This window comes from Pseudomonas sp. SB113 (assembly GCF_040754745.1).
GTDB lineage: Bacteria > Pseudomonadota > Gammaproteobacteria > Pseudomonadales > Pseudomonadaceae > Aquipseudomonas > Aquipseudomonas grimontii.
In genome coordinates this window covers 1-81,660 of sequence record NZ_JBFMHW010000027.1, presented here as the reverse complement: position 1 = coordinate 81,660, position 81,660 = coordinate 1, and the positions used below count along the sequence as shown (strand labels likewise).

Below are 81,660 nucleotides of genomic sequence, written 5' to 3'. Positions count from 1 at the left end.
GCCCCGGCGAGGCTGCGTCGGCCGCGACTCGAGCTTGAATCGGCAGCGCGCCTGACGCAGCCTCGCTTGCGCTCAGCAGCTGCTACGCGTTATCCTACTGAAGTTGTGTAGATACTTATGCTCATCGGGGGCAAGTCGAATCGTCGCACCGCCCCTCCCACATTTGGACCCTTGTACACCTCAAAAGGCCAATTTGTAGCCGATGGTCATCAGCATGATCGCCAGGCACGGGCGCAATACGCCGTCCGGGACTTTGCCGGTCATGTGGCTGCCGAAGTAAATGCCCGGCAGCGACCCCATCAACAGAAAGCCCAGCAAGTGCCAGTCCATATTGCCCATGCCGGCATGGCCCAGGCCCGCCACCAGGGTCAGGGGCACGGCGTGGGCGATCTCGGTGCCGACCAGGCGGCGCGTGGCCAGGAACGGGTAGAGGATAAACAACGCGACCGTGCCGAGGGCGCCGGCGCCGATGGAGGTGAGCGCCACCATGGTCCCCAGCACCGCCCCGGTCACGACGGTCAACGCATTCAGGTTGCGCGGGTTCATATGGTAGTGATCGCCCGCGTGACGCTGGGCGAACGCCAACAGGCGTTGCTTGAACAGGATCGCCAGGGCGGTCAGCAGCAGCACCACGCCGAGGGCCTGCTTGATCACCGCGTTCATGGCGCTGGGGTCGGTGTGCAGGCTGGCGAGGAACCACAGGGTCAGCAATACCGCAGGCACACTGCCCAGGGTCAGCCAGCCGGTGATGGTCCAGTCGATGTTCTTGTTCTTGCTGTGTACCAACACGCCACCGGATTTGGTGATGGCCGCGTACAACAGGTCAGTGCCCACGGCCGTGGCCGGGTTGATGCCGAACCACAACAGGATCGGGGTCATCAACGAGCCCCCGCCTACACCGGTCATGCCCACGATAAAACCAACGATCAGGCCCGCAATTACAAAACCAAAGTTACCCACTTCCATCAAAGCTACCTGCGGCCTTATAAAATTCTGGCCGCAGGATAGCGATTTTTCTTATAACGACTTATATCAATATGATCTGACTTTATGCCTTTTCTGGCAGTCGGCGACAGACATACGCTTGGGTCTGATAAGGAAACGCCACCGTGTCGCGGTCTTTCAGTGCCGGGTGGGTGGCGATCAAGCCACGTAACTGCTCGGTCACAAGGGCTTTTTCAGCCTCGGGCAACGCGGCAATAAAGCTCACGGAGAGGACGCGATCCATGATCACTTCCTGTGGGCTACCTACGTGGGTGTAGGGGAAACACGTCATTTCGGGGTCGGAAAAGTACTCGCCGTTGAACGCTTCGCGCCAACGCCCGGAGTGAAAACGCGGGGTATCACCCTCGTAGGGCGTAATGATCGCGGTGATCGCCGCCACCCAGTCCACCGATTCATCGCGCACGTTCCACACCAGCCCAAGGCGCCCATCGGGCTTGAGTACGCGATGGATTTCCTCCAGCGCGGCCTGGGTGGAGAACCAGTGGAAGGCTTGCGCGCAGACCACCGCGTCAGCGCTGGCGGTTTCCAGGGGGATGGCTTCGGCGGTGCCATTGACCAAGCGCACATCCGGCAGCAGGCGGGTCAACTGCGCGCCCATGGCCTGCACCGGTTCGACGGCGATCAACGTGGGCGCCAGGGTGCTGAGCAGCCGCGTGAACTTGCCGGTGCCGGCGCCCAGGTCGATCACCAATGAGTGCGCATCGACGCCGAGTACATCCGTGAGCCAGCCGGTGAGCTGCCTGGGATAATTCGGCCGGCCTTGGGCGTAGGTGACGGCCTGGGTAGAGAAACCTTGTTGAGCAGACGCGTGAACACCAGTCATTGCCAATCTCTCCTCGGGTAAAGCGGGGGCACAGTGTGCGCCTTCCGAGGGGGATTTTCTAATCGGCAGCAGTGGGCAACCACACCCGAAAGCGTGCGCCGCCCAACGGCGAGGCCAATGCGGTCAGGGTGCCGCCCTGGGCTTCCATGGCGCGCCGGCTGATGGCCAGGCCCAGGCCAAAGCCGCCCGTGGCGCGGTCGCGGCTGCGGTCGAGGCGGTAGAACGGTTCGAAGATGCGCTCGCGCTGGTCCAGCGGAATGCCAATGCCGTCGTCATCCACCCAGATTTCACAGCCCTTGGGGCAGACCTTGACGCCCACCTGAATGCGCTTGTCGCAGTAACGCGTGGCATTGCGCAACAGGTTTTGCAAGGCGCGGGCGGTGAGGCGTGGGTCGAGGCTGAAACGCTCCACGGTGCAATCGAGTGCCACATCGATAACGATCTCGGGGTTTTCCAGTTCGTCATCGACGCTGCCCAGCACGCTGTCGATAAATTCATCGAGCACCACTTCGACCCGCTCCGGCAATTGCGCCGGGTTTTGCAGGCGGCTGTAGGACAGCAACTCCAACACCAACTCGTCCAGCTCACGAATATGCGCAACCAGGCCGTGCAGGCGCTCGCGGCTGGCCTCTGGCAAGTCCTCCGAGAGCGCCAGGGCCAGGCCGAAATCCAGGCGCGTGAGCGGTGTGCGCAGCTCATGGGAGACCGCATTGAGCAAGTCGCGCTGCTGGTTGAGCAGGTGTTCGATGTCGTCGGCCATGGTATCGAACACCGCCGCCAGGCTGCCGATGTTGGAGCTGGTCGGGATGTGGGTGCGCTCGGCCAGGTTGCCCTTGCCCAGCTGCGTGGCGGTGCTTTTCAGGCGTTCGAGATCGCGCCAGTGCGGGCGCAGCCAGAACAGCAGGCAGGCCAGTAGCGCCGCACCGATCAGCACGTTCATCGACCAGTACAACAGGTTCATGTCCAGCGGGTCCGGCGGAACGGTGAGCTTGACCACGAACTGGTCGTTAAGCGGCGAACTGATGTCCTCCATCCAGCCAAACTCCCCCAGGTGAATCACGGGTTTGCCCTGCTCCAGCAGTTTCGCTTCCTGCGCGCTGTAGCTGGCGTCCTGGCGCAACAGCAATTGCACTTTAAGGGGCGCGAAGTCACGTCCCAGTTGCTCGGTCACCTGGGACCAGCGCTCCACCGGCGCGCGCAGGTACTGCTTGACGATCAGCTTCTGCATGCCCCGGGACTGCTCGACGTTGTAGTCCAGGTAGCGGTGTTCGAACAGTTGGATCACCAGCTTGGGAATCAGGAAGATCGCCGCGCTGTAGGTGACGATGGTGATCAGGTAAAGGCGTAGCAGCACACGAAACATCGATCAGCATTCCCACTCGGAACGGCTGAACAGGTAGCCCTTGCCCCACACGGTCTTGATCTTGCGCGCCTCACCGGCGTGGTCGTCGAACTTGCGGCGCAGCTTGGAGATGGCCACGTCCACCGAACGGTCGGTGCCGTTGAACTCGATACCGCGCAGGCGTTGCAGGATCTGGTCGCGGCTGAGCACCTCGCCGGCATGCCGGGCCAGCACCACCAGCAGGTTGTATTCGCCGCTCGACAACTCCACCGCCTGCTCGCGCCAGGTCACGGTGCGTTCCGACAGGTCGATGCACAGGTTGCCCATCAGGATCTGGTCGCTGGCCACCTGGGGCTCGGACAGACTGCTGCGCCGCAGCAAGGTGCGCACCCGCGCCAGCAGCACCCGCGGCTCACAGGGTTTGGTGACATAGTCGTCGGCGCCCATTTCCAGGCCCAGCACCTGGTCGTGGCTGTCGTCGCGGGCGGTGAGCATCAGGATCGGCAGGCCCGCTGAGTCGGCGCGCAGCAGGCGGCACACTTGCAGGCCGTCGAGGCCGGGCAGCATCAGGTCGAGGATCACCAGGTCCGGCGGGTTGAGGCGCGCGCGTTCGCGGACGTGGTCGCCACGGCTGAGCACGCTGACGTGGTAGCCATTGCGCTCCAGGTAGCTGGCAATCAGCTCGGAGAGTGCAGAGTCGTCTTCCACCAGGAGGATGTTGGGCATGAAGGTGTTTCCAGAAAATACAGTGATGTGTCGTACACAAATCCAATGTGGGAGGAGGCTTGCCCCCTCCCACATTGGATCTTCAGTGTTTGCAGGATTGTGCAAGGATATACGCCCTCGGCGCCCCGCGCGCCGCACCTTACATTTCTTCACAGACGACCTACACAGCTTCACAGCACCACGGCGCAGGTGCCCTTAGGATGCGCCAGTCAATATTGGGATAAGAGCATGTCGAAGAATCTGTTTGCGCCATTTTGCCTGTTGGCCCTGACGCTGGCCCTGAGTGCCTGTGACAACTCCGCCGACGAAGCGCCGCAAATGCCCCTGGCCAAAGTGCGCATCGAAACCCTTGAAGCCAAGCCCCTCTCCATCACCAGCGAGTTGAGCGGCCGCATCGCCGCGCCGCGCATCGCCGAAGTGCGCGCACGGGTGGCCGGGGTGGTGATGCAACGGGTCTTCAAGGAAGGCCATGACGTCAAACAGGGCGATGTGTTGTTTCGCATCGACCCGGCACCGTTCAAGGCTGACCTGGACAGCGCCCAGGCCAACCTGAGCAAGGCCGAGGCCAATGCGTTCCAGGCGCGCCTGCAAGAGCAGCGCTACAGCCAGCTGGTGGAAGGCAACGCCATCAGCGGCCAGGACTACGACAACGCCCGCGCCAACCTGCGCCAGACCAACGCCGAAGTCGCCGCCAACAAGGCCGCCGTCGAGCGCGCCAGGTTAAACCTGGGCTACGCCACCGTGACCGCGCCGATTTCCGGGCGCATCGGCCGCGCCCTGGTGACCGAAGGGGCACTGGTGGGCCAGAACGAAGCCACGCCCTTGGCGATCATCCAGCAACTGGACCCGATCCACGCCGACCTCACCCAGTCCACCCGCGAGCTCAACGACCTGCGCCGCGCCTTCCGCGCCGGCAGCCTGAAGCAGGTCGGCCAGGACCAGGCCAAGGCCACGTTGATCCAGGACGATGGCAGCCTCTACCCGCTGCCGGGCAAGTTGCTGTTCGCCGAGATCAGCGTCGACCCGGGCACCGGGCAGATCATCCTGCGCAGCGAGTTCCCCAACCCGGACCTCGACCTGTTGCCCGGCAGCTTCGTGCGGGTACGCCTGGAGCAAGCCGTCGACAAACAAGGCATCAGCGTGCCGCAACGCGCCATCACCCGCGACAGCGCCGGCATCCCCATGGTGCTGCTGCTCGACGCCGAGCAGACCGTCAGCCAGCAGCCAGTAGAACTGGGCGCGGTAATCAATGACCGCTGGGTGGTCAGCCACGGCCTCAAGCCCGGCGACCGTATCGTCGTCGAAGGCCTGCAGCACGCGCGCCCCGGTGAAAAAGTCGAGGTTGATGACAGCCCGACGCCCCTCGCCCCGGCTTCCGGCCAATAAGGATCATTGACAATGCCGCAGTTCTTTATTGATCGCCCGATCTTCGCCTGGGTGGTCGCCCTGTTTATCCTGCTGGCCGGTTTGCTGGCCATCCCGCAGTTGCCGGTGGCGCAGTACCCCAACGTTGCGCCGCCGAAGGTGGAAATCTACGCGGTGTACCCGGGCGCCTCGGCCCAGACCCTGGATGAAAGTGTGGTCAGCCTGATCGAGCAGGAGCTCAACGGCGCCGATCACCTGCTGTATTTCGAATCCCAGAGCAGCCTCGGCTCGGCGACGATTACCGCCACGTTCCAACCCGGCACCCACCCGGAAATGGCCCAGGTCGATGTGCAAAACCGCCTCAAGGCGGTGGAGCCACGCCTGCCCCAAGCGGTGACCCAGCAAGGTTTGCAGGTGGAGAAAGTCTCCGCCGGCTTCCTGCTGCTGGTCACCCTCACCTCCAGTGACGGCAAGCTCGACGACGTGGCGCTCAGCGATTACCTGGCGCGCAACGTGATGAACGAACTCAAGCGCCTGGACGGGGTGGGCAAGGCGCAGTTGTATGGCGCCGAACGCGCCATGCGCATCTGGATCGACCCGCAGAAGCTGATCGGCTTCAACCTCACGCCGGCCGATGTGAATGCCGCGATCAGCGCGCAAAACGCCCAGGTCTCGGCCGGTAGCATCGGCGATTTGCCGGGCACCAGGACCCAGGAAATCACGGCGGCGATCCTGGTCAAGGGCCAGTTGTCCACGCCGGCGGAATTCGCCGACATCGTGCTCAAGGCCAACCCGGACGGTTCCACCGTACGCATCGGCGATGTGGCGCGGGTAGAAGTGGGCAGCCAGGAATACCAGTTCTCCACACGCCTGAACGGCAAGCCGTCCACCGCCGTCAGCGTGCAACTGGCGCCGGGCGCCAATGCGCTGAACACCGCGACCCTGGTGCGGGCGAAGATGGACGAACTGTCGCGCTATTTCCCGGCCAATGTGGAATACAAGATCCCGTACGACACCTCGCCGTTCGTCAAGGTCTCGATCACCAAGGTGGTCTATACCCTGCTCGAAGCGATGGCGCTGGTGTTTGCGGTGATGTTCCTGTTCCTGCAGAACGTGCGCTACACGCTGATCCCGACGCTGGTGGTGCCGATTGCGCTGATGGGCACCTTCGCCACCATGCTGTTGCTGGGCTTCTCGATCAACGTGCTGACCATGTTCGGCATGGTGCTGGCCATCGGCATCCTGGTGGACGACGCCATCGTGGTAGTGGAGAACGTCGAACGGATCATGGTCACCGAGGGCCTGTCGCCCAAGGACGCGACGAAGAAAGCCATGGGCCAGATCACCGGCGCCATCGTCGGCATTACCCTGGTGCTGGTCGCGGTGTTCCTGCCGATGGCCTTCATGGCAGGCTCGGTGGGGGTGATCTACCAGCAGTTCTCGCTGTCGATGGCCACCTCGATCCTGTTCTCGGCCTTCCTCGCCCTGACCTTGACGCCAGCCCTGTGCGCCACCCTGCTCAAACCGATCGCCAAGGGCGAGCACCATGCCAAGGGCGGGTTCTTCGGCTGGTTCAACAAACGCTTCGAGCAACTCAGCGACCGCTACGAAGGTTGGGTGGCCTATGCGCTCAAGCGTAGCGGGCGATACCTGCTGATCTACCTGGTATTGCTGGTGGGCCTGGGGCTGATGTTCAGTCGCCTGCCCTCCTCGTTCCTGCCGGTGGAAGACCAGGGCTACACCATCACCGACATCCAACTGCCCCCCGGCGCGAGCAAGAACCGCACGGTGCAGGTGGCCGAGCAGATCGAAGCGCACAACGCCGGGGAGCCAGGGGTGGGTGACACCACCATGATCATGGGTTTCAGCTTCTCCGGCTCCGGGCAAAACGCCGCGCTGGCGTTTACTACGCTCAAGGACTGGTCGGAACGCGGCAGCGATGACTCCGCCGCCTCGATTGCCGACCGCGCCAACATGGCCTTCAGCGAGCTCAAGGACGCGATCGCCTATGCGGTCCTGCCGCCTCCCGTGGATGGCCTGGGCACCTCCAGCGGTTTCGAGTTCCGCCTGCAGGATCGCGGCGGTGTTGGCCATGCGGCGTTGATGGCGGCACGTACCGAGTTGCTCGACGCCGCCGGAAAAAGCCCGATCCTGAACAATGTGCGCGAAAGCGCCCTGGCCGAGGCGCCGCAAGTGCAGCTGGAAGTCGACCGCAAGCAGGCCAACGCGCTGGGCGTTTCGTTTGCCGATGTCGGCAACGTGCTGTCTTCGGCCATCGGCTCGGCCTATATCAACGACTTCCCCAACCAGGGCCGCATGCAGCGCGTGGTGGTGCAGGCCGAAGGTGACCAGCGCAGCCAGGTGGCGGATTTGATGAAGATCCACGTGCGCAACAAGGATGGAAAGATGGTCCCGCTGTCGGCGTTTGTCGAAGCCAAATGGACCCAGGGCCCGGCGCAACTGACGCGGTATAACGGCTACCCCGCCATCGCCATTTCCGGCGAGGCGGCACCGGGGCATAGCACCGGCGAGGCGATGGAAGAAATCCAGCGCCTGGTCAGCCAACTGCCGGCGGGCCTGGGCCAGGAGTGGACTGGGTTGTCGTTGCAGGAACGTTTGTCCGGCTCCCAGGCCCCAATCCTGTTGGGCCTGTCGCTGCTGATCGTGTTCCTGTGCCTGGCGGCGCTGTATGAAAGCTGGTCGATCCCGACTTCAGTGCTGCTGGTGGTGCCGCTGGGCGTGCTCGGTGCGGTGCTGGCGGTGACCTTGAGGGGCATGCCCAACGATGTGTTCTTCAAGGTCGGCCTGATCACCATCATCGGCTTGTCGGCGAAGAACGCGATCCTGATCATCGAGTTCGCCAAGGACCTGTACGACCAGGGCGAAGACCTGATCGACGCCACCCTGAAAGCCGCACGCCTCAGGTTGCGACCGATCATCATGACCTCGCTGGCGTTTATCCTCGGCGTGGTGCCACTGGCGATTGCCACCGGTGCCAGTTCGGCGAGCCAGCAGGCGATTGGTACCGGGGTGATTGGCGGAATGATCACGGCGACGTTGGCGGTGGTGTTTGTGCCGGTGTTCTTTGTGGTGGTCATGAAACTGGTGCGCAAAAAACGCTAAGGCTTTTTGGGGGACACTGTAACTGTGGCGAGCCCGCTCGCCACAAAAAATGCGCTAAGGTGCTCACATGTAACCATCTGTGAGCTGCCATGCCCTTCCTCGCCCGCACCCACCCTCGCCTCTCCGCCGCCGCCGTGCTCGGCCTTGCCGTAGGCATCCTGATACCGGCCGAAACGCTCGTGAGCAAGATCCTCATCGGCTGGAACGCTGGAGTCTGGACTTACCTGGTGCTGATGCTGTGGCTGACCAGCCGCGCCCGGGCCGACGATGTAAAGCGCATCGCCGAAATCGAGGACGAAAACGCCGGGCTGGTGCTGTTCACCGTGTGCATCGCCGCTATCGCGAGCCTGGCCACCATCACCTTCGAACTGGTGGGCAGTAAAGACCTGGTCACTTCCGAGCGCCTGCTGCACTACGGCGTTACCGGGCTGACGGTGATCGGTTCATGGCTGTTGATCGGGGTTATTTTCAGCGTGCATTACGCCCGCCTCTACTACACCTGGGATGGCAAGGAGCCGGCGTTGCGTTTTGCCGAAGGGCTGTTGACGCCTAACTACTGGGACTTCCTGTATTTCTCCTTCACCATCGGCGTGGCGGTGCAAACCTCTGACGTCGGCGTCGCCACCCGGGGCATGCGCAAGGTGGTGCTGGGTCAGTCGCTGATCGGTTTTCTGTTCAACACGGCCATCCTGGGATTCTCGATCAACATCGCCGCCGGGCTGTTCGGCTAGGCTGCACAAACCTTCTAGACGCTCAGGTGTCGGTGGGCGCTAATACCCTTACACATTCCGTCCCGGTGCTTTATGGCTGCGCATAATTGGATCGATTTGTCCCAGGACGCCGACACCGGCATCGAGACCCTGCGCGCGCATTTCGAGGGCCACGCCTACGACCCGCACTGGCATGACAGCTACCTGATCGGCGTCACCGAACAAGGCGTGCAGCAGTTCAACTGCCGCAGGGCCCGACACAACAGCGTGCCCGGCCAGGTGTTCCTGGTGGAACCCGGTGAATTGCATGACGGCGACGCGCCCACGGCGGACGGCTTTACCTACCATATGCTGTACCTCGACCCGCAGTGGCTGGCGCGGGAAGTGAGTGCGGTGTTCGAAGAGGCGCCGCTCGACAGCCAGCTGGGTTTCGCCACGACTTTGACCAGCGATCCACGCCTGGCCATCGCCACCAGCCAGGCGTTCCAGACCCTGCACAGCGGTGAATTGCGCATCGTGCGCCAACGTGCCATGGATCAATTGCTCGAGCGCCTCACCGGTCACCTGGCGTGGCGCACGCGCTACCGTGACGATCCACGCTTGCCACTGGTCGCCCATAAGGCCCGCGAATACCTGCACGCCCACCTGCATCACGATGTCGGCATGGACGAACTGGCCCTGGCCTGCGGCGTCGACCGCTTTCGCCTGACCCGCGCGTTCAAGAGCGCCTTCGGCCTGCCGCCGCATGCCTACCTCGTGCAACTGCGCTTGGCCCGTGCCCGGCATTTGTTGGCCAAGGGCGAGCAACCGGCGGATATGGCGATTGCCCTAGGCTTTGCCGACCAAAGTCATTTGGGCCGCTGGTTCGTGCGTGCCTACGGCTTGACGCCCGCCGCCTACCGCAGACGCTGCTCAAATCTTCCAGACAGTTAACGCACAGGCTTGTGAGGATGGACGCCACTGAACTATTCACTGGAGTCCCCAGCATGCCCTCCCCGTTACTGCCCTTCCTGTTATTTGCCTTCGTTGCCTCCATCACCCCCGGCCCCACCAATATCCTGGTGCTCAGCAACAGCGCACGCTATGGCCTGCGGGCAGCACTTCCGATCATCCTCGGAGCATGTGCCGGCGCGGCCGGGATTGTGTTGGCGGTGGGTTCAGGCCTCGGTGAATCACTGATCCACCTGCCGCGCGTGCAAACCGCCATGCAATGGGTCGGCATCGCCTGGTTGAGCTACCTGGCCTGGCAGATCTTCAGCGCACCGACCCACGCCGTCGAGACCGATGCGGCACAGAAGCGCCTGGGCATGATCGGTGCGGCCAGCCTGCAACTGGTCAACCCCAAGACCTGGATGATGGCGTTGGCGGTGGTCAGCGTGTTTGCCGGGCAGGGAGATGGGCGTCAGGCGCATGTGCTGAGCCTGTCGGTAGTGTTCTTTTTGGTCTCTTTGCCGTGCCTCGGGGTGTGGGCGTTGCTGGGGGCAGGGTCTGGCCGGCTATTGGCATCCGCGAAGGCGATGCAGCGGCTCAATCAGGTGATGGCGATCCTACTGCTGGTTGCTGCGTGGATCGGCGTACTGCCACGGGTATAAAAAACCGACGAATGGCTAGTGGAACCTGTGAGTTCTGACAGTTGTGCACTGCCGCCACGTGGCGCTGAATAAAGTCACTCACACCCTGTACCCAATTGAAGAGCCGGGGAGATTATTCGTGGCGCTACAACCGACTAACAATAATCTGGTTAGAAATGGCAGCTTTGCCAATCACGAGAGCTATTGGAACGCGACAGCCACCGCTCCCGGCCGAGTCGATTTCTCGGGCCAAAACTGCATCATCACGGCCACCGGGCAAGCCGAGCAGGACCTGGCCGTTTCCGGTGCCACCGCCTACACCTTCAGCGTATTTACGCTGATCACCTATAACGGTGCGGGTTCAGCCCAGCTTGTATTCCAACCCTCGGCAACGACTGAATCCATCGCGCTGGACGGCAATCATGGCTGGTTACGCAGTGCGATATCCGTCAATACGCCTGCCGACACCATTGGAGTAACCATCAAACTGGTCGGTGATGCCGGAGATGTCTGGTTCGATAACGTGAGGCTGGTGGAAGAGGACGGCGCCATCATTCCTATCGAATTGGTCCGCAATGGTGATTTCGCCGATCAGATCGATGAATGGACGGTCACGACGCCTCCTGGCTCAAACGTCACCTTCCATGACAACCAGTGCCAGGTAAACCTCGGAGGCTCCATTGAGCAGGTGATTACCGTCACGCCAGGACAAACCTACGATTTTTCCATTGACGCAATGACCCCCACGGACGGCCATGGATTCGCAATATTCGAATTCGCACCGGACAACGCAGCGCAGGTAGAACTTCGCGGCGACGGCGGCTGGGATACCTACACCTACTTGCTGACCATTCAGGAGGCAATAACAGAGTTCACGCTGCGAGTGCTCGGTGTGACCTTCCTCGTGGTCGACAGCCTATCCCTTACATCGGCGGCGGCTCGGAGAGCCAACCCCTGCCTGTCCAACCCACGCCCCCATCAACCAAACGTATACAGCCCAGCGCAGGAGAACCGCATCATGACCACTGCAAACGCTCAAAAAACTGCACGCCAAGAGGCCGAAACGAAATTTTTCCAAGGCAGGATTGGAGACGAAGATTTCAAGGCCAACTATGTAACGCACACTCTCCACGACGACTACTGGCTGCTGGAGGGAACTCAGAGAGTTGAAGACTCGGCAAACAGAACGGTGATTGTTTTCAAATACCTCTTCGACCGTGAAGTGCTGCCGTCAGGTCGATATACGCTGAGGGAAGATGAAGAAGAACGCCGATTCGCGGTCATCATCATGCGATTGGGCAACGCCAACATACCGGCCTATACGGCAGAAACAGGCACCGTTGAGTTCTTTCATGATGAAGACACGAACCACACGAGTGGCGGCTTGGATGTTTACTATACAAACACCCTGGGCATTAAAGTCCGTGTACAGATGCTGTTCAGCGAATAGCCATTTTCCGCTCAAGAAAACGCCCCGGTTCCGGGGCGTTTTCTAATCGACGTGTACCTATCGCCGCAGGCGCTACCAGGTATAACGCACCCCTACATTCACCCCCCACGGCTGATCCACGCTTTTACCTAGGCCATAATCAAAATCGCCATGTAACTGCAGGTTACTGGACATCGTCACCGCGACCCCCGCGCCAAACTCAGCACGCGAACCCGACAGATCGTTGTTGAAGGTATGGTTGTTGACTGACACCTTGTTGCTTTTGGCAAACTCATGGGCCGCGGCTGCGCGCAGGTAGGGCTGAACCACACTGCCGTCATCCATCACAAAGTCACGGCCTGCGGTCACACCCAACTTACCCAATACCGAGTTCGCGTGCCCCCCCTTGGCTTTCATCTGATTGTCCAGCGTGTAGCTCTTGCCTTGTACGGCAACCACCGAGGCTTGCGCAAAAGGCTCGATGAAAAACTCATCGTCGAGCTTGATGTGCTTGCCGACTTCCGCAGATACGCCCAGCGCGTTAGTGCTGTAGCTACCTTTGGCTTTGGTACCATCGCTTAAACCGACGGTGGAGTTATTGTTTAGCCGGTTCACCTTGGCCACACCGTCGAAGTAGTAACCGCTTTCCTCATCCAGCCAAGTTGCATACAAACCGCCGTAGTAACTCTTGATATTCCCCGAGGTGCCTCGGTCAAGATCCAGGTCTGAGTCGCTATGGCCCGCAATGACGCCCACGAGCCATGGGCTGTCTCCCACTTGCGCATCGGCCCCCAAGGAGAAGCCGCGCTGGGTTTGCGTATACCCGCCCCCGGCAGTTCCTGCCACTTCATACTTGTTGCCATAGCTGCGGATCCAGCCGCCTGTCTCGCCGCCGTTATACCGCAACTCGCCCATGCGGCTACGCAGTGAGGCCATTTCGCCGTACCACACTGTAGGTGCCGCGTTGAACAAGGCCAATACCGAACGTGTGCCGGGGCTCACGGTGCGCTGGTTCGGGTCCAGGTACCAATCGTTGCCCACCTGCGCAAGCCCGTAGGACCACGCGCCTACATCGACCACATCGCCCACCAGAGAGAACTGCGCGTCGCCACCGCCGGTATGCACGATACGCACGTTCGAGGGGTCGCTCGGTTCTGCGCCGCTGCTGGCGATCAATAGGGCATGGGTGCCGGTTGCGTTACCGGAGATGTTCAGAAAGTCGGTCCTGCCAGTGGCAAAGTCGGTGCCCATGACAAAGGTACCTTGCCCGGAAAGGCTCTCCAGATCCAATTGGTAGAACGCTGCGTCGTCACCAAACTTGACGACGCCATCGGCCAGGCTCAGGCCCCCGACCTGGCTGTTGCCGGTGAGGTTCCAGAACGAGTTGGCTCCGACTTCCAGGCTGGAAACGTTATCCAGCCGACCGGTCAAAGAGGCAAAATTGTTCAGTTTCAAATGCGCGGTGCTACCCGCCTCGACAATGACGTTGCCTTCAAGTTGGCTGTTGAGGACATTCATATTGGCGTTCGAGCCACCGGTGACCTCCAGCAACGAGCCATTGCCGCCGATCAAGGTAGACCCGTTGCGCACCTCAATGTCAGCAGTCGCTGCAAGCCCGTTGTTCGCTTGCACCAGCAATGCAGAACCGGTCTGGCCATGAACGCGTGTCTGATCCAGAACCAGCGTATTGGTGCCGGGTTCGGTTCGATCAACCGACAATTCAATGCCGTTGCGGCCACCAGTGATAGTGCTCTGATGGGCTATGGTCGTAGCACTTTGCATGCGCAGGCCGTAGCTGTTCGCACCGGTCCCCAGCAGCAGGCTGCGGTCCAGTTGCAGCAGGCTATTGCCGGTAACGGCAGCGGCACCCATCTCTCCGACAATGGAGCTGCCGATGACTGTCGCGGTGGAGCCTGCGGTATCTGTCGAATAACGGCTGACAAGCAGGCCAATGCCTGCAGCGCTGGACAACACACTGTCCGTGACTAACGCACTGCTGCTCAACAAGGTCAATGCGTTGTCGGAGGCGATAATTCTGCTGTCGTCGACCGTCACCTTCGAGCCGCCTTGGGCGTGTACGGCGCCGAACACTTCACTGCCGTTACTCATATTGACATTGGAGTTGTGGGCATACACATCCCGCGTAGCGCCTTCGACAACGTTAAGCGTGGCATTGACCAGTTGGTAATCGTCCACCAGGTCAGCATGCCCAACGTTCTCAGTGGCATTTTCAACAAGCTTGGCCTGAACATGCGGCGCCAACAGCAGCAAGGTGACAAAAGAAGGCAAATGGAAAAAAGCCGCCAAGGGTTTTAATTTGAATATTGAATTGATACTCACGACACATCACTCATTCCACAGACGTTCCATAACGGAACTGTTCGGCCTATTTCCAGAGCGTTGGATCCAGGCCAGTCAAGGCCGGCAAATTACTGATTGGCGTTAACGTGGTATGTAGGATTTATCTGTGAGACGCATACGAAAGGTGTGCGCAGGCTTGGAACCATGAGCATGAAAACAGTGAGGGGGCTTAAGCCCCCTCGATAAACGCGATCAGTCGTCGGGATCTTCCAGGACGGGTATCTCCTCGCAGAACAGTCCTCCCAGGTTGGCAAAGCGTGTGGTCGTGAAACCACGCTGGGATTTCACCGGACCTTCGCTTGGCACATCGACGAAATAGTGAATATCCACGGAATTACGAGCGCAAGGCCTTACGACGGTCATATAGGGACCGATCTTCATATTGAACCCATTGGCGACCATATCTGGCGTGAGGGGGGCCGACATAAACACAAACGGGTCACCCAGCGGCGTCGTACCCGCCACATTGCTGAAGATCTGCCACTCAAGCCTGATTTGGTCGTGCTCCTTGAAATAAACCGTGTTCCCCGGAATCCTGATCACGGCTTCGCGTGTCACCACCTCAAGGTCCGTGCAGGCCATGGGGGTAGTGACCTTTATAAAAGTGGGCGCCTCCAACACGACCTGATTGGCGCGCACGGTCACGATCTGCGGGGGGGATCTCTGGATGTTGCCATTGGTCAACCAACTCAAGGTATAGAACACGCTAATCAAACCGTTACCTACAGCCCGGATAACCTCCCACGGCACAATGAACGTCAGCGTTGCACCCGGGCCTTCTGTCGACAGCGTTTGAGGCGTCAATGGATGGGCCATGTCGCCCCAATACGGCGTAATGATGATGCCGGGGGCCGGTAGTGGCTGCTCCCAAAGCACAAGTGTCAGCTCGGCGTCATTGCCGAAGTCGTCCTCCGGCAACACGTTCTCCTGGACCGGTTCGGCGATCCCGACCACTGTCACCTCATTGAGCTGATCGTTCTCCTCTCCCTCACCCGGGTCAGGGCCTGGGGCGGAGAGGTCCACCAGGAACGTTGCTTGCGGCGCGTGCGTTTCTTCACCGTTACGGTCGACAAAATAGTTGATGACCGTGGTCTGCTCACCCGTGGACTCCCCATACTCAGCGAAAATGGTCGCTTTCGGGATGGGCAGCAACAAAGGAAAAGGCAGGTACAGGTTGACGGGAAAACGCATCGCCGGTTGCCCTGCATATGTCAATTCAATGACATCGGTCGGCAGGTAGTTTTTGTACTCGAGGATAACGGCATGGACGCCATCGGGGTTCTGCGCATCCGCCAGGTCAATCAGACCGTCCGCAGGTTGGGGCGCCAAATCCACTTCCGCAACCAAAGGTTCAGGGTCTCCTACCATTTTGACCGATACGATCACCGGGGTTGAGTCTTTACTGGGGTTTCCAGCCAGGTCTATGTAGACGCAAAACAGGTAATATTGCCCGCCCGCATTCAGGTCAAGATCGTCCCATTCCAGGGTGAACGACAATTCATCGGTCACGGGAAAGGTATCAATGGGATTGGACAACTGCGAGGACGGATAGCGTGCGAAATACACCACGATACGGTCACCCGGTTTGCGACCATTCTCTGGATAGTCAGAATAGGTGCACACCAGGCCGTCCGGATTCGCGTCAATCACTTGCCGGTTGATTTCCCCCGCGCTGATCACGAAATCCGGCAGTTCAGGCGCTGGAGGATGATTACGATCGTACGGTGGTTCGTGATCCACTTCCAACAGCGCTGGAAATGACTCCGTTGGCGTCACCCCTCCCTCCCAGACGATATAACCAACCTCATGCTCTCCAGGGGTCAAGCGAGACACCGGGAGTTCTCTGACAATCGGATCATCGGGAGACGGGTCCCCTGGTCGGTTGAACGTGATTCTATAGAGACGTGCGCCCCAGCCCGTTACCCCCCTGCCGCGTTTATGAATATCCACGTAATCTGATAAAGGATCCAAATCCAAACCAGAAACGTCGATGGTAATGGGCAGAGGTTTTTTGGAGTTTGCGTAGGAGATCAACCCATTGGCGTTCAGCGTGTCAAATTTGGGTGCCTCCAACACTAGAATCCCCGCTCCACGCTCGGCCCGATACGCGCGTGCAGCCGCACGCGAAGCGAGTGCAGCCTTTTGTTTTTGCGCGACAGTCTTCCCGGGCTTTTTTTTGCCGACTGCCTGTTGGTTCGTCAACGTCGTCATATGTCTTCTCCGTCATTACTTCGACCATAGTGTTACAACCAAACAGGCTTTCCGCAGGTACTACCGTCGTGCGCGACTACGCCCTAGAACACCTGTATCTCATTAAAGATTCAGCTTTATTTATCAGGACCATCGCCGTCAGGGCCGCACCAAACCTCTCCTCTGCGCCGATCAATTTTCACATAGCGAATCCGCGAACGCCCGAGTACACGGGTGCCACGCATCAAGGTGTATTCGGCGGAAGCAGAACTACCTAAGCTGTGAGGGTCAGGGGACCTTATCGGTTTGACTTTCTCGTCATATTTGTCCTGCTGGAACACATAGCCCCTGCTGGCATCTTCAAGGCTCAGGACTCTTTCCAACACATCCCCGGTGCCAGCGATAGGTCGCGTACCGGCGAACTCTTCGTAACCGTGCCAACTTAAAATCAGCTTGTCGCCCGCTTCCATCAATGCGTGATGAGGAACCTTCAGCGGAATGTAATCCCATATACGCGGTTCGGAAGTACAGTTAAGAAAGTTACCCAGATTGGCACTTGGAAACTCTACATTCAACAAAGTGACGGGTGGGGCGACATCGAGTATGGCCTCTGAGAAATTGGCCAACTGTTCATTCACGCCATTATAGGTCGTATAAAAGACCGCTAACTTGTCGTGATTTCCGAGCGCCTCAAAGACCGCCCAGGGAATATCCGTAAATTCAATCACCTTATCGCCGGTATCACCATCGGCTGTATTGACTACATAACTGGCAACGGGTTTGCTGGTATCGGGAAACTCACCCAAATACAACTCCAGCAACTCCCCCGCCAGTGGCGAGTTATAAAGCGGAACATGTGCATAGATACGTTTATCTTTGTCGCGAAGATCAATGTAGTTTTCTGTCTGCGAGCCTTCACCGAATAACGTCGCTTTATGATAAGTACGATTGAGCAGCGCGGGCGCCTCGGGATTCGGGTCGCCCGCAGTGGTGAAGTTCCAGCGGTACAAGGTACCTGGGCTGGGTGGCGACGGGGCCCCCTCCGGTCCCCGGGTCACATGATAAACCGCGAAATCGGAACCTGGGCCTTCACCGTAAGCAATCAGCACATTCCAGGGGATCGTGATCGTCGAGGTACTTTGGCTAACGCGATGGGGGGTGATGAGGGTTTTCCCCCACCTTAAGTGAATAAAGTCGTTCACTTCCCAATGGTCATACGAGACACGGACCGTTACGCCCAACCGCGCGTCATTGAGGTTGATCAGTCCATCGCGCATCGCCTCGATGACAGGTGCCTTCAAACCGATGGGTGAGGGAATCAAGTCGACAACGACGGACGCCTGATCTGATCGAGGGCCACGATTGCCGGAACGGTCCTCAAGGCGAATATGCACATACTGAATGCCATTCGGAAACTTCCGGAACATCACCCCGGGAATTGGCACTATCAACGGTGTGTCTTCAAAAGGAAAGTCTACATAGCCATCTGCCGCACTGTCGGGGGGCGGTGAACTTTCTGACACATAGTAATAAGCCCGATCAAATCCGCGACGACCATTATAGGCAGACAAGACAATATCGACCGTGGAATGCATGGAGAGATAGCTCTCATTAATCAACCCGGTAGGTAAACCGGGTGCGGGCGGCGCCACATTGTTATTCGGCGGCAACGTATCGAGATGCAGTATGCGTACCTCAGAAGGCGAGAGAGTCCCTGTATGATCTTCAATGCTATAAAACAGCTCGACGCGACCATCAACCAGATAGTCTCGCGAAATCGTGATTTGAAAGGGAAATTCCAAACGGATGGGGCCGTCCAAGCGCTGTCTGTAGGGCGGCACGCCCTGACCGCCATCCCGGTTCCAATGAAGCGTCAGTATGTCGAACGCACTGGGGTCCTGGGCGGAATCCGGCCACAGTTCACTAATCACGACGACGAGATCGGTCGCGAGATGCTCATGCGGAACATACCCATGCAGAATGGGTGGTTCCACGTAATCAAGTACGGGGATTTCAAGATCGGCCAATCCGGAAGCATTTCGGCGTATTGGCCGACGCCGTTTACCGCCGGGAATCTTCATATCTCCTCCTGGCCATAACGCCTGGTACTGATCAGTGATGGACATGGCAAGAATCTAACGCCCATTTAGCGCTGGTGAATACTGTCAGAACTCACAGGTAGGGGTACCCGTTCATCGGATTCCCTAAGCACCGGTTCTTGACCTGATCAATGAATTGGCGTTTTATGAAACCGGTTTCAGAACAGCTGGTATTCACCTCCAATAAGAAAGGCCCGCGACCGTGACCCCTTTTTCCGCTGCCCAACGCACCCGCGTCACCATGCTCGACGTCGCTCAACACGCCGGCGTCTCCAAGGCCAGTGTGTCGCGCTTTATCGGTGACGACCGCGCCCTGCTCTCCGATGCCATTGCCCTGCGCATCGAACAAGCCATCGAACAGCTCGGCTACCGCCCCAACCAGATGGCCCGTGGCTTGAAACGTGGCCGCACGCGCCTGATCGGCATGCTGGTGGCCGACATCCGCAACCCCTACTCCATTGCCGTGATGCACGGCGTCGAAACCGCCTGCCGCCAGCACGGCTACAGCCTGGTGGTGTGCAACACCGACCGCGACGACGAGCAGGAGCGCCAGCATTTGGCGGCGCTGCGTTCGTACAACATCGAAGGGCTGATCGTGAATACCCTCGGCCATCACCTCGACCAACTGCTGGAGCTGCAGCGGGAAATGCCCCTGGTGTTGGTGGACCGCAAGGTCGAGCCGCTGCACAGCGACCTGGTGGGGCTGGATAACCCGGCGGCGGTGCGCATGGCGGTGGAGCATCTGGAGCAGCAGGGTTATCGCGATGTGCTGCTGGTGAGCGAAGCCACCGATGGCACCAGCTCACGCCTGGAGCGCCTGGCCAGCTTCAAGAACGAAATCGCCCGCCGCCCGGCATTGACCGGTGCCATCGTGGAATTGGATGACGAACTGCAAAGTCGTCTACAACACTTTCTCGCCAAACCCGGCCCCAAGGCCCTGTTTTGTGCCAACGGCATCACCGCGCTGGCCTGCACCCGTGCGCTCAAGGCGTTGGGTTGCAACCTGTTCGACGACGTGGGGCTGGTCGCCCTGGATGACCTGGATTGGTACCCGCTGGTAGGCACTGGCATCACCGCCCTCGCCCAACCCACCGAAGCGATTGGTGCCAGTGCGTTCGACTGCTTACTCAAACGGTTGCGCGGTGACACGGCGCCGACCCGCACCCTGGATTTTTTGCCCCAGTTGATCATCCGAGGCTCAACCCAGCGCCCCTAGACGTAGAGTCAATTAGACATTTAACGTCAAAAAATGAAACCGGTTTCAGAGGTAAACAACAATGCATAAATACCCCGTCTCCATCAGCCTTTCCAGCTACGGCGCCGACCTGGTCCGCCAGCAGGGCCAATTGAGTTTTGTCGAACTGCTGGCCGCCGCCGGTGCCCAGCGCATCGAGTGGCGTGAAGAACTGTTGACCAGCGAGCAACCCGCCCAACTGGCCCAGGCTGCTGCCGAGCAGGGCCTGGAAGCGGTGTTCTCATCGCCGTTGGAATTATGGATCGCCGGCCGTGCCCAGCCGAATGCCGAACTGAACGCGACCCTGGACCGCGCCCAGGCCTTTGGTGCGCGCTGGCTGAAAGTCTCCCTCGGCTACTTCACCGACACCAACGACCTGGAAAGCCTGCACGCCCTGCTCAACCGCCACCCCGTCCAGCTGCTGGTGGAAAACGATCAGACCCTGCACGGCGGGCGGATCGAGCCGATGCAACGGTTTTTCACTGAGGTCGAACGCCTGGGTCTGCCGGTGAAGATGACCTTCGATATCGGCAACTGGCAGTGGCAGGACCAATCCGCGCTGACCGCCGCACGCCTGCTGGGCCGGCACGTGGACTACCTGCACTGCAAAGCCGTGGCGCGTCGCGCGGACGGCAAGCTGGTGGCACTGCCGCCCGGCGCCACCGACCTGCATCTGTGGGAACAACTGCTCAAGCACATGACTCAAGGTATTACCCGGGCGGTGGAATTCCCGTTGCAGGGCGATGACCTGGTCGACGTCACCGCGCAGCAAGTGGCGGCCCTCGCGCTCCTTGGCCAACCCCGTGCGGAGAACGCCCATGTCTGAGATCGATATTCTGTCGTTTGGCGAAACCATGGCGATGTTTGTCGCCGAGCAGACCGGCGACCTGGCCCAGGTGGCGCAGTTTCACAAACGCATTGCCGGCGCCGACAGCAATGTTGCCATCGGCCTGTCGCGCCTGGGCTTCAACGTCGCCTGGCTGAGCCGGGTGGGCAATGATTCCCTCGGGCGTTTTGTGGTCGACACGCTCCAAAAAGAAGGCCTGGACTGCCGGCATGTGGCGGTCGACCCGTTGCACCCCACCGGTTTTCAGCTCAAGTCCCGCGAAGAAGCCGGCGATGACCCGCAGGTGGAGTACTTCCGCAAGGGCTCGGCCGCCAGCCATCTGTCCATCGACGCCATCAGCCCGGCGCTGCTGCAAGCCCGCCATCTGCACGCCACCGGTATTCCGCCGGCGTTGTCGGAGGCCACCCGCGAGCTGTCCGTAGCGTTGATGACGCAGATGCGCAACGCCGGTGGCAGCGTGTCGTTCGACCCGAACCTGCGTCCGTCGCTGTGGACCAGCCAGGAACAGATGATCCGCGAAATCAACGCCCTCGCCGCCCTCGCCGACTGGGTCCTGCCGGGCCTGGGCGAAGGCCGTTTGCTCACCGGTTTCGACGACCCGGCGGATATTGCCGCCTTCTACCTCGACCAGGGTGCCGAAGCCGTGGCCATCAAGCTCGGCGCTGAAGGCGCCTACTACCGCACCCACCTGGGCCAAGGCTTCGTCGCCGCCGTGCCGGTGGACAAGGTGGTGGATACCGTTGGCGCCGGCGATGGCTTTGCCGTGGGCATGATCAGCGCCTTGCTGGAAAACCTCAGCTTCCCCGAGGCAGTGCAGCGCGGCAATTGGATCGGCAGCCGCGCCGTGCAAAGTCGCGGCGACATGGAAGGCTTGCCCACCCGTTCTGAGTTACCCACCCGATCCGTCGCTTGACCCACACCCTGTTGCCACAACTACAACAAGCTCAGGAGCAACCCTATGGAAACCGTGAAACTCGCCACCCGTCGTTGGTGGTACATCATGCCCATCGTTTTTATCACCTACAGCCTGGCGTACCTGGACCGCGCCAACTACGGCTTCGCCGCCGCCTCCGGGATGGCCGAAGACCTGATGATCACCCCCGGCATGTCGTCGCTGCTGGGTGCACTGTTTTTCCTCGGCTACTTTTTCTTCCAGGTGCCGGGGGCGATCTACGCGCAGAAACGCAGCGTTAAAAAACTGATTTTCGTCAGCCTGATCCTCTGGGGCGGCCTGGCCACCCTGACCGGGGTGGTGTCCAACGCCTACATGCTGATCGTCATTCGCTTCATGCTCGGCGTGGTCGAAGCCGCCGTGATGCCGGCGATGCTGGTGTACCTGTGCCACTGGTTCACCCGTGCCGAACGCTCGCGCGCCAATACCTTCCTGATCCTCGGCAACCCGGTGACCATGCTGTGGATGTCGGTGGTGTCCGGCTACCTGGTGCAGCATTTCAGCTGGCGCTGGATGTTCATTATCGAAGGCCTGCCGGCGGTGCTGTGGGCGTTTATCTGGTGGAAGCTCGCGGATGAAAAACCCGCGGACGCCAAGTGGCTGAGCGAGCAACATAAAAAAGACCTGGAAGCCGCGCTGGCCGCCGAGCAAGTCGGTATCAAGGCGGTGAAGAACTACGCCGAAGCGTTCCGTTCGCCCAAGGTGATCATCCTGGCGCTGCAGTTCTTTTGCTGGAGCATCGGCGTGTATGGCTTCGTGTTGTGGCTGCCGTCGATCCTCAAGAAAGGCTTGCAGATGGACATGGTCGAAGCCGGCTGGCTGTCGGCCCTGCCCTATCTCGCAGCCGTGATCGGCATGCTGGTGGTGAGTTGGGGTTCGGACAAACTGCAAAAGCGTAAACGCTTTGTGTGGCCGCCGCTGTTGATTGCCTCCATTGCCTTCTATGCGTCCTACGTGCTGGGCGCCGAACACTTCTGGTGGTCCTACACCCTGCTGGTGATTGCCGGGGCGTGCATGTATGCGCCGTACGGGCCGTTTTTTGCCATCGTCCCGGAAATACTCCCCGCCAACGTTGCGGGTGGCGCCATGGCACTGATCAACAGCATGGGCGCCCTGGGCTCGTTCGGCGGCTCCTACCTGGTGGGTTACCTCAATAGCAGCACCGGCTCGCCCGGCGCTTCGTACCTGCTGATGAGCGGTGCGCTGATGCTGTCGGTGGTGCTGACGATTTTCCTCAAGCCCGGCGCCAGTGACCGTGAACGCGCGCCGCTGCCAACCCTTGAATTGAAGGTAAAAGCTCAATGAAAAAGTCTGTGGTTTTGTACAAGAAACTCTCCGCACCGTTGATGGCGCGCCTGCATGAACACGCCGAGGTCACGCTGATCGAAGCCCTGGACGAGACCGGCCTGGCCAAGCTGCGCGACGCCCTGCCCACTGCCCACGGCCTGCTGGGTGCCAGCCTGCGCCTGGATGCGCAGTTGCTGGACCTGGCGCCGCACCTGGAAGCGGTGGCCAGTGTGTCCGTAGGGGTCGACAACTACGACATCGACTACCTGACCCAACGCGGCATCCTGCTCAGCAACACCCCGGACGTACTCACCGAAACCACCGCCGACACCGGCTTCGCGCTGATCCTCGCCACCGCTCGGCGTGTGGTCGAGCTGGCCGACATGGTGCGCGCCGGCCAGTGGAACAAGAATATCGGCCCGTCACACTTCGGCAGCGACGTGCACGGCAAGACCCTGGGCATCATCGGCATGGGCCGCATTGGCGAAGCGTTGGCCCAGCGCGGGCATTTCGGTTTTGGCATGCCGGTGCTCTACCACAGCCATTCGCCCAAACCGGCGGTGGAACAGCGCTTTGGCGCGCAGTACCGCAGCCTTAACGATTTGCTGCAACAGGCCGATTTTGTCTGCCTGACACTGCCGCTGACCGCCGAAACCGAGAAGCTGATCGGCGCCGAGCAATTCGCACTGATGGGCCCGGAGACGATCTTTATCAATATCTCGCGGGGCAAAGTGGTGGACGAGGCGGCGCTGGTCGAGGCCTTGCAGCAACGTACGATTCGGGCGGCGGGGTTGGATGTGTTCGAAAAGGAACCGCTTGATCACGGCTCGCCGTTGCTGCGTTTGAACAATGTGGTGGCAACGCCGCATATCGGCTCGGCGACCCATGAGACGCGGGAGGCGATGGCGAAGTGTGCGGTGGATAATCTGTTGGCGGCGTTGGCAGGTGAAAAACCGAAGAACCTGGTCAATCCGGAGGCCCGGAAGCAATAACCACTGACAAAACAGAGAACAACTGTGGGAGGGGGCTTGCCCCCGATAGCGGTGGATCAGTTATAGATAAGTTGACTGACACACCGCCATCAGGGCATAGGTATCTACACAATTTTCAGAGACTGGCGAGTTCCCCTGTGGCGAGCGGGCTTGTCGAATCGTCGCACCGCCCCTCCCACAGTTGGATTGCATTGCAAAGTGGATCAGATAACGAACCTGGCCACCATCCCATTCAAATCCACCGCCAGGCGCGACAGCTCATGGCTGGCGGCGCTGGTCTGGTTGGCGCCCGCCGCCGATTGAGTCGCCAGGTCGCGGATGTTGACCAGGTTGCGGTCCACTTCGCGTGACACCTGGGCCTGTTCTTCCGACGCGCTGGCGATCACCAGGTTGCGTTCGTTGATCAGGCTGATGGACTGGGTGATCTGCTCCAGGGCCACACCTGCAGCGCGGGCCATTTCCAGGGTGTCCTGGGTGCGCTGGTTGCTCTGTTGCATCGATTGCACAGCCTCACCGGTGCCGTTCTGGATGCCGGCGACCATCTTCTCGATTTCCTGGGTCGACTGCGCCGTGCGATGGGCCAGGGCGCGCACTTCGTCAGCCACCACCGCGAACCCGCGTCCGGCCTCACCGGCGCGGGCCGCTTCGATGGCCGCGTTGAGCGCCAACAGGTTGGTCTGCTCGGCAATCGCCCGGATCACGTCCAACACCTTGCCGATGTCACGGCCCTGAGTGGCCAGGCCTTCGATCATCGCGGCGGTGTTTTGTACGTCCTGGGTCATGGTCTGAATCGCGCCGACGGTTTCCACCACACGGTCGCGCCCCAGCCGCGCGGCCTGGTTGGACTGGTTGGAGGCCTCGGAGGTGGACACCGCATTGCGCGCCACTTCTTCCACCGCCGCCGTCATCTCGTTGACCGCCGTGGCGGCCTGGTCGATTTCATTGTTCTGTTGCTGCAGGCCCCGGGACGCTTCCTCAGTCACGGCGCTCAACTCTTCCGCCGCCGAGGCCAATTGCGTGGCCGAGCCGGCGATATGCTGGATGGTCTGGCGCAGGTTGGTTTGCATGGTCGACAGGGCGCTGATCAGGCGCGCAGGCTCATCCCGGCCATTATCTTCAATGACGCTGGTCAGGTTGCCACCGGCGATGGTTTCGGCCACGTCCAAGGCTTTGCGCAATGGCGTGACGATGCTGCGGGTCAAGAGCCAAGCCAGCAGCACGGTCAGCAACGCGGCGGCGACCGATACGACAATCACGCCGGTGATGGCGTCCGAGTAACTCTGCCCGGCGTCAGCGTCGGCTTGCTTGGCACCGGCCGCGTTGATGGCGATCAGTTTGTTCAGTTGCTCGCCCATCTGGTCGGTCCCGTCCTTGATGCGACTGTTGATCAGGGCGCGCATTTCATCGACCTTGCCTTGCCTGGACAGGTTGAGCATCTCGGCCTGAGCCTTGAAATAGTTGTCCAGCGTAAGGACAAACGTCTTATACAGCGCCACCTCATCCGTGCCCTGGGGCAGCGCCGCATAGCCAGCCTGTGCGGTTTTGACCTTGTCGACCAATACGCCGATGCGGGTTTCAGCTTCCTGCAGGGCCGCGGGTTCACGGTTGACCAGGACGCGAAACGACAGAATGCGCATGCGCAGCACGTTTTCCGTCATGCTGCCCAGGTACGTCACGCTGGGCAGTTGGTTCGCGCTCATGTCCAGCGACGCTTGGCGCATCAGTGTCATGCGGTTGACCGCAAACACTCCCAATAAAACCACTAGGACCGCAATGAATGCGAAACCGAGAGATGCTCGAGGGGCAATATTAAGGTGACGAAGGGACATAGGTGGGCTCTCAAAAGGTGTGTTTGCGTGCATCCCTGCCGCGAAACGATCCGCCGACGGCAACGCGCGGCTCAGACCTTGGCCACCACTGTTGTTGTTGATCGGTGGGCCTATAAGAACTATCGGCCGGGTTCGGCGTTTTGCGCAGGGCTTTCATGAATATTTTTTTACACTTCTGACGCTCGGAGCTTTCTGGCATCCTGCGCCTCCCTTTTCTGACCCGAGCCCTCATTTTGTCTGACGCTCAAGCCCCCCGCCCCCGCTATAAATCCGACCTGATCTATGGCCTGGAAGATCGCCCGCACTTCAGCGCAGCGATATTTGCCGCGTTGCAGCATGTGCTGGCCAGTTTTGTCGGCATCATCACCCCCACCCTGATCGTCGGTGGCGTGCTCGGCCTGGAAAGCGAAGTGCCCTACCTGGTGAGCATGGCGCTGTTTGTGTCGGGGCTCGGCACCTTCGTCCAGGCGCACACGTTCGGCCCCATTGGTTCGGGGCTGCTGTGCCTGCAAGGCACCAGTTTCTCGTTTATCAGCGTGATTCTCAGCGCGGGCTTCATGGTCAAGGCCCGGGGCGGCGGCACCGATGAGATCCTCTCGACGATATTTGGCATCTGCTTTTTTGCAGCGTTTATCGAAGTGGTGTTCAGCCAGTTCATCGGCAAGCTGCGCAAGCTGATCACCCCGGTGGTGACCGGCACCATCATTACCCTGATGGGCCTGTCGCTGATCAAAGTGGCCGTCACCGACATGGCCGGTGGCTTCGGTGCCAGCGATTTGGGCGCGGCGAGCAACATGGGCCTGGCCGCCCTGGTGCTGCTGACCATCGTGGTGCTCAACCGCTTCAATAACCCGTTCCTGCGCCTGGGTTCGATCGTGATCGGCCTGGCCCTGGGCTTTGCGGTGGCGTGGTGCCTGGGGCGCGTTGATATGGCGGCATTGCCCCAGGTGCCGCTGGTCAGCGTGCCGGTGCCGTTCAAGTACGGGTTTTCGTTTGACTGGGTGGCGTTTATCCCGGTGGCGGTGATCTTCCTGATTTCACCCCTGGAAGCGGCCGGTGACCTGACGGCCAACTCGATGATTTCCCAACAGCCGGTCAAGGGCCCGCTGTACATCAAGCGCATCAAGTCGGGCCTGTTGGCCGACGGCCTCAACTCGGCGATGGCCGCGACCTTCAACAGCCTGCCGATGGTGACGTTCGCCCAGAACAACGGCGTGATCCAGTTGACCGGCGTGGCCAGCCGCTACGTGGCGTACTTCATTGCCGGCCTGCTGGTGCTGCTGGGACTGTTCCCGATGATCGGCGCGGTGCTGCAACTGATGCCCAAGCCGGTGCTGGGCGGCGCGACCCTGATCATGTTCGGCACCGTCGCCGTGGCCGGGATCAAGATCCTCGCCGAAGCCGGGCTGCATCGGCGCAATGTGCTGATCGTGGCGATCTCCCTCGGCATGGGCCTGGGTGTGGCCGCCGTGCCGGAAGTGTTGCGCGACCTGCCCAAGGCGCTGCACAACATCTTCGAGTCGCCGATCACCGTGGGCGCGTTCTGTGCAATCCTGCTGAACATTTTCCTGCCGGAAGAGTTCATAGAGCTGGAAGAAGATGAATTTGATCCGGAGTCCTCTACCCTCAAAGTAATGCAGGACCCGGACGTCACGAAATAGGAGCACCTCCGTATGCGCAAGCTCATGGTTCTATCGCTGTTGCTGCTGAGCTTGAGCGCCTGCGCGCTGTTCCCCAACCGCGACCCGGTGAATATCAATGTGGTGGGCATCGAACCGCTGCAAAGCCAGGACCTGGAAGTGCGCTTCGCCGTGAAACTGCGGGTGCAGAACCCCAATGAAACGGCGATCGACTACAACGGCGTGGCCCTGGACCTGGAGGTCAATGGCCGGCCGCTGGCCTCAGGGGTGAGTGATCAGAGCGGAAGCATCCCACGTTTTTCCGAGACCGTGCTGATGGTGCCGGTGAGTGTGTCGGCGTTTTCCGTGCTGCGGCAAACCCTGGGCCTGAGCCAGACCCAGAGCCTCAACAACCTGCCCTACGTGTTGCGCGGCAAACTGGCGGGTGGCCTGTTCGGCACCCTGCGCTTTGTGGACCGTGGCACCCTGGACTTGCCGAATACAGCGACTTGGTAATGACCCCATGCAACCGACACTCTTCACCGAACGCCTGATCCTGCGCCCGCTGACGCTGGACGATGCCGAAGGGATCCAACAGCAATTCCCGCATTGGGACGTGGTGCGTTACCTCAACGCCCTGGTGCCGTGGCCCTACCCGGCCGACGGCGCCCGTTCCTATCTGGAGCACATCGCCCTACCCGCCATGGCCCGTGGCGAGGAATGGCATTGGTCGCTGCGCCTGAAAAGCGCGCCTGAACAGTTGATCGGCAACGTCAGCTTGATGGACGAGCAGGATAACAACCGGGGGTTCTGGCTAGGGCCGCAATGGCAAGGGCAAGGTTTGATGTCCGAAGCCAGCGCAGCGGTGACCGACTACTGGTTCGGCGTGCTCAAGCGCCCCGTGCTGCGGGCGCCCAAGGCCGCACCCAACCTGGGCTCACGGCGTATTTCCGAACGTACGGGCATGCGTTTGATCAGGACGGATGAAGGTGAGTTTGTAGAAGGCACTTTCCCACGGGATATCTGGGAAATGACCCGCGAGGAATGGCTGGAAACCCCATCGCGCAAACGCTGAGGGCCAAAGGTGGGAGGCCCCACGACCTCTTCGACGTAGCGCTGTCGCGCAGCAAACTGGGACCTCTGTGGCGAGCGGGCTTGTCCCGCGTTGGGGTGCGAAGCCCCCCTGCTGAAGACAAATACGGTGTATCAGGCACTCCTCTGCGCCTGGTTTTGGGGCTGCTGCGCAGCCCAACGCGGGACAAGCCCGCTCGCCACAGGAATGCGGTCGAGCGAAATTGCTTATGCAAGGCTCAAGCCTTTAAGATTAATTTTTAATTGTTTAATATCAATAGCTTATCTTATATTTGATAAGATTTCCCCCCTCGCACCGTTCGACCGGGTTTCAGTCGGTGATATAGCGCACGCCCGGCTTGGCGCGTTCATCCACCACCAGCTCGAACACATCCGGCCGCGCGTAATGCCCCACCACGTCATAGTCGTAGCGCGCGCGCACCAGGTCATCGGTGTTGATCTGCGCGGTCAACAATCCCGCCTCACCCAGCAACGGCCCCGCCAGGATGTCGCCCATCGGGCTGACAATCACGCTGCCGCCGGCGATCAACGGGCGCTCTGAAGGCCAGTTGGCAACCTCAATGCCCAGCGCCTGAGGCGAGGCCTGCACCTGGCACGCGCTGACTACAAAGCAGCGCCCTTCGTGGGCCACATGGCGCATGCTCACCTGCCACATCTCACGCTCATCCACCGTCGGTGCGCACCACACCTCTACGCCCTTGGCGTACATGGCGGTGCGCAGCAGCGGCATCATGTTTTCCCAGCACACCGCACCGCCGATACGGCCTACCGCCGCGTCAATCACGGGCAAGGTGGAACCGTCACCCTTGCCCCAGATCAGCCGCTCGGTGCCGGTGGGCATCAGCTTGCGGTGCTTGGCCACCAGGCCACCCGTGGGTTCGAAATACAGCACGGTGCAATACAGGGTGCTGCCACTGCGCTCAATCACACCCAGTACCAGGCTGGCACCAGTACGTGCCGACAGGCCGGCCAGCGCCTCGGTCTCGGCGCCCGGCACATCGATGGCGTTGGCAAAATACCGCGCAAAGGCTTCGCGGCCTTCGGGCAGGCGATAGCCCAATTGGGTGCCAAAACCTTCACCCTTGGGGTAACCGCCGAGCAGCGCTTCGGGCATCACCACCAATTGCGCGCCGCTGCGCAGGATCTCGTGTTCATAGGCGAGAATTTGCGCCAGGGTATCGGCCTTGCCGCCAGGCAGGGAACCGATTTGCAGGGCCGCCACAGTAGAAACAGGCATCACGATCACTCCAGATAAGGGGGTTGCCCATTCTCCTGCGAGGCTCGATCATGAATAAAGCCCACCTCAGTGCTGAATGATATGAGCCAAATGAATATCGCCCAGGTCGACCTGAACCTGCTGAAAACTTTCGAAGCCCTGCACGATGAATCCAGCGCCAGCCGCGCGGCGTTGCGCCTGGGCGTCACCCAGTCGGCCATCAGTGCAGGTTTGCGCCGTTTGCGCGACGTCTATGGCGACCAACTGTTCGTGCGCACTGGCCGGGGCCTGGCGCCCACGCTACGGGCCAACCAGTTAAAACCGGTGATCAGCGAGGCGCTGGAGCGTTGCCGGCAGAGCCTGGCGATGGTTAATCCGGATAACCCGAACTATCAAGGCCGCTCGGTGGTGGTGGGCCTGTCCGATGACTTCGAGATCGCCTATGGCCGCCGGCTGATGGATGCCATCGCACAGCGCCTGCCGAAGCTGCGGGTGATTTTCCGCCAGACCCACAGCCAGATCGTCGCCGGCGCCCTGCTCGAGCGCACCCTCGACCTGGCGATTACCGCAGGCGGATTTGCGCAAAGCCGCTTGAGTCGACAGGTGGTGGGAGACGGTGATTACCGCTGCCTGGTGGACCCCGGCAGCCTGGCGCCGGGCCAGGTCGACATCAGCCTGGACGAGTTCGTCACGCGCGAACATGTGTTGGTGTCATCGGGCGGTTTTATTGGCATCACCGACGAGGGCCTGGCGGCGCGGGGGCTGAGCCGCCAGGTGTGCGCCTCGACCAGTCACTTTGCCGCGCTGCCGTTTTTGCTCAAGGGCAGCCAGGCGGTGGCGACCATACCCGGGCATGCGGCGCTGGCCATCGCCGAGATGACCGGCCTGCGGGTACTGCCCTGCCCGCTGGCGCTGCCGCGTTACCCGGTGGAACTGGGTTGGCGCACCCAGGCCCAGCTTGACCCGATGTTGCTCAAAGTACGCGAGGCGATTGCCGCCAGCTTTACTTCGCCGCCGCCATCAGTTTGTTGACTTCACTGCGCACCATGTTGGAAAACTCCGGCGGCGACATGCCGTCAAGTTCCGCGCGAACCCATTCGGACCACTTGCCCTTGCGCTTGGCGCGCTCACCGAACAACCGCGCGGCTTCGCCCTTGGCCTTGCCCAGGTTGGTTTGCCACAGGTCGTAGAGGCGGGACTTTTCATCTTCCAGCTCGGCGCGTTCGGCGAGGGTCTTGTTGGCGAGATTGAAGCTCATATTGAAATACCTGCTGCACAAATAGACGACATCTTACACTGTAGGTCGATTTTTCCGGATTTGGATTTTGTCCGGAGTCGCGCCCAAGCAAAAAAACTGCAACTTTTGCCGCCGCCCGGCACTCCATTGTTCACTGTCACATTCACCTGCAAGGAGTCACACAATGGCCCGCAAAACCGCCGCCCAAGCCGTCGAAGACCAAATCAAGGACCAAGCTTTCAGCGAACTCACCGCGCTGATCGAAGAGTCGGACAAACTGCTCAAGAGCAGCGCCTCCCTGGTGGGCGAAGAAGGCGAAACCCTGCGCGAGCAGGTCGCGATCAAACTCAAGCAAGCGCTGGACTCGGTATCCAACGTACGCGAGCGCAGCAAGCCGGTCGTCGATGCCACCGAAACCTACATCGGTGGTCATCCATGGCAGACCGTCGCCATCTCCGCCGGCTTCGGCCTGGTGGTTGGCCTGCTGTTGGGTCGTCGCAACTAACGCGTTCCGCATAGTTCTACGCATACGTAGCAGCTGGCGAGCGCAAGCGAGGCTGCGTCAGGCGCGCTGCCGATTCAGGCTCAAGGCGCGCCCGACGCAGCCTCGCTTGCGCTCGGCAGCTGCTACGGATTTGCGCGGTGTTGGATAGGACGGTCTCTACGTCGCCCAGTCGCGTAGCTGGTTCAAGGCCTCCAGATCCACCACGACCCCCTCCTCCATCGACTTCGCCCGTGTGCGATGACGTCGATCCCCCGGCAAGCGCCGCAACCCCGCCGCATGCATCTGCCGCACCAGCTCCTGGCTGCGCTCTGCGAAGCTTTGCCCGGCGGTTTTGCTCGGGTCGATCACGATCAGCAATTGGCCGGTCCAGGGCGTGCGCGCGCCAGGGTGGTCGGCCCAGTTGAATTCGAAGGAAAAGTTACCGCCGGTCAAGGCCGCCGCCAGCAGCTCGACCATCATCGACAAGGCCGAGCCCTTGTGCCCGCCGAACGGCAACAGCGCACCACCCTCCAGCACAGCCTTGGGGTCGGTGGTGGGCTGGCCGAGGCTGTCCACCCCCATGCCCGGCGGCAAGCGCTCGCCTTTGCGCGCAGCAATCTGCACGTCGCCGTGGGCAATGGCGCTGGTGGCCAGGTCGAAGACAATAGGGGCGCCATCGGCACGCGGCGCCGCGAAAGCAATGGGGTTGGTACCGAACAAAGGACGGTCGGCGCCATGGGGCACGACGCAGGTCATGCTATTGACCACGCTCAGCGCTACCAACCCGTCCTCGGCAAAGGGTTCGACATCGGGCCACAGCGCGGCGAAGTGATGGGAGTTGTGGATCGCCAACAGCGCAATGCCGGCACTGCGCGCCTTGGCCACCAGCAGCGCGCGCGCGGCCTCGAGGGCCGGCTGGGCGAAACCATTGCCGGCGTCCACCCGCACGAAACCGGATGCGACATCCGTGACCACCGGAGTGGCCTTGCCATCGACCCAACCGCTGGCCAGCGTGCTGAGGTAACCGGGGATACGGAAAATGCCATGGCTATGGGCGCCGTCGCGCTCGGCACTCGCGCAATTGCGCGCCAGGATCGCAGCCACTTGCGGCGACGTGCCGTGCTTCACGAACACCGCGTACAGCAACCCCACCAGGTCGTTGAAACCGATGAGCGCTGTAGCGTTTTCAACTATCGGGGACTGGGCAGACATCTGTAGCTCCGATTTTATAATTGGAAGAGACAACAAGAATCCAGACCGTGGATTAAACAACGCCGCATGTGCCTGCTGTCAACGGGCGCATGACGCCGTCTTCAGTTATCTACCGCAACGAGCGCGGCGGCGGCATCTACCTTGGGGGCTCATTACCATGACCTGAATGGAGAGCGCCCCATGGCCACCGTCACCCCTCCCTATTTTTTCGATGAGTTCCTGCTGCCAACCCGACGCAAGCAACCGACGCCACGGGAGCGTGCCCTGGGCTTCACGGTGAAGGATCTTGATTGGCTGCACACCCTGTACTACGCCACTGAGACGGCACGCACGGACCTGGCGGCGGTGACCTACCCGATGAAGGTGGAAAGACTATTGATCAGCGCGCCGGGCCAAACCGCGATCCCGATAGCGGGCGCCTTCATGATGAGCCCGACACCCGACGACGACAAAGCCGTGTTGTACACCCCTTATGGCGGCCTGGAAGTATTCGAGAACCGCGCCGTGCTGCTCAGCGAAGTGCAAGAGCGATTGAAACAACCGAGCCAGCGCACCGACCTGCTGCAATTCCTGTCGATTGGCGCGCGTGACGCGCTGCCGGTGAAGGTGCACCTGACGGTCACGGCTGCCGCCATCCAGGGCGCCGTGATGGAAGACCAGAAGAACACCCTCCTGGCCAACCAGCAAAAAAATGCACTGGCCCTGCTCGACGAGTTGCGCAAACTCCCCAGCCTGAACGGGATGCTCGATACGTTGCTCGGGATCATGGCCCGTTCTTATTTCCCTGGCCTTAACCAGGCCGACACTCGCGTGAACTTCTTCAGCCGCGCGTCCGATGGCGAGGACAGCCGCTGGATCGACTCGTTACCGCTGCGCGACGCGCTGCTGCGGTTTTATGTCTCCCATGCCTGGCCGCTCGACCAGACACATTCGTTTTTCAACATAGCCCACGACACCCACGCCTTCACCCAGGAACAACTGGCCGAGGACCAGCAACGCTGGGACAGCGTGGTCGAACAAACCAGCGGGATTCTTTCAAAGCTGTTGACCAGCCTGCTGCTGACCTACTGGAATGAAGACTTCAACGGTGGCCAGTCACGTCGGCAATTTTGCGCCCGGGTCATGAGTGACAAGTACCGCGCCGACCTGTTGTTCAAGCACCAGGACATGATCCTGTCCACCGATGAAAGTCAAAAGCTGCGAGCCCTGTTCCTTGCGGACCCCATCTCGCGCACCGCCTTCGCCGGCCAGTTGAATATAGAAAAAGTGCGGGTTCACGCGCCTTTTCAACACTACGTCGAACTGGGCGGCGCCCTGATGATCAGCAATTCCCAGGCTTACCTGTACACCCAATCGCGCGGTTTGCAGGTGCTTCAGGATCTGAATGACCTCAAGGACGTCCTGCTGACCATGCTCAAAGCCGCCGGGCATGAAGATGAGCTGCTCAACTTCCTGTCGCTGGACGAGCGCAGTGTGTTTATTGGCATGGATCACATTGAGGTGAGCGGTAATCCCGTTGCGGGCGATGTATTTGTTGAAATGGTCGAGGACATTCTCACCAAGCAGTTCAACAACCTGGAGTATGCACTGGGGCTTTATCGGCGTAGTGCAGGCGAGATCGACCTGGCCGCGCTGCTCGACAGCGCCTTGGACGTGCGCACTATGCTCGACAGTCGCTTGGTGGAACTGGACGCGGGCGGGCGCTGGAGCCTCCATCCCATCACCACTGGCAATGGGCGCCCCTCCACCGTGCATGCGGAAAAGGCCAAGGTGCATCTGCAACGACTGCAAACCGTCGAAGCGGCCATGTCGCTGGAGCGCAACAAACTACCGACCTTGCGCGACCTGGCGGCCCATGCGCTGGACGCGGAACTGGCCAAACGACGGCTGGACCTCAACGCCGACGATGTCTGCCTCAATACCTATGCCACGCATGCCAGTGACCGCGAAGAGCGCGTGCCCCAGGCGTCTTCAAGCATGGTGGAGCACTTTATTGCGCGCCTGGCCAAGCAAGCCTTTGCGCTGACCGACTCGCCCTTGAGCGGGCTCTACGGCAGGCGCAGCGCGGGCGTCGCCAACAAGCTGCAAAACCTGACAACCACTGGCTTCAATGCAGTGATCGAACAGGTCCTGACTACCTTTGCAGAACAGGACCTGCCTGGGCTACCACACCTGTTTCTGGACAATAACCGGGCACACCTCAGCCATGGAATGTTGCAGGGGCTGAGCGGTGAAGCGTACCTGAGGCAGCTGCAAAAAAGCTTGCCGCGCCCCGCTCTCGCCCTGCTGGAAAGCGTTCTGCACGCCGACAACATGACCCGCCTGACCCGCCGAGGCCTCAACGGGTTCATACCGGATGCGTTTGGCTTGACCGTCAAGATCGGCGCTGATACCGACCCCCAGGCCCTGGCCAATTGCTTTGTGCTGACCGAGCGAGGCGGCATAGATCCGGACCATTCAGGGACGGCAGTGCTGTGGACACCCCGTTGCGGTTATGAGGCGTTTGCGTCGATCAAGCTGTTGCGCGAAGCCCTGGAACAACGCTTGCTGGATCCCCTGGCGCGGTTACCCCTGATGGAGAATCTGCCGGTGTCCAGGCGCGTCCCCCATCAGGCTTGGCAGCTCGGACCGCTGCGACGTATCGACGACCACCTGTTGCATAATCGCCAACAGACCTACAGCGATTTCACGCGCGACGAGATTGACCATCTGCTCTCGATGAAGCTGAACGCCAAGCGTTTTCAGGACTGCATGGACAGCTTTATCCGTCGCGCACCGCCGACCAACCTGCCCAGGGGGATCGCCCTGGCCCGTACCATGATCCACCAACAGGCCCTGCCGGTATGGCTGGGCATGGCGCGACCCGATGCGCAAATCCTGCATGCTGAACTGATTGAGCAGTACCGCATCAGCGGCGCGGATGAGCGCGACTACCTGCACAACATCACGCCGATGCGCGAACGGGCCAAGCGCACCCTATCCAGCCTGCTCAATGCGCGTTTTTCCGGGCAGGTCGTCAACCCGGACAATGTGCTGATTCCCGGCCGTATCGAGCTTGAGGGCCACACTCAGACCCTGACGGACTTCGCCCTGCGGCACTTGCCTGAGCTACGCGCCGAGGATATCCGGCCACAATCGCGAACAGCCACGCCTTTGCCGGCGACACTGGACGGCAATGCCATCGTCCAACTGGTTCGACAACTGGACCTCAAAAGCCTTTACCAGCAACAGCTGACCCCCCTCCTCAAAGGCCAGACCGAAGAAGCCCGCAAGCGTTTCCAATTGTTCTGTCGGCAGTTGCCCTGGCAATTGTTGCAACACGCCCATGAACAGACACTCCAGGAGCGGCTGTCCGCATCGGCCTGGAGCTTCCTCCGGCAAGTCTTTGATATGCCCGATGCTGTGGCCCGCTCCGCCGTGGCGGGCGTAACTGCGATCATCCGCCCCCTTGAACTGATCGCCACCTCGGGTGCTTCGCTGGCCAACGCCTTGGGTTGTTACCTGATCGGCCCGAAAGCCGGCGCTGCTGGACCTCTGGTGCTGTATGCGCCCTACAGCCCAAAACATCTATTGAAGGAGTACGCAAATGAAACCGCGTTGCTCAATGAATTCACCACCCCCGGCGCGCTGCAGGACTGGGTAATCGGCCAGATGCACGATCCCCATCAAGCCACTTACCGCAATTTGTTGGGCCAGCGCTGGAGCAAGGAACACGCGGAAATCCGGCTCGGCACCTCGCCGATCACCGGCAACCTGCTGAACCAGCTGTTTCAAGATAATATCGAGGTGCTGCTGCGGATGCTGGCCACTCAGTTCTCCCCGCTGGGCAAGGCGCAATGGAGCGCAATCACCAGCCTGTTCACCGAGGGAATCCCCAAAGGCCTGCAGTTCATGGCTGGCAAACTGGCCTACCCGCTGGTGGTGTGGCGCAGCTATAAACTCTTCAAGGCTTCCGCTGAAGACCTGCAGCAACACCGCTGGCAACACGCGCTCAAAACCTTCGCCGGTGGCGTGGCCGAGTTGGCGTCCTTACGCAAAGAGCTGGACAAACTGTTGCCCCAAGCCTCCTCGACCGAGGAACACACTACGCTGGAGCAATGGTTCCAGGCGCCTGCGCCCCGCGCGCCCACACTCGCTGACCTGGACCTGACCGCCCCTGGACGTACCCAGTTGCAAGTGTTTGAAGAGCATGACGTTGCCCTGGACGAACTGGAGCAAAGCACGCGAACCAACCTGTATAAGGATGCGTCCGACACGCGTCATTTTGTGCCGCTGGCGGGCAAGGTATACCCGGTGAAAAAAGCCGGTGAGCACTGGCGCCTGAGCCAGGGCGAGCTGGCGGGCCCTTATGTGCAACGCAATGCCCAGGGCGAGTGGACGCTGGACCTCGATCGGCATCACCCGCGCTTCGGCAAAACCCTGAGTCGTTACGCAGGCAGGGCTTACACGTGGGCAGCCGAACGGCAGGCCATCAATATCGAAGCCGTGGGCATACGGGAAATTGCCGCATTATCCAGCTGGAAAGCCCAGTGTATCGACGAAGCGCTCAACGTGGCGACGTACTATGCGGTCACCTGTAAACGCAACCTTCTCCACTTTACGACACGACGGGAGCCCAACAGCCGGCTTGGGCGGTTTTTCAGTGAATTATTCGGCATCGTCACGCTGACGCCCGATCAGGTGCAGCGAATCGAGCGGCGCATCGATGAGGTACTCGATGAACTGACGAACCACACCCTGATCGGTCCCGACTCTCAACGTTTTGTCAGTGGCACCCATCGCTATAGCCCAAGGGATACCTTTGCCTTCGTGGTGCCCGAAGACGCAGGGCAGAAGATCTATTTGCTCGACCGCTTTTTCGACCCGCCCATGGATATCTACCAAAACCGCTTGAATACGCCGTTCAATATCTCGGCCCATGCACGGGCAACCGTATTGATCCACGAAATAACGCACCTCAAATCCTTGACCGAAGACCTGGCTTACCTGGACTCCATGCGGCCGTTCCACGACCTGATCAACGTGAACATCAGTGGTGCCCAAGTGATGCAGACCGACCTTGCCGACTTGCGTGATACCGCGCTCTCGACCCTGACCCCCGCGACCTTATTGTTCAAGACCTGGGACGAGTTCACCCAGCACTGGGAAGACTTCGGCAGCAGCGGCACAACGTCGCTGCTCAAGGACAAAGTCCTGAGCACCACTGGCTGCCGGAGTCTTGAGGACGCACGGTCAATGTTCATGAGCAATGCCGACAAACGTATCGATACGATTCTGGCCAACGCCGATTCCGTCACTTATCTGATCAGTCAACTCGGCAGGGAACTGGATGCGGGAGCCTGAGCAGGCTCCCGGCGGGTCTATCAGTCTTTCTGGTCACGCAGGATATTGCCGGAAGCGCCGTCGATGCGCGCTTCATACACGGTGCCGTCGGACTTGCGGCCTTTGACTTCCCAATAGCCGTTGTCGTCAGCTTCCGCCGCGTACACCTCGACGTATCCGGCCTTGGTCTTGGCCACTTCAATGGCCTTTTCGATGGTGATCCAGCCCGCGCCGGGCTTATCGGCCAGGGCGGTGCCCGCACTGAGCAAAGCGGTGGTTGCACACAGGGCGACTAAGGTTTTCTTCAGCATTTTCGTTCTCCATGGTGGGAATGTCCTGAATTTTTAGGTCGCGCCAAACAAGAATAAGTTCCAATTGATGTGCAATCGCCATGATGGCTGTTCTCGCGGTCCGCCTCGGGAGGTTAGAATGTGTGAAATCAGGATGAGTTAATGAGCGAAAAGTCCCTTTCAGAAGCCGAATACGACGCCATCACCGACGCCGCTGCGCATTGGTGCATGCGCATGCACGCAGGTGACTGCACCGCGGCTGAACGTCAGGCTTTTGAGCAATGGCACGATTCCCATCCACTGCACGCCTTTGAATACGCGGCCATGCTGGAAGTCTGGGACGTCGCCGACCACCTGCCCCGCCACGCAACCCCGGCAGTGGTGGTGCCCTTCACGCCTCGCCGCCGGCTACGCACCTACGCGGTAGCGGCAGCGATCTGCCTGGCCGGATTGCCCCTGGCCGCCTTTACCGGCTGGGAAGCCGGCTGGTTGCCGAGTTCCTATGAGCGTTTCCAGGCCGCCAATGGCTTGCGCAAGGTCACCCTGGACGACGGCAGCGAGGTGGAGCTCAACCTGGGCACCGAGCTGGTCTACAGCAACTACAAGGATCAGCGTCGCGTCACGCTGAAAAAGGGCGAGGCGTTCTTCAAGGTCAGCCATGACAGCGCGCATCCATTTATCGTGCACGCAGGCTTAGGACAGGTGCGCGTCACGGGCACCCAGTTCAACGTCTGGAAGTATGAAGACCAGGTGCGAGTGATGTTACTCGAGGGCTCGGTGCAGATTGCCAGTGACCAGGTACACGGCAGCGTGCCCCTGACACCCGGCATGCAGGCCAGCTATCAACAGGGGGATGCCACGCCGCGCGTAGGCACCATCACCGCCAATGACACCGCCCTGGCCTGGCGCCAAGGCAAACTGGTGCTCGACAACCTGGCCCTGACCGATGCGTTGCCGTTGATCAACCGCTACCTGAAAAAACCGGTGATGCTGGCGGACGCCAATACCGGGACGATTCGTATCGGCGGCATCTACAACATCACCGAGGTCAATAACCTCATCCCGTCCCTGCCTAAGGTTTTGCCGGTCTATCTGACCCAGAACCAGGATGGCAACCCCGTACTCAATTCCATCCCGCGTAAATCCCCCAAAGGCTAAGCCTGAGCCGCAAGCCCGGGCATCGTTGCGCCTGAAGTGTCCATTTTTGAAACACTCGACGCCCCTGGATCGCCCGTGTTGTGCGGATTCATCGTTTTGTCATACGCAGTGTTACAGCGCTGATACAGCTGGGTGAATCGTTTGTGGTACGGCCGTGGGTGCGTGCCTGGACGGTAGGTGTCTCAGGGATGAAACAGCACTGACATCACTTTGCCCACGAATAACTCCAACCCATTGAATAACAACAGTAAATAAAAAGCGGCACGGCTTCTGCTCTATCCCTTACAGCGCTGTTTAGGGTCAGCGCGACGAATAAGGAATGCCGCCGTGGTCACACTCACTCAAGGTTCAATGAACGTACTGCTGATCAGCTGTGTACTCAGCGTCGGCATCAGTGTTCCAAGCTTTGCAGGTGACGGCGTGATCGTGACAGGCCGTGACGTACAGGCTCACATGTACGGCCGCGCCGCCTTCGGTAAAGACCCCTACCCCACCACCGCCAACGCCAATCCCAGCCGAGACATCATCGGTGCCACTGGCGAGCTCAGCGATATGGATATCGGCGGCATCAGCAGCGGCTCAAGCATCGTCAGCGCGATTCAGACTAACGGCACCTTGACCGGCCTGCACGCCACACAAAACAGCATGTCCACCCTGGGGGCCGGCTCTGCCGCCGGCCACGGTGCGGGCAGCAGCATGGGCGGGCAGATCAGCGACTCGATCCAGCGTGGCATGGCGCCGTTGAACAACATCGGCAGCATGATGGGGGGCAAGTAATGAATCGTTCCCTGCTCATCCTCGCCCTGTTGGCCAGCGCCCCGGCATTCGCCGACGATACTGCGGTGATCAACAACAGCGGCAAACAATACCAAGGTGTCGTGTCGATCAACCAGGCGGCCGGCAACCAGCAACAAATGTCCAACAGCCGCGCCATCGCGCTCGGTGGCCAGGCCACCAACGTCAACATCCAGCGCCTCGATGGCAGTGTCGACCCGTCCTTGAACGCCAAGGCGGCGATCCAGGGCAGCTCTTTTACCAATGGCAACGGTGTACTGGGCATCAACCAGTCGGCCGGGGCCAATAACCAAACAATCAATGCCGTGCGGATCAGCATCAACCCTGGCCCGCAAAGCATCGATGACAGCGTCCTGTTGCAACAGAACACGACGACGCTGGCAACCGACTCAGGGCTCACCCCCACCACTGGCAGCCGCCTTGTCGTTACAAGCGACCAGGCCTTCACAGGCAGCCGAGGAGTGATTCAGGTGAACCAGAGTGCCGGGGTGGGGAACCGAGTGGCTAACACCCTGGGCATCACTATCAAGTAAACGCTTGGTAGCACTCGTTAGACCGTACCAACACTTAACCAACTAATTAGAAGCAAGGAGAAACACCATGAAACCTCAAATGGCTCTGAAACCACTGGTTTTCGCTCTGGCTGCACTCATGGCTGCTGCTGCTCAAGCAAATGGTGGTGGCTGGCACCCTGCGCCTCAACCCACCGGCGTGGTTGCCTCGGTCGTGACCGATGTACAAAACAGCGTCGGCAACAAGTTCGACGACACCAAAACCGAAAACAATGCCTCTGCCGATAACTCGGTAAACGGCAACAGCGGTAACACCGGTGTTAACGTTCAGTCGGGCAGCGGTAACCAGGCAGACAACTCCGGCGCCATCTCCAGTGCCAAAGGTGACTTTGCAACCGTCTTCGCGGTCGTCGATGTCAATCAAAACAGCGCGATGAACAACTTCGTCAACAAAGGCACCCAGAACAACGCTTCTGCGGATAACGCCCTTAACGGTAACTCCGGTAACCTGGGCTACAACGGCCAGGCCGGTCAAGGCAACCAAGGTAAAAACAACCTGGCAATCACCACCGCTGATGGCAAAAACATCGCTGCGGCCGCCAACACCGAGCAAAACTCGCTCGCCAACAGCTACCTGAACACTGCCGCTACCAGCTACGGCTATGGCCATGGCAGCAAAGCCCAATACGTGTCCAACAACTCCAGCCTCGACAACTCGGTTAACCGCAACTCCGGCAACGTGGGTGTGAACCTGCAATCCGGCTCGGGCAACCAAGGCAGCAACAGCCTGTCGATCGGTCAAGGTTGCACCGTCTGCGCCAGCGGCGTGCGCTTCTGATCCAACGGGGCCTTGGCAACAAGGCCCTTTTTTATTCCAGTGTCCAGCAGGTCACACGATCATGCGCCTCGCGACCCTCACCCTCCTGATGCTGCTCACCGGCCCCACATGGGCAGGCACCATGGCGATCTCCGCCATGCCTGGCGGTGCAGTGATCTACAAGAAGGTCGAGAGTATTCGTGAACGCCGGTTCGCCAACCTGGTGGAACAGAAAACCGATTTCAGCTGCGGTGCTGCGGCACTCGCCACCATTCTGCGCCAGGGTTATTGGCTGGACGTAGACGAAGCTCACGTCATCAAAGGCATGCTGGTCAATGCAGACCAGGACCTGGTACGTACCCAGGGGTTTTCCATGCTGGACATGAAGCGCTACCTCGAAAGCATCGGCATGCGTGCCCGGGGCTACAAGATCGGACCAGAAACCCTGGTGACCGTGAAGATCCCTGTGGTGGTGCTGCTGGAAATTCGTGGCTACAAGCACTTCGTGGTGATGCAGCGCGCCGACAAGGACTGGGTCTATATCGGCGACCCGGTACTGGGCCACAAGCGCTATTCGCGTGACGACTTCCTCAAGGGCTGGAATGGCATCGTCTTCGCCGTACTGGGTGAAGGTTACGACAAGGCCAATGCCTTGCTCGACCCGCCCACGCCGCTGACCGCCAAGAACAAGCTGAATGAGTTCAGGCCCGTAGGCGATGCCGAGCTGATGGATTTCGGTTTTATCCAGAGCGACTTCTTCTAAGAAGCGCAATAAGGGGGCAGGACGCTCCAGGAGCAGAAGATGAACACTTCCCGTTGGCTGACGGTCATGTGTCTCGCAGCCTCAATGCCCGCTTATGCTTCGTCGGGGTTCAAACCCATCGAACTCAAGGATTCGGAAATGGCCGACCTGCGCGGCCGTTACGTGATGCCGGGGCGAATTATCAGCTTCGGCATTGTCATGAGCAGCACCTGGACCAACGCCGTGGGTGACAGCATCACCGGCAAGGCCAGCATGCAGATCGACTCGTCGACCATTACCCCGCAGTTCTACGTACAAACCACTGGCTCGACCGGCAACGGCACGAACCCGAACACCGGCACCGGTACGGTAACCGGCGGCGCCGGCCTGGGCAGCGGCCAGGGGGTGACACAAAGCGTGCGCACCGCCGGCGACGGCAACACGGCCTACAACAATGTGGGCATCACCGTCGAGAACGGCTTTGCGCCCTCCAACATCGTGCAATCGGGGCAAGCGCTGGTCGCCGGCGGTACGGTGACCGGTGACAGCGCAGCAGGCCGCGTGAGCGTGTCGGCCAACAACGGCGGCTTGCAGATGGCGATCCAGGCCAACCACAACCAAGGCAACAGCCTGCAGCAGATCGGTGGGGGGAATGTGCTGCAAGGCACGGTTCTGACCGGCAACACTAACTTCGTCAATAACATGACCCAGCTCAACGTCGTGATGAACAATAACGGTTTGAATAACGGTGCGTTGAACTGCAATCTGGATCAACTCAAGGCCCTACGCACTCTTGGTTATTGAACTACGCTGACCGTCGACACTTACGCATTAGAAAAGGACGGCTTATTTCATGCATCGATCGTTATCGCTCCGTGCTGTGATTTGTTTAAGTACGCTCTTGCCCGCATCCGTTCTGTATGCAGCGCCAGATAGCGACATCGAAACCCTCAAACAGGAACTCCTGGAACTCAAGCAGCGGTACGAAGTGCAGCAAAAAGCGCTGGCCGTGTTGGAGCAGCGCGTGCGTCAGGTCGAAGATCAACCGGCCACCCCGGCCCCCAAACGTCTGGCCAAGTCCCCGGCAGACTTTCAAAAAGCCAACGGCACCACCGTCGCAGGCACGGGTGCGGCGGCAGCATCCGGTGGCGCAGGAGGGGGTGGCGGCAGTTCCTACGGCCAGTCCCTCAAGGACGACTCTGCCCCGGCGCAAAGCGTTAGTAACCTCTATAACGAAGCCAGCGGCTTTTTCGGCAACGGCAAGTTCAGCTTCGAAACCGGCGTGACCTATGCCCGCTACGACGCCCGTCAGTTGACCCTCAACGGGTTCCTGGCGCTGGACTCGATTTTCCTCGGCAATATCAACCTGGACCGGATCAAGTCCGATAACTGGACCCTGGACCTGACCGGGCGCTACAACCTCGATAACCGTTGGCAGTTCGACGTGAACGTGCCGGTGGTGTACCGCGAGTCGACTTACCAGTCTGCCGGTGCCGGCAACAACGGCACCGCGACGTCGGAACAGTCGGTCACCCGCGACCCGACCATTGGCGACGTCAACTTCGGCGTGGCCTACAAGTTCCTCGACGAAACCCCTACCCTGCCGGATGCGGTGGTGTCGGTGCGGGTCAAGGCGCCTACGGGTAAAGAGCCGTTTGGTATCAAGCTGATCAATACACCCGGCAACGACAACCTGTACGTGCCGGAAAGCCTGCCAACGGGCAATGGCGTGTGGTCGGTCACACCGGGCATTTCCCTGGTCAAGACCTTCGACCCAGCCGTGTTGTTTGGCTCGCTGTCCTACACCCATAACTTCGAAGAATCGTTTGACGACATCAGCAGTGACGTCAACCAGAAGGTCGGCGGCAAGGTCAGCCTGGGCGACAGCTTCCAGTTCGGCGTCGGCGTGGCCTTCGCTCTCAACGAGAAGATGAGTATGTCGTTCTCGGTGTCCGACCTGGTACAGCGCAAGAGCAGGCTCAAGCCCAACGGTGGCGACTGGCAATCGGTGGTCTCCAGCGATGCCAACGCCGGTTATTTCAACGTGGGCATGACCATTGCCGCGTCGGATAACCTGACGATCGTGCCGAACCTGGCAATCGGCATGACGGATGATGCGCCGGACTTTACGTTCAGCCTGAAATTCCCGTATTACTTCTGATTGACTTAACGCCACATCCACAAGGAAAAGCCCCGCAACGATAAGGGTCGTTGCGGGGCTTTTCGGTTTACCCGCCCTAGCGGATCTGGTGTTTGTGCAGCAACCGGTAGAACGTCGGCCGGGAAATCCCCAGCACACGCGCCGCGACACTCAGGTTGTCGCTGTGCCGGTTGAGCACATCGCACAGTGCCTGTCGCTCAGCACGGTGCTTGTAGTCTTCCAGTGTAGCCATGGGTGGCGAAATTGCCTGCTCGCCCACCAAGCCCAGGTCGGCGGCTTCGATCTGGCGCCCCTCGGCAAGCACCAGGCCGCGGCGCACGCGGTTGGCCAGTTCACGCACATTGCCCGGCCAGGGGTGTTGCCCCATGGCCACCAAGGCGTCGTCGCTGAAGCTGCGGGGGCGGCGGCCGGTTTCCTGGCTGTAGAAGCGTGAAAAGTGATTGGCCAGCATCGCCACATCGCCATGGCGCTCGCGCAAGGGCGCAGTGACCACCTGCAGCACATTGAGCCGGTAATACAAGTCTTCACGAAAAGCGCCCTTGGCGACGGCAGCTTCAAGGTCGACGTGAGTGGCCGCCAACACCCGCACGTCCACCGGAATCGGCTGGCTGCCGCCGACCCGCTCGACCTGCTTTTCCTGGAGAAACCGCAGCAGGTTGGCTTGCAGTTCCATGGGTAAATCGCCGATTTCATCAAGGAACAGGGTGCCGCCATGGGCCGCTTCGATGCGCCCGATCTTGCGCTGGTGGGCACCAGTAAACGCGCCCTTCTCATGGCCGAACAGTTCGGATTGGATCAGGTGTTCGGGAATCGCTCCGCAGTTGATCGCGACAAACGGCTTGGCATGGCGCTGGGATTGGCGGTGCAGGGTCTTGGCCACCAGCTCCTTACCCGTGCCGCTGTCGCCACGGATCAACACCGGGGACTCGGTGGGCGCCAGCTTGGACAACAATTTGCGCAATTCTCGAATCGGTCGGCTGTCGCCGAGCAACTCATGCTCGGGCTCATCGACCGGGGTGTGCCCCTTGCCGCGCAGGCGCGCCATACCGAACGCGCGGCCCAGAGTGACCTGGACCCGAGACACGTCGAAAGGCAAGGTATGAAAGTCGAAAAACCACTCGCAGACAAAATCACCGACATTTTGCAAACGCAGTACATCCTGGCTGAGCACGGCAATCCATTCGGTGCCGCTGCGGCCAATCAGCTCCTTGACCGCTTCCGGACGCTCCAGATGGTAGGGCTGTAGCCGCAGCAAACCGACGTCACAGGATCGGTCACCTACCGCCTCCAAGGCACAGCTGTCTACCTCCCAGCCCGCCGTGCGCAAACCGGGCAATAAGCCATGGCAGTCGTCACAGGGGTCTACCACGAGTAAGCGGCGCTGCACGGGTGTAACAACCATGACTATTCCTTGGCGTCAAAATTGTTAAAGTTATTTAGAAACAATGTGTTGTGACGACCAGGGCTAACACTAGCAAGATCTTGACGCGGGCCTTGTACCATTTCGCTATAAGTGCGGGCAAAAAGCCACCAAGCAATGTATGGAGCGAAAAAGTTGCGCAGCGCCAACACGCTCATTCAGCTTTCAAAACAGTCGCTTACATGACGTCAATCAGGAAAAGTTGAAATTTGTTGCTCTAACATGTGACCCGTACCCCGTCATCGCGCATCAGTACAAGTAACCCGCCGCACGGTCAGCCCAACCGCCGGTACTCACTTGAATGGGCATTTAGAGAGAGACCCACATGAACGCCCCGCTCCGCATCAACGAAGCTCTTTTGATCGCAGACCGTGCTTTCCAGCCCTTTCAGTGCGTAGCCTGGCACGATGGCAATGGCGCCCTGAGCCTGAGCGTCATCGACCGCACCAACAACCGTATCGGCAGCAAACAACTGTCGTCGAACACCTATAGCGACCCGGCGCAATTGGAAGACTTGCTGTTGCAGGCCCGCGCCGAACTCGACAAAGATGGCTACCAGTTGCAGTCCTGGGCCATGCCTAAGTAAGTCGCGACACTAACTTCCGATCACTGCCAAACAGTGATCGGAAGTTGCGCAAGCAACTTAGGACGCTTATCGCGCTGCGAGAATAAACCGCTCGATTGCTTCGGCAGCGCCGTCCTCGACATTGCTGCCGGTAACGACACTGGCCTGGCGCTTGACGGCTTCTTCCGCCTGCCCCATGGCAATCGACAACCCCGCCACCTGAAACATCGCCGGATCATTCCCTCCATCACCAATGGCCGCCGCCTGTTCCAGCGGCACCCCAAGGTGCGCCGCCAGGGTCTTCAACGCCTCGCCCTTGTTGGCCAACATGGCCGTCACATCCAGATAAATCGGCTGCGAACGCGACACCTGGGCCAAGCCCTGTACCGTGGGCTGCAATTGCGCTTCCAACGCCACCAGCAATTGGGTGTTGTTGCTCGCAGCGACGATCTTGTCGACACGATCCAGGTAGGGCTCGAAACTCTCCACCACCACCGGCCCATACCCAAGGCCATGGGTTTCGCGCGGTTCCACCGGCCCTGGCGGGCCGCGGCGCAGCCAGTCACCGTCGGCAAACACCCACACTTCCACATCCGGCTCAGCCGAGAACAGCGCCAAGGTCACCAGCGCCGCCTCTGCCGGCAGGTGGTGGGCAACCAGGATGCTGCCATCCGGGTTGATCAAGGTGCCGCCGTTGAAGCCCGCCACCGGCACATCGATCCCGAATGTCTCGATCAGATGCAGCATGGCCTTGGGCGGTCGCCCGCTGGCCAGGCTGAAAAACACCCCGGCCTCACGCAGGGCGATCACCGCATCGGCGGTGCGTTGGCTGAGACTGTGATCCGGATGCAGCAACGTGCCATCCACGTCGCTGAGGATAAAACGGATGGGATGAATCGCTGCATCACTCATCCGAGCGAGTGCCAGGTGCGGCCATCACGCGCCAGCAACACATCAGCCGCCGCCGGCCCGTCTTCACCGGCCTTATAGGTCTGGATCCCGTCGTCTTCCTTCCACGCATCGAGGAACGGTTGCACCGCACGCCAGCCGTTCTCGATGTTGTCGGCGCGCTGGAACAAGGTCTGGTCGCCGGTCATGCAGTCGTAGATCAGGGTTTCGTACCCGGTCGACGGCTGCGTCTCGAAGAAGTCCTTGTAGGCAAAGCCTAACTGGATGTTCGCCATATCGAGGGTCGGCCCGGGCTTTTTCGCCAGCAGGTCGAACCACATGCCTTCATTGGGCTGGATCTGGATCTTCAGGTAAGTGGGCTTGAGCTCATCGACCTCGGTGTCACGGAACTGCGCATAGGGCGCCGGCTTGAAGCAGATCACGATCTCGGTGTCGCGCACGCTCATGCGCTTGCCGGTGCGCAGGTAGAACGGCACGCCGACCCAGCGCCAGTTGTCGATCATCACCTTGAGGGCGACGAAAGTCTCGGTACTGCTGTCGGCAGCGACGTTGGCTTCTTCACGGTAGCCGGGCAGTTGCTTGCCGGCGATTTCGCCGGCGGTGTATTGCCCGCGCACCGAGTTCGCTCGCGCGTCTTCCAGGGACCACGGGCGTACCGCGCCGATCACCTTGGCCTTTTCACCGCGCACCGCATCGGCACCAAAGGCGGCCGGGGGTTCCATGGCCACCATCGCCAGCAACTGGAACAGGTGGTTAGGCACCATGTCGCGCAGGGTGCCGGTTTTTTCGAAGAAATTGCCCCGTGTCTCCACGCCGACGGTTTCGGCGGCGGTGATTTGCACGTGGTCGATGTAATGGTTGTTCCAGAACGCTTCGAACAGCACGTTGGAGAAACGGCTGATGAGGATGTTCTGCACCGTTTCCTTACCCAGGTAATGGTCGATGCGATAGATCTGCTTCTCGCTCATCACCTTGAGCAGGCTGGCGTTCAACGCTTCGGCGGTGGCCAGGTCGGAGCCGAAGGGCTTTTCGATCACCACGCGACGGAAACTGTCATCCGTTTCCGTCAGCAGGCCGGCACTGCCCAGGCGCTGCACCACGTCACTGAAGAAGCGCGGTGCGGTGGCCAGGTAGAACACCGCGTTGCCGGTGCCGCTGTCAGCGATCTTCTTGCCGATGTCGGCGTAAGTGCTGTCGTCGAGGAAGTCGCCCTCGACGTAGCTGATGCCTTTGGCCAGTTGCGCCCACAATGCCGGATCGAGGGCGTTATCCGCATTGCCCTTGACCTTGCTCGCGGCCTCGGTGCGGATAAAGTCCTCGAGCTTCTTGGCGAAGTCGGCATCGCTGATGGCGTTGTGATCAACGCCAACAATGCGCAAGCCATCGCCCAGCAAGCCATCACGACTGAGGTTGTACAGCGCCGGCATGAGCAGACGCTTGACCAGGTCGCCATGGGCGCCAAACAGAAACAGGGTGGTGGGTGGAGCAGGTTCGGCCTTGAGTTTTTTGCCGTTGGCGGTCATTTTTTGGCAGTCTCCACGTGGCCGCCAAAGCCAAAGCGCATGGCAGACAGCATCTTGTCACCGTAGGTGCTCTGCTGGCGCGAGCGGAACCGCGCAAACAACGAAGTGGACAGTACCGGCACCGGCACGGCTTGTTCCATGGCGGCTTCAATGGTCCAGCGGCCTTCGCCACTGTCGGCCACGGAGCCGGAGTAACCGTCCAGCTTAGGGTCGGTGGCCAGGGCGTCGGCGGTCAGGTCGAGCAGCCAGGACGAGACCACGCTGCCACGGCGCCAGACTTCGGCGATATCGGCAACGTTGAGGTCGAAGCGCTGGTCTTCGGGCAGGTTTTCCGAGTTCTTGGTCTTGAGGATGTCAAAACCTTCGGCAAACGCCTGCATCATCCCGTACTCGATGCCGTTGTGGATCATCTTGACGAAATGCCCGGAGCCCGCCGGGCCGGCGTGGATGTAGCCCTGCTCGGCACGCTTGTCCGCCGAAGCGGAACGGTCCTTGGTGCGCGGGATGTTACCCAGGCCCGGTGCCAGGCTGGCGAAGATCGGGTCGAGGCGCTGCACGGTCTCTGTGTCGCCGCCGATCATCATGCAGTAGCCACGTTCCAGGCCCCAGACGCCGCCGGAGGTACCGACGTCGACATAGTGCAGGCCCTTTTGCGCCAGGGCCTTGCCGCGACGCACGTCATCCTTATAGTTGGTGTTGCCGCCGTCGATGATCACGTCACCGTCTTCCAGCAGCTCACTGAGTTCATTGATGGTGTTTTCGGTGGGATCGCCTGCCGGCAACATCACCCAGACAGCCCGCGGTTTCTGCAGCCCGGCCACCAGGGCCTTCAGGTCGGCAACCCCGGTGGCGCCCTCTTCGCTCAAACCTTTGACAAATGCTTCGTTACGGTCGTAAACAACGGTGGCATGCCCATTGAGCATCAGGCGCCGCGCAATATTCCCGCCCATGCGGCCTAGTCCGATAATCCCCAGTTGCATGTGCTGATGCTCCCAACTACTAAATAAATGTGTGACATAGTTTATAGCGCAATGAGGCTAATGAGGGTTAGTCAGAGGCCGATCCAGGTAGTTTCATGACAAAAAATTTGCCATCATTTCACCATCACCGCAGCGAAAGTCACACGACCACCAAAAATAAAAAAGTTCCCTTGCCGTGAAAAAGAATTCAGAATTGCTCTGACTGTTGCCGAGAACCTCGACTCAAGCGTTCTGGCACACCGCGACATACCGGCTATTTGCGAGGTAAGCAATGAGCACAGCACAGATGATGACCCGTCCTCCACAGACCCTCTACGTCACGCTCCGTCGTGATGAGTTGCGCCAGTTGAAAGACGAACGCGATCAGTTGCAGCAGGAGGTCATGCGCCTGCGTGCTCATATCGTTCAAGCCCAACTGGACCAGCCTTCCGGCGCACAGCCTGCGCTCTGCTGAGCCTGTCATCGGTTTGTAAGGCAAAGGCTACAAAAAACTCACAAAGTTTTCACACGCCCCTCCCGATACTCCCGCCCCCAAGGGCCATCCCATGCAAAGGTGGCCCATGTTGCGTGCAGCACTGCGCGTCGACTGACAAATTACCGGGTTGGAGCGCTGGATGGCGATGTTCGAACGCAGCACTAAGTCTGCGAAAGGCTTTGATTGGGCCGGTCTTGGCTGGCTATTCGTGTTTTTCTGGTACTTCTCCGGCATTACCCAACTGCTGATCCAACTCAGCGGCACTTCCGGCTTCAGTGGTTTTCGCCAAGCCTTCTTCATGAGCGCGATATGGCTCGCGCCGCTGCTGCTATTCCCCCGCCGTACGCGCTTGCTGGCCGCCCTGATCGGCGTGGTGCTGTGGGCGTGTTCCATGGCCAGCCTGGGTTACTTCTTCATCTACCAGCAGGAATTTTCCCAAAGCGTCATCTTCATCATGTTCGAGTCGAACATCTCTGAAGCCGGCGAGTACGCCACCCAATACTTCGCCTGGTGGATCGTGCTGGCGTTCATTGCCCACACCGCCGTGGCTATTTTCCTGTGGACCCGGGTACGCCCGGTGTATTTGCCGCGCGGCCAGGCCTTGCTGGCGGCAACAACGATCCTGGTGGCCATCATCGGCTACCCGCTGGTCAAGCAGATCGCCCGCAGCGATACCCTGGACGACGCCATCGACCGCTTCGAATCGCGCATCGAACCGGCCGTGCCATGGCAGATGATCGTTGCCTACCGCCGCTACACCGAGCAGCTGGACAACATGCAAGGCATGCTCGACAGCGCCAATCAGATCCCACCCTTGACCAACCTCAAGGACACCATGGCCGGCCAGCCTTCGACCCTGGTGCTGGTGATCGGTGAGTCGACCAACCGTCAGCGCATGAGCCTCTATGGCTACCCGCGCAACACCACGCCGGAGCTGGACAAGCTGCGCGACCAACTGGCGGTGTTCGACAATGTCATCACCCCGCGCCCCTACACCATCGAAGCCCTGCAACAGGTACTGACGTTCGCCGACGAGGAGAACCCCGATCTCTACCTCAAGACACCGTCGATTGTCAGCGTGATGAAACAGGCCGGGTACAAGACCTACTGGATCACCAACCAGCAGACCATGACCAAGCGCAACACCATGCTCACGACCTTTTCCGAACAGGCCGACGCGCAGGTGTACCTGAACAACAACCGCAACCAGAACGCGCGCCAATACGACGGCGATGTGCTGGAGCCGTTCTCCAAGGCCCTGGCCGATCCGGCCGAGCGCAAGTTCATCGTGGTGCACCTGCTCGGCACCCACATGAGCTACCAGTACCGCTACCCGCCGACCTTCGATAAATTCACCGATCGCCAGGGCGTGCCTGCCGGTATCAGCGACGATCAGCTGCCCCTCTACAACAGCTATGACAATGCGGTGCTGTACAACGATTTCGTGGTGTCGAGCCTGATCAAGGATTACGCCAAGACCGATCCCAACGGCTTCCTGCTGTACCTGTCGGACCACGGCGAAGACGTATTCGATTCCGCCGGCCACGCCACCCTGGGGCGCAACGAAGGCAAGCCGACGGCGCCGATGTACACCATTCCGTTCATGGCCTATGCCTCGCCGAAGTGGCGTGAAACCCACGACTGGAAATTTGCCGGCGACTTGCAACGCCCATACAGCAGCTCGCAATTGATCCACACCTGGGCCGACCTGGCGGGGCTCAGTTTCAATGAGCTGGACCGCAGCAAAAGCGTCGTGAGCGACAACTTCACGCCGCGCCCGCTGATGATCGGCAACCCCTACCTGCGCCCGCAAAAGGCCTTGATTGACTTCAGCTTGATCAAGCCAAAAAAGGTTAATCCGGCCGATGTGGTCCTTCAGGAAAAATAAGGTTTGTAACAGAAAGATAACAATCATTCTCGTTTAAACCTAAAGTTCCCTCGCTCCTTTCGTCTTTGAGCCAAGGCCTTCCCGTTCCGGGGTGGCCGCAAAGACGACAAGGAGTCTTCCGCGATGCTCGCGCCTTTTACCCGCTCCATGACCCTCACACTCGGCCTGTGCAGCGCCGCGTTGAGCCCGCACCTGCTGGCTGAAACCGACCCCGAACACACTCCGTTCGAACTCGGCGCGACCAACATCTCCGCCGAAGGCCTGGGTGCCACCACCGAACACACCGGGGCCTACACCACGGGCTCGATGAGCACCGCCACCCGCCTGAACCTGTCGGTCAAGGAAACCCCACAATCGATCTCGGTGATCACTCGCCAGCAGATGGATGATTTCAATCTCAATACATTGACCGACGTGCTGCGCCAGACCACCGGGATCAACGTCCAGCATAACGATTCCGACCGTGTGTCCTATTCCTCCCGTGGCTACGGCATCACCAATTTCCAGATTGACGGGATGCTCAATACCTTCGGCTACATGAAGTCCGACGCCGATACCATCATCTATGACCACATCGAGGTGGTACGCGGCGCCACGGGCTTGACCACCGGCGCCGGCGATCCCTCGGCCACGATCAATATGGTGCGCAAGCGCCCGACGGCCCAATGGCAGGCGAAAACCGGCGTCAGTGCCGGCAGCCATGACAATTACTACAGCTACGTGGACGTGGGCGGCCCATTGGCATTCGACGGCAAGCTGCGCGGGCGCACGGTGCTGGCTTACCGTGACAGCCAATCGTTCCGCGACAACTACGGCCTGCAGCGGGCGGTCGGCTACGGCATTCTGGAAGGCGATCTTTCAGACGACACCGTGCTGGCTGTAGGTTTCGATTACCAGGACAAGCAGGTCCAAGGCACCTCTTGGGGCACCGTGCCGTACTGGAACAGCCAGGGCGGCAAGGCCGGGTTGTCGCGCTCCACCAATATGGCGGCGCACTGGAGTTCCTGGCCGCTGACGGACAAGACCACCTTCGCGACCCTCGACCATCGGCTCGGCGGCGACTGGCACGTGAAGGCCGCCTACACCCATCGCCAGAGCGACACGGATGGCAAGGTGTACTACGGCGGCGCGGGCTTCCCCAACGATGATCGCAGCGGCATGACTGCCTGGGCGAGCCATATGGGTGGCACCTCCAGGATGGAAGCGGTCGACCTCAACCTCGCCGGCAGCTATGCGTTGCTGGGCCGCGAACATGCACTGATGATGGGCTACGGCGAGGCCACGCAGCGGGACGTCTCCCCCGTGATGCGCAGCAACATACCTGCCGGCTACTACACCATCGACGATTGGAAATACATGGGCGGGATCGCCAAGTTCGGCGACACCGTCACCGACCTCAAGGGCGAACACAGCAGCAAGCAACAAAAGGCCGGCTACCTGGCCACGCGACTGAGCCTCACCGACCGCTTGCACGCGGTGCTGGGCAGCCGCTATGGCAGTTGGGAGCTGAAAAGCGCGGCGCCCCAATACGATGCCAACGACCAGCTTACCGCCGCCGGCAAAACCAGCCAGACCCACAATGATATGTGGACGCCCTACGCCGGCCTGCTCTACGACCTGACGCCGGAGTACACCGTCTACGCGAGCTACACCGACATCTTCAAGCCACAAAGCCTCAAGGATGCCAGCAAGAAGTACCTTGAGCCCGTGGTGGGCAGCAACTATGAGGTCGGCCTCAAGGGGAGCCTGCTGGACGAGCGCTTGAACCTGGCGGCGGCGTATTTCTGGAGCACCCAGGACAACGTCGCAGAGCGGGACGACTCGGTAGCGCCGAACCCGACCACCGGCGAGGAGTACTACAAGTCCGGCGGCAAAGGTAACAAGGTCAACGGTTTCGAATTGGAAGCTGCCGGGGAAATCATGCCCGATTGGAACCTGACGGCCGGCTACACCTACACCCATTCGGTGAACGGTTCGGGTAAACGCAACAACACCGGGCAGCCGCTGAACCTGCTGAAGGTGTCCAGCGCCTTCCGGTTGCCGGGTGCGTGGCGCAACCTCACCGTCGGCGGCGCGGTGAACTGGCAGAGCGACATTTACGATTGGAGCGATCGACCCACAGGGGCCCGCGTCGGCAACACGCGGGTGACCGAACGGGCGAAGATCACGCAACAGGCGTATACCGTGGTCAACCTGATGTCCCGCTATCAATTCGACGAGCACGTCTCAGCGTCGCTTAACGTCAATAATCTATTTGATAAAAAGTATTACGAGCGCGTCGGCTTTTATAACGGCGTGTATTGGGGCGACCCACGCGCCATTACGCTGGCCGTGGACTGGAAGCTTTAAAGGCGTCTACCCGAAGTTAACAAAATCGTTAACTTCGGATGTTTCTCGCGTTAATTCCCACTTAATAAGATCGCACCAGAATCGCCCCCATGAATCTGATCAAGGACAGAGCAGATAACCGATCACACTTAATGAGAATACCCCGATGAAACTCTCGACTTTGATGCTTGCCAGCCTGATGACCCTGAGCTCCGCCGCCGCGTTTGCAGAAGGTGGCGCGGAGCGCTCGAAGGAGTTCTACAACAACTTTACCTTCATGCAGCAGAAGCTTCACGGCACGGCTGAACAAACAGCGCTCGCCGACGGCAAGACACCGAAGACCAACACTACCGAACAGGAACAACCCAAGAGTTAATTTAATCTTTAGTTAATCCGCAATACCCTGGGCCATTCCGCTCGATTGGCAGAGGTTTATTGGGCGCCCTTTAATGGCGCCCTTTTTTTCGCCCGCTATTTATTAAAGCGGCTTGTTCCAGAACAACATGCGTCCATGGGCGGGATCAAACTTCGAATCATCAAAACCAAACTTGCGATACGCCGACTGGGCGACGGCATTGCCCTCAAGCACTTCCAGGGTGATCTTGCAGCAACCACGCTGACGGGCAATCTCCTCGACCTTCAGCAGCATTTTCTGGCTCAGCCCCAAGCCGCGAAACGCATGCATCACCACCACGTCGTGAACGTTGACCAAGGGTCGGCAGGCAAAGGTGGAAAACCCTTCAAAGCAATTCACCAGACCCGCCGGCTCACCGCCGACAAACGCCAGCACACTGAAGGCATGGGCGCGCTTGGCCAACTCGGCCGGCAGTTGCTCGAGCAGATCGGCGGACAGGCTATGGCCGCCGCCCATCGGGTCTTCAGCGTAATGGTTAAGCACGCGGCCAATGGCTTGGGCATGTACGGGATTGGTGTAGCTGGCTTGCAGCACCAGGATATCTGGGGTGTCCATTTCCGTCCTCGATCACGACTACAAGGGAACCTGTTCCCTTTGAGGGGCACGATTGTAAGCGTGTAGTCAGCACCAGATGAAGGAGATTAACTACAAATGTGCGCAAGAAAACGCGAAAGCTATGGCGCTGAAAAAAACGCAAATTGTCAATTACGAGCTTTTTTTCGTACAGGCCTCAGCCGAAACGCTGCAGCTGCATTTCTTGCAACCGACTCAGGGTGCGACGGAAAGGAAACTCCAGGTAGCCGTCGGTATACAGGCGCTCCAGCGGCACCTGGGCCTCGATAAACAACGGCACCTTGCGGTCGTAGCACTCGTCCACCAGGGCGATGAACCGACGCACACTGTCGTCGTGCACCGACAGCTGCGGCAGTTCGCGATCACCGGCCACCACCCGCTCGGCCCCGTCCTCGGTGCCGCGGGCGATCCGGCCCGGACGCTTTTGCGCACTCAGGTTGGGCACCTCGCCCAGCAGGATCACCTTGAAACGATCGCACAGCAGCATGAAATCCATAGCCGCCAGAGGTTGTTCGCACAGGTCGGCATAACGGCACCAAAGCACGGTTTCACTGGCCTGCACGGAAACAATGGAGCGATGGCCAACGGTGACCGGGCCACGACTCACCGCTTGCCCTTCGGCCAATTGTGCGAACACGTTCGCCAGCGCCTCGGGCTGGTTCACCCAATAGCGCTGCAGGCCAATACCGGGATGCAAGCGATGGTCCTCACCACCGTCTACCGCCACCACTTGCATATGCTGCTCAATCGCCGCAATGCCCGGCAGGAAGCGCTCCCGATTGAAACCATCGGCATACAGCTGGGCCGGCGGTTGATTGGAGGTGCAGACCATCACCACACCTTCCTCGAACATGACCTGGAACAGCCGGCCGAGGATGATCGCGTCACCGATGTCATTGACAAACAATTCGTCGAAACACAGCACGCGTACGTCCCGGCTCAGCTCCCGGGCCAGCGCCTGCAACGGGTCATGGGTGCCGGTGAGCTGGAACAGACGCTGATGCACCCACCCCATGAAGTGATGAAAATGCTGACGCCGTGCGGGCACCCGCAGGCTTTGGTAGAACTGATCCATCAACCAGGTCTTGCCACGGCCCACCGGCCCCCACAGGTAAACACCCGTCACGGGCGGACGGCCTTGATGCAAGGCTGAATGACAGGCTTGCAGGGCATCCACCGCCCGGCGCTGGGCGTCGTCGGCAACGAAGCCCTGCTGGGCGATGGCGTGTTGGTAAGCAGCGAGGGGCGAGTCGAAAGTCATGCCCGCGATTATGACCTACAGGGAGATGTCCAACCGTGAAATCTTGCCCTGCGCGTTCAGGCGAAAGGTGTAGCGCAACTCCAGCGGGCTGCCGGGAAAGTTGCCGGAGACCACATTGCTGACCAGCACCTTGCCGGTTCGGTGCTGCACATTGAGCACTTCAACCCGCGGCTGGTAACGGCGCCCGGTGTCTTCCATCCAGCGTGCAATGGCGGCGGTGCCCACCTGGTGCTGGCCTTCATCGAACACATTGGCATCGTCAGCAAAACAATGGGCAATGACCGAGGTGTCGCGGGCATTGGTCGCCGCGATATAGGCGACGATGGCGGGGGCCAATTCAGGCTGGGACATGGCAAAGCTCCTTTTCAGGTGGTTGTAGCACCATGCTAAGCCAGGGGTGTGTCAGTTTTTGTCAGGAGTAAACCGCCCGGTTTCATTCTGTTCCATCAGGTTACGCCAGCCCCGCAACCAGTCACTGCGCCGCCCCGGATAACGTTCACCCTGGGCTTGCGCACTTGCCACACGGTCGGTGCGAAAGGTGCGGTAGGCACCGCGCAACTCACACCAGGCCACAATCACCCGCACCTCGTTCAGAAAACCCAGCGCCAGCGGCCAGATCAGGCGTTGACTCTGGGTCTGGCTGGCATCGGCGTAGTCGATATGCAGCTTGGACTGATTACGAATGGCCTCGCGGAACACATTGAGGGGCACGCGGTTTTCCGGGTAGCCGAACACTGGCGGGCCGGGTAATAGCGTTGGGTTGCGCAAGGCTTCCTGCGCCGCAGGGTCGAGTACATCGGCAATCTTGGCCAGCGCGTTGGCAGCCGCCCGGCTCAACACGTCATCCCCCCGCTGATCCACATAACGCAAGCCCAGCACCACGGCTTCGGTTTCCTCGGCGTTGAGCATCAACGGCGGCAGAAACAGCCCGCTGCGCAGCACATAGCCTACCCCGGCCTCGCCGAAAATCGGCGCGCCCAGGGCGGTCAACTCGGCAATGTCGCGGTACAGCGTGCGCTCGGACACCTCCAACTGCGCCGCCAGCACGGCGGCGGTCACCGGGCGTTTCTTGCCCCGCAGGGCCTGCAACAACGTCAGTAAACGAGTGGTACGTGACACGTTGATCCCACCGAACAAGAAAAAGTGCCGCAGCTTAGCAGAGCCTCCTGTCAGAAAACGTCAACAGCAAAAAAGCTCCCCGACCGAAGCTCAAAGGCAAAAAAAACGGCCTGAACAGGCCGTTTTTTTACCGCAGTGGTTTACTTAAGCAAGGCTCTTGCTCACCACCTCGAACACATCGCTCGACAGCTCACCCGAGCCACGAATGCGCTCCAGCTCCGCCTTCATCAACGCCTGGCGCGCGCTGTCGTATTTACGCCAGCGGGTCAGCGGCGCCAGCTGGCGCGAAGCGATCTGCGGGTTGAAGCCATTCAACTCGATCACCAGATCAGCCAGGAAGCGGTAGCCCGAACCGTCGGCGGCGTGGAAGTTGATCAGGTTCTGCCCGGCAAACGCGCCGATCAGCGCACGCACCTTGTTCGGGTTCTTGAGAGTGAACGCCGGGTGCTCCATCAACGCCTTGACCCGCTCCAGCCCGCCCGGCAATGTGCTGCCCGCCTGCACGCTGAACCACTGGTCCATGACCAACGGGTTGTCCTTGAAGTTCTCGGCAAACACCGCCAATGCCTGGGCCTTCTCCGCTTCGAACGGCGAATTGACCAGCACCGCCAGCGCGGTCAGGCGTTCGGTCATGTTGTCGCTGGTGTCAAACTGTTCGAGGGTGGCCGTCAACACCTCAGGCTTGCCGCTGAGCATCAGGTACGACAGCGCAATATTCTGCAAGGCACGCCGGGCGAAATGCTCGGCCGCAGCGACATAAGGCGTCTGCTTGGACAACTCGCGATTGGCCTGGTAACGCAACCACAGCGGTTCATGCAGGTTGTCAGCCAGTTGCTTGCGCGCAAACTCACGGGCGGCGTGGATCGCATCCACATCCGCCACCTCGCTGATTTCCGTCAGGTAGGCTTCGCCTGGCAGCGAAAGCATTTCGGCGACCATGGCCTGATCCAGGGACTCATCGCTTAACACGGTACGCAAGGCATCAATCAGGCGCTGGTCCAGCTTCAACGGCTGGCCCGCCTGATGCTGAACGATCAGTTCCTGCAACACCTGCACCGACAACTGCTGGCCCGCATCCCAGCGATTGAAACCATCGCTGTCGTGCTGCATAAGGAACATCAACTGATCGCGGTTGTACGGGAAGCTCAGTTTCACCGGCGCCGAGAAACCACGCAGCAGCGACGGCAGCGGCTGTTCGGCGATGTCGACGAAGGTGAAGGTCTGCTCGGCCTCGGTCACCGAGATCACGCGGGACGTGGTGCCCGCCGTCGCTTCACCGGCGAGGCGCAAGGCAATGCCAGCGCCCTGCCCGTCCAGCAGGCCCAGCTCGACCGGGATCACGAACGGCAGCTTTTCAACTTTGTCCGGGGTTTCCGGGCAGCTTTGGCGGAAGGTCAGGCTGTAGGTTTTGGCCGCAGCGTCGTAGGACTCGCTCACTGCCAGGCGTGGGGTGCCGGCCTGGCTGTACCAGCGCTTGAACTGGCTGAGGTCGGCGCCGTTGGCGTCTTCCATGGCCTTGATGAAGTCGTCGCAGGTCACGGCCTGGCCGTCATGGCGTTCGAAGTACAGGTCGCTGCCTTTACGGAAGCCTTCGGCGCCGAGCAAGGTATGGATCATGCCGACCACTTCCGAGCCCTTTTCGTACACGGTCAGGGTGTAGAAGTTGGAGATCTCGATAAAGCTGTCCGGGCGCACCGCGTGGGCCATGGGGCCGGCGTCTTCGGCAAACTGGTGGGTACGCAGGTAAGCCACGTCCTGGATGCGCTTGACCGTGGCCGAGTTCATGTCGGCGGAGAAGCCCGAATCACGGAACACGGTGAAGCCTTCTTTCAGCGACAGCTGGAACCAGTCGCGGCAGGTCACGCGGTTACCCGACCAGTTGTGGAAGTATTCGTGGGCGACGATCGCCTCGACCCGCTGGTGCGCGGCGTCGGTGGCGGTTTCGGCACGGGCCAGCACGGCGCTGGAGTTGAAGATATTGAGGCCCTTGTTCTCCATGGCGCCCATGTTGAAATCGTTGACCGCCACGATCATGAAGATGTCGAGGTCGTACTCGCGACCGTAGGTTTCTTCATCCCAGCGCATGGATTTTTTCAGGCTGGTCATAGCGTGCTGGCACTTGTCGATATTTTCCGGCTCGACGTAGATGCGCAGTGCCACTTCGCGGTTGGTCATGGTGGTGAAGGTGTCTTCGACACACCACAGGTCACCGGCCACCAAGGCGAACAGGTACGCCGGTTTCTTGAACGGGTCTTCCCAGGTCGCCCAGTGGCGGCCGTCTTCGCCAGGACCGCTGGCGATCGGGTTGCCGTTGGAGAGCAGGATCGGATAGCGGTGTTGCTCGGCGATCACCGTGGTGGTGAACGTACTCATCACGTCGGGGCGGTCGAGGTAATAGGTGATCTTGCGAAAGCCCTCGGCCTCGCACTGGGTGCAGAACATACTGCCGGATTTGTACAGGCCTTCCAGGGCGGTGTTGGTTTCCGGGTGGATGCGCACGCTGGTGTCGACCGTGAAGGTCTCGCGGGTCGGGTGCAGGGTCAGGTGGCTGTCCGTCAACTGGTAGTCAGCTTCGGTCAGTTCCTGGTCGCCGAGGTTGACGGTCAGCAACTCCAGCTGCTGGCCGTCGAGCACCAGCGGTGGCAGGCCGGCGCCACGCTCGGGGTTACGGCGCATCACCAGCTGCGCGTGGACCAGGCTGTGGTCCTCGAACAACTCGAAGGTCAGGTGCGTCTCTTCGATCAGGTAGTCCGGCGCCTGATAGTCCTTCAGGTAAATCATCTTCGGTTGTTCGGTGCGCATGGGTGGCATCCTTCTACTGATGCACGGCGAGCTGGTAGGCCGTGTACTTACGAATATTGATAACGCCGGTGTCGAAGATCAGGTATTGGCCCTTGATCCCCAGCAGCGTGCCTTCGGCAATCGGGTTCTTGTCCAGGTTGAAACTGACGATCTTGGCCGGATACTGCTCCACCGGGTAGCGGATTTCCAACGGTTCGATGTCGGTTACCGGTTGGATGGCCTGCAGGCCAAAGCGTTCCTGCAATTGCAGCAGGCCATCGGCACAAGAGGCGAACAACTCGTCGCGCACCTGCTTGAGGTCCACCGCCGCCGCGTCGCCCTTGAGCAGCGCACGCCAATTGGTCTTGTCCGCCACTTGGCTGCGCAGCACATCCTCGACAAAGCCGGACTGCTGGCGGGTAGCCACGCGCATGATCGGCAGCGCCTGGCTGGCGCCCTGGTCCAGCCAACGCGTCGGCAATTGGGTGGCACGGGTAATGCCGACCTTGATCCCCGACGAATTGGCCAGGTACACCACGTGGTCGGTCATGCAGAATGTCTCGCCCCAGCCTGGATCGCGGCAGGTGCCGGCGTCGTAATGGCAACGCTCGGGGCTCATGATGCACAGGTCACACTGGGCCAGTTTGGTCATGCACGGGTAGCAATAGCCCTGGCTGAAGCTGGTCTTGGTCTTGCGGCCGCAATGGCTGCAATGGATGGCGCCGAGGTACTCCAGGCGCACATGGGTGCCGATCAACGGATTGACCGGCACCTCGGTATCACCCAGGCGAAACGCGTATTGAACGGTCGGCTCACCAAGTTGCGCCGACATTTTGCTGACTGCACCGCGACCGATTTCAATCAATGGAGCGCATCCGACTTGAACAGGATGTTCGGCACGGTGGTCGACTTCGACTCGCATTCCTGCGGGCCCATGTAGCCGGTGCGCTGGTCTTCCGGCAGGTTCTGGATCTCCCAGGCGATCATGGCTTGCAGCGACAGCTCACGCTGCTCGGCGGTGAGCTTGCGGCCATCGGACCATTTGCCGATTTCCACCGCGAGCTTGAGGCTCTCGTAGATGTCCGGGGTGATGTTTTCGATCATTTCAGCAAAAGAGGACATTAGGCTCTTCCTTATCAAAGAGAGGATTTGCGACGGTTATACAAACCGCCCAGCAAACCGGTAAGGCAACCGATGGCCAGGCCGCCGACATGGGCAGCGTTGGCGATTTCGCCGAAACCGATCATCGAGACCAGCCCCGACAGGCAGAGCACCAGCCACACCAGCATCATCACCAGCACCCCACGGGGCAAGCGATAGGCCGGGTTGGGCGAGAGTAGTTGAAAGATCCAGCAATGCCCGAGCAGGCCATAGAGCACACCGGACAAGCCACCGAACAGGCCAGGGCCACCGTACGCATATTGCGCGTAGTTGGAGACCAGGCTGAACAACAGGGTCAGGCCCAGCAGGTTGATACTGCCCTGGCGCACTTCAATACGCCGGCCCAGCTCCCAATACCACATGCCGTTCATGGCCAGGTGCAGGATACCGAAGTGGATCAGCATCGGCGTGACCAGCCGCCACCATTGGCCCGAGGCCAGCATCTCGGCGAACGGCGTGAACTGGATGTACTCGCCCATCACCCGGAACGGCAGGAAGGTCAGCCAGCTCATGGCTTGCAGGTTTTCACCGAGCAAGGTCACGGCGCCGACAATGATGCTCGCCAGCAACACCAGCGCCGTTACCGGGCTATGGCGCACTTGCTGGACGAAGCCTGGACGCGTGACGGGTGCCTGTTCGGGAATATCCAGTTGCTGGTCCGGATCGCCGGCGGGAAAGCGCTGGTACAAGACGCGCACGTCGTCGCTGATGGTCTCGGGAACCCACAACACCTGCTCGCCGGCTTCCTCGCTGACGCGATGGGGCACTTGCATGCGTTGCAGCAGCTTCACGAAGCCGCCCAGGTCGACGCTCAATGGCAAGCGCAATACAGGCACGGCACTCATACAATCACCTCGGGTCGCTCAACGTCGACCCATACGAATTTACGCGGATCCAGTTGGGTTTCCTGGTCCAGCCGATACGCCACCAGCTTGCCATACAGCACCGCGCTGTAGTCCAGGCACGCCAGGTTCGGGCGGATCGGTGCCGGTTTGCCGCTGCGCCAGTAATGGCCGACGAACAGCAAGGGTTCGTCGGCGCCGTAGCGCAGCAGGGAGTTTTTTTCATGGGGCGACAATGGCGTGCGCGCCACCGGCTCCGGCAGTGCGTCGGGCTGGAATACGATGTCGCCGTAGGTCTTAGGGTCGTCTTCCCAGAACTTGGTGCGGAAGAACGAGCGCGTCAGGCCATCGCCACCGGTCAGCGTCAGGCCGTCCGGCAGGCGCATATCGGTGCCGCGCAACAGGCGGTCGAAGGCGTTGCAGGCAAAACTGCCGGGCACGGCGGCGGCCTGCAGGAAGTGCTGGTCGATGCAGCCATCCGGGAACGTCGCGCGCAGCGGCTGGATAAAGCCGTCGTCCCAGCACGCATGCACTACGCGGAAACGCCCGGCGTCGACAAACAGCGGCATGTCGTAGAACCAGCCGAGGAAGTCGTGCCAGTCGGCCGGGTGGTGCTCGAACTGGGTCAGGGTTTCGTGGATCAGGCGCTCATGCCGTGGGGTGTGCTCACGCACGAACTGCTTGCCACTGCCCGGCGGCGCCGGCGTGGCCCAGCCCAGGGCATTGAACTCGTGGTTACCCATGATGCACAGCGCCTGGCCGGCTTCAGCCATGTCGTGGACGATATGCAGCGCCTCGCGAATGCGTGGGCCACGGTCGATGATGTCGCCGAGGAACACCGCCATGCGCGACGGATGGCGCCAGGTGCCGGCCTGCTTGTGGTAGCCCAACTGCTCGAGCAAGTGCTCAAGGGTATGAGCGCAACCGTGCACGTCACCAATCAGGTCGTAGCTACGCGCGGGATCGAGCATCAGTCGCCTCCACCCCCCAAGCGGCTGCCCCAGCCCAACTTGGTGCGGCACACTTCGTAGTAGTTGTGGTCCAGCGGGTGGATCAAGCGCAACTTCTGTGCTTTCTTGCTCACGGTGATGGTGTCACCGGGGGCGCAGGTGAAATGGTTCTGCCCGTCGCAGGAGACTTGCGGGTAGATCTGCATGTCTTTGGACACCACGATTTTCAGCTCACTGTTGCCATCGACCACAATCGGCCGGCTGGACAACATATGGGGGTACATCGGCACGATCACAATGGCATCGAGCTTGGGATGCATGATCGGGCCGCCGGCCGACAGCGCGTAGGCGGTGGAGCCGGTCGGCGTGGCGACGATCAGGCCGTCGGCCTTCTGGCTGCACACGAACTGGCCGTCGATATACAGCTCGAATTCGATCATCCGCGTGGATTTGCCTGGGTGCAGCACCACGTCATTGAGCGCATCGCCCTGGCCGATGGCTTCGCCGTGGCGGCGCACTTCGGCCTGCAGCAGGAAGCGGTTTTCCACCAGGTAATGGCCGTCGAGCACCTTGGCCACTTCGACTTCCAGCTCATCGGGGCGAATATCGGTGAGAAATCCCAGGCTGCCGCGGTTGATCCCCAGCACCGGCACGTTATGCCGCGCCAGGGCCCGGGCCGCGCCGAGCAGGCTGCCGTCGCCGCCGACCACGATGACCATGTCGCAGACTTCGCCGAGCATCTTGCGCGAGGAAGTTTGCAGGCCGTGGCCGGGGAGGATTTCGGCGATGGTGTCTTCGAGGATCACATGCAGGTGGCGTTCCAGCAGGAATTTTTTCAGCCGGCGGACGGTGTCCAACACCTGGGTACTGCCCAGGCGACCGATGATGCCGATATTGCGAAATTGCTCCATGGGGCTCCTGCGGGATTGGGGGTGTGGCAAAAAAGAAACGATTATGGGCGAAAGGCCGCGTCAGGCAAAATCCTTTGTCGCCGTGAAGCCTTGATGACAACGGTTCTCAGCCACCTGCGCCACGGTTAAAAGGCTATGCTCGGACCATGACTGTGTTCCCGGATTTGCACAACCTGCCCCGCCAACTGCGCCACCCCGAGGTGCGCGACTTGGCGTGGGTGATGCTTGCCCCGCCGATGCTCGCGCAGACGCCCTGGCCACAGCGCCACCCGCTGGCGGGCAGCGACTGGGTGCAGGCGCCCGACCGCCTGGAACACTGGCTGCGCGCACTCGACCGGGACAGCCGCGTCTTGCAGCATTGGCTGAGCCTGTCACGCACGCGGCGCCTGGGCTTGTACTACGAGCGTCTGTGGCAGTTCGCCGTGCAGCATGCGCCGGGCGTGGAACTGCTCGCCGCCAACCTGCCGATCCGCCGCGCCGGGCACACCCTGGGCGAGCTGGACATGCTGCTGCGCGACCGCGATGGCGTGCACCACCTGGAACTGGCGATCAAGCTCTATCTCGGCCCGCAGGACGGCGACGGCCAGGACACCGCGCAGTGGCTGGGCCCAGGCTGCCATGATCGGCTGGACCGCAAGCTGGCGCACCTGGCCCAGCATCAACTGCCGATTTCAGCGCGGGCGGAAAGCCGTGAAGTGTTGGCGGCCCTGGATATTCAGCAGTTTGACGCGCACCTATGGCTTGGCGGGTATTTGCTCTATCCGTGGCCTGGACTGGCCGAATCGCCCCACGGCGCCCATCCGCAGCATTTGCGTGGGCGCTGGTTGCATCAACGGGATTGGCAGGCGTTTGTCAGCGGCAGCGCGCCAGGCCGCTGGCAACCGTTACCCCGGCATGCGTGGCTGGCGCCGGCGCATTACCCGGCGGATGAAGTGTGGAGTGAAGAACAGATGCAGGCCTGGCTGGCAGACCTTGATCCGATGGCCCCCGCGCAGTTGCTCGTGCGCATGCTGCAGAACGGCGAGGACTGGGAGGAAGCCGAGCGGTTGTTCCTGGTGGCGGATCTTTGGCCGAATGTGCCGGGGGCTGGCGGATAGATCGTGTGGTGTATTGAGGGCCTCATCGGGGGCAAGCCCCCTCCCACACCGACCGCATTCCAAAGGGGTGTACTCGGTAAAATGTGGGAGGGGGCTTGCTCCCGATAGCGGCGGCACCGGCACTACAACTCATCGATATGCCGATAATCCAACTGCAACCCAGCCGCCAACGCCTGGGCGCGCCCCAACCTGATCGGCCCGCGCTCGATATCCACCAGCAACCCCGCACACGCCAATAACGGCAATCCGGCGATGTCCTTGAGCCGCCCATCCGTGATCACCAGCACGCGCTGCTGCTCAGCCGGATAACGCTTGCGTCGCGCCACCAGCCAATGCGCGGCCTCGGTCAGCGCCGCCAGCAACGGCGTACCACCGCCCGCGCCCAACTGATCCAGCCAGCCCGCCAGGCTTTTCGCCGCCTTGAGCCCCTGCACCTGCCATTTGGGCGACTGCCCGCTGGCCGTCAGCAATGCCATGCGTGCGCGCTGTCGGTAAGCATCATCAAACAGCTGCGCCAGCAAGCCCTTGGCATCGCTCAACGCCTGATGCCGCCGAGTGGAGGCCGACGCGTCGACAATCACCAGCCACAACGCATGGGCCGAGCGGCTGCGCAGGTGGTAGCGCAGGTCTTCACGGGCGTGCGGCCGACCGCCAAGCAAGGTGCCCGGCCAGTTGATCGAACCCTGCTGCGCACTGCGCGCCTTGCCCTGCCTGCCGTTGTCGAGTCGCCCCGCCTTGGGACGGGCATCCGCCCCCGCGTCAGGTCGGGGGCGAATGCCTAGGGCTTTTTTGGCCAGCTGGGCACATCTCGGCGCGTGCCTGTGGGCAGGGCCGGTGCGGGCATATCGCCCCATTGGCCTTGGCCGGGCGACGTGTCCGAGGGTTTCGGCGCCTGCCCCTGATTGGGCGGACTGGCCGGTGGGGATTGCTCCTGGCGACGGTGGCGCAAGGCAAAGTCCGCGACTGCTTCGATGTCTTCTTCGGCAATTTTATCCGCGCCCCGCCACGCCGCATGGGCGCGGGCGCCGCGCAGCCAGACCAGGTCAGCACGCAAACCGTCGACCCCTGCGGCGAAGCAACGCTCGGTGATCTGCGCCAAGGCCTGATCATCCAGCTCGATACTGTCCAGCCGCGCCCGCGCCTGGGTGCAGCGTTCGCGTAACGCCGCCTGCTGTTCGGCCCACTGCGTGCAGAAAGCGGCGGGGTCACTGTCGAAATCCAGGCGACGACGAATGATCTGCCCGCGCTCGGCAGGCACCGTCTGCCCGCCCAGCGCCACGTTGAAACCGAAACGGTCCAGCAGTTGCGGGCGCAACTCGCCCTCCTCCGGGTTCATTGTGCCGATCAGCACAAAGCGCGCCGAATGGCGATGGGAGATGCCGTCGCGTTCGATCAGGTTGGTGCCACTCGCTGCCACATCCAACAGCAGGTCCACCAGGTGATCGGGCAACAAGTTGACCTCATCCACATACAACACGCCACCGTCCGCCTTGGCCAGCACGCCAGGGGAAAACTGCGCGCGGCCTTCGCCCAGCGCGGCGTCGAGGTCCAGGGTCCCGACCAGACGCTCTTCGGTGGCGCCCAGCGGCAAGGTGACGAATTGCCCGCTGGCCAGCAGATCCGCCAGACCACGGGCCAGGGTGGATTTGGCCATGCCGCGCGGGCCTTCAATCAGCACGCCACCGATCTTCGGGTCGATGGCGGTCAGGCACAGCGCCAGTTTCAGGTCGTCGGCGCCGACCACGGCGGACAGCGGGAAATGGGGAATATCGGTCATCCGGTCTCTCTTTAAATTCTGCTGTACACGTAATCACCCTGTCATGAGCGGGCTTCTTGTGGCTGTGGCGAGCGGGCTTGCCACAACAAGTCCACTTGCCAAAACTGCTCCCTATCTCGTGCTCTAACTGTCTTCTTCTATATCCAGCAACAGGTTTTCCAGCGCCTCGCGATACGCCCCCGGCTCCTGCCACAGGCCTCGCTGCTGGGCCTCCAGCATGCGTTCGGTCATGTCACGCAGCGCCGCGGGGTTGTGCTGCTGCACAAAGGCCCGGGTTTCAGAGTCCAGCAGGTAGGCGTCGGCGAGCAATGCATATTGATGATCGTCAATCAGCTCCGTGGTGGCATCGAAGGCGAACAGATTGTCCACGGTCGCGGCCATTTCGAACGCACCTTTATAGCCATGGCGCTTCACCCCTTCGATCCACTTGGGATTGGCGGCGCGGGAACGGATCACCCGGTTCAGCTCTTCCTTCAAGGTGCGAATCCTGGGCAGGTCCGGCTGGCTGTGGTCGCCATGGTAGCTGGCGGCCTTGTCGCCGCTCAGGGTTTCCACGGCGGCGAGCATGCCGCCCTGGAACTGGTAGTAGTCGTTGGAGTCGAGCAGGTCGTGCTCGCGGTTATCCTGGTTCTGCAACACCGCCTGCACCTGGCTCAGGCGCTGGGCGAACTGCATGCGGGCGGCGGTGCCTTCATCGGAACCGCCATAGGCGTAGCCGCCCCAGTTCAGGTAGACCTCGGCCAAGTCCTCGCGGCTTTGCCACAGCCGCCCGTCAATGGCGCCCTGCACGCCCGCGCCATAGGCACCGGGCTTGGCCCCGAAAATACGCCAGCCGGCCTGTTTTGCCGCCGCTTCTTCATCGAGGCCGGATGCCTGCAACGCCGCGCGCTCACTGCGCACCTTGGCGGCCAGCGGGTTCATGTCGTCCGGCTCATCCAGGGCCGCCACCGCTTGCACCGCTGCGTCAAACAAGCGGATCAGGTTGGCGAACGCATCGCGGAAAAATCCAGACACTCGTAGCGTGACGTCCACACGCGGGCGGTCCAGCAGGCTGATCGGCAGGATTTCGAAGTCATCCACCCGTTGACTGCCCGTGGCCCACACCGGCCGTACGCCCATCAGCGCCATGGCCTGGGCGATGTCGTCGCCACCGGTACGCATGGTGGCCGTGCCCCACACCGACAGGCCGAGTTGGCGCAGGTGGTCGCCGTGGTCCTGCAAGTGCCGCTCAAGCATCAGGTTGGCCGACTGGAAGCCGATGCGCCACGCGGTGGTAGTGGGCAGGTTGCGCACGTCGACGGTGAAGAAATTGCGCCCGGTCGGCAGCACATCCAGGCGCCCCCGACTCGGCGCGCCGCTTGGGCCGGCCGGCACAAAGCGCCCGCCGAGGGCATCCAGCAAGCCGCGCATTTCCGCCGGGCCGCAGGCATCCAGGCGCGGCGCGACCACAATGCGCAGGCTTTCGATCACCGCCTTCACATCCTCCCAGCCGGGCTCTTCCAGCTGTTCCAGCGGCCCTTCCAATGCCTGCTCGATGAGTCGCGCGGCGTACAGCTCAAGTCGCTCGCGAGTGTCCCCGGCGGTGCGCCACAACTGCGTATCGATGTTCTGCAACACCGCCGGGCGGCGGCCGGTCCACGGCTCGGCCAGGGCGCAGTCCAGCGGATCAAAGCCCAATTCGAAGGCTTTGGCCAATACGCGCAGCAGGCTCGATTGCGGGCCACGGCCATCGCCACGGGGGATGCGCAACAAGGCCAGCAAGGTGTCGATACGTAAGCGCCCCTGGGGCGACTCACCAAAGATATGCAAGCCGTCGCGGATCTGCGATTCCTTCAAGTCACACAGGTAAGTGTCCAGGCGCGGCAGCCAGACCGCCGCATCGACGTCGCCGCCCAGTTCAAGCTCCTGGTCGATACGGGTTTCGCGCACCAACTGGAGGATGTCTTTTTGCAGCTCGCGGGCCCGGCGTGGGTCGAGCAGTTGGGCTTCGTAGTATTCGTCCGCCAACAGCTCCAGATTTCGCAACGGGCCGTAGGTTTCGGCGCGGGTCAGCGGCGGCATCAGATGGTCGATGATCACTGCCTGGGTGCGCCGCTTGGCCTGGGCGCCCTCGCCCGGGTCGTTGACGATAAACGGGTAGATGTTCGGCAGCGGCCCCAGCAGCGCATCCGGCCAGCAGTTTTCCGAGAGCCCCACGCCCTTGCCCGGCAGCCATTCCAGGTTGCCGTGCTTGCCCACATGGATCACGCCATGGGCGCCGTAGGTGTGGCGCAACCAGAAGTAGAACGCCAGGTAGCCATGGGGCGGCACCAGGTCCGGGTCGTGGTACACCGCGCTGGCATCCACCTGGTAACCCCGGGCCGGCTGGATGCCAACGAAGGTCAGGCCCAGGCGCAGGCCGGCGATCATCAGGCGGCCGTCGCGGAACATCGGATCGTTTTGCGGCGCGCCCCAACGCGCCAGCACCGCCTGGCGATTGGACTCAGGCAAGCGCTGGAACATCGCTTCGTAGTCGTCCAGGCCGAGACTTTGATGGCAGGGGCGCAGGTCGAGGCTGTCAAGATCGTTGGTGACGCCGCCGAGCAGGTCATGGATCAGCGCAGTGCCGCTTGCGGGCAGTTGAGCCGGCACCGGATAACCTTCGGCTTGCAGGGCACGCAGGATATTCAGCGCGGCAGCCGGGGTGTCCAGGCCCACGCCATTGCCGATGCGGCCGTCGCGGGTCGGGTAGTTGGCGAGGATCAGGGCGATGCGTTTATCCGCATTCGGCACCCGCGCCAGTTCGACCCAACGGCGCGCCAGCTCGGCAACAAAATCCATGCGTTCGGGGGCTGCGCGGTAGCACACCACGTCCGACTGGCTGCGCTCGCTGCGCCAGGCCAGATCCTTGAAGCTGATCGGCCGGCTGATAATCCGCCCGTCCAACTCGGGCAAGGCAATGTGCATCGCCAGGTCGCGAGGGCCAAGGCCTTGCTCGCTGGCCTGCCAGCCTGGCTGGTTGTCCTGGGCGCAAATCGCCTGGATCACCGGGATATTGCGGCGAAACGGGCGCAAATGTGGGGCTTCCGGGCTGGATTGGGCAAACCCGGTGGTGTTCAGGATCACCGCCGCGCCGACCTCATCCAGCAGGTCCTCGACTACCGTCAGGCAGCCGGGTTCTTTCAAGCTGGCCACCGCCATCGGCAACGGATTAAGACCCGCCGCCTGCAAACGCTGGCAGAACACGTCGATAAAACCGGTATTGGCCGCCTGCAAGTGCGAGCGGTAGAACAGCACCGCCGCCACGGGCCAATCCGCGTGCCAATCCGTCTGCCAGTCATTGAGGCGAGGGTTAGCTTTATGCGGGTGATAAATCGCCGTGCGCGGCAGGGTTTGCGGCTCGGCCCAGGCATAGTCACGCCCCAGGTAGGCGCTGGCCAGGCAGCGATAGAAGTCCAGGGCATTGCCCAAACCGCCCTGGCGCAGGAAGTGCCACAGGCGGTCGCGCTGTTCGGCATTCACCGTGCTCAGGCCGCTGAGTTCCGGGTCCGGGCGATCATCCCCCGGCACCAGGATCAGGGTGACGCCGCGCTCGGCCAGCGCCACCAGACGCTCGATGCCGTAGCGCCAGTAACCGATGCCGCCATGCAGCGAAATCAGGATGACCTTGGCGTGGCGCAGCACCTCATCCACATACAGGTCGACCGACGCGTGGTTCTGCACCTGCATCGGGTTGGCCAGGCGCAGGCTGGGGTAGTCCTCGGGCAACTGCTGGGCCGCTTCGGCCAGCAGCGCCAGGCTGGAATCGCCGCTGCACAGGATCACCAGCTCGGCGGGGGTTTGGCCAAGGTCGGCAATATTGTCGTCCGCGACGAAACCACCGGGCTGAGTCCTGAGCAGGTGCATGGGTTAAACGCTGAGGGCGGCGCGCAGTTGCGCTTCGAGGCCCGCCGCGTCCAGCTCCTGGCCGATCAGCACCAGCCGCGTGATGCGCGCTTCATCGGCGCCCCAGGCACGGTCGAAGTGCTTGTCGAAACGCATGCCCACGCCCTGGATCAGCAGGCGCATCGGCTTGTTCGGGATGGCGGCGAAGCCCTTGACGCGCAGGATGCCGTGCTGAACCACCAACTGAGTCAGGGCGTCGAGCAGCAGCGCCTCGTCGGCTTGGGGCAGGTCGATGGAGATCGAATCAAACGCGTCGTGATCGTGGTCGTCTTCACCTTCATGGTGATGATCGTGATGGCTGTGGCGAGCGTCGATGTGCTCCTCGGAGCCGGCACCCAAGCCGATCAGCACGTCCAGGGGCACGCGACCGCTGCTGGCTTCGATGACCTTCACCGCCGGCGGCAGCTCCTCGGCAACTTCCAGGCGTACACGGGCCAGGTCTTCGGCGCTGATCAGGTCGGACTTATTGAGGATCACCAGGTCGGCGCTGGCCAGTTGGTCGGCAAACAGCTCGTGCAGCGGCGATTCGTGGTCCAGGTTCGGGTCGAGTTTGCGCTGGGCATCGACCTGATCCGGGAACGCGGCGAAGGTGCCGGCGGCCACGGCCGGGCTGTCGACCACGGTGATGACCGCATCAACCGTGCAGGCATTGCGGATTTCCGGCCATTGGAAGGCCTGTACCAAGGGTTTTGGCAGGGCCAGGCCCGAGGTTTCGATGAGGATATGGTCGAGGTCGCCGCGACGGGCGACCAGTTCGCGCATCACCGGGAAGAATTCTTCCTGCACGGTGCAGCACAGGCAGCCGTTGGCCAGCTCGTAAACACGGCCGTTGGCCTCTTCTTCGGTGCAACCGATGGAGCACTGCTTGAGGATCTCACCGTCGATGCCCAGCTCGCCGAACTCGTTGACGATCACCGCAATACGACGCCCCTGGGCGTTGTCGAGCATATGGCGCAGCAAGGTGGTTTTGCCCGAGCCGAGGAAGCCGGTAACGATGGTGACGGGAAGTTTGGCTAGTGTTTTCATCGGATGCCCTTTGGGGCGGGCATACGGGACGATAGGCCCTGCGACGGCGCGCAGCAGCAGATTTCGTCACCGGATCACCCCGCCCGGTTGAATTGGAAAATCGGTAGCGAGGCAGGTCTCCTGGCTTGGGGCTTGCGGGTCTTGCGACCGGCGCCGACTGCGCCTTCCCGCCGCAGTGGCAGTGGCGTGGCAGTCAGATAAACCCTTCACAGTTGCGGGGGCAGCCGCGGCTTGAACCGCGTTCCCTTCTTAGCTTCGGCCTGGGCCGAAGAACCTCGAGGGTGCAAGGCTACGCAGTGCGCGAGAGATGGTCAATGTCGGCGACTTTTACTTGACTACCCCTGAAGAAACGACCGAGAAGGCTTGCCCCCACGCTATACCTCGTGATTAGAAATCAGCAGCAGACCTTACGACTGACTCGATCCGCTCACGCCCTGCACTCGTCAAACGCTTCACACCAAATGTCTTGGCAATTTCCGAAGGCTGGTCACCTGATGAAATCAAAGAAGCCACTAACAACAACTCTTCAGCAGCTATTTCTTCGACAGAGCGAGCATCGTCAAGTGCACCTGGTGTTCGATATAGGTTCCAATTCAACACATCGCTTTGCGAGTGCCAGACGAACTGCCCTTCCACCGGGTCGCTTTTCAAATGGTGATGCTGCTCGGTCAATTCAAGAACACGCTCCCGGATCAAGCGGCCAGACCTTTGGAATCCATGCGCCCTTGCAATTCGCTGTACCAATAACGAATCCAGAATCGGCGCCTCATGGATCAGCACATGGGAAATCAGATCTTTCAGAACCGGATCGTATGCTTCGGAGTAAAACGCATCCGCGCGAATCCTATCACTCACGCTGGTGAAATCCGTGACTCGATATTCACCTTTGACAGCAGGGTGGACTGAAACAGAGACTGCCCTGGCAACTTTGAGCTCCGGAGGTTCGTTTATCGTCAGGTCACTCACAGAAGCTGCAATAACATCCTCTACCTGATCCTGGGCGGACAGAGATGAATCCCTGTCGACGAGTGTCAATGGAGGAATGAATACCTGGGGCTCTTCATAAACAACCACTTCAGGGGTGGCCCGGGATTCAACCAGCAGCGCTTCAAGAGCTGCGTGCAGGCGATCCAAAGCTGCGGACTTGTCGATCCACCAATCGGTGGACCACAACCGCACCAGATTCCAGCCCAGGCCTTTCAGAATCGCGCTTCGCACCTTGTCACGGTCACGCGCCGTCGCCGCGCTGTGATAAGTGGCACCATCACATTCGACGCCAGCAAGGTAATCACCGGGGCGGTCTGGATGCACGATGCCCAAATCAAGACGGAAGCGGGATACGCCAATTTGCGGAACGACTTGCCAGCCTTTGCGCCTCAAACCTTGGGCAACAGCTTCTTCAAATGGAGAGTCGTACCCACCTACCGAGCCCTGTATCGCTTCGGCTAGCGCTCTCGGCCCCCGCTGAGCAAACTCAATGAAGTGCTTTAGATCACGTACGGCTCTTGCATTGGTGCGATTCAAGTCGATCATCGAAGCATCAAAAGATGAAAAGACCAGCATTTCCCGGCGAGCGCGAGTTATTGCTACGTTCAATCGACGCCAGCCGCCCTCTTTGTTCAGGGGACCGAAGTTCATCGACATGACTTGAGCGCCGGGTTCGGTTGGCCCATACCCAATGCCGAGCATAATCAAATCGCGCTCATCGCCCTGTACGGTTTCCAGGTTTTTGACTACCACCGGCTCAGGTTGATCATCTTGAAAAAACGGCTCAATTTGCGGGAATTGTTGCCGCGCTTTATCCAGCAGGTCGGTAATCAGTCGTTGTTGATCGCTGTTAAGCGTGATGATGCCAATTGTATGACCCGCAGCGATAAAGGCCGGATCCGTCAAGCGCTTAACCGTTTCGGCGACGATGGCCTCGGCCTCGGCCTGGTTATTACGGCCCTTGCCCTTCGCATACACCCCGTCAACACGCCGCCACTCGACGGTGCTCGCACGCGTTTGCGCGGCTGGGAATGTAATCAAGTTGCTGTCGTAATAACGATGATTGGAAAATGCGATCAAGCTCTCGTGACGGCTACGGTAGTGCCAACTGAGGCTGTGACTTGGGATACCTGCACCCAGACATTCGTCAAGAATGCTTTCCATATCTTCCGCAGTGTCGTCCTCAGAGGCGGATGCCGCACGATTGAAGAAGTTGGTCGGCGGCATTTGTCGAGGGTCTCCCGCAATCACCACTTGCTTACCTCGGGCAATAGAGCCAATCGCATCCCAAGGGGCTATCTGCGATGCCTCATCGAAGATCACCAAGTCGAAAAGCTGGAGATCCGCCGGCAGGTATTGAGCAATCGACAACGGACTCATCAGCATGCATGGCGCGAGCTTAGGTAATGCATCACCCATTTCCACAGCCAATTGACGCACCGGCTTGTGACGTCGAGACTTCTGCAACTCATGCTTCAAGACACCAAAACCACCTTGTTTGCCGATTTCATTTTTCGATGGAATCGAGCCACAGAGTTTCGCGCGAATGTAACGCACAGTAAGCCTGGATAAATCGTCATCCAATCGCACAAACGCTTCAATATCGCTGGTGTGCTCCGCAGGAACGAAGTTGCGCAACAATGGTTCTGCGTCAATCGCCCCGGTTGCAAACCAGCGCGCATAAGCTGTTTCGAACACACTCAGGGTGCCTCCCTCGGGCAATGCATTTGCCGCCTGGGCATCACTTAGGGGTTGCAGTCCCACTGCCAGCGCCTCGTCCCTGACTCGACACCAGTCGCACCAGGCCTTCAGCTTTGAGGATTGGCGAGTGATAGCACTGGACACATCAAACAGTGCTTCGATTGACAGCTTGGCCTCGTAAGGTCGATTACAAAGTTCGTAGAACCGTTGGGTTCCTTGATTAAAGTCAGCCAGTGCATCCTTCAATACGTGCAACGCGGAAGAAATGAAACCGCCTGCACCCAATAGTTCATTGGCTTTCACGACCAGCTTTTCAGTCGTCTCACGCAGGGAAATCAGGTGTTCCGGCGATTGTGCACTCGCACTGATGATCGCTCTTAAGCGTTCGCCCAACTCGCAGGCTGCGGTCATGGCCGCACCATCACTGGCCAGACCGTTCCACCCAGGCACTGCAATCAACTCTGAGGACACCCCATCCAGAGCGGCGAGCAAGGTTTTCATTTCATTGAGTTTGGGCAGATCAGCCTCAACATCCGGCAGCCCTACCGCGCCACCTGCACTGGCCAGATGTTTGACAACTTTTTTCTTACCCAAGGTTGCGAAAAACCAGAACTTTTCCTTAGCCCGACTCCATTCCTCTTTGAATACGGCAAGCTCGAGCGCGCGACATGCACCCTCGCTATACCGAACAGAGAGCGAACTTTCGATTGATCGATAATCAGCCAGAAGTTGCGCTGCTTTTTTTGCCGAGCTGATCTTGGCACTGACATTCAGCGTGAAGACAAATGAGAGATCAATGCCATGGGCATCAATCAGCAAGGTGAAAAATCGTACAAGCTGCTCGAAATCCTCAGTACTCTCGACAGCGAGCGGGAGGCTCGTTGCCTTGAGAAGATTGGCACCGGCGACTTTGAGTCGTTCGATTTTCCCTGGCATCTCTTGTGCGGCAGCGACAATCGCCTCTTGCCATCCATTCGACCAATCTGTAGGCGCCATCAGCGCAAAATCTTTCGACAGCTCACGCGCGGCCTGACCGTTCAAGTCGAGACGTCGCGCCAACTCTTTCATCATCAAATAAGTGTGCGAGTCGTGAACCGTTCCGGACGGCCACGTCAATCGCGGCAACGACTCGTTCCAGTCCCGTACTACCCGCCCGATGGCCTGGTGCACCGACAGACCGTTGGGTGAGCGTTGATGGAGCAACTCGACAATTTGATTGAGCCGGTTTCGCAGCTTATGCAGCTTGGCCGCTTCGTTAGCCCATTCATCCGCACTCAGGGCATCACGAACATCCCAGGCGCGTTCGAGCTGCTTGAGTACTTCAACCTTGGACGTCTTACTCGAGTGAAGCTCGAGGCAAAACTCACCCAGCCCCTTTTCTTCAAGCCGCCTATACACCACATCAAGAGCGGCCATCTTTTCAGCAACAAACAACACCCTTCGTCCGAGCGCAAGGTTGTGCGCAATCATGTTGGCAATAGTTTGGGATTTACCTGTGCCTGGCGGCCCATCGAGTACAAAATCACAACCACTGGATGACGCAACCACAGCAGAAAGTTGAGAGGAGTCCGCTGGTAGTGGGGTAAATAAATTCGCAGGGTTGATCTTTCGATCCAACTCGTGGGGCTGCGGAAACTCTCCAGAGGTCGCATAACCGCCACCGCCCAGGCTTCGCTCCAACAGGTGCTTGACCATCGGACTCTTCAGCAACTGGTCTGAACGGGCTGCCAAGTCTTGCCACATAAGGTACTTGGCGAATGAAAATGTCCCCAGTACGAGTTCTGTAGTGACCTCGAATCCCGGCACATCCCTGACAGCGCGCCTCACCATGTTCCAGATACCAGCCACATCAATACCGCTGTCATCCGCTGGTAGCTCACCATCCAAACCAGGGATGACCAGTTCAAAATCATGTCGCAGTAACTCAAGCAAGGTCAGGTTGAAGCGCGGCTCATCTTCCAGCAACGTCATCGTCACGCCGGACAAAGCACTTTTACGATCAAGTTTGACCGGCAGCAAAATCAACGGTGCTGAATAGCTCTTCTGGTCATCCGCGGCTTTTTTCCATTTCAGAAAGCCCAAGGCGAGAAACAAGGTATTCGCGCCGCCCTCATCGAGATCGCTGCGGGCCTTGCGATACAAGTCGATCATGGCGACTTCAAGCTTGGCTTTCTCAAGTGTAGCGAGCACCTCGCCCCTGGCCAGAGCCGCCCTCGCATACTCGTCGCGCAGGCTTTCACGATTCTGCTGCTCATACAGCGCAGCATCCCTACCACCCGCCTCAAGGTCTGGCACAGAGACGATTCGAATGCGTTTACCGCTGGATAACTGATCTTCCAGTTCAGCTGGATCAGGACAAATCAGCCGTACACCCTTGGCGCTGTCCGGCAAATGCAGGAGCCGATTGCGGGTGGTCAAATCCAAGAGCTTGCGTTGCCATAACGTTAATTTACCGGCGGGTGAATCCGAATCGGTAGAGATCTCAACATCAAATGGTGGCAGTGGCGGAGCAATCTCCAAGCCTTCTGGCACAGGCGCCGTCTCTTGGTCAGCATCCGGTTTGATGGCAGACACTGAAGTTGCGAGAGGTCGGATGCGTTGCATACGTGCGCGATGCAAATCAATGGCCATGATGAAATCTTCATCATTGATTTGTCGCTCAGCAGCATTGATTGCCTGACTGAAGCTCGGAACCGGAAATTGAGTGGCTAGCGTGGTTTCAAAAACCAGTGCCTCTTTCAAATCAATACGTTTACGCACCGCAGCCGCTTCATCAGTAATTAGCTGGGAGAATTCTTGCGGTTGAAGCCAGACACCCACGAACGCGTGCCCCTTGGTCAGGATCAGGAGCGCATTGAGGCCGGCCTGCTCCAGCGCTCCAGCGAACAGAAGCGCAGTGTCCAGGCACGTAGCTACGCGTCCATCCAGGACAAGTCCAGGCGGCCGAACCTTTTGCCCCCGGGTTTCAAAGCTTGCAGGGGGTAGCGCATAACTCAGTCTCAGCCCGCAAACTGCCGACCAAATAGCGGAAGACAGCTCCCATGTGCGAGCTCGGGACTTACGCTCGTATCCATCAATACCATCCGGTTTGCCAGCTCGACGCAGTACGTCCGATGCCGATTTGAGTATCCGATCAACTGCTGGGTCATTTGGCATTGCGAACGCGGGCAACAACTCCGGCATGGAACTCACTCCACCCCACTCATTTTTCGCGAGAAGTTCCACAGAGAAGGTCTGACTGACCAGAACCTCGTCCTTGCAGCGAAGTCGCAAAACAAGCGTTGCAGCAAGGCTTTCAGCAAGATCGGCCAGATAGCCGGCGTTCAATGTCAGATTACGATCTGAAATATGCAGGGTTGAATCTTTGACTAGGCGATCAATACGCCAAATTTTTCCTTCCAGGAAAGGCGGGTCAGCCACCAGCTCCAACTCAAGATCGTTGTAATCCGCCTCACCACCATTATTTACCATCAGTTCGCGCAGAACTGGGACAGCATTCTGGTGGGACGCAAAGCCAATCTTGTTGGCGATCACTCCCTCGATCTTGATGGTCATGGACCACTTCTCCTTGGTAAACGGGGCAACGCGACATTGCAATACAGGCAAAAGGAGTGGGCATACTCAACGACGTGCAGGCTTTTTGAAACTGCTTTTTTCATCAAACCCCGATAACGCGACCAGGTAATTGTATTTTTCGCATTTCACACGTGATAAGGAGCGCGTGGCCGCCATATTTGACTCAAATCATCACCCATGCTCTCCTACACATCTTGTTTCGGGTGCCCTTCAAAGGGTGAAACGGGAAACCGGTGAGTCATCGCGTGATGACGAGTCCGGTGCTGCCCCCGCAACGGTAAGCGAGTGAAGCGTCAGATCCACTGTGCCTGTAGGGCATGGGAAGGCGACGCTTTATAGACCCAGTGTCCCTCGCAAGCCCGGAGACCGGCCCGAATACCATCCAATAACAAACCCGCGGTGGGCGGGCGCTGTTAAAACCCTGCGTGCCTGGCTCGCAGGGTTTGCATGCGCTCGTTTCACCCTGACACCTGAAAGGGACGCGCCATGTCGATCATCAGCAGCACCTCGCACACCGCCAGCAGCTCCGCCACCCTCAGCCAACGCCTGGCCGCCGCCATCGGTGCGTCGATCCTCGGCGCGTGCCTGGTGTATTTCGCCGGTTTCTCGCACATCGAGGCGGTGCACAACGCTGCCCACGATACCCGCCACAGCGCCGCGTTCCCGTGCCACTGAGGCCTGCCGACATGATCAAGCGTATTGCGCAAACCGCAGGGTTCACCGGCTTGCTGGCCGCCCTGCTGCTGACCCTGCTGCAAAGCTTCTGGGTCGCTCCGCTGATTCTGCAGGCGGAAACCTTTGAAAAAGCCCCGGCCGCGACCGAAGTCGTGCACGAGCACGCCGCTGGCGCCGCCGCGCACACCCACGATGCCGAAGCCTGGGAGCCGGAAGACGGTTGGCAGCGCGTGCTGTCGACCACCGGCGGCAACCTGGTAGTCGCCGTCGGTTTCGCCCTGATGCTCGCCGGCCTCTATACCCTGCGCGCGCCTACCCGCACGGCCCAGGGTTTGCTGTGGGGCCTGGCCGGTTACGCGACCTTTGTGCTGGCGCCCACCCTGGGCCTGCCGCCGGAGCTACCGGGCACTGCCGCCGCCGACCTGGCGCAACGGCAAATCTGGTGGATCGGCACCGCCGCCTCGACGGCTGCCGGAATTGCCTTGATCGTGTTTGGTCGCAACTGGCTGCTGAAAGTGTTGGGCGCGGCGATCCTGGTGGTGCCGCATGTGATCGGCGCGCCGCAGCCGGAAACCCATTCGATGCTGGCCCCGCAAGCCCTCGAAGCGCAGTTCAAGATCGCTTCGCAGTTGACCAACGTGGCGTTCTGGCTGGCCCTCGGCCTGATCAGTGCCTGGCTGTTCCGCCGCAACCACGACGATCAATACTCGGCATGACGCTGGTAGTCGGCCTGGGCTGCCAGCGGGGTTGTGATGTAGACACCCTACTGGGCCTGTTTGACACCGCCCTCGCCGAGGGCGGGATCGAGCGCCAGCGTGTCACGGCGCTGGCCAGCATTGACCGTAAACGGGACGAGCCTGGGGTGCTCGCCCTGGCCCGCTTGCTCAATCTGCCATTGCAGTGCTTCAGCGCCGCACAACTGGCGGCGTATGAAGACCGGCTGAGCCACAAATCCACGGTCGCGTTTGCCCATACCGGCTGTTACGGCGTCGCCGAAAGTGCCGCCCTGGCCCTGGCCGAACAGCTCTGCGGCGGTCCTGCCCGCTTGCTGATCACCCGCCGGAAAACCGCCCAGGCCACCTTTGCATTGGCCTGCGCCGGCTAAAATCCCGATAATCGCCCTTCCCGATCATGAGCAATCTTCATGCTCGCCCGTTTTTTGACAGGAATTCTCCATGACCGTCTACTTCATCGGCGCCGGCCCCGGCGATCCGGAATTGATCACCGTCAAAGGCCAACGCCTGATCCGCAGTTGCCCGGTGATCATCTATGCCGGCTCGCTGGTGCCGGCGGCGGTGCTGGAAGGTCATCAGGCGCAACAGGTGGTCAACAGCGCCGAACTGCACCTGGAACAGATCATCGAACTGATCAAGAGCGCCCACGCCAACGGCCAGGATGTGGCCCGCGTGCACTCCGGCGACCCGAGCCTGTATGGCGCGATTGGCGAGCAGATCCGTTACTTGCGTGAGTTGGGCATCCCCTTCCAGATCATTCCCGGCGTTACGGCGGTGGCCGCCTGTGCAGCTTTGCTGGAGACCGAACTGACCCTGCCGGACATCGCCCAAAGCGTGATCCTGACCCGCTACGCCGATAAGACCAGTATGCCGGCCGGCGAAGACTTCGACAGCCTGGCCCGGCATGGCACGACCATGGCGATTCACCTGGGGGTCAATCATCTGGAGAAGATTGTCGCCGAGCTGCTGCCGCACTATGGCGCGGACTGCCCGATTGCGGTGGTGCACCGGGCGACATGGCCGGATCAGGATTGGGCCGTGGGCACCCTCAGCGATATTGCCGACAAAGTCGCCGCCAAGGGCTTCCGGCGTACGGCGCTGATTGTAGTGGGCCGGGTGCTGGCGAATGATAGTTTCAGTGAGTCTTCGTTGTATCGGGCGGGGCATGCGCACCTTTATCGATCTTGATTATTCACTTCAAAAAGTCACAGCAATACACTGATTTAAATTAAGAAATATAAAATATCTTGAAGGCGGGATTGCCCCCCATGGCGGTGCATCAGCCTACTCACGAGGCGACTGACATGCCGCTATCGGGGCATAGGTATCTACACATCTTGAGCCGAGCCCCCCCCTGCGTAGATACCGTCTTATCCAGCACCGCGTAAAACCCCGTAGATACCGTCTTGAACCTCACCGGACAAGAGCAAAATTCGGGTCATAAGGCTGGCCCGACTTGAGCACGGCGTAAACAAAATGCAGCAGCTTGCGCATCGCAGCACAAATGATCTGCTTGGGGG

65 protein-coding genes and 2 riboswitches are annotated in these 81,660 nt (G+C 60.5%); of the genes, 34 read left to right on the top strand and 31 right to left on the bottom strand.

The annotated features are described in order from the left end of the window. Positions 1-180: 180 nt before the first annotated feature. From AB1462_RS26695 to AB1462_RS26680, 4 genes are all read right to left on the bottom strand, one after another. A complete protein-coding gene (locus AB1462_RS26695) occupies positions 181-966 on the bottom strand; it encodes a sulfite exporter TauE/SafE family protein (protein ID WP_027606416.1) in 786 nt (261 codons plus the stop codon). 82 nt (positions 967-1,048) lie between these two features. Continuing rightward, positions 1,049-1,828 carry a class I SAM-dependent methyltransferase gene (locus AB1462_RS26690; RefSeq protein ID WP_367248386.1) on the bottom strand — a complete coding sequence of 260 codons (780 nt, stop codon included), beginning with the start codon at positions 1,826-1,828 and terminating at the stop codon, positions 1,049-1,051. Between the two features lie 58 nt (positions 1,829-1,886). Further along, positions 1,887-3,191 carry an ATP-binding protein gene (locus AB1462_RS26685; protein WP_367248385.1) on the bottom strand — a complete coding sequence of 435 codons (1,305 nt, stop codon included), beginning with the start codon at positions 3,189-3,191 and terminating at the stop codon, positions 1,887-1,889. 3 nt (positions 3,192-3,194) lie between these two features. Then, complete coding sequence (locus AB1462_RS26680) at positions 3,195-3,896, bottom strand: response regulator transcription factor (protein WP_090405147.1); 702 nt, start codon at positions 3,894-3,896, stop codon at positions 3,195-3,197. A 228-nt stretch (positions 3,897-4,124) separates the two neighbouring features. Between AB1462_RS26680 and AB1462_RS26675 the strand changes: the two genes are divergently transcribed. The 6 genes from AB1462_RS26675 (at position 4,125) to AB1462_RS26650 (ending at position 12,115) form a co-directional block, all read left to right on the top strand. Next, positions 4,125-5,282, top strand: a complete 1,158-nt coding sequence (locus AB1462_RS26675; protein ID WP_259193794.1) for an efflux RND transporter periplasmic adaptor subunit — start codon at positions 4,125-4,127, stop codon at positions 5,280-5,282. A 12-nt stretch (positions 5,283-5,294) separates the two neighbouring features. Continuing rightward, positions 5,295-8,384, top strand: coding sequence for a multidrug efflux RND transporter permease subunit (locus AB1462_RS26670; RefSeq protein WP_367248383.1), 3,090 nt, complete (start codon positions 5,295-5,297; stop codon positions 8,382-8,384). 89 nt (positions 8,385-8,473) lie between these two features. Then, positions 8,474-9,115, top strand: a complete 642-nt coding sequence (locus AB1462_RS26665) for a DUF1345 domain-containing protein (RefSeq protein WP_259193797.1) — start codon at positions 8,474-8,476, stop codon at positions 9,113-9,115. A 72-nt stretch (positions 9,116-9,187) separates the two neighbouring features. After that, positions 9,188-10,027, top strand: a complete 840-nt coding sequence (locus AB1462_RS26660; RefSeq protein ID WP_259193799.1) for an AraC family transcriptional regulator — start codon at positions 9,188-9,190, stop codon at positions 10,025-10,027. Positions 10,028-10,080: 53 nt separating this feature from the next. After that, on the top strand, positions 10,081-10,686 hold the full coding sequence (locus AB1462_RS26655; RefSeq protein ID WP_315339197.1) for a LysE family translocator: 606 nt from the start codon (positions 10,081-10,083) through the stop codon (positions 10,684-10,686). A 118-nt stretch (positions 10,687-10,804) separates the two neighbouring features. Then, entirely contained in the window at positions 10,805-12,115 is a 1,311-nt protein-coding gene (locus AB1462_RS26650; protein WP_367248380.1) for a hypothetical protein, read from the top strand. 72 nt (positions 12,116-12,187) lie between these two features. On the opposite strand, the gene AB1462_RS26645 is transcribed toward AB1462_RS26650, so the two are convergent. From AB1462_RS26645 to AB1462_RS26635, 3 genes are all read right to left on the bottom strand, one after another. After that, complete coding sequence (locus AB1462_RS26645) at positions 12,188-14,434, bottom strand: autotransporter outer membrane beta-barrel domain-containing protein (protein WP_315339201.1); 2,247 nt, start codon at positions 14,432-14,434, stop codon at positions 12,188-12,190. 213 nt (positions 14,435-14,647) lie between these two features. Then, positions 14,648-16,666, bottom strand: coding sequence for a hypothetical protein (locus AB1462_RS26640; protein WP_367248378.1), 2,019 nt, complete (start codon positions 16,664-16,666; stop codon positions 14,648-14,650). 116 nt (positions 16,667-16,782) lie between these two features. Further along, positions 16,783-18,726, bottom strand: coding sequence for a hypothetical protein (locus AB1462_RS26635; RefSeq protein ID WP_367248376.1), 1,944 nt, complete (start codon positions 18,724-18,726; stop codon positions 16,783-16,785). Positions 18,727-18,946: 220 nt separating this feature from the next. On the opposite strand from AB1462_RS26635, the gene AB1462_RS26630 reads away from it, so the two are divergent. From AB1462_RS26630 to AB1462_RS26610, 5 genes are all read left to right on the top strand, one after another. Further along, a complete protein-coding gene (locus AB1462_RS26630) occupies positions 18,947-19,960 on the top strand; it encodes a LacI family DNA-binding transcriptional regulator (RefSeq protein ID WP_367248374.1) in 1,014 nt (337 codons plus the stop codon). Between the two features lie 61 nt (positions 19,961-20,021). Continuing rightward, the gene (locus AB1462_RS26625) at positions 20,022-20,804 is read left to right on the top strand and encodes a sugar phosphate isomerase/epimerase (protein ID WP_259193805.1); all 783 of its coding nucleotides are present in this window, start codon (positions 20,022-20,024) and stop codon (positions 20,802-20,804) included. Next, positions 20,797-21,738, top strand: a complete 942-nt coding sequence (locus AB1462_RS26620) for a sugar kinase (RefSeq protein ID WP_090405189.1) — start codon at positions 20,797-20,799, stop codon at positions 21,736-21,738. Before AB1462_RS26625 ends, AB1462_RS26620 begins: the two co-directional genes overlap by 8 nt. Before the next feature lie 45 nt (positions 21,739-21,783). Beyond that, positions 21,784-23,082, top strand: coding sequence for an MFS transporter (locus tag AB1462_RS26615; RefSeq protein WP_090405191.1), 1,299 nt, complete (start codon positions 21,784-21,786; stop codon positions 23,080-23,082). Then, complete coding sequence (locus AB1462_RS26610; RefSeq protein WP_367248372.1) at positions 23,079-24,056, top strand: NAD(P)-dependent oxidoreductase; 978 nt, start codon at positions 23,079-23,081, stop codon at positions 24,054-24,056. The genes AB1462_RS26615 and AB1462_RS26610 overlap by 4 nt, the downstream gene beginning before the upstream one ends. Before the next feature lie 203 nt (positions 24,057-24,259). On the opposite strand, the gene AB1462_RS26605 is transcribed toward AB1462_RS26610, so the two are convergent. After that, positions 24,260-25,885 carry a methyl-accepting chemotaxis protein gene (locus AB1462_RS26605; RefSeq protein ID WP_367248370.1) on the bottom strand — a complete coding sequence of 542 codons (1,626 nt, stop codon included), beginning with the start codon at positions 25,883-25,885 and terminating at the stop codon, positions 24,260-24,262. 233 nt (positions 25,886-26,118) lie between these two features. On the opposite strand from AB1462_RS26605, the gene AB1462_RS26600 reads away from it, so the two are divergent. The 3 genes from AB1462_RS26600 to AB1462_RS26590 are packed head-to-tail and all read left to right on the top strand — an operon-like array spanning position 26,119 to position 28,579. Next, a complete protein-coding gene (locus tag AB1462_RS26600) occupies positions 26,119-27,546 on the top strand; it encodes a nucleobase:cation symporter-2 family protein (protein ID WP_367248368.1) in 1,428 nt (475 codons plus the stop codon). A gap of 12 nt (positions 27,547-27,558) precedes the next feature. Beyond that, positions 27,559-28,020, top strand: coding sequence for an LEA type 2 family protein (locus tag AB1462_RS26595; RefSeq protein WP_259193808.1), 462 nt, complete (start codon positions 27,559-27,561; stop codon positions 28,018-28,020). Between the two features lie 7 nt (positions 28,021-28,027). Next, the gene (locus AB1462_RS26590; RefSeq protein ID WP_367248366.1) at positions 28,028-28,579 is read left to right on the top strand and encodes a GNAT family N-acetyltransferase; all 552 of its coding nucleotides are present in this window, start codon (positions 28,028-28,030) and stop codon (positions 28,577-28,579) included. A gap of 327 nt (positions 28,580-28,906) precedes the next feature. Here AB1462_RS26590 and AB1462_RS26585 read toward each other — a convergent pair whose 3' ends face one another. Then, on the bottom strand, positions 28,907-29,833 hold the full coding sequence (locus AB1462_RS26585; RefSeq protein ID WP_090405212.1) for a carbon-nitrogen hydrolase family protein: 927 nt from the start codon (positions 29,831-29,833) through the stop codon (positions 28,907-28,909). Positions 29,834-29,923: 90 nt separating this feature from the next. On the opposite strand from AB1462_RS26585, the gene AB1462_RS26580 reads away from it, so the two are divergent. After that, positions 29,924-30,844 (top strand): LysR substrate-binding domain-containing protein, encoded by a 921-nt coding sequence (locus AB1462_RS26580; RefSeq protein WP_367248365.1) that lies wholly within the window; start codon positions 29,924-29,926, stop codon positions 30,842-30,844. On the opposite strand, the gene AB1462_RS26575 is transcribed toward AB1462_RS26580, so the two are convergent. Continuing rightward, positions 30,816-31,070 (bottom strand): hypothetical protein, encoded by a 255-nt coding sequence (locus AB1462_RS26575; RefSeq protein ID WP_053135090.1) that lies wholly within the window; start codon positions 31,068-31,070, stop codon positions 30,816-30,818. The genes AB1462_RS26580 and AB1462_RS26575 overlap by 29 nt on opposite strands. 163 nt (positions 31,071-31,233) lie before the next feature. Between AB1462_RS26575 and AB1462_RS26570 the strand changes: the two genes are divergently transcribed. Continuing rightward, on the top strand, positions 31,234-31,554 hold the full coding sequence (locus tag AB1462_RS26570) for a YqjD family protein (protein WP_016979401.1): 321 nt from the start codon (positions 31,234-31,236) through the stop codon (positions 31,552-31,554). A 156-nt stretch (positions 31,555-31,710) separates the two neighbouring features. Here the strand turns inward: AB1462_RS26570 and AB1462_RS26565 are convergent, their stop codons facing one another. Next, positions 31,711-32,745, bottom strand: coding sequence for an Ldh family oxidoreductase (locus tag AB1462_RS26565; RefSeq protein ID WP_090405224.1), 1,035 nt, complete (start codon positions 32,743-32,745; stop codon positions 31,711-31,713). Positions 32,746-32,925: 180 nt separating this feature from the next. Here AB1462_RS26565 and AB1462_RS26560 point away from each other — a divergent pair, with 180 nt between their 5' ends. Beyond that, positions 32,926-38,088, top strand: coding sequence for a DUF6543 domain-containing protein (locus AB1462_RS26560; protein WP_367248362.1), 5,163 nt, complete (start codon positions 32,926-32,928; stop codon positions 38,086-38,088). 20 nt (positions 38,089-38,108) lie between these two features. Here AB1462_RS26560 and AB1462_RS26555 read toward each other — a convergent pair whose 3' ends face one another. Next, a complete protein-coding gene (locus AB1462_RS26555) occupies positions 38,109-38,378 on the bottom strand; it encodes a PepSY domain-containing protein (protein WP_122681378.1) in 270 nt (89 codons plus the stop codon). A 141-nt stretch (positions 38,379-38,519) separates the two neighbouring features. Here AB1462_RS26555 and AB1462_RS26550 point away from each other — a divergent pair, with 141 nt between their 5' ends. The 7 genes from AB1462_RS26550 (at position 38,520) to AB1462_RS26520 (ending at position 44,542) form a co-directional block, all read left to right on the top strand. Further along, on the top strand, positions 38,520-39,515 hold the full coding sequence (locus tag AB1462_RS26550) for a FecR domain-containing protein (RefSeq protein WP_367248361.1): 996 nt from the start codon (positions 38,520-38,522) through the stop codon (positions 39,513-39,515). Positions 39,516-39,842: 327 nt separating this feature from the next. Further along, a complete protein-coding gene (locus AB1462_RS26545) occupies positions 39,843-40,292 on the top strand; it encodes a hypothetical protein (protein ID WP_090405234.1) in 450 nt (149 codons plus the stop codon). Then, positions 40,292-40,843, top strand: a complete 552-nt coding sequence (locus AB1462_RS26540) for an adhesin (RefSeq protein ID WP_367248359.1) — start codon at positions 40,292-40,294, stop codon at positions 40,841-40,843. The genes AB1462_RS26545 and AB1462_RS26540 overlap by 1 nt, the downstream gene beginning before the upstream one ends. 67 nt (positions 40,844-40,910) lie before the next feature. Next, positions 40,911-41,660: a hypothetical protein gene (locus tag AB1462_RS26535; protein ID WP_259193821.1), complete on the top strand. Its 750-nt coding sequence runs from the start codon at positions 40,911-40,913 to the stop codon at positions 41,658-41,660. A gap of 61 nt (positions 41,661-41,721) precedes the next feature. After that, positions 41,722-42,402, top strand: a complete 681-nt coding sequence (locus AB1462_RS26530; RefSeq protein WP_090405242.1) for a C39 family peptidase — start codon at positions 41,722-41,724, stop codon at positions 42,400-42,402. A gap of 39 nt (positions 42,403-42,441) precedes the next feature. Further along, a complete protein-coding gene (locus AB1462_RS26525) occupies positions 42,442-43,185 on the top strand; it encodes a hypothetical protein (RefSeq protein WP_090405245.1) in 744 nt (247 codons plus the stop codon). 49 nt (positions 43,186-43,234) lie between these two features. Further along, positions 43,235-44,542: a hypothetical protein gene (locus AB1462_RS26520; RefSeq protein ID WP_090405247.1), complete on the top strand. Its 1,308-nt coding sequence runs from the start codon at positions 43,235-43,237 to the stop codon at positions 44,540-44,542. A gap of 76 nt (positions 44,543-44,618) precedes the next feature. On the opposite strand, the gene AB1462_RS26515 is transcribed toward AB1462_RS26520, so the two are convergent. Beyond that, positions 44,619-45,944, bottom strand: coding sequence for a sigma-54 dependent transcriptional regulator (locus tag AB1462_RS26515; protein WP_090405250.1), 1,326 nt, complete (start codon positions 45,942-45,944; stop codon positions 44,619-44,621). Between the two features lie 343 nt (positions 45,945-46,287). Here AB1462_RS26515 and AB1462_RS26510 point away from each other — a divergent pair, with 343 nt between their 5' ends. Further along, entirely contained in the window at positions 46,288-46,548 is a 261-nt protein-coding gene (locus AB1462_RS26510; RefSeq protein ID WP_027606452.1) for a hypothetical protein, read from the top strand. Positions 46,549-46,614: 66 nt separating this feature from the next. On the opposite strand, the gene AB1462_RS26505 is transcribed toward AB1462_RS26510, so the two are convergent. Genes AB1462_RS26505 through gnd form a run of 3 tightly spaced genes read right to left on the bottom strand, consistent with a single transcriptional unit; the run spans position 46,615 to position 49,984 of the window. After that, the gene (locus tag AB1462_RS26505) at positions 46,615-47,439 is read right to left on the bottom strand and encodes an HAD family hydrolase (protein WP_090405253.1); all 825 of its coding nucleotides are present in this window, start codon (positions 47,437-47,439) and stop codon (positions 46,615-46,617) included. Next, positions 47,436-48,959, bottom strand: a complete 1,524-nt coding sequence (gene zwf, locus AB1462_RS26500) for a glucose-6-phosphate dehydrogenase (protein ID WP_090405256.1) — start codon at positions 48,957-48,959, stop codon at positions 47,436-47,438. The genes AB1462_RS26505 and zwf overlap by 4 nt, the downstream gene beginning before the upstream one ends. Then, complete coding sequence (gnd, locus tag AB1462_RS26495) at positions 48,956-49,984, bottom strand: phosphogluconate dehydrogenase (NAD(+)-dependent, decarboxylating) (RefSeq protein WP_259193901.1); 1,029 nt, start codon at positions 49,982-49,984, stop codon at positions 48,956-48,958. Before gnd ends, zwf begins: the two co-directional genes overlap by 4 nt. A gap of 244 nt (positions 49,985-50,228) precedes the next feature. On the opposite strand from gnd, the gene AB1462_RS26490 reads away from it, so the two are divergent. The 4 genes from AB1462_RS26490 to AB1462_RS26475 all read left to right on the top strand — a co-directional run bounded on the left by AB1462_RS26490 (position 50,229) and on the right by AB1462_RS26475 (position 55,006). Beyond that, the gene (locus AB1462_RS26490) at positions 50,229-50,393 is read left to right on the top strand and encodes a DUF6026 family protein (protein WP_222435747.1); all 165 of its coding nucleotides are present in this window, start codon (positions 50,229-50,231) and stop codon (positions 50,391-50,393) included. 160 nt (positions 50,394-50,553) lie between these two features. Then, positions 50,554-52,302 carry a phosphoethanolamine transferase CptA gene (locus AB1462_RS26485; RefSeq protein ID WP_315338504.1) on the top strand — a complete coding sequence of 583 codons (1,749 nt, stop codon included), beginning with the start codon at positions 50,554-50,556 and terminating at the stop codon, positions 52,300-52,302. Positions 52,303-52,425: 123 nt separating this feature from the next. Then, positions 52,426-54,651, top strand: a complete 2,226-nt coding sequence (locus AB1462_RS26480; protein WP_367248355.1) for a TonB-dependent siderophore receptor — start codon at positions 52,426-52,428, stop codon at positions 54,649-54,651. A gap of 145 nt (positions 54,652-54,796) precedes the next feature. Continuing rightward, positions 54,797-55,006 (top strand): hypothetical protein, encoded by a 210-nt coding sequence (locus AB1462_RS26475; protein WP_090405263.1) that lies wholly within the window; start codon positions 54,797-54,799, stop codon positions 55,004-55,006. 102 nt (positions 55,007-55,108) lie between these two features. Here the strand turns inward: AB1462_RS26475 and AB1462_RS26470 are convergent, their stop codons facing one another. From AB1462_RS26470 to AB1462_RS26425, 10 genes are all read right to left on the bottom strand, one after another. Then, the gene (locus tag AB1462_RS26470) at positions 55,109-55,600 is read right to left on the bottom strand and encodes a GNAT family N-acetyltransferase (protein ID WP_090405265.1); all 492 of its coding nucleotides are present in this window, start codon (positions 55,598-55,600) and stop codon (positions 55,109-55,111) included. Positions 55,601-55,775: 175 nt separating this feature from the next. Next, complete coding sequence (gene zapE / locus AB1462_RS26465) at positions 55,776-56,879, bottom strand: cell division protein ZapE (protein ID WP_367248352.1); 1,104 nt, start codon at positions 56,877-56,879, stop codon at positions 55,776-55,778. A 15-nt stretch (positions 56,880-56,894) separates the two neighbouring features. Beyond that, entirely contained in the window at positions 56,895-57,230 is a 336-nt protein-coding gene (locus tag AB1462_RS26460) for a nuclear transport factor 2 family protein (protein ID WP_090405270.1), read from the bottom strand. 51 nt (positions 57,231-57,281) lie between these two features. Continuing rightward, positions 57,282-57,998, bottom strand: coding sequence for a helix-turn-helix transcriptional regulator (locus AB1462_RS26455; protein ID WP_367248350.1), 717 nt, complete (start codon positions 57,996-57,998; stop codon positions 57,282-57,284). 144 nt (positions 57,999-58,142) lie between these two features. Next, on the bottom strand, positions 58,143-60,800 hold the full coding sequence (pepN, locus tag AB1462_RS26450; RefSeq protein WP_367248348.1) for an aminopeptidase N: 2,658 nt from the start codon (positions 60,798-60,800) through the stop codon (positions 58,143-58,145). A gap of 13 nt (positions 60,801-60,813) precedes the next feature. After that, positions 60,814-61,644 carry a DUF2797 domain-containing protein gene (locus AB1462_RS26445; RefSeq protein WP_090405276.1) on the bottom strand — a complete coding sequence of 277 codons (831 nt, stop codon included), beginning with the start codon at positions 61,642-61,644 and terminating at the stop codon, positions 60,814-60,816. After that, positions 61,641-61,901 carry a YeaC family protein gene (locus AB1462_RS26440; protein WP_090405280.1) on the bottom strand — a complete coding sequence of 87 codons (261 nt, stop codon included), beginning with the start codon at positions 61,899-61,901 and terminating at the stop codon, positions 61,641-61,643. Before AB1462_RS26440 ends, AB1462_RS26445 begins: the two co-directional genes overlap by 4 nt. Before the next feature lie 14 nt (positions 61,902-61,915). Then, complete coding sequence (locus tag AB1462_RS26435) at positions 61,916-62,785, bottom strand: rhomboid family intramembrane serine protease (protein WP_090405282.1); 870 nt, start codon at positions 62,783-62,785, stop codon at positions 61,916-61,918. Beyond that, the gene (locus AB1462_RS26430; protein ID WP_090405284.1) at positions 62,782-63,753 is read right to left on the bottom strand and encodes a metallophosphoesterase; all 972 of its coding nucleotides are present in this window, start codon (positions 63,751-63,753) and stop codon (positions 62,782-62,784) included. The genes AB1462_RS26435 and AB1462_RS26430 overlap by 4 nt, the downstream gene beginning before the upstream one ends. After that, positions 63,753-64,643: an NAD(+) kinase gene (locus AB1462_RS26425; RefSeq protein WP_003217892.1), complete on the bottom strand. Its 891-nt coding sequence runs from the start codon at positions 64,641-64,643 to the stop codon at positions 63,753-63,755. The genes AB1462_RS26430 and AB1462_RS26425 overlap by 1 nt, the downstream gene beginning before the upstream one ends. 146 nt (positions 64,644-64,789) lie before the next feature. Here AB1462_RS26425 and AB1462_RS26420 point away from each other — a divergent pair, with 146 nt between their 5' ends. Then, on the top strand, positions 64,790-65,740 hold the full coding sequence (locus tag AB1462_RS26420) for a DUF1853 family protein (RefSeq protein WP_259193826.1): 951 nt from the start codon (positions 64,790-64,792) through the stop codon (positions 65,738-65,740). 122 nt (positions 65,741-65,862) lie between these two features. Here AB1462_RS26420 and AB1462_RS26415 read toward each other — a convergent pair whose 3' ends face one another. From AB1462_RS26415 to AB1462_RS26395, 5 genes are all read right to left on the bottom strand, one after another. Further along, a complete protein-coding gene (locus tag AB1462_RS26415; protein WP_259193827.1) occupies positions 65,863-66,594 on the bottom strand; it encodes a VWA domain-containing protein in 732 nt (243 codons plus the stop codon). Next, positions 66,519-67,517, bottom strand: coding sequence for an ATP-binding protein (locus AB1462_RS26410; protein ID WP_090405290.1), 999 nt, complete (start codon positions 67,515-67,517; stop codon positions 66,519-66,521). The genes AB1462_RS26415 and AB1462_RS26410 overlap by 76 nt, the downstream gene beginning before the upstream one ends. Before the next feature lie 123 nt (positions 67,518-67,640). Further along, entirely contained in the window at positions 67,641-71,402 is a 3,762-nt protein-coding gene (cobN, locus tag AB1462_RS26405) for a cobaltochelatase subunit CobN (protein ID WP_367248344.1), read from the bottom strand. Positions 71,403-71,405: 3 nt separating this feature from the next. Continuing rightward, on the bottom strand, positions 71,406-72,467 hold the full coding sequence (cobW, locus tag AB1462_RS26400) for a cobalamin biosynthesis protein CobW (RefSeq protein WP_367248343.1): 1,062 nt from the start codon (positions 72,465-72,467) through the stop codon (positions 71,406-71,408). 92 nt (positions 72,468-72,559) lie between these two features. Continuing rightward, positions 72,560-72,760: riboswitch (cobalamin riboswitch) on the bottom strand. Between the two features lie 94 nt (positions 72,761-72,854). After that, entirely contained in the window at positions 72,855-78,710 is a 5,856-nt protein-coding gene (locus AB1462_RS26395; RefSeq protein ID WP_367248341.1) for a DUF3320 domain-containing protein, read from the bottom strand. Between the two features lie 205 nt (positions 78,711-78,915). Beyond that, a riboswitch (cobalamin riboswitch) is annotated at positions 78,916-79,121 on the top strand. Positions 79,122-79,217: 96 nt separating this feature from the next. Here AB1462_RS26395 and AB1462_RS26390 point away from each other — a divergent pair. The 4 genes from AB1462_RS26390 (at position 79,218) to cobM (ending at position 81,328) form a co-directional block, all read left to right on the top strand. Continuing rightward, complete coding sequence (locus AB1462_RS26390; RefSeq protein ID WP_090405301.1) at positions 79,218-79,406, top strand: CbtB-domain containing protein; 189 nt, start codon at positions 79,218-79,220, stop codon at positions 79,404-79,406. An 11-nt stretch (positions 79,407-79,417) separates the two neighbouring features. After that, positions 79,418-80,122: a CbtA family protein gene (locus tag AB1462_RS26385; protein WP_259193829.1), complete on the top strand. Its 705-nt coding sequence runs from the start codon at positions 79,418-79,420 to the stop codon at positions 80,120-80,122. Then, entirely contained in the window at positions 80,119-80,511 is a 393-nt protein-coding gene (locus tag AB1462_RS26380; RefSeq protein WP_090405308.1) for a cobalamin biosynthesis protein, read from the top strand. The genes AB1462_RS26385 and AB1462_RS26380 overlap by 4 nt, the downstream gene beginning before the upstream one ends. Before the next feature lie 70 nt (positions 80,512-80,581). After that, complete coding sequence (gene cobM, locus AB1462_RS26375) at positions 80,582-81,328, top strand: precorrin-4 C(11)-methyltransferase (RefSeq protein WP_259193830.1); 747 nt, start codon at positions 80,582-80,584, stop codon at positions 81,326-81,328. Positions 81,329-81,660: the final 332 nt, after the last annotated feature.

Coding starts and splice junctions, on each gene's coding strand:
- AB1462_RS26695 (WP_027606416.1), bottom strand. CDS start 966: ATGGAAGTGGGTAACTTTGGTTTTGTAATTGCGGGCCTGATCGTTGGT.
- AB1462_RS26690 (WP_367248386.1), bottom strand. CDS start 1,828: ATGACTGGTGTTCACGCGTCTGCTCAACAAGGTTTCTCTACCCAGGCC.
- AB1462_RS26685 (WP_367248385.1), bottom strand. CDS start 3,191: ATGTTTCGTGTGCTGCTACGCCTTTACCTGATCACCATCGTCACCTAC.
- AB1462_RS26680 (WP_090405147.1), bottom strand. CDS start 3,896: ATGCCCAACATCCTCCTGGTGGAAGACGACTCTGCACTCTCCGAGCTG.
- AB1462_RS26675 (WP_259193794.1), top strand. CDS start 4,125: ATGTCGAAGAATCTGTTTGCGCCATTTTGCCTGTTGGCCCTGACGCTG.
- AB1462_RS26670 (WP_367248383.1), top strand. CDS start 5,295: ATGCCGCAGTTCTTTATTGATCGCCCGATCTTCGCCTGGGTGGTCGCC.
- AB1462_RS26665 (WP_259193797.1), top strand. CDS start 8,474: ATGCCCTTCCTCGCCCGCACCCACCCTCGCCTCTCCGCCGCCGCCGTG.
- AB1462_RS26660 (WP_259193799.1), top strand. CDS start 9,188: ATGGCTGCGCATAATTGGATCGATTTGTCCCAGGACGCCGACACCGGC.
- AB1462_RS26655 (WP_315339197.1), top strand. CDS start 10,081: ATGCCCTCCCCGTTACTGCCCTTCCTGTTATTTGCCTTCGTTGCCTCC.
- AB1462_RS26640 (WP_367248378.1), bottom strand. CDS start 16,666: ATGACGACGTTGACGAACCAACAGGCAGTCGGCAAAAAAAAGCCCGGG.
- AB1462_RS26635 (WP_367248376.1), bottom strand. CDS start 18,726: ATGAAGATTCCCGGCGGTAAACGGCGTCGGCCAATACGCCGAAATGCT.
- AB1462_RS26625 (WP_259193805.1), top strand. CDS start 20,022: ATGCATAAATACCCCGTCTCCATCAGCCTTTCCAGCTACGGCGCCGAC.
- AB1462_RS26620 (WP_090405189.1), top strand. CDS start 20,797: ATGTCTGAGATCGATATTCTGTCGTTTGGCGAAACCATGGCGATGTTT.
- AB1462_RS26615 (WP_090405191.1), top strand. CDS start 21,784: ATGGAAACCGTGAAACTCGCCACCCGTCGTTGGTGGTACATCATGCCC.
- AB1462_RS26610 (WP_367248372.1), top strand. CDS start 23,079: ATGAAAAAGTCTGTGGTTTTGTACAAGAAACTCTCCGCACCGTTGATG.
- AB1462_RS26605 (WP_367248370.1), bottom strand. CDS start 25,885: ATGTCCCTTCGTCACCTTAATATTGCCCCTCGAGCATCTCTCGGTTTC.
- AB1462_RS26595 (WP_259193808.1), top strand. CDS start 27,559: ATGCGCAAGCTCATGGTTCTATCGCTGTTGCTGCTGAGCTTGAGCGCC.
- AB1462_RS26590 (WP_367248366.1), top strand. CDS start 28,028: ATGCAACCGACACTCTTCACCGAACGCCTGATCCTGCGCCCGCTGACG.
- AB1462_RS26585 (WP_090405212.1), bottom strand. CDS start 29,833: ATGCCTGTTTCTACTGTGGCGGCCCTGCAAATCGGTTCCCTGCCTGGC.
- AB1462_RS26580 (WP_367248365.1), top strand. CDS start 29,924: ATGAATATCGCCCAGGTCGACCTGAACCTGCTGAAAACTTTCGAAGCC.
- AB1462_RS26575 (WP_053135090.1), bottom strand. CDS start 31,070: ATGAGCTTCAATCTCGCCAACAAGACCCTCGCCGAACGCGCCGAGCTG.
- AB1462_RS26570 (WP_016979401.1), top strand. CDS start 31,234: ATGGCCCGCAAAACCGCCGCCCAAGCCGTCGAAGACCAAATCAAGGAC.
- AB1462_RS26565 (WP_090405224.1), bottom strand. CDS start 32,745: ATGTCTGCCCAGTCCCCGATAGTTGAAAACGCTACAGCGCTCATCGGT.
- AB1462_RS26560 (WP_367248362.1), top strand. CDS start 32,926: ATGGCCACCGTCACCCCTCCCTATTTTTTCGATGAGTTCCTGCTGCCA.
- AB1462_RS26555 (WP_122681378.1), bottom strand. CDS start 38,378: ATGCTGAAGAAAACCTTAGTCGCCCTGTGTGCAACCACCGCTTTGCTC.
- AB1462_RS26550 (WP_367248361.1), top strand. CDS start 38,520: ATGAGCGAAAAGTCCCTTTCAGAAGCCGAATACGACGCCATCACCGAC.
- AB1462_RS26540 (WP_367248359.1), top strand. CDS start 40,292: ATGAATCGTTCCCTGCTCATCCTCGCCCTGTTGGCCAGCGCCCCGGCA.
- AB1462_RS26535 (WP_259193821.1), top strand. CDS start 40,911: ATGAAACCTCAAATGGCTCTGAAACCACTGGTTTTCGCTCTGGCTGCA.
- AB1462_RS26530 (WP_090405242.1), top strand. CDS start 41,722: ATGCGCCTCGCGACCCTCACCCTCCTGATGCTGCTCACCGGCCCCACA.
- AB1462_RS26525 (WP_090405245.1), top strand. CDS start 42,442: ATGAACACTTCCCGTTGGCTGACGGTCATGTGTCTCGCAGCCTCAATG.
- AB1462_RS26520 (WP_090405247.1), top strand. CDS start 43,235: ATGCATCGATCGTTATCGCTCCGTGCTGTGATTTGTTTAAGTACGCTC.
- AB1462_RS26515 (WP_090405250.1), bottom strand. CDS start 45,944: ATGGTTGTTACACCCGTGCAGCGCCGCTTACTCGTGGTAGACCCCTGT.
- AB1462_RS26510 (WP_027606452.1), top strand. CDS start 46,288: ATGAACGCCCCGCTCCGCATCAACGAAGCTCTTTTGATCGCAGACCGT.
- AB1462_RS26505 (WP_090405253.1), bottom strand. CDS start 47,439: ATGAGTGATGCAGCGATTCATCCCATCCGTTTTATCCTCAGCGACGTG.
- zwf (WP_090405256.1), bottom strand. CDS start 48,959: ATGACCGCCAACGGCAAAAAACTCAAGGCCGAACCTGCTCCACCCACC.
- AB1462_RS26490 (WP_222435747.1), top strand. CDS start 50,229: ATGACCCGTCCTCCACAGACCCTCTACGTCACGCTCCGTCGTGATGAG.
- AB1462_RS26485 (WP_315338504.1), top strand. CDS start 50,554: ATGGCGATGTTCGAACGCAGCACTAAGTCTGCGAAAGGCTTTGATTGG.
- AB1462_RS26480 (WP_367248355.1), top strand. CDS start 52,426: ATGCTCGCGCCTTTTACCCGCTCCATGACCCTCACACTCGGCCTGTGC.
- AB1462_RS26475 (WP_090405263.1), top strand. CDS start 54,797: ATGAAACTCTCGACTTTGATGCTTGCCAGCCTGATGACCCTGAGCTCC.
- AB1462_RS26470 (WP_090405265.1), bottom strand. CDS start 55,600: ATGGACACCCCAGATATCCTGGTGCTGCAAGCCAGCTACACCAATCCC.
- zapE (WP_367248352.1), bottom strand. CDS start 56,879: ATGACTTTCGACTCGCCCCTCGCTGCTTACCAACACGCCATCGCCCAG.
- AB1462_RS26460 (WP_090405270.1), bottom strand. CDS start 57,230: ATGTCCCAGCCTGAATTGGCCCCCGCCATCGTCGCCTATATCGCGGCG.
- pepN (WP_367248348.1), bottom strand. CDS start 60,800: ATGCGCACCGAACAACCGAAGATGATTTACCTGAAGGACTATCAGGCG.
- AB1462_RS26440 (WP_090405280.1), bottom strand. CDS start 61,901: ATGTCCTCTTTTGCTGAAATGATCGAAAACATCACCCCGGACATCTAC.
- AB1462_RS26435 (WP_090405282.1), bottom strand. CDS start 62,785: ATGAGTGCCGTGCCTGTATTGCGCTTGCCATTGAGCGTCGACCTGGGC.
- AB1462_RS26430 (WP_090405284.1), bottom strand. CDS start 63,753: ATGCTCGATCCCGCGCGTAGCTACGACCTGATTGGTGACGTGCACGGT.
- AB1462_RS26425 (WP_003217892.1), bottom strand. CDS start 64,643: ATGGAGCAATTTCGCAATATCGGCATCATCGGTCGCCTGGGCAGTACC.
- AB1462_RS26420 (WP_259193826.1), top strand. CDS start 64,790: ATGACTGTGTTCCCGGATTTGCACAACCTGCCCCGCCAACTGCGCCAC.
- AB1462_RS26415 (WP_259193827.1), bottom strand. CDS start 66,594: ATGGGGCGATATGCCCGCACCGGCCCTGCCCACAGGCACGCGCCGAGA.
- AB1462_RS26410 (WP_090405290.1), bottom strand. CDS start 67,517: ATGACCGATATTCCCCATTTCCCGCTGTCCGCCGTGGTCGGCGCCGAC.
- cobN (WP_367248344.1), bottom strand. CDS start 71,402: ATGCACCTGCTCAGGACTCAGCCCGGTGGTTTCGTCGCGGACGACAAT.
- cobW (WP_367248343.1), bottom strand. CDS start 72,467: ATGAAAACACTAGCCAAACTTCCCGTCACCATCGTTACCGGCTTCCTC.
- AB1462_RS26395 (WP_367248341.1), bottom strand. CDS start 78,710: ATGACCATCAAGATCGAGGGAGTGATCGCCAACAAGATTGGCTTTGCG.
- AB1462_RS26390 (WP_090405301.1), top strand. CDS start 79,218: ATGTCGATCATCAGCAGCACCTCGCACACCGCCAGCAGCTCCGCCACC.
- AB1462_RS26385 (WP_259193829.1), top strand. CDS start 79,418: ATGATCAAGCGTATTGCGCAAACCGCAGGGTTCACCGGCTTGCTGGCC.
- AB1462_RS26380 (WP_090405308.1), top strand. CDS start 80,119: ATGACGCTGGTAGTCGGCCTGGGCTGCCAGCGGGGTTGTGATGTAGAC.
- cobM (WP_259193830.1), top strand. CDS start 80,582: ATGACCGTCTACTTCATCGGCGCCGGCCCCGGCGATCCGGAATTGATC.